This window comes from Rhizobium metallidurans, from assembly GCF_014196505.1.
GTDB classification, from domain to species: domain Bacteria; phylum Pseudomonadota; class Alphaproteobacteria; order Rhizobiales; family Rhizobiaceae; genus Rhizobium; species Rhizobium metallidurans.
Genome location: NZ_JACIDW010000002.1, coordinates 337,916 through 447,169 on the forward strand (window position 1 = coordinate 337,916; position 109,254 = coordinate 447,169).

The following is a 109,254-nucleotide window of genomic DNA, read 5'->3' on the forward strand; positions in this document are numbered from 1 at the left end:
GCCACGAAGCCGTGAACGTCGAGCTTGGCGGTCGCGGTGTAACGGACGCGCAGCCATTCGGCGAGGATCGCCATGTTGGTCGCATCGGCCCACGGGACGATGATGTCGGTGAACCAAGTGTTGGTCAGGCTGTCGAGAACGGCCTGCAGATCCGGGTTGCCAGCACCGTTCGCCATGGCGGCGACCGCGATCGTGAGACCGTTCGGAACCGGCTGCGCATCGATGTCAACGCGCAGGTCGATGCCATTTCCGACTTCACCACCGTTGCGGGCGGTGCAGGTTACCACGCCGAGTGCCGCCGCCGCCGTGACGACGTTGTCGATATCGGCATTGATCGCGGCGGCCAGCGCTGCCGCGAGAACGGTAACGCTGTCGGTCGGCTTGGCCGTGATGCGGATCGCCCGACCGCCGATCTTGAAGCGCAGAACGGTGGCGCTTGGCACATTGCCCGCGAAGGTCAGGGTGCCCGTCGCCTTGACGGCGCCGGCGGCGTCGGCGACTGCCGTCACGAAGAGCGGCGTCGTCTTGTTGGCGTAGCGGAAGGCCTTGACCATCTCGGCGCCAACGGAACCACGGCCGAAAAGCGCGATGGCTTCGTCAGCGTTCGTCACTTCGACCACCTGCCCGGCGACCAGCGTGCCGGCGGCGAGTTTCTGTCCGGCGAGGATTGGTTTCGTCGGATAGGGCAGAACGCCCATGCTGGCGTAGTTCGGCTTGACCTCGAGGAATGTCGCCGGCTCAAGCCAGTCGTACGGGATCTCTGTAAAGTCCATGGTCACTTGCCTCCTTTAGGCTTTGGTGTGCTTGCTTCCTCGGCCGGCACGTCGGCTTCGATCAGATCGCCATCGGCGATGCGGCGGCGCACGAACAATGTGTCCGGCGCTTCCATGCCCTCGGGCGGCCACGGCGTGCCGTCCGGCTGGTCAACGGTTCTGCCCTCGGCGGGCTTCAAGAATTTCATGCTGGCTTACTCCTCGGCAGGGATGGTGAGTTCGTCGGTCGCGGCGGCGTCGTCGCCTGGAATCGCCCAGGTCACGCCGAAGGCAAGGAATTCATCGAGCGTCTTCAGGCCGAAGCCGGCGACGTTGGCGGTGAAGGTGACGTCGAAGTCCACCTGGGCGATGACGATGGCGTCGTCGCTCCAACCGTCGGCGATGATGCTGTTGGCAAGCGTCACGCTGGCAAAGCCGACGCCTGGGATTTCCGCGCCCTGCAGGAGCGCAACCGAGACGTCGATCATCGCGTCCAGGCCCAGACCGCGTGCGTCGCCTTTGAAGCGTGCGTCAAGGGTGCTCGAAGCCTTGTAGACGAGGATCAGGCGCCAGAGCATCTTCCCCTTCAGCACACGGCCGCTCGCTGTATCCGGACGCATGCCCGTCCAGGCGAGACCGATGAACGGCGACCTGCGAGAGATGGTCTCGAATTCCTTGATCGTCATCGTCTGCGGAACGCGCTCGATCGCGAACGTCTTTTCGGGGAAGGCCAGACGCAGGCGTTCGACGATGGCCGGTTCCATGTTGCGGATCGGCGCATTGAGGAGGTTCATCAAAAACCCCTCAACGTATCGTGCGACATGATGCGAGGCCGATCGGACATGCGGGGCCCGGAGCCGACTGCCGGGCCGGCCGGCGCCGCGACGGGCACATCCAGATTGATCAGTTCCTTGGCGATGTTTTCGAGCCAGGTGACGACATCCTTGCGCCCCTTGCTCATCTCTTCGCTCGGGTCCGTGTGCTCGCCCTGGGCAAGATCGTAGCGGGCGATGATGCAGGTGGCACGGACGATCTCATCGGGCGGGCTCGCGATCGGCACGAGATAGCGGCCACGGATGTAGCCGTTAACCAAGGAGGTGGCATCGGCGATCGCGGTCAGCACCTTGTCGTCATCGACGGTCTCGGCCGTGCGGTCCTCCGGACGCGACAGGCGGATGATCTGCGTCAAGCCGAAGCGAGCGATCATGTCGGAAACGGTTGCGTACATCAGTTGATCTTTCGAGATCCGGAAGGTTGGAAACGAGGCCGGCCGCGAAGCCAGCCCCGAAGTCAGGTCTGCGGGAAAGGCGGCCTAGCAACGCCGTCGCAGGTCGATGAAGTTCTGACCGGCGCTGGCGTAGCTTTCGGCATATTCCGGCTTCAGCGGAAGCGTTGCGGTGAACGCGATCAAGGGATCGACGACCGTCCGCTCGATCCGGCTGACCTCCGCAGCCGGGAGGATGTCGTAGACGACGTATGCGAAGTCGGGGCGGTTCTGGTCATGCGTGAGGTGGTAACCCGCATCGAGCGGGACAACCTCGGCCGACGCCGGCGCTGTGACCAGGAACAGGCTGATCAAGCTTGCAAGGATCACGGCGCAGGAGCCGATACTTCGGATGCTGTAGAACGAACGCATGTAAGTCCTTTCGGGGTTTCTGGGCTTCAGTCTTGCCGCTGTTTCCGCCGGCGCATTTCTGCGTCCTGGTCCGGTCGGGAGGCTTCGGAGCTGCGGCCCTGTCAGACAGGGCATGCCCCACTCGCGGCGCTCCTCGCTTGGATGATGATGCCCGTGGCGGCGGAGCCGGATTGCCCCGCCGCCCGGTCTTGGCCTGCCGCGTTATTTCTTGGTGCTGGCTTTTTCGGCCGCGTCGAGCTTGCCCTGCAGATCCGCATTGGCGGTCTGGGCGGTGGCAAGCTTCGCCTGCAGGTCGGTGACGGATGTCTCAGCTGCCGCAAGCTTCTTGCCGGCGGCCTCCAGGGCGGTTTCATGCTCGCCCTTCAGCTTGGCGACCTTGGCGTCAACGGCATCATCAACGGCCTTCTTGAAGGTCTTGCTGAGCTCCGATGATCTGAGTTCGATCTGTCGCGACACTTCCGCATCGACCTTCAGCTTGAAGTCAGCGTCGGTCTGCGTGTTTTCCGTGGCCTCATCCGCCTCGCGGACGACGAAGGCCGGATCAGCGCGAAACGCGTCGAGCTGCTCTTCAGTCCAGTGACCGTTCTCATAAAACGCGCTCGCAGCATGAGGGATGCCGTTGCGGCGCATGCCGGGCGAACTGCAGATGATCTGGATTTTCGTCATCGATCCTTTTCCTTCGGGTTTCGAAAAAGCGGTCGCCGATCGGCCGCTTTTCAGAAACCCGTCGCCGGCCTGGGAGGACACCGGCGACGGGACTGGCGGGAGGAGAGCCCGCCAGTGGAGCATCAGGCGAGATACGGAATGACCAGGACTTCGGCGCTTTTCGCCCAGACGTTGCTATCGCCGCCGTTCACCAGTTCGGCATTGAGGATCTGGCGAGCGACACCTTCGAGTGCCGGCGGCACGCAAAGCTTGGTCGGGCGGATGTTGATGATCTCGCCGCTTCTCTTGCGGATCGACTGCATGGCGGTGCGCGCCAGGGCGTAGTTCGCGGCATTGAGCGTTGCCTTGGACTTGTGGGCGAGCTGCCAGAGCCCGAGGCCGGCGTTGCAGCGACCATCCACGCCCCACACGAACTTGCCCTGGTAGAACACGTTCGGATCGTCGGGATTCTGCATGGCGGTCAGGGCGAACTTCTTCCGGCTCTGGAAGACGAAAGGCTTCATCGCCTGGGTGTCGTCGATCAGATACCAGGCGGGACCGGCGCCGTCGGTGAAGTTGACGACGGAGGTCGCGCCGCCATTTTCATCGTAGCCCGGATGGTCGGTGTCGAAGAAATACTGACCGTCATAGCATTTGACGGTCTCGGCTTTCTTCATCAGCGGGAAGACGAGCTGGTCCGGAAACTCGGCCGCGTCCTGGCCGATCTGGCTGGCGACCGGCGTGAAAATGCCGATCTGATCGTCCTCGATCTGGCTGCGCTTGATCGAAACCGTCTTTTCGAACTCGCGGTTGCGAATGACGTAGGTCTGCGCCGACAGGTCATGAACGACACGATCGCCAATCCATTCGCGCATGCCCGGCAGATCGTCGAGACGCGGATATTCGTTCATGGCCGTGGTCGAAGGCACCGTCATCGCGACGGAATTGTAGAACGTCTGCACCGAAGTGAACCGCCCGTTATAAGCAGTCGAGAGGCCGGTGTAGATGCTCTTGAGGGTATTGGAATTGATATCCAACGGTCGCTCCTTAGAGAGTTTTGAGCCAGACGCCGTCAGCGTCGATGGCGTCGATGGTGCCGATCTGCAGCAGGGAGCCCGCCGTCAGGGTGAAGGTGTCGTCGGCGCTGGCGTAGACAGCAGCGCCGATGTTGGCGACGGTCGCGCCGGGCAGCGGAATGACGCGAACGTCTTTCTCGATCTTGACGTACTGGTCGCCGGTCGCGCCGGCGGCGTTGTCGATGCGCTCTTCCGCGAAGCCCATGAGCTTGATGGCGCTGGCATGACCGGCAGGCACCGCTTCCTTGGCGGCGGTGATGCCGACGGCCGCGCCGCCGAAGACGACGACGCCTGCCAGAGCCGGGTAACCATACGCGCGACCGATGCCCGGCTTTTTCTTCGTGCGGATGTCGTTGGTAGCCACCATGGTCAGTTGCCCTTTCCGTGCAGCGCCTTGGCCGTTGCGGCGTAGGCGGTTGGATCGATGCCCATCATGGCCATGACCTGATCGTCCTCGGCCGTGAGCGTGTCGCCGCTCTCCTGAAGCTTGCGACCGCCGAGGCCGCCGGCGTTCAACGACGGCATCACCTTCAGTTCGGTTTCGACTTCGGCCGGGTTCTTCATGTGGCGGGCGATCATGTGATCGCGCAGCGCCGGCACGATCTTGCCCGCCTCGATGGCAGCGCCGATCGCTGCCTCCGCCTTGTCGCGTGCGGTGCCGGTGGCAAGGGTGGTCAACTGCGACTGCAGCGACACGAGCTGCGTCTTCAGCTCGGCATTCTCGGCTTCGGTCGCCGTGGCCTTGCCGCGCGACTGGATCGCGGTGACCAGGACATCGGGCGCGGTGTCGGCCGCGACGCCGGCGGCCTCGGCGATGCGCGACATCAGGGCGGCGGTAGCCGTCTGGTTGGTCGCGGCGGCGGCCTGTGCGGCGTGAGCCGCCTTGACGGCCGCCATCACGGCAGCCTCGTCGGCGGTCTCGGGAAGGCCAAGAGCCTTCCGCAATTCTTCAAGCATGTCAGCGTCCTCTTTGCTGTGAAGTGATTTCAGGAAAGGAAGATTGGGATCGTTGGTGAGCGCGACGCGCAGCAGCTTCGTGACCTTGAACGGCGCTTCGGCGGTGTGGAAAAAGACCGGGGACAGGAAGCCGTATTCCTTGGCCTCCATCATCCGCTTGCCCTCTGGCGTCCACTCGACACGGCCATAGATGCCGTCGTCACGCTTCTGAAGCTCGACGATCCAGCCGCGCGCCGGCGCGGAAAAACCCTGCTTGGCGGCAAGATCGGTGGAGTGGTTTTCGTCGACGGCGAGCTTCAGACCGTCCTTGCCGAACAGGGCAATCAGCGCGTCCGCGTCGGGCTTGGTGTAAGGACCGCGACCGTCAGCGCCGGAAAATCCGACGGCCGGAAGCAGATGCAGCCAATCCGGCGCGGTCGCGTCGGCCTGGTTGAGAGCGCGGATGAGTGAGTTGATTGCCTTTTCCATGGCACGAGGAATGCCATGCGGCCGACGCCGATATCATGCCCGCCGAGGCGGGCGGCAGGGTTTGCGGGTATGCAAGGGGGGAGAGTTAGGGCCGCGTGACGTATCGGTCAACGAAGCTGAAGACGATCTCGGAAATCGCGGTCTCGTCGTCGTTCGATATACCGAGGAACGGGCGGGCGGGCAAGGTCACACTGTCGGCCTGTATCAATCGACCGCCCATCCGAAAGAAAAGATGCGACGCGTTCTTCGGCGTGATGGTCGCGCCGAGCTGGTGAGCGGCGGCGTAGACCACGTTGGATCCAACGCGGACTTCGTCGTTGCTGGCCCGCGCGTTGATGCTGTCGCGCAGCCGGCCGCTCTCGGTGAGGATGCGAGAGTTGTGCTTGTCCTGGGCATACGTGGTGTTCAGCGCCTGCCAAGCCTGCCCTTCCGGATCGGTTTGCGTGACGAAACGCATGTGGGTCGAGCCAACCAGTTCGACGCCGATCGCCGACATCAACGGTCGGGTGTTGCCGCCCATGGCACGCTCGAGCTGCTCGAACGCGCGCCTGACAGGTGCATCGGTGACGGTGAAGGAAAGCGACACGCCGCTCATTGCTTCACCTCGCTGCGGATCTTGCCCAGGTGGAGCTTGGTTCGCTTCCCGTCCTTCACGACATCGACGTCGGCCGACCAGCTGCGCCCATCGATGTCCTTGCTGACGACGAAAGAGCCCTTGCCCTTGGCGCTGACTTTTCCACCGCGCACCAGCCGACGCGGAACGATGGCGTAATCGTTGGCCTCGATCGAGCTGACGTCCAGGCTGCGCACAGTCTCGGCGAGCAAGCGCAGCTCGGCGCCGGCGCCAACGCCGAGCTGCGCGGCGACCTGTTCATCGACGACGCCCGCCGGCGTCCAGCTGCCATCAGGCCACTTGCCGCGCCCGGCGGAGCGAATGAATGCCGCGACCGTCGCCTCATTGGCGGAGACCGGCGTCGGACCAGGCGCGGTCTGATCGAGCCAGACCTTGCCGGGATTGTAAGCGAAGGAGGGATCGATGCCGAGCGGCTGATCGGTGCCGAGCTGGTCGAGATCTGGCGCGCGATCGGGGCCGGCCTTGCCCAGGCGGCGAAGACCAGGGCGCGACACCGGCGTGACGAAGCAGCCGCAACCAAACCCGTTCGGCGGGTACATGCTGTCCCAGGCAGGATCATCGGCCGCGAGGCAAAGCCCGTTCCAGGCCTTGTGCTGAAGGCGCGGATGTAGCGAGCCTGAGTGATTATATTGCCAGTAGGGAAATGTCGCCAGATTGTCCGGCTCGGTCATCTGGGCGTAGCGGCCGGCGGCGTAGGCGGTGCGCAGATTGGTCTCGAAGATGGTGCGCGTGCGCCAGCCCCTATCGCCGTTGTAGGACCAGCCATGCTTCTTGACGATCGCGTCGAAGCCGGTGCGGAAATCAGCGAGCGTCGTGCCGTTCTCGAGAGCCTTGGCGATCTCCGCCTGGATGTCGCCGACAAGAGCCGTCGAGGTCGCGCCGGCGACCATGAACATCTTCGAATGCGCGCCATCCCAGACGTCGCGCCAGCTCTTCGTCGGCGTCGCTGTTTTCTGCTTCAGGAAGTCGATCGCTTCCTGAAACGGCTGATCGAGGACCGAGAGCGTCGATGCCATCCGAGCAACGAGCATCCCCATCCATTTTGAAGCCGTTTTGAAGGCCGTGGGCACGTTCGGGCGGTTCGCGGGCTCGACAGTCGGCGAACGCGCGTCAGCGAGCGTCTGTGAGCCGCTATTCATCGCTTCCCCTGAGGTCGTCGACGAGCGCGGCTTGGCCCGCGAGATGCGCCAAAGCCATCCCCCGCGCCATCGCCTCGGTGAGACCATCAGGAGAAAGGTTGAGCTTGGCGATCCGCTCGGCCGCGTCGCGCAAGTCGGTGGCCTGCATCAACGCCGTCCTGACCTCATCGACCATGCCGCTGATCGCGCCGGCCGCGTCACGATCAAGCCGGCTGGTGAGGGCGTCGATGACGTCGTCGGATGTGGATCGAGCGTGAGCCGACTTGTTGAAGAGACCGTCAAACATGCTGTGGACGGTCTTTCCAGGCTGTTCCTTCTTAGAAACTGGCGGCGGCACGTCGCCCTCCGGAGCTGGACCGGGCTTGCGCCCACCGATCAGGATCGCGCCGGGTTTCGGCGCCGGGATGCCCATCCGCTCGCGTAAGAAGCTCTCGTCAGCGGTAAGGCCCTCTGGCGCCAGTTTGCTGAAGGCGTCGGCGAAATCCTTGAGCGGAACCTCGTCCGGCCGCCCGATGCGAATTGTGGGGTACTGATCCTGCGGGCCGAAATTGAAAGCGACGATGTTCCGGATCAACTGCATATTGATCGTCGAGGACAGGATCATCGCATCGGCGCGCTCGATATCCTCCTGGACGAGACGATGCTCCTGGCTGACCGCATGACCACCGGAGACGGCGTCGGTCGTTGTCGTCTGGCCAAGCACAAGCTTCGAGATCTCGCGGTTGTGCCAATCGGCGCGGCGCTCATACATGTCGGTGGATGTTCCCTTCGAACCGACCTCGGTCAGTTCGATCATCATCTCCCGAGGCAGGATCGCCGCGCAGTCGCCGGCGATACCGCTGACGGCGCGCCAGAGCACGTCCTTCTCAGCCTCGGACGCGCCTCGGCCGTACTTGCCGATGCGGATCGGCTGGCCGAAGTTCTGGCAGAAGATCGCCCAGTCCTTCACGGTAAAGGCCTTGAACATCCAAGCCCAGCAGGCAATCCGGGCGATGCCCGATCGGATGGTAAGGCCGGACTTGGCCTTGTGGCGATGGATGACGAACTTGTGCGGCGCGAGCGGCTCGCCGGAGATGCCTTCGCGAAGCAGCACGGTTTCGCCATCGGCCTGGTCGAAGGTAAACCACCGTTGGGTTCGCCAGATCAGTTCGCGCGGCAGCATGTTTCCGCGCTGATATTGCCAGTCCGTTTCCATGACCGACAGGCCCTTGCCGATCGCATCGAGCATGTCGAACAGCGAGGCGCGCAGGACGTCGTCATCGATCCAGGACTGCACCAGGGCGGCATGCTTCTGATGATCGGCACTATCGGACGCGGCCTTGACGCTGATCGGCAGCTGCGCCACCGAACGCTTGCGGGTCGCGACCACGGCGGAATAGTGCAGGTCGCGCTCCTCGATGTCTTCCGCCAGTTCGAAGTAGGATTCCGGCTCACCGTTGGCGGCGGCCCGCAGGATCGCTGCCATGCGCTGCGGCGTCAGCCCGTCGGCCGGGTGACCGGAAAATGGATTGCGAACCGAGCCAATACGGCCATCGGCGACCTGATCCATCAGTTCGCGGCCGAGGACAACCCGCCCGAGCCAGTCTCTGAACGACGCCATTATAGACTTCCTCTCATGTAGATGTTGACGTTGCGCCGCCGATCGTCGTCGAGAGGCGGGCCGCCGTTGTGTCCCGCCGTCGTCGTCTTCCGGTTGGTCTCGTACTCGTAGGCGATGAATTCCTGCGTGCTGGCGAACCAGGCGAGAGCGCCGGCCGGCGCGGTGTCGCCGTGGCGATCGTAGCCATCGACGCCCTTCGTCGAGTGCTGATCGGGAACCTTGATTATGCCGTTGACGTAGGCGAGCGCCTGGTGGTCGGCGAGGATGTCGGCGTCGAACGGTAGAAGCAGCGTCTTGTCCGTGAACGCCTCGATGTAGGCCGGCATGTTCATGGCGTACCATTTCGCCGACAGCATCACCTCATGGATGCACTCGCCCCAGCGCTGGCGCGCCTTTTCGGCGAGATACTGGCCGTTGCCACGGGCATCGAGCGCGCCGCCGGTCAGACGTGGCAGTCCGTCGCCGATGTAGAAGAGGATGTCGCGCTGTTGATCGAACGGAATGTTCTTCAGCTCGACAACCATCCGGGCCCGGCGAATGAGATCGGCACCGACTTCGAAGACGACGATCGCGGTCTTGTCGCCCGATCGCGCGAAGTCCTCGCCGAAGACATGTTCGCGATCGGGATCGAGGGCATCGAGAAGCGGCTTCAAGATGCCTTCACAGAACTCTTGAGCCTGTTCCTCGCGCTCGAAGTCTTCGAGGTTCTTGAACTCATCCGGACGGTCCCAGCGGACCACGGACGGCAGATCCCGCGACATGCAGCTTTCGATCAGGACGCGGGTCAGCGCCGAGCCTTCCGCCTCGGCCGGGATCGCGTCGAGCTCCTGCTTCATCTTGGCCGTGCGCGTACCGTAGGCACTGCGGATCTCCGCTTCCCAGGCGTCCTGCTTCTCCTGGCTCCACTCCGAGCCCTTGATCAGGCAGACGCGTTTGTAGAGGCCGTTCGCCACCGCATCGCCGAACGAATAGGTGTGCACCTTGAAGCCGTTCTTGCCGGCTTCAGCCTCCTTGATCAGCTCGTTGAACGGGCTGCTGATACCGTTGTGCGAGGAAATGATGCGGACCTTGCCGCCCCAGATCAGCAACGCGCCAACGGCATCGACGACGCCACGGACGTCGCGGTGGAACGCCGCCTCGTCGATAACGACGGTACCCTGAAGGCCGCGGATGTTTTCTGGCCTGGACGACAGGGCCTCGATGCGGAAGCCAGATTTGAAACGGATGATGTAGCTGGAGATGGCTTTCGTGGTGCCGTCTTCCTTGATGTCGAAATAAACGCCGTCCTCGATCTCCAGCATCTCCTTCGACACGGTCTTGGCGAAGTGCGCGGCATAGCCGATGAATTCGCGACCTTTCGGCTTGGTGTCGGGAATGTAGAAGACATTCTGGCCGCCGGCAGTTCGACGAGCTGCCGCGATCAGGGTGCAGTCCAGGGCTTCGGCAAAGGTAATGCCGGTGCGTCGGCCTTTCGCGCAGATCTTGAGCGTGCTCTCGTCGGCAATCCAGGCGGCCTGGTGGCGCATCAGAACGCCTTCAGCAAGCGGATCGAGATCCGGTGGGATGTCGCCGCCACGCAGAAGATTGTCGGGCAGCTCGGCGGGGTCGAGCGCCATCACCGGCGGATCGATCCATTTGCCTCGAGGCAACCCGGGAAGAGCAGCTTCAGCCACGACGGACCTCCATCACCTCAAGGCCGGTGCCCCGGCATGCCGAGCACTCGGCCTTCAGATCGTAGCTGATCGTCGCGATCGAGCCGTCCTTGCGCGTGGTGATACGCTTGATGCCGAGGCCAACGCCCCGGCATCTTGAACATGCTGGCGACTGCGCAGGTGCTTCGGACATCAGGTCTCGTCTTTCTTCGGTCGGACGCCAAGGAACTCTCGACGAGCGCGGGCAATCGCTTCCTTCGAGATGCCGGGCTCGGTCGACAAGGTGTCGAGTGCCTTCTCGGCGTTCGCCTTCATGTCGGCTTCCACCTTGCGAACACGCTCTTCAGCTTCAAGCTTCTGGCGACGGTTGGAGCTGCTGACCTGGGCGGCCGAGGCAGCGCGCAGCGCCTCCGCCAGTTCCTTCGCGCCCTTGGGATCGAGACCGGCCTCGCCCTTCGCCTGTAGGATTTCGAAGATCAGCGTCTTGATCGCCTCGGCCGAGATCAATGTCAGCTCGTCGGAGCCCTGAGCATCCATGCGCTCGGATAGTGTGGCGGCAATCTCGCGCGTCTGTTCAAGGCGACGAGAAACCATGGCCAGCTTGATCGAATAGCGATTGAAGGCCGAGAACGACGGGATGTCGAAAGCGAGACCTTGCTCGCCCTGCAGGCCGATCAGCTTCTCTTTGAACTCGCCATAGATCTCGACCTGTGTCTGTTCGCGATCGGCAAGTGCCTGTGCCGCCCAGGTGACGATCGCGTCGCATTCTTCCGGAAGCTGATCGATGGCGGTCAAGCGACCGCGACCCTTCGCCATGTCACACGCCCCGCTTCAGGGCAGACGGCTTCTTGATCCCTTCGATGAAACGCTCGCGGCGAAGGTGCGCCCAGCCAGCATCAAGCAGCGTTGCGATCTTCACGCTACCGGCATCGGTAACGTGGATTGCACCCATGTTCGCCATCCAGTCGAGCTGCTGGTGTATCCAGGCGCGCTCCTGGTAGATGGCGAAAACGCGCAGCGCAGGCTCCATCATGCTCGACGACAGGCTCTCGTTGGCCTGCACCGACAGTTCCTTCAAGATGATGAGGCGCGCTTCCTCGCGCGCCAGTTCGGCATAATCAATGCCAAGGGTCATGCTGCATTCCTCGCCTGCTCAATAAGGACATCCTGCAGGCGCTCGCCGATCGCCTGGATTGGTTTCAGCCGTTCATCCATCGCGGCAAACCGCCCGGCCAGGGTGGCATCCTGCGAATCCAACCGGCCCATGATCTGGGCCATGGTCATCTCGATGCGGTGCGTCGTGTCGCGGTCGGGCAGATGCTTGACCTCGTTTTCGAGCGCCTGGATGCGGCGATCGTACTCGACGAGCTTGCTCTCCACCTTGCTCAGCCGCTCGTCGAGCTTCTTCTCGCCTGCGGACAAGATCGTCCGGATGGCGGCGAACAGGTTGATCGACGACAACAGAAGCGCGACCAGCGAGGTAATGTCCGACTGGGTGAAATTCATCGCGCCTTCTCCATCGCTTCATGCGCGATCTGGCACGGCATGCAGCGTGTTGCGGATGGCAGGATCTGGCGGCGCTTCGCCCCGATCTCGCCGCCGCAGTCCTCGCAATTGCGCTTTCCCGCTCTCTTCAGCGCATCGCGGGCAAGATCGATCGCGGTCTGTCGCTCGCGATCCGCAAGGATCTCGGCGAGATCGAAGTTCGCTTCATCGCTCATGGCGTGACCTCGCCGGCATCCACCGCAGCCACGCAGGCCTTGCGCCTGGTCTCGCCGATATTGCGGGCGACGCGATCGTTCGACCAGTTGATCAAGGTCTCGTCCTGCGTCAGATCACGGTTCTTCGGCATCACCGACAGCGCCGGCGTCTCCTTGCGCACCTCGGGCGGTAGCGTCGTGCGAACGAGCCGTGTCACGACGACGGGACCGGGATTCGGATTACTTGGGGAGCAGGCCGACGCGATCAGCGGCAAGACCGCGATCACCGCCATTGGACAAAGCCGCATTTCTTTTCCTAACTTCTTCGAGTTCCTGGGTGGCGGCATTGACGCGATCGGTCGCGTCGGCCTGAATTTCGATGACGGCTTTGGCCTGTTCGGCCTTGGCGGCGGCGGCGGCACTGTTGGCCTTCTGGATCTCGAGCTGCCAGAATGCGTCGCGCTCCTGGCGAACTTGCTGGGCGATCGACGAGAGCGTTTCCTGAAAGGTCGAGACGGCCTTCAGGCCGATGGTCGCGGCGCCGAGGAGGAGCGCGCCCGTCCCCAGGGCGACGATGGCGGCAGTACCGAGCTTGATGCCGAACAGCTCCATTACGGTCCCCCTTGGCTCTGCGACATGATCTTCATGTCCTTGGTGCCGAAGTGGCGGTGGATGCCGAGCATGGTTGCGATCAGCGTGAGCAGCGCCGGCACTGCTATCGTGCCGAAGGAAACCGCCTGCGCGGAACCCGCCACGGCACCACACGCAAGGATCATGACCACCAGCCACGCCATGACCGAATTGAACCAGAGCTGCTGCTTGGACGTGCGGTAGGAAGGTTTCTCCATATCAGGCGGCCTTCGCGAGATAGGGATCGAGCGCGGCGAATGTTTCGCGGCCGGCGATGCCATCGACCGTCAGACCGCGCGCCCGCTGGAAAAGCTTCAGCGCGTTCTCCGTGCCGGGACCGAAGTCCTCATCGATAGCGAGAGAATAGAAGCCGGCGGCTGCAAGCGCCTGCTGAAGCGAGCCGACACGCTCACCGGACATGCCTCGACGCAGAACCGCATAAGCTTGCCGGCCTGAAATGCCGTCGGCCTGCAGCGCGCCGATGGCACTCTTGGCCTTGGCGAGGAGCGCGGCCCGTGCGGCAAGCCCGTTCCGGCCGCCGTTTATCACGCGGGTCGCGCCGAGCAGGTCATCGCGATCGGCATAGGCATTGAGGCCATGTTCCGACCAGAAGAAGAACACCGACCACGCCGCCCAGGGAAACTCCGCCACAAGCTCGGGATTGGCAACGAAATCAGGGCAATCGCTGATGATGGCACGCATCCAGGTGGTGAAGCGGGCGTAGTTCGACCGACCGGTGAGCTGGATCAGGCCGCGACCTTTGAAGCGCTTGCCATCGCCGGGCTTGTTGTTGCCGAGATCCGCGCGCCCCTCATAGGCCGCGCCGCTGGCATACTCTTCCGTGGTGCAGAAGCTGTCGCTCTCGTGCGCCGTCTGCGCGAGCATGTGCTCGATGCGCAGCGCCGTGTCGACCTGGAAGCGATCGAGCAGCGGCGACAGCATCGCGGCGAACTTGTTGATGATTGCGGCCTGCTGGCCGGCCCTGGCGCCGGCACGCGGCACGATCGCGGAAAGGACGCCGGCGTCGATACGAGCCGCCAAGCGCTGGTCAAGAGATGACATGAAAAAAGCCCCAATGCGAATATTGGAGCGACTATGTGGGAAAAAGTGGGAATTGCGTAAGGCCCGCCTGCGCGGGCACACGTGTTAATCGGTTGTGACCGAGGGTCCGAACATGTCGAGCTGACGATCGTCGCGCTTGCGGCCCACCCGCTTTGGCTCAACGCCTGTCCGGCTGAAAAGTTTCTCGACGCCGGTTTCAGTGATGCCCAATCTGCGTGCGATGACGCCGTTGGTCAATCCGTCCTGGCGATACTTGTGCGCGCGATGTTCGCGGCCGAGCGGCACCCGGATGTAACTGCGGCCAAACTCTTTGCATAGCCGCGCGGCGTTGTCTATTCCGATCTCCTGTGGCAGCAAGGTCGCATCAGAGGATTGCGGCACATAGATGCGGATGCCGCCATGAGCTTCGACCAGGCGCACGAAGCCATCGAATCCCAAAAGGGTGAGAAGATCTTCCGTCAGCTCTTCGTTGCGTTCTGGCCGGCGCTTTCTCACTGCTGCCTCCCAAGGCCAAGTTCCATCTCAAGCCGCATCTGCTTGGCGCGCAGCAACTGCAGTTTCTGCTCGCGGCCGATCCTTGTCCTGGCATCGACGCCGCCCCTTTGAAGCTTCTTTGAAAGCTGCTCGCACTCAGCCTTCACCCGGGCGAGTTCGGTACTGTCAAACAGGGGCAACGCGGATGTCATCGTCATGCTCCTTCGAAGAGGGGCAACGTTTCCTCGGTTTCGCCGGCCTTCTTGCGCGCCGCTGCGCGTCGGGCGGCTTCACCAGGAGTTGCCAGTGTCATGTCGGAATTGCGGGTGTATCGGGCCTGCATGCCAGGCGGCAGGTGCCAGACCTCTGATCGGTACGCATTGCGGCCGGCCTGTTTCTGAAACCAGATGAACCAGGCGTAATCCGTCGCGGTGCTGGCTTCAGGATCCCAAACACCCTCGATCATTGCGACCCGCTCGGAGAACGGGCAGATCAACTGTGCCGGTCGAGGGCCGTGAATGGTGCGGAAGCGATCTTGTCCGCTCAGCCAGCTTAGGCGGCAGAGGAAGGCAACGCCCTCGGTAGCGATCGACAGCGCGCGGTCGAGGAAGCGCTCGGCGATGTTGAAGGGCGGATTGCAGAAAATCCAGTCCGGAACCGCGTGACCGTCCTCGATCAGGCTGTCACGGGTCTCGAAAGTGAAGTCGCGGATCTCGGGATTGATGCCCCAGTCTGCCACGTCGGAATAATCGACGGCGGAAAAGGACTCGAGCAAGGGCGCGACCATGTGACCGCCGCCGGCGGCCGGGTCGCGCACGCGCTTGCCTGACGTCTCGATACCGTACGGGCGCAGCACCTCGTCGATGACGGCACGGGTCGCCCAGGGCGGCGTCGGGAAGAAATCGAGTGACGCCTTCGACTGGTGCCTGGAAGCCATGATATTCGGTGCGCCACGAAGATCTGACATCGATCAGGCCTCCGACGGGACGAGGTCGATATCGCCCATCGCTTCGAGTTCACCATCAACGACGGCCGACTGGCGGAGGGATGCGAGACGCGCCTCGGCTTCAGCCCACGAGCGGCCAGCGATGCTGAAGGCAAACTTGCGACCCTCATGAACGAATACGCAGGTGAAGAGCAGCTCGGCGCGGCCATCGCGATCGAGCACGGTCGGCCGCGCTGGCATGTGTCGAGGCTGGAAGGAAACGACGGCGCTCATTTTGCGCCACCTTTCGCAGCGCGGATGCGCTCGCCCAGGACATTCATGACCTTCTGCCAATCGCCCGCCGTCAGATTGTGCAGCATCGACTTGCCGGAAACCTTGCTGGCCTCCTGGTCGAAGCCCTTGCGAAGCATCGTGTCAGCGCCGGGGGTGAGGATCTTCCACTGCGCCCAGGCAACCTTGGCGCCATCAAGCGCCATCCAGTCGAAACCGTTGGTGTTGCCGTAGCTGACGCCGGCCTCGCGGCGAAGCCAGCTCTTTAGCGCCTCGATCGCGCGGTTGGCATCATCGGCGTTGACCAGAAAGCGCGTGTGGTCGATCCCGGTCTGTCGCTTGACGAAGGCAAGAAGCGCAGCATCATCCCGATCGCGGACGATGCCGAGGTTCCAACCGGCGATCCAAAGCGCCTGCAGCTTCTTGGCAAATTTGCCGGTGAGCTGCTGGCGGCCGTTGGCACGACGGGCGGCCGGCGCCGGCTTGAAGCCTTCATTGCGCAGAACCGTGAGCACCTTCTCCCGCTCGGTTTCCGTCATATCCTTGACGGAATTCTTGCCCGTGATCAGTGCAAGCTTGGAGCGGTATGTGTCGTCATCGAGGCCGAGCTGCTTCTTGGCGACGTGGATGGCGGCGATCGAGCGGCTCATTCGGCATCTCCCCGGTAGGTGAGCTGCAGGGCGGGCGCTGGCAGCGCCAGCGGCTTCGGAGCCACCTTCGGCTCCTTTCTCGGGCGAGCGGCTTCCTTCTGCTGTTTGAGGATCTTTTCAAGGTCGTTGAGAAGGTAGCCTGCCTCGCGATGATCGGTGCTCTCGATCTCAATGCGAACAACGGTCTTCCCGCTCTTCGTCGTCGCGCTGTAGGATTTCAGGCGGCAGGGAGCTTGGAAATAAATACCTGTCATGCTGCAGCCCTCCCGAGATAAAGCTCGCGATCCTTGAGCGAATACCCCGCTCCCCAGAGCGTGAGGATCTCGATGCCAAACGGCTTCAGCTTCTTTCGCATCTTGCAAACGAAGACATCGACGATCTTGATTTCCGGCTCCACGTCGATCCGGTCGCTATACATCGCGAGCATGATCGACTGCTTTGACGCTTGGTCTCGCGTCGTCAGGTGAGAGAAGACCCGTGCCTCCAGCGGCGTAAGGCACCATTCGACTTTCACCGCGATCGAAGAGGGCATAAGGGCTTCTTCAAGCTGGCGGACACGCTCCTCGAGGAGATCAATACGGGCCTTCTGACGTTCATGGATTTCATCCATTGCGCGGCTTCCTCCGGTTCATGAAAACCACAGATGCGTAAGCCCGCCAGTGGGGAACCTTGCGCTCAGCTGCGAAGCGCGAGGTTTCCGTCTCCAGCGTTTCAGCCTTGGACGAAATGACGAGTGCAATGCGCTCGGCATCGATCTCGCCCTCATATTCCTTCGAGAACATGAGCAGCTCCACGGCTTTGATCATGTGGGCTGTCACCGGCGCCGCATTTGTAGACCGGCATACGTCAAGCACCCGACGCGCACCCGCAGCATATCGGCGATTGACCAGCGACTTGATGGTCGCGATAGCCATCGTCTCACCCGGCTTGAATTTCGCCATCGGAGGAGGGTTCTTCAAAATGACGATGCCGGCCCTTTCGCAGACTTGCGCCACGGTCAGCGCATCTTCATCGCCAGCGGCTACCATTGCGTTGTGCAGCTGTGTCGCCGTGACCTGAATGCGGTCGCGGTTATGCCTGACGAATGCGCTGGCACGGGTCTCGTGGCTTTCCGCCTGGACGATGAGAACCGGCAGCAGCTCGATGCCGCCATGTGTGACCGCGCCGATGGCGGTGTGCTGACCATCAATCACTTCGAGCCGGCCATCGACTTCGACGACAACCGGCGGCTTGAACGCAGTCCAGCACCACTCGGAAACGATCTTGCGGATAAGCTTGACAGACCGTTCATAGAGGCCGCGCTGGTAGGTTTCGTCAACCGACAAGGTCGCGGGCGGAACTAGACGAAGTTGAGGAGGCGCTGTGGTCACCTCGGCAGGCGTGATGTCCGGAAGGCTGAGCGCTGAGATGAGACGTTTCGATGTCATGACGTCGCCCTCGCCATGCCGATCGCGACCTTCGTCAGGTTGACCTCGGCCAAGGTACTGGCACCATCTTCGTCTATCGCGGTCACACGGGCGAACCTCGCCCCGTCAAACTCGACGATGTCATAGCCCTCTTCCTGGAAGGCGCTGACGATCTTGCGCTCGTAGTCCTGGGCTGACCAGTTTGCCAGCCGTGCTTTCGTGCGATTGTCCATCACAGCGACACCTTCTGGATTGCAGCGGCACCAAGGAGAAGCCCGACGAAAAGAAACCATCCCCAGCCAGATTTCTCGGCGATTGCGAGATAGCCAGCGATGGAGATCGTGGTCGCGGAAAGTGCGAAAGCGGAAGCGAGAAGCGCGTTTTGCATGACGACCTCACACCTTCGCGAGATCGATGGTGACCGCGTGCCACTCATCTTTCGGTGTGGCGCGCTCGTAGAAGCGCACATACTCTTTCGAGCCAGTGACCGTGATCGAGCTGCGGATCGCCTCCATGGCGCGCGTCCAGCGTTCGTCATCGATGTCCAGGCGCAACAGCATGAACAGATCCGACTTGTTGATCTGTCCTTCCTTCTCGGTGTTGAAGGCACGCATGACGAGCGCGCGGATCTCGTCGCGGCTACCTTCGGACCAGTCGATGATGCACTCGTCGATCAGGCCCTTGGCGATCTGAAGCTGCGGGCCGAAGGAAATCAGATCCGAGACCTGGACAACGACCTTCATGCAAGCGTCGAATGTCTGATAGGTGCGATTGCCCTTGGCGCCGCCGATCTTGCCGCCGTACTGCTGCGCCAGCAGGGCGTCGAAACTGCCGAGGTCAGCGACCGTGTGCCCCCTGAAGCGGGCGATCTGAGCCGAGAGGTCGCGGGCAAACTCCATGACCTTGCGAACCATCTCGTCCTGCAACTTGTCCTCGGGCTTTACGTTGCCCAGCGGGACGAGATTGCCCTTGGCATCTTCCATGAACTGTCGGCCGTTGATGACTTCCACGCCATCAGGGCGCTTACCTTCGAGAATGACTGCTTCCATCTGTGAAGCTCCTTTAAAGCGGCTTTGCGAGGTTCTTGATGGCAGCGCGAGTTCCGCTCGCGGCTACCAGGAGGCGTTTCAGGGCGCGCGCTTCATCGCGGGTGCCAAGGCTGGCCTCGTAGCGGGTGAAGGCGGAAGCCACCTGACGACTGGCGTCGAGCACGGCTTCCGTCAGTGGTTTCCGCTGGATCTTCTTCGGCTTCGCGGCGAGAACAGCCGACACGACATCCGGGCGGAGCGCATCGACGATCTCGTCGAGTGGAAGCAAGATCGTGAAAGGCACTTCCGTCATGCTGCATCTCCCCCGTCATCGGAGCGCGAGATGATCACGAGCCGGCGCGGGAAGCGCAGGATCGTGGCGCCCTGGGGAAGGTCGTCGAACTCAAGCGCCCTCGCCTTAGCCAGGCGCAGCTCCGCCTCCTGCTCCTCCGCCAAGGCGATCAACGTGTTGAACCGCTTGATGAACTTGGCGAGCAGGCAAGGCAGCATGAACAGACCGCAACTGCGCCGGCTTTTTAGGGTGTCGCGTATCGCCTTCAAATGGTCGGAAAGCAGAGCCGTCATGGCTTCCTCCCGAAATCTGGACGCACGACTTTGCCTTCGGGATCTTCGACGAGCTGCTGCAGCTCCTCGGTTGCCAGATCCTCGACGATTGCGCAGCCGGCTCTGGCTGCCTCGGCCAGACGAAGGGCGCCCACTTCGCGCTCGATCACGGTCATCATCTTGCGGACCGCCGCCAGGCGCTCCACCAACCTGTCGAAATCCGAGCCGGGCATCGAGACTTCTTCGCCGCCGCAGGCCGGGCTCAACTCGCGCACGATCGCGTCGAGGTACTCGCTGGGAAGGGAACGGCGCGACATCACACGTCCTCCACTTCGCGGTTATTCCAGGCGGCCTCCAAATGCTTGCGCTCAAGATCGCGCGCCGGCTTCTGTGTCGCCAAGCACGCCATCTTGATCGTTCTGTCGATCTGCCGGAGCGCTCCGCCCTTCATGCCCACGCCCAGGAGAAACTTGACGCAAGCGGCATCAGTGATGTCCCATGCTTCGATGAACGACTTAACATCAGCCTCTCGACCGGGATCACGCTTCAGGTTCTTGTCGATGCGGCTGAGAATCTGATCCCGGCTGTTCGTCTGGTGCGCGGCTTGCGTCATCCGCTTGCGCACCTCCTCGTTCCCGACCAGGGCAAGACCGACACCGTAATTGTCGGAGAAGTAGCGCAACTGGTTGACGCTCTCCGGATCGGCGTGCTGCGCCTCGTCGATAATGAGCAAAGCGCGGTTTCCCGCTTTCGCCAGTTTTTCACCGATGGTGCCGACCAGATCGGCAGGATTGAAGACGCGGACCTCCAGCGTCCGAGCCAAGAGGCTCATGACACCGTGGACCGACTTCACCTTCGGATTGAGCGTGACCATGTGAACATGCGGCTTAATGCGCTGGTAGTGCCGGCATGCCGTGGTCTTCCCGCGCCCAGCACTGAGTGTGATGGTGACAAACCCGGTCATGGTCTGCGCCAGCAGCAGGGTGTTATGGATTTCCACTGCCGCCAGCGTGCGCAGGAAGCCGGGACCGTCAGGCATCGCGGCGGTGACAGCCGCGCTTTCCTCTAACGCTTCGAGGAAGCGTCCTACCTGAGAGTTCTGATTGTCCAGGACGCCGAGAAGCGTTCCAGAAAGCCACTGCGAGAACGTGCTTTCGGCAATGCCGATCCGTCGGCCAGTATCGGCCTTTGTCCAGTTGTGCTTCGCCGCGACGGTGGCGACGGTCTGACGAAGACGTTCCCACGTCTGTACTTCCGTCGCCGAGTGCTTAGCGACGAATTTTTCTGCCGGCATGGGCAAGTCCCAGGTGGCAGGTATTGCATTCAAGATATCAAGCATTACAAAGGTTCCTGTTGAGCTTTTGAATGGGCGGGTTCTTGGACCCGCCCTCTTTTTTGGGTGGAACCGTACTCACTACTTTTCGGCTCTGCTTTTACGGCCGGACGCACTACCTGCCGGCCGATCCCCTTGCGGGAATGGGATGATCGAGCTATCGCCCGAGATAAGAGAGAGGCCACGGGCAATGCCGGCCTCGTATTCGTCCTGCGACCACTCTTCCGTCTTCTGCTCGATCGCGAGATTGCCGGTCACGATGCGCGTGACCGTTGGACGGATCGGCTCGGGCTTCGACGGTGCGTCGGTCGCATAGAGCTCGCCGAGCTGGGCCGGCGTGAGCTGACGATGGAGCTTCGCCTTGGCCTTGGTGAGCTTGACCAGCGTGCGGCGGTTACGCTCATGACGGGCGGCGGCGCTCTGCTCGTTAAAGCCGGCCTTTTCGGTGCACGCCGCGTCACAGATGAAGCGACCCTCGGCGTCGTAGACCTTGACGGGCTGATGCAGCTTGTCGGGATCGAAGCGGACGGTCACATGTTTGCCCATCCACTCGTTCATTTCCGGCGCCCAATAGACGTTTCGCTGGAAATGGATTTCGCCGTTGCGCGACCGTGTCTTCACGACCTTGGCCGCGAGCATCCAGAGAGAGCGCTGGGCCTCGGTGGCGCGTCGAACGATGGTCGCGGGATGGCGCATGCTCTCGGCGAAGGTCTCGTCGAAGCTGCGGCCCTTGGCCGTTTCCGATCGGCGACCGGTGCGGGCATTGTGCTCGGCGATGCGCTCCGCGACATGGCGCTCCAGCACCTCCAATGGCACTGCCCACTGGCGGTAGTTCTCCGGCTTGTTCTCGGGCTTGTTGCCCGTGTAGGCGCCGGACATGGCCGGATGCTTCGAGATTTCCTCGGCAAGATCCTTCCAGGCGCGCTCGATCGGCTTCGACTGGCCGGAATAGGGCTTCGTAAAGTGTGGCTCGATGTCGAGTGTTTTCAGGAGACCGGCGACCTCGCCTTCCATCTTCTTGAAGCGGTTGCGGCTGACAGCGCCGCCGGAGATCATTTTCGAGGCGAACGCGCGACCGTTGTCCATGTACAGATGATCGGGAATGCCATGATCCTCGATCATGTCGCCGACGCACGCACGAACCACATCCCATGTCTCGGCCTCGCACAGGCGCCAGGACAGGATCTTGCCGGAGTAAATATCCTGAATACCGAGCAGGATGACGCGATCGGTGACCTGCTTCGAATCTTCCGCGGATTTCCACGGCACCTGGACGAACAGGTCGAGCTTGTGACCGTCGGTGTTCGTGATCTCCATCGCGTGGAGATGCGACTTTGTGCGGATCTGGCTCGGATAGAGCTGCTCGGCCCGCTTGCGCCCTTCTCGCGTCAGGATCTGGACCGAGCGCGGAACCTCCGCTTCCATCCGACGACGAAGCGTGCGTTCCTCTGGAATGGGAGCCCAGCCCTTCTTTTTGGCCGCCTCCATCATACGGCGGTAGCAGGACGAAAATGTCGGCTTTTCAGAGCGGAGATAATCGGACTTCAAAGCCGCCCAGGCCAGCTCGTGGCAGGGAGCGGTGTTGGGAACCGTGCCGTCGGTCGCATAGGCCGGAGCCAGTGCAGGCAACCAATCCTCACGGTCAACAGACGTGAGCTTTTTCCGTAGGTCGTAATAGGTCGATGACGAGACACCGAACTTGCGCAGGATCGGAGCGAGCGTCTTCTCGATCGACATGACCGATCCGAGGACCTCGCGCTTCGCCAGGGCGTCTTCGGCGGAGATGATCAACGCATGGCGCTGGTGCGCCACCTGACGATGTTCGTCCGTCATCGCCTGGAACGTCTTCCAATAGAGCGCTCGGCGCTTCTCGCGGGTTTCGGCCAACGTGGCGTCACGCTGGGCGATCTGCGCGAGCTTCGCCTGGGCGAGGCTCGGCAGGAGCGAAACATGGAACTCCCAGACGGGCTTCGTGCCGGTCTGAACCTTCCGGGCCTGCTGGTCACGGTCTCGCCAACCTGCCTGATTGGCCGTGCGATACAGGCTCGCGATGCTGGTCGGCATGCCGGGCAGTCGAAGATCGAACAGGGCGTCGAGCGTGAACCAAGCGTCCATCATACCTTACCCCGCGAAGTGATGCGGATCGGGCGCGCGGTAAGGCGCTTCACCTCAGCCGCCCATCGGCGTTGCTCCTGGCGGCAATAGGCAATTTCCGCCAACACGGCCTCTTCGCCGATCAGCATCGTGACGCCCTGCAGGGAAGCCGCCTCGTCCCAAAGCCACAAGGCGTCGGTGGCGTGCGCCAGCGCCGCGAAACGCGGCATGGTGATATCGTGCGCCTTGCTCTCGGCGGTGTAGGCGTCGAGCGTCGCCTTGTTGATCGACGGAAGACCGAGATACTGCGCCATCCGGGCCGCGATCGTCGGGCGATCGTAGGGGCACTCGCGGATAGCTCGAGCCATGGCCCGCTTCAACTTGGCGCGATAACGGTCAAGATCGAGCTTCTGCGCCGGGTCGCGGACGGGAAAGACGGGCTCAAGGAAGAAGTCGAGCTGGGTGTGGTCGCGCTTCATTCGGCGGCCTCCAGGAAGGAGACATCGCGCTTGTCGCCGATGTGGTTGAGGACGCGAAGCAGCGTGTCGTCATCGGCTTTGTCGAGCAGCTTGCAGACCTTCGCGAAGATTGCCTCCTGCAGATCGACGGGCAGCTTCTTCACGACCGGCTTGTCCGATGCGAGTATCGCCTTCAGGTCGGGCTCATACTGTAACGCCTTGGCAATGCCGGTCTGCTCGGCCTCAGGCATGCTGGCCAGCTTCAGGAGCTGCTTCTGGTCGTGCTCGTAGGCAGTTCCGCGTAAGGCGGCGCGCAACATCGGGTGCAGTTTCTGCCCGATCGCCGAGATGCGCTTGTAGGTCGCGGCGGCAATCCCGAGGCGCTCTTGAACCCGCTGTGAAAGCTCCCTTCCGGGCGAAAAAATAACTGGCTCATCGTGAGCCTGTTTTTTCGGGCGCCCACCCTTCGGATCGATTTTGCCGTGTCTGTCCTCGAATATTTCGCGGAACTTCATGACGAATACCGCGCGATCGAGCGCCGAGAGGTCGTTACGGAAAAGGTTCTCCGAGATCTCGATCAACTGAGCCTCTGCAGCGTCTGCTGAGACAATGACGGCCTCAATTTCGGGCCATTCATTCATCCGCGCCGCTTCAAGCCGATGCCCACCAGCAACCAACGTGTAAGGTGTCGCACCTCCGCCAGCAGCAGGTGTCGAGCGAACGGTGATCGGATTGATCAGGCCGCGATCGACCATCGACCCGGCAATCGCCGCTGCATGTTCCATATCGACCGGGCGCGCGCGATCGCCGACAAGGATTTGTGTAAGTGGAATGGACTTGAGCATGGATTATGCTGCTTCCTCTTGGGCGACGATCAGGGTGAGCAGCTCGCGGGCGTGCGTCTTGATCGCCTGATAGTGGTTGGCAAAACGGGGATACTGCAGGCGGGCGTCGATGGTGCGCAGCGCTCGGTTGATGGCCTCGCGGGAACGCTCCTCCATCTCGACGACCCGACGCTTCGGCCAGCCGCATTCACGGATCATCAGGTGCATGACGACTTGCCGGGCGAGAGCGGCATCAAACCACTCGTGCGGCGGGTCTAGGATGTCCGCAGCCGAGAGGTGCGGAAACCCATCGCGCACCGCGATGGTGCAGACATGCATGCAAGCTTCGTAAACGGCCTTCTGGTCGAAGCGGTTCAACATCAGAACGCCCTCGACACGATCGAAGCGATTGCTGCCGCCAAACCGGCCAGGACTACGCAAAACAAAAGTACCTGGTCGGCTACGCGGCACACTGGAGACAATGAAGGAATGAAGGGATTGCGGGTGCCTATTTCGTTACGACGTTTCGGCATTGGCGAGGCCTCCGAAATGCGAGAGGGTCGGACGATCAGAAATGAGGGAAAGGAAATGGAGATGCCGGAAGACCGGTTGACGCGAGAGCAGCTGTTGGAGGCGAGATTGAGCACCCTCGAAAGGCGGGTGGAGCAGCTGGAAGGCTGGACCGGCGCCGATGAAGATGGCGACCCAATGGCAGCCGACGTGTCGGTTGCCGAGGAGCTGATCGTTTTGAGAAAGCTGGTCACGCATCTCATCAGGATGCTCGACTTCACGTTTCCGGATTTTACGGTAGACCGCTTCCGCAACGCGCTGGACATGGTCGACGAGCAGGAAAGACGGCTTGCAAAGGAACGCAAGCTGGATGCGGTGGACATTGATCCCGCCTGGGACGAACGAATGAGGCGCATCATCGTGGAGCACCTTCCGATTCCGGTACCGAACGATCGGCATCCGCAAAGGCGGACGCGAACATTTCGGCCAACTGTCGTGGGGAGTGAAACCGATGAAGAGCCATCTGCGCCCGGATCTGACGAATAGATGCTCGTCGGATCGCCAGCAGTCGGCGCGCCTCGTCGTGATCGTACGTCATGGCGTCCATCACGCGGCCTCCTGCGAAGTGGTACCCGTCTCGTGCTTCTCACGTCGAGCGCGCATGCTCGGAGGTCGCGCATAGTTCTCAGGCGGCTGCGGGCTGCGGCGCTGACCGTCTGCGTGATAACGGGTTCTCCACAGATGCTCGGGACGACGGCGAAGTGCCGCTGCGATCGCCCGCTCTCCCGCAAGATTAGCCTGCTGCAGCGTGTTGCCGCATGTGCCGAGCGAGAGCCGGTAATCTCTATCGATACTGGTGAGCGTTAAACCCGCCTCAGACAGGAGACGCTTGACACGGTTCATCTCGTCAAGGCGCAGTTTCGCTGCCTTGTCCGCGGTGCGGTCATGGTGCATGGTATTCCTCGTTGTGAACGGGGAGGCCCTAGCCGGCCTCCCTTTTCATGGGTGATTTGGTCTATGAACATAGAAAGGGATATAGCCATTTCTGGCCACTTGCAACAGAAAAGTGGCCATAAGTGGCTATCGAAATTAGATGAGTGAGTTGGCCGACAGAATACGTATTGCCGCCAAACGGGTCGGCGGTCTGAACCGCCTCGCCCAGCAGATCGAGGTACCTCGAAAAACGCTAGGCAATTGGCTCGCGGGAACCAGCCCGAAACCGGACGCTGTACGGAAAATTGCTTCAGTCAGCGACGTTAGCCTTGATTGGTTGATCAGTGGCGAAGGCGATCCCGACGAAGACGGTTACGCCGTTCTGGCTCGAAGAACTGACAAAAAGATTCAGGACCAGATGTCTCCGGAGGAGTTCTCCGAGGGACTTCGTCGAGGCTTGGAACGTTTGACCGGTAGCAACCAACCCACGCCTGCCCAACCTTCAGTGGACGTAAAGCGCGAGGTGATCCGAGCAGTTCGCCAGACGTATGATGATGCGGCGGTTACGGCCGCAGGGGATGATATTGCGCTTGTTGCCATGGATATTTTCGCAACGCTGACGAGCCGAGTGCGTGACATCGATGACGAAAGCGAAGTCCGCATGGTCCTCACTCATCTGATCCACCATCTGAAGCATGACTTGCGAGAGGCAGCGCGCAATCCAGGTCACGGGAAACGCGAGGCCTCATGATTGTTCAACCATGTTTGGAAACACGCGAATCTGGAGCAGAGCCGAGCGCGCCCGGTCTGCCCGACCAGGTCATCCGCATCGACGATGTAAGGAGAGAAGCAAAGGCTTCAGCAAGACTTGGGTTTAATGCACTATTCGATCAGCTTACGGACGCCCTCAAACTCTAAGCAAGTATTTTTAAGCTATCGTACACTACCACCGGAAGGCAATCCGCCTTCCGTGTGCAAGGTAAACGCGAGTTATTCTAGGAATGCTTTTCATGCCTGCCCCACTGCAATTCCGGCAGACGGCGCCGGAGCCGGGGGTTGAACACGTGCCACTCAGACACGCCGAAGCGCCTTTAGCCGAAGCCTGGACATAGCGCATCGCCCCCGGCCGATAAGGCCACGGCGAATGCGCCAGCCGCTTAGCTGCGCATGCGTTCGGCCGCCGCTGTCGCGGCGCGCCTATGAGTGATCAGGGTGTTCAAGCCCACTGTGATTTATAGAAATACGACCGCAGCGGGCAACCGCTAATATCCACCAACGCTGATGAGGGTTAACGCTCGATCGCTGATAATTTCTCGACAGGCGTTTCAATTCTGTAAGAGACTGAAATCGTTACGTTTGTGCCTACATTCACCCAATTTTCTCAGCGTGATAAAATCTAAATTGGAAAAACGGGCGGTTTCCGCCGCAAACTCGACGAGTGGCGGCGAGTTCTCACAGCTCCATCGATCGTTAAATATCAATGGTTTGAAGAGGCGCTGAAGCGCTGTTGAAGGATTTTCGGTGTTCTGCATGGTGCAGGTTGCGCCAAACGCGATCCCGACGCCGAGCCGCAAATCTTGCCCAGCGGAGCTGTCAAAAGTTTTCGGTCGGGTTTCCCGGCAGTCACACTGCAATCACCTGATTTATAACGTTTTTCCGCGCATTCCCGGATAATCCCGGTTGATCCCACGTATTCCGGATACTGGTGTCAAACAACAGCCCTTTTGCGTTTTGGGCTGCGGTTACAACAGCGTTTGCCAGACCAGGTGCTTCAGAATTCGCAGCATCGAGCGCGATGCTCGACCAATTGCAGCCGAGTGAGGCAGAGCTGTGATAATTAAAAGCTGCGCTGAATTGCCTCCAAGCTGATTGACAGAGGACGCTTTGTTCGCAATGCGGCTCGCGTCAAGGTTGGGGAATCTTTTATGCATAAAACAACTATCGCGGCATCGGCCCTCGCCGTGCTGCTAAGTTCCTGCGTCCAGTCCAGCACCATGCGGGTCTCGAGAAACCAAATGATCATCCAGACGAGCGCGGAGCCGATGTGCGGCAGTGTTGGCGCGGCTAAGGCGGCACAGAAACAGGCTGCCGTCGAGACCATCAAGGCGGGCTACGATCGCTACATCATCACGTCAGCAGCAGCGGCGAACAACGTCACCGCAACCCAGATGCCAGGAAACTACGATACCTATGGCACCATCAACTCCTATGGCGGATACGGCACGGTCAATGCGACGACAACCTATACGCCAGGGCCGATCATCTACGGTGGTTCGCACGACCAGTCCATTGGGATCGTAATGTTCAAGGATGGCGAACCAGGCAGCAGCCAGGCTATATCCGCTCGTGACGTCCTTGGCCCCAAATGGGCGGCGATCGTCAAGGATGGAGTGAATCTCTGCAATTAGTGGCCCGCTCGAGCAAAGCATGGCCGATAGCGCAACGGGCTCATCGTTCGATCGCGGCTAGCGCTGTAAGATGCTCGGATTGTCCGGTGGCGCGCACGTTCGGGGTTGAGCCTTGCGTCACCTTTCAATGCCCGAGCGCCCCTTTAGCCTCACACGCCCCCCACCGCCTCGGCCACCGCGATCTCCGCCATCTTCAGCGCCGCTTCGCGGCTCCTGGCGGCGGCGATGAAGCGGCCGTTGTGGCAGAAGCTGGCGCCTTCAACGCCGCTTGCGGCTTCGAGGTCGCCGTTTGTGAGGCCCGCCCAGGCGGCCGGCAGGTCGGCGCGCAGCGTAAAACCTTCCTCCTCGCGGCGGATGCCGGTCACGCACCAGTCCTTGTCGCGCGGGTGGACGACGAAGAGCAGGTGGTCGGCGCCGGCCTTGACGATGGCGGGGCGGAAGGGCATGCCCATTGGCAGTTCCAGCACGCGGCTTTCGCCGGCAGCGATGATCGCCTTGTGCACCAGCGCCTCCGCCCTGCGCTTCGCGGCGCTCTTTGAGATCCGCGCCTCGACGAAGCTGCGCGCGATGGCGAGGGCTTCGTGAAAGGCGCGGTCGTCGGCGCCGGGATCGGTCTCGTCGAAGACCGGCTTCAGCGTTTCCAGGAGTGCCGGCAGCGTCAGCCCGGCAAGCGGCCCGGAGGGGCTGAGCGCGCCATTGTCGGTAAGATCGATCGGCAGCACGAAGCTGCCGTCGAAAGAGGCGTGGATATCATCGATATCGTCCTCGGGAATATCGGATGCGGCCAGATAATCGCGCCCGTAATGCTTCCAGATCAGGCCGAACGAGCTGTAGGGCTGGCCGTCCTCGCGCAGCGGCGCGCCACGCTGGTGGTGGTCGAATATGCGCGCCTCGGCGTCATAGGCGCCGCCGACATCGTAGATGATCCGGTCGGCCCCCGGCGTGATCCATTCCGGCGCACGGCTCCGCATGATCCGCGCCTCGGGAAAGAGCTTCGTCAGAATGACGGTGGAGAGCAGTTCGTCGGCATGGAAGCCACCGGAATGCGTGACGAGAAATTCAGGTTTCATGCGGCGGCGCCCTCTTGTCTGCGGATCATCCGCATATGCAGGCACCAGATAGCCGTTGGCGCATATGACCTCAACCCGCGCGCGGCGCATTTTCATGCACTGATGCTGCACTGCATCATGCAATCGGATGGGTTGCCGCACGTCGCAGGCCATGTCCTTGAACCCGGCCGAAGGTTAAGGTTTGCTTTCATGCGGACATCCTGAATATCACGAAACGGTGAATTTTACGCTTGCCATCGGCAAAAGCCCGCGCGAGTATCACCGTCTAAGCATGATAGTGACGGGAACCACACGTGCCTAAAACGGGAATAATAGCGGTATCCGGGACATCCATGTCCCACCAGTGCATTTTCACGGCCGATGACGGTGGCGGTAAAATCCGCGGCTGTCCGCGCTTTCTCGGAATGATCTTCGGGAAGCCGAGCGTGCGCCTCGCCGACACGGCGAACGGAAGATGGGCCTCCATCGAACTCGGCAAGGTGGATCGACGCGGCAATGCGACGTTTCGCTGGCGCTAGCATCGTCTGACCTTCATGTGCTGCCCGACATCAAATGGATGTGGCGCCTGACACGAGGGAACAAAATCCGCGCTCCGGCCGTTGAAACGGCATCGCCGTATTGCGGCTTGGAGGGGCGCGAAGGCGCCGGCATCGGATGGCGCGTCAGACCTATTGGAAGGGTTATCTCAAGCTGTCGCTCGTGACCGCGTCGGTATCGCTGACGCCGGCGACCACGGATACCAACCAGCTGCGGTTTCATGTGCTGAACCGCAAGACCAGAAATCGCGTCGAAAGCCGCTATGTCGACAGCGTCACCCACAAGCCGATTTCGGACAAGGATCAGGCCAAGGGCTATCCCCGCGGCGAGGACGACTATGTCATCCTCGAGGACGACGAGATCAGCGAGGTCGGGCTGGAGAGCACGCGCACCATCGACATATCGAGCTTCGTGCCGCGCGGCTCGATCGATTGGATCTGGTACGACAAGCCGCATTTCCTGGCGCCGGAAGACAAGGTCGGCGTCGAGGCTTTCTGCGTCATCCGCGAGGCGATGAAGGCAAACGATGTCGTCGGCATCGCCCGTCTCGTTCTCTACCGCCGCGAACGCGCCGTGCTGCTGGAGCCGCAGGGCAAGGGCATCGTGCTCTGGACGCTGCATTTCGGCGACGAGGTCCGCGAGCCGGCCGGGACTGTCGATCTTGCCAGCAAGACCGACCATAAGGTGCTGGCGCTGATGAGCAAGCTGGTCAAGGACCGCACCGAGGAATGGAAACCCTCGATGGTCACCGATCCCGTGCAGAAACGCATCCGGGCGATGATCCGCGCCAAGCAGAAGAGCCTGCCGAAGCCCGTGGCGGCAACGAAGCGCCCGCCGGTTAAATCCACCGGCAACGTCGTCAATATCATGGACGCGCTGAAGAAGAGCATCGCCAAGGATGGCGGACGGCCGAAGCACTAGCTCCTCGCATATATCGGGCTATTCTTACTTGCGCTTTTCGAGCGGCGCCGCCGCGTGGAAGAAATCCGCCCACGGATCGCTTGCCAGCGAGTTCATCCGCGAAGGCGTGTTGTCGACGGTGAAATAGGCCGGGCCGATTTCTTCCGTCAGCTCGCTCCAATCAAGCGGCATCGACACGGCGGCACCGGGCCGGGCGCGGGTCGAATAGGCGGCGACGGCGGTGTTGCCTCGTCCGTTGCGGAGATAATCGATGAAGATCTTGCCGTTGCGTTTCGCCTTGGTGGCGGTCGCCAGATATTTGTCCGGCTGATCTTTCGTCATCCCGTCCGCCAGCGCCTTCGCGAAGGCCTTGGCCTGCACCCATCCGGCCTTCGGCTTCAGCGGCGTCACCACATGGAGACCCTTGCCGCCGGAGGTCTTCACGAAGGCAGCCAGCCCCGCCGCCTCGAGCCGCTGCTTCAACTCGTGGGCCGCAGCGATCACCTCGGCCCAGGCGACATCGTCGGCCGGATCGAGATCCATGGTGATCATGTCGGGCTTCTCGAAGCTCGCGGTCGTCGCCCCCCAGGGGTGGACCTCGAGAACGGCCGATTGCACCAGCGCGACGAGCCCGTCGAAATCAGCGATACGCAGCAGCTTTTCGCCACCCCGGTCCTTCGGATCTGATATCTCCTCGATATGGGCGTTCATTCCCTTCCAGGCATGCTTCTGGAAGAAGCGTTGGCGTCCGGCAATACCGTCAGGGCAGCGCAGCAGCGCCAGCGGGCGGTTGACCACGAAGGGCTCCATGAAGCGCCAGACCTGCGCGTAATAATCCGCAAGTCCCTGCTTGGTGACGCCCTGATCCGGCCAGTAGATGCGATCGGGGTGGGTGAGCGCGACGTTCGATTGCGGCGCCGGATCGGCCTTGCCTTTTTCGGTCTCGCGCATTACATCCCCCGCCGCCTTGTCCTCGCGCAGCCCGCGAAACGCCGCATGCCGCAGATTGCCGTCCGCCGACCATGCCTGAAACTCCACATCCGCCACAAGCCTGGGCTTGACGTGGACAAGCCCGCGCCGCGCCTCGGCCGACAGGGTATCCTCGAAGGCGGTTTTCGCCTGCCGGTCCTGCGAAAGACGGTCATGCAGCATTTTGGCGGTCGAAACCGAGAATCCGGTGCCGACGCGGCCGACATAGTGAAGCTTGCCGCCCTTGTAATAGCCCATGGCCAGCGAACCGATCGCGTTCTTCGTCGCCGTCGACGGCACGAAGCCGCCGATCACGAACTCCTGCCGTTTCGAGCACTTGGACTTGACCCACTCACCCGAACGTCCGGAGCTATAGTTGCTGTCGCCACGCTTGGAGATCACACCCTCCAGCCCCAGGCCGCAGGCATGGTCGAGCACGAGCGAACCCTTCTCGGTGAAATGGCTGCTGTAGCGCAGTGTCGGGTTATCAGGAGCCAGAAGCGTTTCCAGCAAGGCCTTGCGGGAAAGCAGCGACACCTCGCGCATGTCGTGCCCGTCGAGATGCAGGAGATCGAAGCCGTAGAACACGAAGCGGTCCTTGTGCCCTTCGCTGAGATCGCTCTGCAGCGCGGAAAAATCCGAAGCGCCATTGTCGCGCTCGACCACCACCTCGCCGTCGATCAAGGCCGATTGCACCGGCAGCTCCGAGAATGCCCTCGCAAGCACTTCGCCGAACCGCTCCGTCCAGTCCAGCCCCGTGCGCGTCAGCATCGTCACCTTGCCGTGGTCGATCCTGATCTGCAGCCTGTAGCCATCGAACTTGATCTCGTGGACCCACCCGTCGCCAACAGGCGGTTTCGGCTTCAGCTTGGCGAGCGCGGGCTCGACGAAGTCAGGGAGGCCGGCCTTGACCGCACCGTCGGGCCATTGGCGCGGTTTGGTCTTGGTCGCCCTCGACTTTGGATCGGACGACGTGGTGCGCCCCTTCCCGGCCTCACTGCTGTCCGTCCCTTTTGGCCGCGAGTGCCAGGCGGCATCCGGGTTCTTGGCCACCTCTTCGATCTTGCGGCCGGTTTTCGCCGATTCAGGCCGCAGCTTCAGGATATCGCCCTTGGCGCGCGCTTCCTCGTCCTCGGCCTTGATCAGCAGCCAGTTCTCCCGGGTTTCGCCGGGCTTGCCGTGCATCCGCACCAGATGCCAGCGACCTTTCAGCTTGTCGCCATCGAGGTCGAATTCCATGTGGCCCTTCTTGTATGCCTTGCGCATGTCACCATGCGGTGCCCATGTGCCGCGATCCCAGACGATGACGGTGCCGCCGCCATACTCGCCCTTCGGGATGATGCCCTCGAAGTCGCCATAGTCGAGCGGGTGGTCCTCCACATGCACCGCCAGACGTTTGTCGTCGGGATTGAGGCTCGGCCCGCGCGTCACCGCCCAGCTCTTCAGCACCCCGTCCATTTCCAGCCGGAAGTCGTAATGCAGCCGCGTCGCGTCGTGTTTCTGGATCACGAAGCTCAGCGCGTTGCTGTCTCGCGCCGTAGAGGCACGTTTTCCGCCGTGCGGCTCCGGCGTCCGCTTGAAATCGCGCTTGGCGTGATAGGTTTCGAGCGCCATGGTCAGCTCGCCTTCGTCGATCCGCCGTTACCGCGCGCGGCGCTCCTGGCGGATGCCTTGCCCGCCATCTTGCCGCTCGTCTTCCCACTCGCCTTGCCGCTCATCTTCGCGCTCTCGCGCAGCGCTTCCATGAGGTCGATCACCTTGCCCTTCGGCTCGGCCTTGCGCTTGGGCAGCGCCCTGCCCTCGATCTTCGCCTGCACCAGTTCCGCCAGCGCCGCCTCGTAGCGATCCTCATAATCCCGGGGATTGAAGCTGCCTTTCTTGGTGCCGATGATATGGCCGGCGAGTTCGATCATTTCCTTGTCGAACTTGATATCGGGAATATCCTTGAACACCGTCTCGGCGTTGCGCACCTCGTAATCGTAGTTCAGCGTGGTCGCGACGATGCAATCGTCCTGCGGCCTGATCAGCACGGTGCGCGTCTTGCGAAACAGAACGGCCTCACCGAGCGCGGCGACCTTCTGGTCCCGCATCGCCCGCGCGATCAGTGCCAGCGCCTCCTCGTCGTCCTCGCTGACCGGCGCAAGATAATAGGGCCGGTCGAAATAGAGCTTGTTGATCTCGTCATAGGGAACGAAGCCCTGCACCGTCAGGAGCTTGTCGCTCTCGGGCGCGAAGGCGGCAAGTTCCTCGCCCTCGATCATGACGTAGTCGCCGCTATCCAGCCGGTAGCCCTTCACCTGGTCGTCGCGTTCCACCGGCTTTCCCGTCTCGCTGTCGACGAACTGCCGCTCGACGCGATGGCCGGTCTTGCGATTGATGATGTTGAAGGAAATGCGGTCAGCGACCGAGACCGCGGTGTAGAGCCCCACCGCGCAGACGAGATCGCCCACCTTCAGATGCCCCTTCCAGCTTGCCCGCGCGGCCATGTCTATTCCTCCCGCCCCGTGTTGCGCCGCAGCCGCTCATCGAGCGCCACGATCTTCTCCACCGAGGCGATTTCGTCGCTGGTCACGACAGGAACCGGATCGCTGGCGATCGCCTCCAGCACGTCGCTCGACAGCGCGCCATGGCGGATCGCCCACTCCAGCGTTTCGCGGGTCTCGCGCTCGGCCTTCAGCTGCGCGTAGAGCGCGATGATCAGCCGGTCGCGTGCATCGAAGTGGCCGCGTTTCTCATCGGTTTTGCGGACATGCGCCATCGAAACCTGCCTCCCTTGCCGGTTGGAGCAGTAACCGGCCAGCGGCCGGAAAGTTCCGCGCGTCCCTCACATGTCCAACTGTCGCAGATCTGAGACAGGTCCGGTCACCGCCGTGATGCCCAAACGACGGCTTACATTGCCGCGAGTTGCCAAGGACGTGTATTTTCGTCACACTCCTGTCGATGATCTGTGGTGGTAGGAGCTGCAGCTCTTGATGGGAGGAACCCCGATGCACGAACACTCTGCGCATGCGGAGCATGTCTACACGTGCACGCAGCGCGATTCAGCCGCGGCAAGTTCTTCCGTGGTCGCCTCCTGGCGCCGCTGCATCGCCATGCACCAGCTGGCGCCGGAAGAGCGGCGCGCGCCTCTCCGCCTCATGGACCAGGAGTTCAGGCAGGCCCGCGAACAATCCGAGCAGCTGATCGCCAACGCCACCGACGAACTCGACCGTCTGTTCACGACGGCAGGAAAGGCCGGCTGCTGCCTGCTTCTGACCGACCGCGATGGCATCGCGCTGGAGCGCCGCGGCGCGATCGGCGACGACAAGGAATTTCACGATCTCGGCCTCTGGACCGGCTCGGTCTGGACCGAAGCCAGCATCGGCACCAACGGCATCGGCACGGCGCTGGCCGACGAGCGCTCGGTCTCGATCTTTCGCGACCAGCACTTCTTCTGCTCCAACATCAAGCTCAGCTGCACGACATCGCCGATCCGCGATCATCGTGGGCAGCTGGCGGCCGCGCTCGACATCTCCACCTGCCGCGACGACGTCAACGAGATGACGCTCGGCATTCTCGCGCAGATGGTGCGCGATGCCGCCATGCGCATCGAGATCAATCTCTTCCGCAGCGCCTATGCCGGCGCCCGCTTCGTGATGGTGCCCTCGGGAACCAACCCGACCGCGGCGCTTCTGGCCGTCGATCGCCACGACCTCGTGCTCGGCGCCACCCGCGCCGCGCGCCTGGCGCTGAAGCTCGACGACCGCAGCATCGCCGCCGGCATTCCGGCCGCCGATGCCCTGCACGAGACCCGCATGTCCGACGACGAGGATCTCGTCGAGGCCGAACGCGCGGCATTGCTGAGGGCTCTGACCCGCTCCAGCGGCAACGTCTCGCAGGCGGCGATCGCGCTCGGCATGAGCCGCGCCACGCTGCATCGCAAGATGAAGAAGCTCAATCTGCACTAGGGTCAAAACTCAATCAGGATAGGGGTTCTGCAAGCTGTATTTTGTGTCTGAGTAGGAGGAGAGGTGCGGGAAATGCCCATCATTTTCAAACCTTTCCGACGCCCGCAGGCACAAAATACAGCTTGCCCGCAGGGTTGGCGATGACGGGCCGCCTGATCGCAACCAATGCTCGACAAGACCAGAAGGTCTTGCCTTGCGCTTGTTTGCTTCCATCCAATCCCGTCATCGTCAACAGAACCCCTATCCTGATTGAGTTTTGACCCTAATCCTGTTGTAGTCGGCACTGATGTAGCAGCGATGCGACACTGTGCGCTGCGGTATCGCCGGGTGCCGCTATATCCCGACACAAAAGACGCGCAGATTTCCTCCCACGGGTTCGCGTCCGAACCTGGCTCATCTCAAGGGAGGATGACATGCTGCATCAGAAAATCGTCGAGTCGCCGTTCAAGCTGAAGTACGGGAACTATATCGGCGGCGAATGGCGCGAGCCGATCGAAGGCAAATACTTCGACAACATCACCCCGGTCACCGGCGGCAAGCTCTGCGAAATTCCGCGCTCCAGCGAAAAGGACATCAACGCGGCGCTCGATGCCGCCCATGCCGCCAAGGACAAGTGGGCGCGCACCTCGGTCGCCGAGCGCGCCAATATCCTGATGAAGATCGCCCAGCGGATGGAGGACAAGCTGGAAGTTCTGGCCCAGGCCGAGACGTGGGACAACGGCAAGCCGATCCGCGAAACCATGGCCGCCGACATTCCACTCGCCATCGACCACTTCCGCTACTTCGCGTCCTGCGTACGCGCCCAGGAAGGCTCGATTGGCGAGATCGACAACGACACCGTCGCCTATCACTTCCATGAACCGCTCGGCGTCGTCGGCCAGATCATTCCCTGGAACTTCCCGATCCTCATGGCCGCCTGGAAGCTGGCGCCCGCTCTTGCCGCCGGCAACTGCGTGGTCATCAAGCCGGCAGAACAGACGCCTGCCTCGCTGCTCGTATGGGCCGAGATCATCGGCGACCTGCTGCCGGCCGGCGTGCTGAACATCGTCAACGGTTTCGGCCTCGAGGCCGGCAAGCCGCTGGCATCGAGCCCGCGCATCGCCAAGATAGCCTTCACCGGCGAAACCACGACGGGCCGGCTGATCATGCAATATGCCAGCCAGAACCTCATCCCCGTCACGCTCGAACTCGGCGGCAAGTCGCCCAACATCTTCTTTTCCGACGTGGCCGACGAGGACGACGACTTCTTCGACAAGGCGCTGGAAGGCTTTGCGATGTTCGCGCTCAACCAGGGCGAAGTCTGCACATGCCCGAGCCGCGCGCTCGTGCATGAAAAGATCTACGACCGCTTCATGGAACGCGCCGTCAAGCGCGTCGAAGCCATCGTGCAGGGCAACCCGCTCGACAGTGCCACGATGATCGGCGCCCAGGCTTCCAACGAGCAGATGGAAAAGATCCTCGCCTATCTCGACATCGGCAAGCAGGAAGGCGCCGAAGTCTTGACCGGCGGCTCCCGCAACGACCTTGGCGGCGAACTGGCGAGCGGCTACTACATCAAGCCGACGATCTTCAAGGGCCACAACAAGATGCGCGTCTTCCAGGAAGAGATCTTCGGCCCGGTCGTCTCGGTCACCACCTTCAAGGACGAAGCCGAGGCGCTGTCGATCGCCAACGACACGCTCTACGGCCTCGGCGCCGGTGTCTGGACCCGCAACGGCAACCGCGCCTATCGCTTCGGCCGCGAAATCCAGGCCGGCCGCGTCTGGACCAATTGCTACCACGCCTACCCGGCCCACGCGGCCTTCGGCGGCTACAAGCAGTCCGGCATCGGTCGCGAAACCCACAAGATGATGCTCGACCACTACCAGCAGACCAAGAACATGCTGGTCAGCTACAGCGAAAAGAAGCTCGGTTTCTTCTGAGAATCGGCTTGAATTCGGCATCCCTCATCGCATCTGAAGATGGATGCCGGGTTACGAAAGAAAGTCCCCCTCTGGCCTGCCGGCCATCTCCCCCACAAGGGGGGAGAAAACCAGCGGCCACCGCCTGCCTAAAGAAGCTTCGGCAGGTCGGCTGGGTTAAGCCCTCCCCCTTGTGGGGAGGGTTGGGAGGGGTCTTCGGCCAAGCCGTGCGGAGGAGATCGCAATGGACACCACGGTCAACGGAGAACCCCGCGTTCTCGCAACCGACGCCGCCGTCGCCCTGATCGACGAGATCAGGCGCGACTATCCCGACATCCTCTTCCATCAGTCCGGCGGCTGCTGCGATGGGTCTTCGCCCATGTGCTATCCGACCGACGATTTCATCGTCGGCGATCATGACGTGAAGCTTGGCGAAATATCAGGCGTCCCCGTCTACATCAGCGCCAGCCAGTTCGAAGCCTGGAAGCATACGCAGCTGATCATCGACGTGGTGGCCGGGCGCGGTGGAATGTTCTCGCTGGATAACGGCCGGGAAAAGCGCTTCCTCACCCGCTCGCGCATGTTCGGCGGCGGCGAGGCTTGCGCGATCCCGGGCGTGCAGAAGGTTGTCTAGTGCTTGCGCACCTTGCCCGTCGGAATGGCGGATGAGGTGACCGAAACCGGATCGCTTGCCGGGAAGCTGTCCTCCAGCCCCTGCGCCAGCTGATCCTCCATCTCGTCCACATCGCCGGCGGCGCGAGCGCTTGGCTGTGCCTCGCCGGCTTCCACGCTCGAGAGCGCGGTGGTCGCGTCGAAGGATGCCAGCTCGCCCATGACGGCCTTGGCCCGGTCGATCGCATTGTTCGACGTCAACGTCCGATCCATATCCTTGCGCAACTGCACGGACACGACCTCGCCGCCCTTTCCGACGAACTCGACCGTAAACCCTCGTCTCCCGCCCTGCTCCGGAATGACCTGCGTGCCGATGACCTGCATGAAATGTCTCCTTTGCACATTTCAGGAGACAACGGCGGCCATCCGACAAAGTTCCGCGAGACCCGCCCAACCGGGAGGGCAAACCGGAGCGCCACCGCGCGGCCAAAAAAAAGCCACCGCTCGTGACGGTGGCCGTAGTCATGAAGGTTCTTAAAAACCTCCAGAGGGGAACAGTTGCGTCATCGACCAGCGAGGCCGGCCGACTGCATAAGCAACTATAGGTAATAGTAGCCCCCTATCGTAAAAATTCAATCAATTGGCGGCTGAATTTATCGAGGGACGTAAATCATATTTCCAGATCCGCCCCAAAACGGGGGATAATTTACCACTTTCAGGTTGCAACCCGGCAAACACAGAAATCCGACGCCCCCGAAGCCATCGAAATCAGCGCTGCACCGGGGCGGTTGATTCGCGCAGGATCAGTTCGACAGGCCAGAGCTCGTGGATCTCCAGCGGCGACCGGCCTGATACCAGTTGCAGGACCAGATCCGCGCAGCGCGTGCCCGCCGCACGCATCGATGACCGCGTCGCCGACAGGGAGGGCGCCATGTTGTCGGCCGTCAGATAGGGAAACACGTCGTCATGGGCGATGACGGAGACCTCGCGACCGACCTGCAACCCGAGCGAGCGAACCGCGCGATAGACCCCTAGCGCCGTCATCATCGAGCCCGCGACGATCGCCGTCGGCGGATTGGCCTGCTCGAGCAGCGAGCGGGCGAAGCGAAAGCCGAGCTCGTCGGTAAAATTGCCGCTGGCGATCAACTGTGGATCGAGTTCGACCCCACGGCTCTGCAGCGCGTCGCGATAGCCCTTGTCGCGATGCAGCGCATAGGTCGCCCCCGGGCGGCCGTTGATCATGGCGATCCTGGTATGGCCGAGATCGATGAGATGCGAGGTCGCGCGGCGCACCGCGCCCTCGTTGTCGATGTCGAGCCAGGCATGCGGCACGTCGATATCGGATCGGCCGTGGACCAGAAACGGCATGCCGAGCCTGTGCAGCAGCGCGATGCGCTCGTCGTTGGGGCGCGGCGAATGCACGATGATCGCGTCGACCCGCTGGCTTTCCACCAGCCGCCGGTAGAGCTGCATCTCGTCGTTATGATCGGGGTCGGCCATGGGAATGACGAGAATGTCGGTGTCCTCGGCCACCAGCCTCTCGGCCATCCCCGCCATGAACTCGGCGAAGTGAAACTCGCCCGCCCGCCCCATCACCACGCCGATGGCACCTGCCCGCCCGGTCTTCAGCCTGACGGCATTGACGTTCGGCCGATAGCCGAGCCGAACGGCCTCTTCCGCCACGCGCGCCCGGGTCACTTCGCTGACTTCGGGATAGCCGCTCAGCGCGCGACTGACCGTCGTCGGCGACAATCCGAGCTGTTTTGCGAACTCTCTAAGCTTCATGCACCGACACGTCTTTCATCGCCCGCTATTGGACCGTTCCCAAACCCTATAAGCCAATCCGTCGATATTTGGCACAAAATCCGCACATCGGCCAAACCGATTTCAAATTTCGACTGTCATCCGCGTTTGACGTTCGACGTTCTCCACATCCATCGAGCCTCGCACCCAATTGTTTTTGCAAGACAAATCTCCGAATTGGTTCGAGGTGGACACCTGAAGAACTACCCGCTTGACTTGATATCGGGCTTCTGACAACTTTTTCCAACCAAATCGTTTTCAAATTAGAGGACGCTATGGTTCTTTTTGGGAGGAAGATCATGAAGTTTCGTCTTACGACGGCCGTCATCGCGGCCGCGCTCATCGGCACGGCCCTGCCGTCGCTGGCCGCCAACATCAGCATCTCTGCAAGCTCCACCGGTAAAAACCTCGACCTGTTCCGCAAGCAGCTCGACGCCTTCGAAAAGGCGACCGGCAACAAGGTCAGCATCGTCACCATGCCGTCCTCGTCGACCGAGCAGTTCTCGCAGTACCGCCTGTGGCTCGCCGCCGGCAACAAGGATGTCGACGTCTACCAGACCGACGTGATCTGGGCGCCGCAGCTGGCCGACCAGTTCCTCGATCTCAAGGACGCCGCCAAGGACGTCGCGGGCGATTTCTTCCCCTCGATCATCCAGTCGCAGACCGTCAACGGCCGCCTCGTCGCCATGCCGCTCTATACCGACGCACCGGCCCTCTTCTACCGCAAGGACCTGCTCGACAAGTACGGCAAGCAGCCGCCGAAGACCTGGGACGAGATGGCGGCGACCGCCAAGGAAATCCAGGACAAGGAGCGCGAAGCCGGCCAGAAGGACCTCTGGGGCTACGTCTTCCAGGGCAACGCCTATGAAGGCCTGACCTGCAACGCGCTGGAATGGATCAAATCGTCAGGCGGCGGCCAGATCATCGAGACCGACGGCACCATTTCGATCAACAACGAGAAGGCCGCGGCCGCCATCGAGCGCGCCAAGGGCTGGGTCGGCACCATCTCGCCGGGCGGCGTGCTTGCCTACCAGGAAGAAGAGTCACGCGGCGTCTGGCAGACCGGCAACGCCGTCTTCATGCGCAACTGGCCTTACGCCTATGCGCTTGGAAACGGCCCTGACAGCGCCGTGAAGGGCAAGTTCGATGTCACCACGCTGCCGGCGGCCGCCGATGGCGAAAAGCCGTCCTCGACGCTCGGCGGCTGGAACCTCGCCGTCTCCAAATATTCGCAGAACCCCGAGGTGGCGATCGAGCTCGTGAAGTTCCTGACGTCGAAGGAAAGCCAGAAGCAGCGCGCCATCGAGCTCTCCAACCTGCCGACGCTGTCCGCGCTCTACGACGACAAGGACATCGCCGCCGCGGCACCCTTCATGCCGAACTGGAAGCCGATCTTCGAAAACGCCGTGCCGCGCCCCTCGGCTTCGGCCAAGGTCAAGTACAATGAGGTCTCCGCCAAGTTCTGGACCGCCGTCCACAACACGCTGTCGGGCAACGGAACGGCCGCTGAAAACCTCGAGCTTCTCGAAGCCGACCTGACGTCGCTCAAGGGCGACAACTGGTAATCCATCGATGCGCCGGCGGCGGGCTATCCGCTGCCGGCGCTGCGAAGGACGCCATCGTCAATCGTCTCAGGAAGCGGGTATCTCATGAGTGAAGTTGCAGTTTCTGAACGCCTGAAGGCGCCGGCGCGCGCCAGGGCCACCTCGTCGGACCTGAAGGCCGACCGCGTCCGTTCCGCCTGGATGTTTCTGGCGCCGACGCTGTTCATCCTCGCCATCGTCGCCGGCTGGCCGCTGTTTCGCACCATCTACTTCAGCTTCACCAACGCCTCGCTCACCAATCTCGGCGAAGCCCGCTTCGTCGGCTTCGACAATTATCTCACATGGATCACGCTGAAGAGCGGCCGCACCGTCTACAAGGGCCTGCTCGCCGATCCAGCCTGGTGGAACGCGGTGTGGAACACGATGAAATTCACCGTGCTTTCCGTGCTGATCGAAACCGCGCTCGGCCTTATCGTCGCGCTGGTGCTCAACGCCCAGTTCGCCGGCCGCGGCATCGTGCGCGCCGCGATCCTGATCCCATGGGCGATCCCGACCATCGTCTCGGCCAAGATGTGGGCCTGGATGCTCAACGACCAGTTCGGCATCCTGAACGACCTCTTCATGGCGCTCGGCCTGATCAGCCAGAAGATCGCCTGGACCGCCAATCCCGAGACAGCGATGACGGCTGTCCTGATCGTCGACGTCTGGAAGACCACGCCCTTCATGGCGCTTCTCATTCTCGCCGGCCTGCAGATGGTGCCCGGCGATATCTACGAGGCCGCCAAGATCGACGGCATCAACCCGATCAAGGTCTTCTGGCGCCTGACGCTGCCGCTGATCCGCCCCGCGATCATGGTCGCCGTCATCTTCCGCATGCTCGACGCCATGCGCATCTTCGACCTGATCTACGTGCTGACGCCGAACAACGCGCAGACCAAGACCATGTCGGTCATGGCCCGGGAGAACCTCTTCGACTTCGACAAGTTCGCCTATGGCGCAACCGCCTCGACCGTCCTCTTCCTGCTCATCGCCACCGTCACCGTGCTCTACATGTGGCTCGGCCGCGTCAACCTCGGCGGGAGTGAACGCTGATGCTTCTCACAGCCACGAAAAACACCCTCTTCTATCTCCTCGTCGGCGTCATCGTCATCATCGCGGTCTTCCCCTTCTACTACGCGATCCTGACCAGTTTCAAAGCCGGCACGGCGCTGTTCGAGATCAACTACTGGCCGACCTCGATCTCCTTTGCGAACTACACGAACGTGCTCACCACGGGCAGCTTCATCAAAAGCCTCGGCAATTCGCTGCTGATCGCCGTCTGCGTCGTCGCCGCCTCGCTGCTGCTCGCCGTCACCGCATCCTATGCTCTCGCCCGCGTGCATTTCCGCGGCCGGGCGCTCCTGATGCTGACGATCCTGTCGGTCTCGATGTTCCCGCAGATCGCCGTGCTGGCCGGCCTGTTCGAGCTGATCCGCTGGATCGGCATCTTCAACACGCCATTCGCGCTGATCTTCTCCTACATGATCTTCACCCTGCCCTTCACGGTCTGGGTTCTGACCACCTTCATGCGTGATCTGCCCATCGAAATCGAGGAAGCGGCGATCGTCGACGGCGCCTCTCCATGGGTCATCATTACCCAGGTTTTCATGCCGCTGATGTGGCCGGCTTTGGTCACGACGGGACTGCTCGCCTTCATTACGGCCTGGAACGAATTCCTTTTCGCCCTAACCTTTACGTCTTCGGACGCGCAGCGGACCGTTCCGGTTGCCATCGCCTTGCTATCGGGCGGCAGCCAGTTCGAGATTCCGTGGGGCAACATCATGGCGGCATCCGTCATCGTCACCGTCCCGGTCGTTGTCCTGGTGCTCATATTCCAGCGCCGGATCATTTCCGGCCTCACCGCCGGCGGCGTCAAAGGTTGAAGAAAGCACGATATGGCACAGATTAGACTCGACAATATCAGAAAGAGCTTCGGCGCTCTCGAAGTCATCAAGGGCGTCACCATGGATATCCGCAAGGGTGAGTTCATGGTCTTCGTCGGCCCGTCCGGCTGCGGCAAGTCCACGCTTCTGCGACTGATCTCCGGCCTGGAGGACATATCGGAAGGCACGCTCTCCTTCGATGGACAGGCGGTGAACCAGCTCTCGCCCTCCAAGCGCGGCATCGCCATGGTCTTCCAGTCCTACGCGCTCTATCCGCACATGACCGTCTTCGACAACATGGCATTCGGCATGAAATTGTCGGGCCGCACGAAGGACGAGTGCAAGGCCCGTGTCGAACAGGCAGCCGGCATGCTGCAGCTCTCGCCCTATCTGGAGCGCCTGCCCCGCCAGCTCTCCGGCGGCCAGCGCCAGCGCGTCGCGATCGGCCGCGCCATCGTGCGCGATCCCAAGGTCTTTCTCTTCGACGAGCCGCTGTCGAACCTCGACGCGGCACTGCGCGTCGCCACACGCCTGGAGATCGCCAAGCTCCACCGCAGCATGCACGACACGACGATGATCTACGTCACCCACGACCAGGTCGAGGCGATGACACTCGCCGACCGTATCTGCGTGTTGCGCGATGGTGTCGTCGAGCAGATCGGCACGCCGCTCGAGCTCTACGAAACCCCGAATTCCGTCTTCGTCGCCGGCTTCATCGGCTCGCCGAAGATGAACTTCCTGACCGGCGAATTCTCCGCGCCCTACAACGCCCACACGATCGGGGTGCGCGCCGAACACATCGAGATCACCAACCGGGAGCCCGCCTGGAAGGGCACGGTGATCCACTCCGAAATCCTCGGTTCCGACAGCTTCGTCTATCTCGACATCGGCACGCCGGAACCGCTGGTCGTTCGCGAAACCGGCGTTTCGCGCCACCAGCCCGGCGACAATCTCGGCGTCTCGCCTGTCACCGGCGCCATCCACCGTTTCGCCCCATCCGGACGCGCGCTCGAAAGGATCCCCTTGAAGGGCGCCGCCTGAACCCAACCCAAACAACCGGATCCCGACCGCTTCCCACCGGTTTCGATCCACCACGCGCATGAAGGAGCATGACCTTGGCTATTCGCACCATCGTATGGGGTGAAAACATCCATGAAAACACCAACGAGATCGTCCGCGGCATCTATCCCGACGGCATGCACACGACGATCGCCAACGCGCTGAACACTGATCCAGCGATCAGCGCCACGACCGCGACGCTGCAGGAGCCGGAACACGGCCTCACGGAAGCCCGCCTCGCCGAAACCGACGTACTGACCTGGTGGGGCCACAAGGACCACGGCGCCGTCTCCGACGTCGTCGTCGAGCGCGTCGCCAAGCGCGTCTGGGAAGGCATGGGCCTGCTCGTCCTGCATTCCGGCCACTTCTCGAAGATCTTCAAGCGCCTGATGGGCACGCCCTGCGCGCTGAAGTGGCGCGAGGCCGGCGAGCGCGAGCGTCTTTGGACGATCAACCAGCGCCACCCGATCGCGGCAGGCATCGGCGAGAATTTCGTGCTCGAGAACGAAGAGATGTACGGCGAGCAGTTCTCCGTGCCGGAGCCGCTCGAGACGGTATTCATCTCCTGGTTCCAGGGCGGCGAAGTCTTCCGCTCGGGCCTCACCTGGCGCCGCGGCGCCGGCAACATCTTCTACTTCCGCCCGGGCCACGAGACCTATCCGACCTACCACGACGCCAACGTCCAGAAGGTGCTGATCAACGGCGTCAAATGGGCCTATAATCCTGAGGGAGACCTGAAGAGCATCACCGATGCCCCGAATGTCCCGGTCGAGAAGGCGCTGGAGCCGATCACGGAACGCGGCCCGAGACTGCACCAGGCCGGCGAAGCCGGTTACCGCTGAGGAGAAGAGCAATGCGTCTACTCGTTCTTGGCACGGGCGTCATGGCCAAAAACCAGGTCGCCAACTTTCTCGCGATCGATGGCGTCGAGGTTGTCGGCGCCGTCGATACGGATCTGGCACGGCTGACCGAATTCGCCGATCACTTCCACATCGAAAAGCGCTTCCGCACGCTGGAAGAAGCGATCGAATGGGGTGAGTTCGACAGCGCCACCAACGTCACGCCTGATCGCATCCACTACGCGACCAGCCTGGCGCTGATCGCGGCCGGCAAGCACGTCTTCTGCGAAAAGCCGCTGGCCGAACATTACGACCACGCGCTGGAGATGACGGAAGCCGCTGAAGCCGCCGGCGTCATCAACATGGTCAACCTCACCTACCGCAACGTCGCGCCCCTGCAGCGCGCCCGCGAGATGGTTCTGGCCGGCGAACTCGGCACCATCAGGCACGTCGAGGCCTCCTATCTCCAGAGCTGGCTCGTCTCCCGCGCCTGGGGCGACTGGCGCACGGAATCGCGCTGGCTGTGGCGCTTGTCCACCGGTCACGGCTCCAATGGCGTGCTCGGCGATGTCGGCATCCACATCCTCGACTTCGCGGCCTATGGCGCGGCGACCGATATCGACCACGTCTTCGCCCGCCTGAAGACCTTCAACAAGGCGCCGGGCGGCCAGATCGGCGAGTACCTGCTGGATGCCAACGACAGCTTCACCATGTCGGTGGATTTCACCAATGGTGCGCTCGGCGTCATCCATGCCACGCGCTGGGCGACGGGCCACCTCAACGAGCTGAAGCTGCGCATCTACGGCGAAAAGGGCAGCCTCGAGGTTACCCATCGCCCCGATGGCTCCGACCTGCGCGGCTGCTTCGGCGACGACATCGAAAGCGCCACCTGGCGCGACATCGAGGTGCCGCCGGTCTTGACCAACTACCAGCGCTTCGCCGAAGCCGTGAAGACCGGCAGGCAGGACGACCCCACCTTCCGCCACGCCGCCAACCTGCAGAAGGTCATCGACCTCGCGATCGTCTCCGAACGCGAACGCCGCGAACTCAACCTCCTGGCCGCGCAGCAGCAGGACAGCGCCCCCGACAAGCGCATCCCGCCGCTGACGGTGGTGGTGTAAGGGGTAGATCGACAATGCAGGGCCCGCGAAAGCGGGCCCTGCTGTGCGGTGGCGGCAAACACCCGATGACGGCGATGGCCCGAAGCACACCTGGCTTCCGGTCGGAATCGGGCGTGCACGCGCAGCAGCGATAGACGTTATGAAAGTTCATGCGCCGGGCCGCGCTTTTCGACGAACGCCGCCAATACAGCGGCGAGTAAAGCCAGAGCGGCTGAGGCGAACATGATGCAGAACAACATGTATGTGGCATTGGCTTCTGTCAGCAGCGCACCGGTGAGCGAGGAAAGCAACGCGCCGCCTGATACCGTCATTGCGCCAGCAAGCCCAGCAGCGCTGCCGGCGAGTTCCGAACGAACCGAAAGCGCACCAGCGTTGGCACTCGGCATGGTCAAGCCGTTTCCAATGCCGATCAGTATGCATGGACCGAACAGCGCAGCGATCTGCTTCACATCGGTCAGAAGCAGGGCCAAGCCTATCGCAGGACCGAGACAAGCGATGAGACGGCCCACGATTATCATGGTGGTCAGATGATAACGGCCAGCATAACGACCGGATAGGAAGCTGCCAAACACATACCCTCCGGTCACGCTCCCTATGAAAAGTCCCACGGAGGTTGCGGGCAGATCGAAAATCGCCGCGACAAGCGGAGCGCCAGCGAAAAACGCGTAGACGGTTCCCGCGGAAAACGACATGCACGAGGCATAGGCCCAAAAACGCGGCGCTTTGAGCAAGGCGGGATAGGTCCGAAACTGGCTGGCGATGGAACGAGACTGCCTCGTGTTTGTCTCGGGGAGATCGAACCAGCAAACGGCAATCATCAACACGCCGGCACATGCAAGCGCCCAGAAAATGGCCCGCCACCCCAGGGTTTCATCTATGATGCCACCGACAGCCGGACCAAGCATTGGGGCGACCGCCCATATCATGGCCGCATAGCCGATCCGGCTGGCCGTCTGCTGTCTCCCGGCGGTGTCCCTGATAATTGCCATCGATACCGGATAACAGGAGGTGATCGTGGCCTGGAGCAGGCGAAACATCAGGAACACCCATATGTTCGTTGCCAGCGCGCAGCCGATTGAGCCAACAATGAATACGACGAGACTGACCATCACGACAGGTCGCCGCCCGAACCGGTCGGACAGAGGCCCCATGACCAGTTCAAGAGTCGCGGAAACAACGGCATAACCTGCCAGCGATAGACTCACGAGCGCATAGTCGACGCGATAGTCCCGCGAAATATTCGCCAGCGACGGCAGGAACACGTTCAGCGGCAACACCGACAGGGCACATAGCAAGGTCAACGTTGCTAGTCTTGGCGGCGAACGCGTTTCGGCGTTTGGTTGCGAGGGTTGATTTTCGAATGTCATTGCGGCCTCGATTGTGAGGCCGGCAAAAGAGAAAGGTGTTCTGACCCGTCCCTTCGCCGGCATGATCCGGATCAGGTTCAAAGGGTCACTGCGCTGCCTGCGGCCAACAGAATCTCAGCCCCTTGTCGGGACACCCCTCGGTCTTTTCAGACTACCTCACACACATGAAACAGGCACGCGTTTATTTCTGGGCGCAAGCCGGGCGCCTGGATCCGTCCGGCATCACCTCGATCTGGATCTATGCTATCCCGAGCGATCAGATCGACGAATATCTTCTGGATGCCAACGACGGCTTCAATCGCCGGCCTCGCTGCGCACGGCGACTTGAACATTCGACAACCGGCCGCGATAGGTAAGAACGAATGGCAGAAATCAGCCGTCACCAGCCACCTTGTCGACGTCGAGGCTGACATATTTATCGAGATGCCTGAGCCATTTGCGTTCGATGGCAGCTTCGATGTTGATTTCGTTGGCGCGCAGATAGAGAACGAACTGGCCAAACAGGTCTGCCGCTTCGTTTTCCAGTGCTTCGCGGCTGCCGCCTGAACCATCCGCATTTGGCTTCGCCCTGCCGGCAATCAAAAGATGTTCGGCCGTCAGTTCGCCCAGTTCCTCCGTCAGCTTCAGAAGATACCAGTCCGCGTTACGCTCGATCTCATGGACCCGCGCATAAAGCTCGCCGACCTGCCCGATCCGGTCACTCAACTCCCTGAATGTCGCGCTCATTTTATCCTCGATGGTTGTAGACGGACTCGTACCGGGAATCGTTACCGATGATTTGCGACACAACAACTACGATAGCCGCGAATCATCCAGCAGTGATGCCAGCCGGCCCGCTTCGGTCATTGAACCTGGGACCACCGATGCCCAAATTCAGCTCATGGAAAAAATCCGAAATGCGCTCATATGCATTCTGAGTATCGTGGGGCTCATCCTCGGCGGCTGGTTGGGCTATCAACTCGCTGGTTCGATTGGCGTTGTGGTGTTCGTTCCGCTCGGCGCTCTTGCCGGGTTGATTGTCGGCGTCCTCAACTGGCGACTGATCCTACTTCTGGGCTGACCGCGACGCCCCCACGCGTCTCTACGACAATGCCCAGGGATCAACTCCATCCACCGCGCCGCGCCATTCATCGATAGCCGAGGAAACATCGGCCGAATTTCGGATACGCCAAACACGCAGTCCCGGGTTCGCCGCAAGCTGGGCCGAAATCTTCGTTCGAAAGGCGGCGCGGTTCCTGATGCTGCGCATGGCGAATTTGTATTGCTGCCATGGCCAATCGACATTGCCTTGCGGCAATTCTTTACGCGTTCGTCCGATGTTGCGCAGCGGTCTTGCAATGAGCCGCCAGGCTCTTAGCCACTCGGGAGGATCCATCCACATGACGCTATCGGCACGATTGATCGCGAAAGGAAGCAGACTGGGGCCACCCTCGATAATCCAGCTGTCGGCCTGAACGGCGCGTGACAGGTCGGCCTCGATCAGAGCCCGGGAACGCTGCCGCCAATGGCTCGTCAACTTCATGGCATCAAAGGAGATAACCGGCACATCCGGGCGTACCGCCGCCAGCCGCGCGGCCAGGTGGCTTTTGCCAGCTCCGTTGGGGCCGGTTATGTTCAACCTTTTCAGCATCGCTGTCCCACGAAGAAGATCCCGTTCGACGGCGGCGGTCCGAGCGCAATTCGCCCCCGCCGGCGCCACCCTGCCTAGCTGTCCGTCTCGTCCGCCTTCGGCGGGGCGCTGAAGAGGTTTTTCAAGGCGCTGGTCTTGGTCTTCTGCGCCTTGCTGAGCTTCAGCGCCCGGTTGGCGGCCTTGGCCTGTTCCAGCATCATCTCGATCTGGATCTGCTGGATTTCGGTCAGCCGCTCCCACTGCCGGTTGAGCAGATGGTCGACCTTTTCGTGCAGATGGCGGATTTCCAGTTCGGCCTTGAGGTTGACCTTGTAGTCGTTGAGCGCGCGCAGGCGGTCCTTCGATTCCTGGCGGCGCTGGCTCATCATGATGATCGGCGCCTGCAGGGCGGCGATGGTCGACAGGATGAGGTTGAGCAGGATGAAGGGATAGGCGTCGAACGCCTCTCGCTCGCCCATCAGGAGATTGATGCCCATCCAGACCGCGAGAAACAGGCAGAAGGAGATGATGAAGGGCCAGCTGCCGCCGAAGGTGGCGACGACGTCGGCGACGCGGTCGCCGATCGAGCGATGCTCCTCGTAGTCCTCTTCGATGTTTTCGGCCAGCGTGTCGTGGCTCTTCAGGCTTTCCACCACCTCGTCCTCGAGGTTGGAGAGCTCGCCGCGTTCGTCGCGCAGCAGTTCGGCGATGTACTGGCCGCGATAATCGTCCACCACCTTGCGGTTGATGTAATCATCGGAATGCAGGCCCGGGTGCTTCTGCCGCATGAAATCGGCAAGCGAAGGGCGAAGGTCGTCGAAGTGGATGGCGTCCTTCTTCTTCAGGGCGGTGCCGGTGATCGCGTCGACGAGGCGCACGGACTTCGCCTTGGCCCGCGCCAGGCTGTCGCTATAGTCCTTCATCTCGACGGTGGCCGCCTCGCCGCCGTGTCCGGCATCGAAATCCACGATCCCGCCCGCGAAATCCAGGGGCTTTTCTTCTGCCATCCGACGATCCTCTGTACCGATTCCTGCGCTCTAACCATCGAATCGCACAGGATTGTGACATTGCCGGGCGATCCGGGCGAGGCCATTCGTGGGCCAGGGTGAATGACCGGCTACGCTGCCCTTCGCGACAACGCAAGCGCCCTCTAAAACAAGCCGCTTACGGACTTTCACCTGCCCCGATTAACGGCATCAAAAGCTTTCCGCCCTAGCCTGAAGCCATGACTTCGAGTGGACTTCGAAATAGCCTTCCGGCGGCCCTTCTGTTCCTGGTGATGCTGGTGCAATTCAGCGCCGCATCCGCTGCCCCGGCGGATTCTTTCGAGACACGCAGTTCCTGCTGGGCATCCGCCAGCCTGTCGGAGGACGCGGTGGCGATCGCCAGGAACCAGGATCGATGGTCCTGTGGCGATCAGGCCCGCTCCATCGATGCCGAGCGCGTGCTGCTTCGCTTCGATATCAGCGTCGACCACCCTCTTCCCCGATATCTGCTCTCCAGGCGCGCGGCACTTCAGGCGATCCATCTGTTTGCGATCGATCGCGATGGCACGGTGCGCCAGAACAGCATTCCCGCCGCGGCCCTCCAAAGCTCCTTGGCCGGCGGCTACTTCAAGGCGCCCTTGCCCGATGTGACCAGCGAGACGCGGCAGCTCATCGCCGCGATCGACCTCCCGTGCCACCGGATGACGCTGGAGCGCGCCTATCTCGCGCCGACGGATGCCGCCAGCGGCATCGGCGACATGCGCTTCCTGCTTGTTCTGGCAGGGCTTGCCGGCATGCTCGTCATGCCGCTGATCTTCAATGCGGCCTTCTACCGGGCGCTTCGCGAACCCTTCGTTCTCTGGCATTCGGCGCTGACATTCTCGCTGCTGATGACCATTCTGGTGACATCCGGCCTTTCGGTCATGCTCTTCGATCCGCCGGCGATGACACTGAGCTGGATGACGACGGTGATCTTCGGCATGACCATCGCGTCGGGAGCGATGTTCACCTATAGCTTCGTCGAGCCCGGCCTGATGCATCCGCTCCTGCGCCGCGCGCTCCCCTATTGCGCGGCATGGGCGATGTTGCTGAGCGTTTCTCACGCCGCCTTCCCCTTCGTCGCCCGCCCCATCCAGTCGAGCGCATATACGGCCGCCTTCGCTCCGGTACTCGCCATATTCATCCTGTCGATGATCGATGCCCTGCGCCGGGGAAGCCGCGCCGCCCGTTTCCAGGCGATCGGCTACGCGCCGATGGTCGTGGTCGGCTTGATCCGTCTGGTGACGGGCGTCGTTCCCTGGCTGCAAAGCACCGACGCCACCCTGCTCTTCTACATCGGCTGCATGTGGGAGGTCGTGTTCACCACGCTCGGCGTGGCCGAGCGCTTCGTCACCATGAAACGCGAGCGCGACGGCGCCCGCAACGACGCCGAGCTGCTTGAACGTCTGTCCGAAACGGACCCGCTGACGGGATTGCTCAACCGGCGTGCGATCGAACAACAATTCGAGCAACTGCGAACCGAAGGCTTCGCAGCCCTTGCCGTCATTGACATCGATCATTTCAAGGCGATCAACGATATCAACGGCCATAGCATCGGCGACGAGGTCCTGAAGGCCGTCGCCAATGCGCTGCAGCCAGGCCCGAGCGTGCGCGCCTACCGCCTCGGCGGCGAGGAGTTCGTGCTTCTCCTGCGTGGCGACGACGCCGACACCCAGGCCGAACTCCGCCGCCAGGCCATTCCCGCCATCGTCGCCCGCACGGTGCCCGGCTTCAAACGGACGGTGACCGCAAGCATGGGCGTGACTGGCATCGTCGGTGACGAGGATTTCGCGACCCTTTATGAACGGGCCGACAAGCTGCTCTACGAAGCCAAGAGCGCGGGCCGCAATCGCACCCGTGGCGCGGTCAACAGGACGCCGGCGCCGCGTGACTTTCCGGATGATCGGGCGATGATCGCGTAGATCAACCCGCCCTTGGGTATCACGTCACGAACGGCATGATATCCACGCCATCGCCGGGAAAGACGGTGATATGGGGATGATCGAGGAAAAGCCGTGCCGCGGCCTCGGCATTCTCCGCCTCGACCACCAGATAGCCGCAGAGCGCATTGCAAGCCTCCGAGATGCCGTCCTTGTTGACCCGCGTCGTCTTCCCCACCATGCCACCGCGATCAAGGATAACCGCAGCATTCCGCTCCTCCCATGCCATCCACTGCGGCACACCTTTGGCATCGATGGCGTCTTGCTCGACTTTCGGAAGGCGCCGGAAAGCGTCGAAATCCTCGTGTTTCATGGTGTAGACGGCAAGAAATCGGGGCATGGGGGACCTGTGTGATGACGCGTCTTATATTGGAACATAGCATACGGCTGTAACGTGCCTGAAGAGACGTTTTTCCGTGGGATACCCCCCTCTGCCCTGCCGGGCATCTCCCCCACAAGGGGGGAGATCGACGCGTGACCTGCTCCCCAACCAAACAATGAGCCCGGAGCGAGCGGGTGCGCCCGGCCAATCTCCCCACTTGTGGGGGAGATGCCCGGCAGGGCAGAGGGGGGTAACGCACGGCACCGCGTCCAATCTCTAGCGCCCCCACCCACCGCAAAGCCCGCCCCACCCAAAGCAACCCTAGCGCAACCGCTCCACCAGCCGCCCAATCGATACCGCATCCGCATTGGCAAACGCCAACCGCAGATACCGCTCCTGCCCTTGTCCGAAATAGCTCCCCGGCAGGCAGACAACGCCAGCCTCCCTGGCCAGCCGCTCGGCGACGGCGGACGAGCTCAAATCCTCGAACGGATGCCGGATGAAGGCGAAATAGGCGCCGAGCACGCCGTCAGGCGTCAAAACAAGACAGCGCGTCGTCAGGCGCCGCAGCAGGCCTTGAGCCTTGCAAGCTTCGGCACCTCGATATGCCGGTTGGCGACGATGGAAATCACCCCATCGGCCTTGAGCTTCGACATCTGCCGCGACACCGTCTCGATCGTCAGCCCGAGGAAATCGGCGATATCGGCGCGTGACAGCGGCAGGTCGAAGCGGCGGCTCTGGCCGGCGGCTTCGGGATCGAGATGCGTCGCGATCAGAAGCAGGAAGCTCGCGACCTTTTCCGCCGCCGTCTTGCGCCCCAGCGTCACCATCCAGTCACGCGCCTCGTCGAGCTCGCGCATCGTCTGGTTCATCAGCCGTTCGGCGAGCGCCGGCGTGCTCTTGACCAGCCGCTCCATGGCGGCCTTCGGAACACGGCAGAGATGGACGTCGGACGCGGCCTCCGCCGAGACGCCGTTTTCATCGGCATGCAACCTCCCGAGGAAATCGGGCGCGAACTGCAGGCCGACGATCTGCTGGCGACCGTCTTCGAGCGTCTTCGTCAGCTTCACCACGCCGCTGATGACGGTGGCGTAGGATTCGACGGGCATCTTCTCGCCGGCCAGCTCCCCCCCGGCGTCATGGGTGACAAGCCGCGTATGGGCGGAAAGAGACAGGAGTTCGTCGGCCGTGAGCGCCCCGCACATCCCCTTGTGGCGCACCTCGCAGCTGACGCAACGCACTGGAATATTAGAATTATGGATATCTTTTCGCATAGACCCGGCTCCACCCGGACCATAGCCAAGGCCATCGTCGGAGAACAGCGGTTTCTTGATCGAGATCAAGGCAGTCATCGAAAACCCCCTTTATTCCCCGTCCTGGAAAGGACACGCCCATGAACGCCGATCTCATCGCCCGCTATTCCGCCCCCGTCCCCCGCTACACCAGCTACCCGACCGCGCCGCACTTTCACGAGGGCATCGGCGAGGTGGATTACAGGCGGTGGCTCGAAGCAAATTCACAAGGAGCACTATCGCTTTACGTGCATATCCCGTTCTGCGACCGGCTGTGTTTCTACTGCGGCTGCCATACCAGGCAGGTGCGCCGCTACAACCCGATCGCGACCTACCTGGAAGCCTTGAATAGCGAGATCGCGCTCGTTGCAAAACATCTCCCGCTACGGCGAAAGGTCGCAGCCATCCATTTCGGCGGCGGTTCGCCGACGATCGTCAGCCCCGATGACCTCGGCCGCCTGCGCGCCACGCTCGATGCCCATTTCGAGATCGGTCCGGAGTGCGAGATCAGCGTCGAGATCGATCCGACGCATGTGGATGCCGACAAGCTCAGGGCATGGCGCGATCTCGGCATGACGCGGGCAAGCGTCGGCGTGCAGGACTTCGCACCCGTCGTCCAGACATCGATCAACCGGCCGCAGAGCTTTGACGAGACGGCGATGGTGGTTCGGACGTTGCGCGATCTCGGCATCGGCTCGATCAATCTCGACATCGTCTACGGCCTGCCGCATCAGAACCGCGACATGCTGCTGCGAACGATAGAACTGTCGCTGTCGATGCAGCCCGATCGCATCGCCATGTTCGGCTACGCCCACGTCCCCTGGGTCAAGAAGCACCAGTCGGTGATCGACACCGCCACGCTTGCCGGCCCGGTCGACCGCTTCGCGATGGCCGCGGCCGGCGCCGGCGCCATCCTCGCCGCCGGTTACGACGCCGTCGGCATCGACCACTTCGCGAGACCCGACGACAGCATGGCGCGCAAGCTGCGCGACGGCGCGCTCAGGCGCAATTTCCAGGGCTACACGACGGATGGCGCCGATACGCTGATCGGCCTTGGCGCCTCCTCGATCGGCAAGCTTCCACAGGGCTATGTCCAGAACATCGTCGCGACGGGACAATACTGCCGGTCGGTCATGGAAGGCCGCCTTCCCGTCGCAAGAGGCTTCGCGCTCTCGGATGGCGACCGCGCCAGCGCTTGCGCGATCGAGGCGCTGATGTGCCAATACGCCTTTTCCCTCGCGGATCTGCGCGCGCGCTTCGGCGGAGCCGCCGACGATGCCTGCAACGACGCCCTGCATGCGAGCTTCAACGAGGACGGCTTCGTCTCCTTCGACGGCGACAGGTTCGCCATCACCGAGGAAGGCCGCCCATTCGTGCGCACGATCGCCGCCAGGTTTGATCGCTACCTCGATCGGGGCAAGGGCAAACATTCTTCCGCGATTTGATCTGAATCAATAAGCCCGGCCGAAAACCTGATTATCGTCAGTTCCGGCACCAATTGTCGCAGCCCCGGCTCGCCGATTGTCAGTCGTCTACTGCCAGTTATAGTGATTTCAGAAATTTCTGAAATCACAGTCATAACGAAAGCCTGATCATGAATCTTGTGCCGCTCGTCCAATCCTTCGTCCTGCACTTCGGTGAAATGGGCTCACGCTGGGGTATCAACCGTACGGTGAGCCAGATCTACGCGCTGCTCTACGTCTCGCCCCAGCCGCTCTGCGCCGAGGAGATCGCCGACGCGCTCGGCATTTCGCGCTCGAACGTCTCGATGAGCCTGCGCGAGTTGCAGACCTGGAACCTGGTACTGCTGAGACACCGGCCGGACGATCGCCGCGACTTCTTCACCACGCCGGACGATGTCTGGCTGATCCTGCGCACGCTCGCCGAGGAGCGCAAGAAGCGCGAGGTCGATCCCACCCTCTCGATGCTACGCGAAATCCTCATGCAGAAGCCGGCCAGCGAAGCCGAGCGCCACGCCCAGCAACGCATGGGCGAAATGCATGTACTGATTGAACAGCTGACACATTGGTATGACGATGTGAAACAACTTGAAACCGAAAGACTGGCGACGCTACTCTCGCTAGGCGCGAAAGTGACGAAGCTGCTCGAGGCCAAGGACCGGGTCATCTCGCTCGGCCGTGGCCGCCGTCCCAATCCTGCGAACAAGAGTTAGCGCCATGACCAGTGCCTACCTCGATGCCACGCAAGACAAGACCGGGAAAGCACGGCGCAGGCGTGCCCGTCAGCCCGCGGGCCTTCGAACCGCGGCCCTCATCCAGACGCTCGCGGCCCTCCTCTGGATTCCGCAGGCCGGCCTGCTGTCGATCGCGGTCGGCCGCATCGCCGATGGCGGCGGCCTCGATGCCGCGGTCTGGCCGGCGATCGCCATTGCCTTGCTCGGCGTCGCGAAGAGCTGTCTCGACGCGGCCGGGGGCCGGCTTGCCTTCCGCTCCGCGCGCGTTGAACTGACGAAAAGGCGGGCCCGCGCCGTCGAGGCGCTGGCGCGGCGCTCGCCCGTCGACAGCACCCGCCACACATCCGGCGAGGCCGCCAGCATCGTCGGCGAGCAGGCCGAACTGATCGTTCCCTATCTCGCGCGTTTCCAGCCCGGCCGCTTCAAGGCCAGCGCCGTGCCGCTCTTCATTTTCGCCTGCGTCTTCCCCATCTCGTGGATCGCGGCCCTCGTCCTGCTCTTCACCATGCCGCTCGTTCCCGTGTTCATGGCGTTGATCGGCTGGCGCGCGCAGGCGGCCAGCGAGAGGCAGCTCCAGGCGACCGGCGGCCTCAACGGCTTCCTGCTCGACCGCCTGCGCGGCCTCTCCACCATCCGCGCCCTTGGCGCCGTCGATGCCACGGCGACGCGTCTGCGCGCCGATGCCGAGGACCTGAAAACCCGCACCATGGCCGTGTTGCGCATCGCCTTCCTGTCGTCGGCTGTTCTCGAGCTCTTCGCCGCCCTGGGCGTCGCCATGCTGGCCGTCTATGTCGGCTTCTCGCTGCTCGGCCAGATCAGGTTCGGCGCCTGGACAAGCGGTCTCGACCTCACATCGGGCCTCTTCGTGCTCTTGCTCGCGCCCGCCTTCTTCGAGCCGCTGCGCGAACTCTCGGCCGTCTGGCACGACCGCGCCTCGGGTGAAGCGGCGATGAAGGCGCTCGATGCGCTGAGCGAGGACGGCATGCCGCTGCCGCAAGCCAAACCGGCTCCCGGCACGCTTGGCGCCGACATCCGCTTCCATGCGGTCGGCTTTCGCTATCCCGGCAGCGACATATCCGCCGTCGAGAATTTCGACCTTCACATCCGCGCCGGCGAGCACGTCGCCCTGCTGGGCCCGAGCGGCTCGGGCAAGTCGACCTTGCTGGCGCTCGCCGCCGGTCTCGCTCCCTGTGAAACTGGTCAGATCGCGATCGGCAGGCAACCGGCCGGCCACGCGTCGCGGTCGCGGATCGCCTGGATCGGTCAGAAGCCGCATATCTTCGCCGGCAGCATCACCCGCAACGTCTCGCTCGGGCGGCCGCACGTCTCCGCTCAACAGGCCGCGGCCGCTCTCGATGCCGCCCACCTCGGCAACCTCGCGAGCGCCTACCGCAACCGTCCGCTGGGTGACGGCGGAGCCGGCCTTTCGGGCGGCGAGGCGCTGCGGCTTGCCATCGCGCGTGCCGCCGCCGACCCGCGAGCGCTGATCGTCCTTGCCGACGAACCCACCGCCCATCTCGATATCGCGACGGCCGACGACATCACCGAGAGCCTGCTGACCCTTGCCAAGGGCAGGACCCTGCTCGTCGCCACCCACGATCCCCGCCTTGCCGCGCGCATGGGCAGGACCATCCATATCAATCCGGAACCCGCAAGGGAGGCCGCGGAATGAGCGCGTCGCTGACCGATCTGAAACCGATCCTCAAGCTCTTCGTCCGCGAGAAGAAACGCGGCCTGCTCCTCGGCGCCGTCATGTCGGCGACAACGGCCGCCGCCGGCGTCGCGCTGCTCGGTCTCTCCGGCTGGTTCATCACGGCAACCGCCATTGCCGGCACGGCGGCGGCGACCGCCATCACCTTCGATGTCTTCGCGCCCTCGGCCGGCATTCGCCTGCTGGCGATCGGCCGCACGGCCTCGCGCTATGGCGAGCGGCTGACGACGCATGACGCGACGCTGAGCGTTCTCGCCGCCTTGCGCGAACGCCTGTTTCGCGGCTGGGCGAAGGCCGGAGCCGCCCGCGATCTCGCCAGACGACCGGCCCGCCTGCTGTTTCGCCTGACCGGCGATATCGATGCGCTCGATTCCCTCTATCTGCGCGTGCTGGTGCCGGCGGGCGTGGCCATCCTGGCCGCCCTCGCCACCGGCATCGCGCTCGGCCTGATGCATCCTCTCTTCGGCCTTTCGGCGGCGCTGCTTCTTTTCGCCGCCGGCCTCGGCATCCCCCTTTGCGCCGGCAGACTTGCCGCCGCCCACGCCCGGCGCCGCGCCTATGGCATCGAGGCGCTGCGCGCGCGCACCATCGACCTCGTGGCCGCCCAGTCGGACCTGCTGATGGCCGGACGGATCGAGGCGCAGGCGACAGCCATATCGGCAGCCGACCGCTATGCGGCCGATGCCGACGACCGGCTGAACCGCATCGAGAGCATCGTCACCCTCGGCTTCGGCGCCGCCTCGACGTTCCTGCTCACCGGCGCGCTGCTGGCCGTATCCGCACTCGCGGGCGCCGGCACGATCACCGCCCCGGTTGCCGCCCTCGGTATCCTGATCGCCTTCGCCGCCGTCGAGCCCTTCGGCGCGCTTCGTCGCGGCGCGCTCGAACTCGGACGCACGCTTCTGGCGGCCAAGCGTATCGGTCCGCGCCTCGCCGATGAGCAGCCGGCGGGCCGGCACGCAGCCCCTTCCACCGAATTCGCGATCGAACTCGCCGGTGTCAGCGCCGCCTACGACGCGGCCGCGACCCCCGTCCTCGTCGATATCAACCTCACCCTGAAAGCAGGCGAGAAGCTTGCGCTGATCGGCGCCAGCGGCGCCGGGAAGTCGACGCTGCTGGCCCTGCTCGCCGGCGAGATCGCACCGCTTCACGGCATGATCGCCAACGACGCGGCGACGCTGATGACCCAGTGCACCGAGCTTTTCCAGGACACGGTCGGCGGCAATCTGCGTCTGGCCCATCCGCGGGCGACGGTCGACGACCTCAAGGCGGCGCTCGCCGCCGCCGGCCTGCTGGCCGATATAGTCGCGCTCCCCGCCAATCTCGGCACCCGGCTTGGCGAAGGCGGCATGGGCCTGTCGGGCGGCCAGGCGCGCCGGCTTGCGCTCGCCCGCCTCTTCCTGCGCGACACGCGGCTCTGGCTGCTCGACGAACCGACGGAAGGCCTAGACCGCGCCACCGCGCGAGATGTCATGGCCCGGCTGTCGGAGAAGGCGGACGGCCGCACGCTTGTCATCGCCACGCATATCCGCCGCGAGGCGGAGATCACGGATGTGATCGCCACGCTCGATGGCGGCCGCATCGCAGGCATTTCGCGCCGCGGAGAGACGGCGTTCGAAGACGCTCTGAACCGGCTGAGACCGGACTGAGCAATGCATGACCGCCAGGCAATCGGGCCGGCGGAGAATCTTCGTACCCCCATGGGGCTGGGAGAAAGACAATGGAACTAGACATCGTCGATTTATCGCGTTTTCAATTCGCGCTGACAGCGCTCTACCACTTTTTATTCGTGCCGCTGACGCTTGGCCTCTCCGTGCTGCTGGCCATCATGGAGACCGTCTACGTCATGACCGGCCGCCAGATCTGGCGGCAGATGACGAAATTCTGGGGCGTGCTGTTCGGTATCAACTTCGCCATCGGCGTCGCCACCGGCATCGTCATGGAATTCCAGTTCGGCATGAACTGGAGCTACTACAGCTACTATGTCGGCGATATCTTCGGCGCGCCGCTGGCGATCGAAGGGCTGATGGCCTTCTTCCTCGAAGCCACCTTCGTCGGCCTGTTCTTCTTCGGCTGGGACAAGCTCTCCAAGGTCGGTCACCTGATCGCGACATGGTGCGTGGCGATCGGATCGAACTTCTCCGCGCTCTGGATCCTCGTCGCCAACGGCTGGATGCAGAACCCGGCCGGATCGGCGCTCAACCCGCAGACCATGCGCATGGAAGTGACCAGCTTCTTCGACGTCGTCTTCAACCCGGTCGCCCAGGCGAAGTTCGTCCACACCGTCTCGGCCGGTTACGTCTGTGCCTCCCTCTTCGTTCTCGGCGTCTCGGCCTGGTACCTGCTCAAGGGCCGGCACATCGAGATCGCCAAGCGCTCGATGACGGTCGCGGCGTCCTTCGGCCTGGCCTCGGCGCTGTCGGTCGTCGTTCTCGGCGACGAAAGCGGCTACCGTGCAACCGAAAACCAGAAGATGAAGCTCGCAGCCATCGAAGCCATGTGGGAGACGGAGCCGGCGCCAGCGGCCTTCACCGCCATCGGCTTCCCCGACCAGGAAGCGCGCGAAACGCACTTCGCCGTCCAGATCCCGTGGCTCATGGGCCTGATCGGCACCCGCTCGCTGGATACCGCCATTCCGGGGATCAACGAACTCGAGGAAGGCGCGAAGACCCGGATTCGGGAAGGCATCAAGGCCTACGACGCGCTGATGCAAATCCGCGCCGCCGGCTCGCCCGACAAGATCACGCCTGAAAACAGGACCACGTTCGAGACGCTCGGCCACCAGCTCGGCTATGCCCTTCTCCTGAAGCGTTATGTCGACGATCCCCGCACCGCCACCGATCAGCAGATCGAACAGGCCGCCCGCGACACCATCCCGAACGTGCCGGTCCTCTTCTGGTCGTTCCGCATCATGGTCGGGCTCGGCGTCTTCTTCATTCTTCTGACGGCGACCTTCTTCTGGCTGTCCGCCCGCCGTCGTCTCGATGCCCATCCGTGGCTTTTGCGTATCGCGGTCTTTTCGATACCGCTGCCGTTCATCGCCATCGAGATGGGTTGGGTGGTTGCCGAGGTCGGACGTCAGCCCTGGATCATCGAGGGCGTGCTGCCGACGGCCGCCGCCGTCTCCAGCCTCGGTGCCAGCACCGTGCTCATGACCATCATCGGCTTTGCCGCCCTCTACACGGTGCTCATCATCATCGAGATGACGCTGATGGTGAAGGCCATCAAGAAAGGCCCGGAACCGGACAACGAGCCGGAAGCCGAGCTTATTTCCGAAACCCTCGTTCCTGCCGCGGAGTGATCGATCATGATCCTGCACGAACTCATCGACTATCAAACCCTGCGCCTGATCTGGTGGCTGATCCTCGGCGTCCTGCTGATCGGCTTCGCCGTCACCGATGGCTTCGACCTCGGCGTCGGCATTCTACTCCCCTTCGTCGCCAGGAAGGATACGGAGCGGCGCGTCGCCATCAACACGATCGGCCCGGTCTGGGAAGGAAACCAGGTGTGGCTGATCCTCGGGGGCGGCGCCGTCTTCGCCGCCTGGCCACCACTCTACGCGGTCTCCTTCTCGGGCTTCTACCTCGCCATGTTCGCCGTTCTCCTGGCGCTCATCCTGCGGCCGGTCGCCTTCAAGTACCGCTCGAAGCGTGAAAGCGCCCGCTGGCGCGGCAATTGGGACATCGCGCTGTTCATCGGCGGCTTCGTCCCGTCGCTGATCTTCGGCGTCGCCGTCGGCAACGTGCTGCAGGGCGTGCCCTTCCGCTTCGATCCGGCCGACATGCGCATCTTCTACGAAGGCACCTTCTTCGGGCTGCTCAACCCCTACGCCCTGCTCTGCGGCCTGCTGTCGGTTGCCATGCTGACCATGCACGGCGCCGCCTGGCTGGTGCTGAAGTCGAGCGGTCCGGTGGCGGAGCGCGCCCGCGGCTATGGCAGCGTCGCGGCCTTCCTCGTCATCGTGCTCTTCGCTCTCGGCGGCGTCTTCCTGGCCTTCGGCGTCAGCGGCTACACGATCTCGAGCGCCATCGTCACCGATGGCCCTTCGAACCCGCTGTTGAAGACGGCGGCGCAGGACGGCTCGTGGCTGGCCAACTACGCCACCTATCCCTGGATGCTGATCGCACCTGTCGCCGGCTTCCTCGGAGCGATCGCCACGCTGATCGCCATCCGCGCCAGACTGGAAATCGGAACGCTGCTGTTCAGCAAATTGTCGATCTTCGGCATCATCTCGACCGTCGGCGTCTCGATGTTCCCCTTCATCCTGCCCTCCTCGATCGACCCGAAGTCGAGCCTGACGGTGTGGGATGCGTCGTCGAGCCACCTGACACTGTTCATCATGCTTGTCGTCACGGCGATCTTCCTGCCGCTAATCGTCGCCTACACCGCCTGGGTCTACAAGGTGCTGTGGGGCAAGGTCGACGAAAAGCAGGTCACCGACAAAAGCGGTCACGCGTATTAAAGGAGAAATGGCATGTGGTATTTCGCATGGATCCTTGGTCTGCCGCTCGCGGCCGCCTTCGCCGTCCTCAACGCCATGTGGTACGAGCTGGTCGACGATGAAACCAAGAAAAAGAAAAAGTCCTGAATGACAGGATAACGAAAAGAGGCTGCGCTCGATCCGGGCGCAGCCTCCTTCTTTTCATGCATCGAAACGACCGTCAGTAGCTCGCCTTCACGAAGATATCGGCCAGCGCCTCGATCCCCGCCTGATCGTCGGCATCGAAGCGCGAGGCAACAGGGCTGTCGAGATCGATGACGCCTAAAATCGCGCCGTCGTGGCGCAGCGGCACGACGAGCTCCGAGCGCGAGGCGGCGTCGCAGGCAATATGGCCGGGAAAGGCATGAACGTCCTCGACGAGGATCGACTGGCCCTTCGCGACCGCCGTTCCGCAGACCCCGCGCCCGACCGCGATCCGCACGCAGGCGGTGCGTCCCTGGAACGGCCCGAGCACCAACTCCTCCTTCGACTTCAGGAAGTAGAAGCCGGCCCAGTTCAGCTCCGGCATCATCTCGAATATCAAGGCCGAGGTATTGGCCGCGTTGGCGATCACGTCGCGCTCGCCGTGAAGCAATCCGGTCAGTTGCTGGGCGAGCTCGCGATAGAATTCCGCCTTGTCGGCCTGATCGATTTTCACCGTTTGAAACATGTCCGTTCACCTTCCAGCAATGCGTAGCGCTCGTCTGGCCTGATATAGCGATCCGCCCGGCACTTGCCAATTCGCCGCGGTGCGGGCGTGGCGTGCATCCCGCGTCGCGAATTCACGGTAGCTCTCTCCAAATTCACAGGGGATTGACGGACGCGATCTTGTCCACCGGCGATCGGACCATATGTCCATAATATGTCGATCGGATTATCCGGCGCTGGCGGCCGCCAGCGGCATCCGTCCGGCGAATGCAGACGCGAAAAGGCCGTGCTAGCCAAAGGGCCTGCAACGCCGTTGCAAGGTTATGCCATCGCGCAACGCCAGCGCCGTAATCGACCGGCAACGATAGAACCATCCATTTTCAGTTCGAGGTAAAGACAATGACACCGGAAGACAGACAGGCCGTTTTCAGCCATCGCGAGATTGCCGCGGTCATTAAGGGAATAACGCTCGATGATGGCACCGATGCGCCGATAACGGGCAAGTCGCTTGGCGAAGCCATCCTTTTCGTATCCGAGGAAGCCTCCACCAATGCATCGAGCGCGCATGTGATCTACGGCGCCAATGAATCGCTGAGCTACACCGATTGCCTCAGCATCTATCGCGACTACGGACCGGCGCTCCGACGCGGCTCCAACTGAGGAGGTCGGACGATGATGCGTGGTGGCGGACCGCCACCACGCGAGAGATGGCGTGGCGCGGCAATCACACCATTGGCTTTAAGACCGGCGCAACGTGCTGCGCAATTGTGCGGGGCAGCATTCTGAACTATACCGCTTTTGGTCGGCAACAATGCTTCCGACGCCCCAAGCTCTCTTCAAATCGAAACCGCTCCCATGACTGCTCTCCATTCGCCAGCGCGCGGCGTTCTCATCGCGTTCGCCGCCTATGCCGTTTTCGCGTTCAGCGACGCATCGATCAAGATCCTCCACGGCAGCATCCCTTCCTACGAGATCGCCTTCATAGGCGCGCTCTTCGGCACCGCCGCCCTGCCCTTCATCAAGGCCAAGGAGGATTCCTGGCTTGATATCGTGCGCACCACGAACCGCCCGCTCTGGCTTTTGCGCTTTGTCTGCGGCGCGGTCGGCGCCATTGCCTCGATCATCACCTTCACGCTGCTGCCGATGGCCGAAGCCTTCTGCCTGCTGTTCCTGCTGCCCTCCTTCGTCACCATCCTATCCGTCATCTTCCTGAAGGAAGACGTACGCTGGCAGCGCTGGGCCGCCGTTATCGTCGGCTTCCTGGGGGTACTGGTGGTCTTGCGTCCGGGCTTCCGCGAACTGTCGATCGGCCATCTCGCCGCGGCGATAGGTGGGCTGTCGGCGGCGATCTCGATCGTTGTGCTCAGAAAGATGGGGCCGGCCGAAAAACGCCTGTCGCTTTATGGAGCCGCACTGCTTGGCACGATCATCGTCAGCGGCGTCCTGATGATCCCGCAATTCGTCGTGCCGACACCGCGGCAGTGGCTGTTCATCGCAAGCTACGGCCTGCTCGGCGCCGCCGGCAACGTGCTCTTGATGACCGCCGCGCGCATCGCCCCCGCCAACCTCGTCGCGCCGCCGCAGTATAGCCAGATGCTGTGGGCGATCGCCTTCGGCTACCTGATCTTCGACGACACGATCGACCTGCCGATGGCGGGCGGCATTCTCCTGATCATCTGCTCCGGCCTTCTCACGCTTGCCCGCGAACGCAAGCGCGGCACGCCGTTGCCGACATCCGTCGTCTCCTCCGACAGCCAGGCGCCGCTCGCGACCTCCGCCGCCGGCGAGAGCGCAACCGTGCCGAACGCCTGACCGGCGTCGTCGCGCACCGGACATCACCCCCAAACGCAACCACCCCTGCCGGCGTCTCCACGCAGGCAGGGGTGGTTTCATTTCAGACCCGGAAGCCCGCCTGTCAGCGCAGGACAGGGCAACCGCGAACGTTACCGAAGGTGATCTCGTCGGGCCCACGACGCGTGAAGCCCTGCACGATCACCCGGCGCGGCGTCATATCCACGACGCGCGCGCGGCGGAAACCGTAGTCGCTCGCCTTCGCCTCGGCCAGACGCGGATCGCAACCGCGTGGTCGACCGTAGTAACCCGGCGGGGGCGGCGGCGGACGACCGTAAAACGGCGGCGGTGGCGGCCGGCCGTAGCCCGGAGGCGGTGGTGGGCGTCCATAACCTGGATGTGGTGGCGGGCGACCGCCGTCTATGTAGATGTCCACCTGAGCGGATGCCGGGACCGTGGCGCCGGCAAGGGTGCCGGCGCCCAGTACCAGGGCAATACCCGCCTTGGTCAGAAACTGCATCATCGAAATCTCCATATCACGCGGTTGCGACCGCGCTCCTTTTTCGATTATCTCGGCCGGTCGGAAGAACGACCTGCCGGATAAACGCATTGTTATGCGATTCGCACAAAGCAGGCTGAAAATGGCACTCCCAAGGCGAGGTCATCGCTTGAGTTCGCCGGGCTCATCAAGGATGGATCAACGCCGAATTTCCGGGCAACCGCGAACATTCGCGAAGAACATGCGGTCCCAATAGCCGCGATAGCCGCGGCCGGAAACGACGACCCGGCGGGGCGTGATATCGGTAACGCGCGCATTGCGCAGACCGGCGTAACGAGCCTTCTCGACAGCCCGAACCGGCGAGCAGGCGCGAGCGGGCGCCGGACGGTACTGAACGTCGATGATCGATGCACGCTCGGGACCGGCGGCGGCGGCAACCGAAGTCGTCGCGGGAATGGACGCGAGCGCGAGAATGGCGGCAAACGAAGCTTTGGCGATAAAACGGTTCATGATCATACTCTCATTGCTTGTCGATGGTCTCCCTTGCGGGATTGGACAAACGATAAACGCCTGAAAATGAACGATGTTCGAACCGGACGTTCACATCTGGTTCAGTTGCCGAGATGCAGCGCGACCTCGCGCCGGTGCGGGCTTTCGCGATGTTCGAACAGATAGATCCCCTGCCAAGTGCCCAGTACGAGCCGTCCGTCCATGACCGGAATCCCGATTGAAACCTGCGTCAGCGCCGCCTTGATATGCGCGGGCATGTCATCGGGACCCTCCATCGTATGCACGATCCATCGCATCGACGGGTCGGATGACGGCGGCACCAGACGGCGAAAGAATCCATTGAGATCGGTCCGAACATCGGGATCGGCATTCTCCTGGATCAGCAGCGAGCACGATGTATGCCGCACGAAAACAGTGAGCAGCCCGGATTCGATGTCTGCGGAACGCACGAACGCAGCGATCTGATCGGTAAACTCATAAAGGCCCTGCCCGCGCGTCTGCAGGCTTAGAATCTTTTGTGGCATGACAGCACCTCCGGACATGAACTCCGCCCAGAGGTCGCGCGCACCCGCCGTCATGTCAATGCCGGTAATCGGTCCGCGTCAAAGCCAAAGCAGCGGAACGAAGCCACCATAGATCATCCGCTTGCCATCGAAGATATCAAGGCATTCGGTGACCTGCAGTTCAGGATCGGCCATGACCTTCGCATTGATCTCGTCGCGTTGTTCGCGCGAATCATAGGTGATCCACGAAAACACCACGACCTCGTCATCGGTCGCCTGGACCGCCCGTGGAAACGACGTCAGCTCGCCATAGGGCACGTCGTCCGCGACGCATTCGACATAATCCCTGGCACCGTATGATTTCCAGATGGCACCGGCCTTGGCCGAGAGCGCCTTGTAGGCCTCGATATTCTTCTTCGGCACGGCAACGATAAAGCCGTCGACATAGGACATGATGTCTCTCCCTTGAACGTTGGCATCGCTTCAAGGACGAACAAGGCGGGCCTGAACCGACACACCTTTGAAGATAGGCGGAATGCCGGATTCGCAAGACGGTGGATTGACCGCGTCAGACCGCGTCCGCGCGATCACCCTCGATCGCGGCGTTGAAGGTGCGGAAACGCTCGACGAGGAAATCGACGAGCGTGCGCACCGCCGTCGGCAGGCCGCGCGATGCCGTGAACACCAGATAGATCGTCGCCTGCGACATCTGATAATCGGGAAGCAGGCGGACCAGCGTTCCATGGCGCAAGCCCTCCGCGCAGACGATATCGGGAAGCAGCCCGACGCCGACGCCCGCATGGATCGCTTCCAGAACGGCGGGCACGCTGCGACAGCTCATACGCGGTCGATGCTCGTGCCGGTATAGCGCGCCATCCGGCCCGGTGAAATCCCAGACGTCGACCTCGCGCCAGTCGATCAAGCCGCTGGTAAACGAAACCGTCGGCACGTCGGTCAGCGATTCGATACCCTCCCCCTTGGGCAGCCGCGCCGCCATCTCCTTGTTGGCCACAAGGATGAGATCGACCTTGCTGAGGACGCGCATCGTCAGCTCGGCATCGGTTTCCTCGGTCAGCTGCGCCCGGATGGCAAGGTCGAGTCGGTCGTTGATGATGTCCACCCGCTGGTCGGTGGCGAGAATCTGCAGCTGGACCTTCGGGTGGAGCAGCAGGAATTCCGGAAAGATCGCGCCGAGCGAACCCTCGAGCAGCCCGGTCGGAACGCTGAGCCTGATCGTTCCCTGCGGCTCGCCATTGGCGTCGTTCACCGCTTTGGTCGCCCGTTCCGCTTCACGGAGCATGTTCTCACAGTAAACATATAGTGATTGACCGAGCTCGGTGACACGGAACCGATGCACCGTTCTTTCGATCAACCGGACACCGAGCCGATCCTCGAGCGCCGTGATGTGCCGGCTGAGTTTCGACTTCGGAAGACCTAGTACGCGACCCGCCGCGGAGAAGCCGCCATGGCGTACAACCGCTGCAAAATAAGCAAAGTCGTTCATATCCGGGAAAATAGTTTCAGCCGCTGGCACCAGCCACCTCCTCGACAACAAGGTCCTAAAACACTCCCCCGGCCAGTCGCATACGCCGTGAAATCGAATATGCCAACCGCGACTTCAAATTTTTCGTTCCAAATTTGGAACATAGCGTTCCAGTGAGCCCCCTTCATTTTGCTGCAACGCGGTACTATCTCGCCGACATTGCCGTCACCGCGTATCTCGACGGCGCCCTATTGCTCCCCGGAGCACCCGAAATGATCGCTGAATTGTGTTGCTCCGCAGCTGCCGGAGCCTTGCGCGCTTTTGGGTAAGCCATTGATATTGTTGCAAATTAATCACATACCCTGTCTAACAAGTTTCAAAATCAACGATTTCAGCACCATCTGAATTGATAGATTTACTAAGGGATGAGAAAGAAGAGTCAGCGGTTCGCTGATCCGCGTGCCGAAAGGCTGTTTACCGGAACGGTTGCCATCATTTTCAAGTGTGTGGTGACGGTCTCTTCTAAAAGGAAATGGATTTCAAATGAACATTCGGATGGTCTTGTTGACGTCTGCAGCAGCCATGGCTGCCGCCGCGTCCCCAGTCTTCGCTGCTGACGCGATCGTTGCAGCCGAGCCTGAAGCAGTAGAATACGTTCGCGTCTGCGACGCTTACGGCACTGGCTACTTCTACATCCCGGGCACCGAAACCTGCCTCAAGATCGGCGGTTACCTCCGTTTTGAAGTATACGGCGGTTCCAACCAGAAGGGTAACTCGGACTGGAACGCTCGTACGCGCGCCCAGGTTCAGTTCACCGCAAAGAGCGACACCGAGTATGGTCCTCTGACCGGCGTTATCGTTCTCCGTAACAACGGCGACAACACTTCCACGACGTCCACGCTGGACTCCGCCTACATCGACATCGCCGGCATCCGTGCTGGTCTGTTCTACAGCTGGTGGGATGACGATTTGAGCGGCGAGCCGGACTCCCTGTCCAGCTACCAGACCCTCCACAACTCCATTCGCTACCAGTACGAATCCGGCGACTTCTACGCTGGCGTTTCGCTTGACGAACTGGAAGACGGCGCTGGCGCGGACCGCGGCACCAACAACGGCAACGCCCTGGGCGTAGCTGCTGCGATCGGCGGCAAGGTCGGCGGCTTCTCCTACCAGTTGATCGGCGGCTACGACACCGACACCGAAGACGGCGCAATTCGCGGCATGCTCTTCGCTGACATCGGACCGGGCACGCTCGGCCTGGCCGCTGCTTATGCAACCGGCATCAACAGCTACTACGACGAGTCCGAGTGGACCGTTGCTGCTGAATACGCTCTGAAGGCAACCGAGAAGTTCACGGTCACCCCGACCGTTCAGTACTTCGGCAACTACGGCCACAACGCAACCGACACCGACTTCTCGTCCAACGACGCTTGGCGCGCAGGTCTGACGGTTGACTACCAGATCGTAGACAACCTCTACGCTAAGGCAACCGTCGACTACACGGACGTCGACAACGAAGACAGCGTAACCAAGGGCTTCTTCCGCCTGCAGCGCGCTTTCTAATCTGACTATCGGCGCCCCGGTTTAGGCCGGGGCACCTCTCACAAGTTTGCGTTTTCTGATCCGATTGACCTCCGATCAGTTACGGGGATTGGTCCGGTTTCCCTGCTGGACCAATCCTTGCCATTTAAGGACGGATTTGCAGCGATCGATCGCCGAATCCAGCTCTTATCAAGCGCCGTCGGCGTCTCGCCTTCCCTAGATCGTCAGCTCCTCGATGGAGTCGACCCGATCGGGATAAAAGGCGACATAGCCCTTGATCTCGCCGACGGCATCCGAGGGATCCTCATAGCTCCAGATCGCGTTCTCCGAACGCTCTCCATCCGACACGATGGTGTAGTAGGACGCCTCGCCCTTGTACGGGCAGTGGCTCTTGTGAGCGCTGCGCGCCAGCAGCGCCACATCCACATCGCCAAGAGGAATATAGGAGACAGCGGGATAGCGCGCCTCTTTCAGTGTCAATGCCTTGCGGCTATCGGCAACGACGCGGCCATTCCATGTGACGACCACACGCTTCGGGTTTGGCGTAATCGTGATCGGATGATCCGGGCCGGGTATCTTCATCGGTTGAGCGGACATCGGCAACTCCCATGATGCTGAAGGCATCAATATGGCGCGCACGACGGCTGTTTGCAGGACGGATGGCATAACGATGCGGCGATCGGCCGGCCGGATGCCGCGAACGGCTTGAATCAACCGCTCAGAAGAACTCGTCAAGCATCTGATACCGCTTCATTTTAACGGCATCCAGCGAGACGAGCCCATAGTGTCGGCAAAACGGCTCGACGAACGCCTCGCCGAAATTCCCGCCGATGCTGCGGCAGGCAAGCGCGATATCCTGGTAGCGATCGGCAACGCCAAGCCGGCCGCAGTCGATATAACCGGCGAACCTCTCACCGGACGCGACGAAATTCGGCAGACAGGCATCGCCATGCGTGACGACAAGGTCCTCCTCGCCGGCAGGCATCCGGCGAAGCTCCGAAAACAGATCGGTAGCGCTTCGCCCCAGCCGCTCGCCATCGAAATCCCCCTCGTCGACCAACCCGGCCCGCATACGCCGCGCGGCGGCGGCAAGCCGTTTCGACCATCGGTGATCGAATGGGCATGAAGCGATGTCGAGGGAATGGAGCGCGCGCAACGCCGAAGCCAGCATCACCACCCGCGCCTCGACCGAAACCGTCGAGGCGAACGCAAGATCGCGGCCAGGCAAGGCACTCATCAACAGCCACTCACAGCCATCCTCGGTGACCGACGCGATGATATCGGGGCACGGCAGCCGCTGGTTCGACAACCACCGCAGACGCGCCGCCTCCTCCGCCAACTCGCCATGTGCACTGCGAGCCTCGCGCTTCAGATAGAACGTCGGTGCGCCCGTACGCTTGAGGCGAAACACCTCGGACGTCGACCGCCCGATAGGATCACGATCCCAGGAATAACCCGCGATGAAGCTGTCCAGTGCAGCGGGATGAGCCAAGCGAGGTCTCACGCGGTTGGCCCGCCTCGATCGAGGCCGCGGCGATCAGTGTACTGTTTCGGGCTGCATTTCGCCGTAGAGGATGGAAAGCGCGTCTTCCAGCGCGGACACCAGAATGTCGGTCAACTCGTCGCCACGGCTTTCGATGATCGCCACCTTGGTGGCTTCGTCCTGCTGCTCGAAAAAGCGCTCGATTTCGTTCGACATGTCATTGTCCCCTCTTGTGCCGCTAACATCCGGCGATGGGACAAAGCTAAGCGGTCATGCTTGCGTCGAACTGGAGCGGATCGGATGAACGATTCCGTTTCACTTCGACACACCCAATCTAGCGCATTTCGAAAACGCTTCCAGACCGTTAAGCAAAACTTCCGTTATTTCCCTGACATCCTGCCTCATCACTTCGTGCGAGGCCTGGTCGAAACGTACCCGTCAGAATTCCGGGAACCCACGGCTGCGCCACTGCGACTTCGGGATCGCGGCGCCGACGTCATAGGCGAAGGACACAACCTTGGTGCCTTCGGTATCGACCTCGCAGCGGAAGCTCATATCGTACCAGCGCGAACTCGCGCGGAAGGCGCCGCGCTTGATCTCCAGCACATTGCCCTGCTGCAGGCGATAGGATGGCAGAAGCTCCGGCCGGAACCCCTGCGGCGAGCGCCTCAACTGTTCGCGCAGTTCCGTCGTGCAGAGCTCGGCGATCCGCATACCCCGCGGCATGCCGTCGATCGCCGTCCTTGCCACGGCACCGCCCGTGTCGTTCTGCGAATAGAGCTTCTTGACCTTGGTCAGTTGATCGACCGCCGGCGTGGCCGTGGCGGCGGGGTCCGGTTTGGCCTGCGTGATATCGGTCGTCACAACGCCTGTCGCCTCGGCGGGCGGCCCGTTGTTTTCCTGAAGCGTGCTGGCGACATCGACCTGCGGCAGGTTGATATCGTCGGGTATCGGTTTGGCCGGCGGCTTGTCGTCGGCCTCGGGCTTTCCGGCCGATGCGGGATCGTCGGTGGGCTTTTCCGCATCTGGCGCGCCGGCGGGCTTGCCCGCTTCGCTCGATGCGTCGCCATCCTCCGCCTTCCTCGGACCGCTTGCCTTGTCACCGAATTCGAAGACGGGGCGCAGCGGCCGGATCGGCTGCGGCTTGCCGTCGGGCCCCTTCGGCTGCTGGTCGGCCCTTGCCTGTTCGGCGGGGTCGGGCTTCGGCGGCTCCTCGGCCTTCTGCTCCTCGGGCGGCTTTTCTTCCGGAGGCTTTTCAGGCGGCGGCGGCTCGGGTGGCTTTTGCTCCGGGGGCTTCTCTTCAGCCGGCTTCTCTTCAGACGGCTTGGGCGCCTCCGGTGGTTTCTCCTCCGGCGGCTTTGGCGACGGCGGCGGAGGTGGCGGCTCTGCCTTGGCCTCCTCCTTCGGCGGCTCGGGCGGCTTCTGCTCGGCCTTCTGTTCTTCCGGCTTCTGCTCGTCGGCGGGCTTTTGCGCCGCCGCCGGCTGCTCGGGCGGCTTCTGCTCGGGCTTCGGTTCTTCCGGCACCTTCAGCGCAGCCTGCTCCTCCGGCTTCTTTTCCTCGGGCTTCTTTTCCTCCGGTGGCGGCACCATCTCGACATTGACCGTCTCCTCCTGAGGAGGCGGCGTCGGCTGCGGCAGCCTGACGAGAAAGCCGGCGACGATGGCAACATGAAGCAGCACCGAGGCGACGACGCCCCAGCCGAACACTCCCAATTGCTTTTCAGGTGCCTTGGTCATACCCACGCGATGCTGAACGACAAGTTGTCGATGTGGCCTTTCAAGAAGGCATCATCAAGCCTTAAAGGCAAAAAACACGATCATCTGCCAAGCGCCTGAACGCCAGGCGCACAATCCCCAGCCGACGCCGTCAAGAACGCGAAAAGCCGGACCCAGGGCCCGGCTTTTCGAATGACGTTGTCCGCGACTTAGCTGTCAAGGAACGACCGGAGCTTCCTGGAGCGGCTCGGATGCTTCAGCTTGCGCAGCGCCTTCGCTTCGATCTGACGGATACGTTCGCGGGTAACCGAGAACTGCTGTCCGACTTCCTCGAGCGTATGGTCGGTGTTCATGCCGATGCCGAAGCGCATGCGCAGCACGCGCTCTTCACGCGGCGTCAGCGAAGCGAGAACACGGGTCGTCGTCTCGCGCAGGTTCGCCTGGATGGCGGCGTCGATCGGCAGAAGCGCGTTCTTGTCCTCGATGAAATCGCCGAGGTGCGAATCTTCTTCGTCACCGACAGGCGTTTCGAGCGAGATCGGCTCCTTGGCGATCTTCAGGACCTTGCGGACCTTTTCGAGCGGCATGGCGAGCTTTTCGGCCAGTTCTTCCGGCGTCGGCTCGCGGCCGATCTCGTGCAGCATCTGGCGCGAGGTACGAACGATCTTGTTGATCGTTTCAATCATATGAACAGGGATACGGATCGTACGGGCCTGGTCGGCGATCGAACGGGTGATCGCCTGACGGATCCACCACGTCGCATAGGTCGAGAACTTGTAGCCACGGCGGTATTCGAACTTGTCGACCGCCTTCATCAGGCCGATGTTGCCTTCCTGAATGAGGTCGAGGAACTGCAGGCCGCGGTTCGTGTACTTCTTGGCGATGGAGATGACGAGGCGAAGGTTCGCTTCGACCATTTCCTTCTTGGCGATACGCGCTTCACGCTCGCCCTTCTGCACCATCGACACGATGCGGCGGAATTCGGCGATCGAGATGCCGGTTTCCGTTGCGAGGTTCTGGATCTCCTGGCGGATGTCGCGGATCGTGGTGTTTTCGCCCTTGGCGAATTCCTTCCAGCCGCGTGCGGCCAGGTTGGCGATCGACTTCATCCAGTTCGGATCGAGCTCGGCGCCCTGGTACTGTTCCAGGAACGAGTCGCGCTTGACGCCGTAGGATTCGGCCAGACGCAGCAGACGGCCTTCGTTCTGCATCAGTCGCTTGGAGATATCGTAGAGCTGCTCGACAAGGGCGTCGACGCGGTTCTGGTTCAGCGACAGAGACTTCACCGCCTTGATGAGCTCGTCCTTGAGCTCCTTGTAGCGGCGCTCCTGAGCGGAAGACAGCGTGCCGGTCGCAGCGAGACGCTGCTCGACCTGCTGGTCCTGCAGCTTGCGCAGCTTCTTGTAGGTCTCGGCGATGATGTCGAGCGTTTCCATGACCTGTGGACGCAGTTCCGCTTCCATGGCGGCCAGCGACAGGTTGGATTCGTCCTCGTCTTCCTCTTCCTCTTCCGGAGGCAGGCCCTCGCCGCCGACATTGGTGATGTCGTCGTCGCCCGAACGGGTGCGGCGGGTCTTTTCCTTCTCCTCGGCGGCCTTGCGGTCGGCCTCGATCTTCTCGGGGCTCTGGAACTGCGGCGCAGCCTTCGCCTCGGGACCGGAATAGGTCGTTTCGAGATCGATGATCTCGCGCAGCAGCGTCGTGCCTTCGTTGAGTTCGTCGCGCCAGATGATGATCGCCTGGAAGGTCAGCGGGCTCTCGCAGAGACCACCGATCATCGTCTCACGGCCGGCCTCGATGCGCTTGGCGATGGCGATTTCGCCTTCGCGCGACAGAAGCTCCACCGAACCCATCTCGCGCAGATACATGCGCACGGGGTCGTCGGTACGGTCGGTCGGCTCTTTCTTCTTGGCGGTCGCGAGCGCGGTACCGCCGGAGGGAGCAAGCTCACCGCCTTCGCTTTCCTCGTCCGAACCGGAATCGTCGTCGCCGGCGTCGTTGCCGCCGGCTTCTTCGGCTTCTTCATCCTCGATGACGTTGATGCCCATGTCCGACAGCATCGACATCGTGTCTTCGATCTGCTCGGACGTCACTTCCTCGGACGGCAGAACGGCATTGAGCTCGTCCATCGTCACATAGCCGCGCTTCTTGGCGGCCTTGATCATTTTCTTGACCGCGTCATCGGAAAGATCGAGAAGAGGGCCGTCGGTACCGCCGTCGCGTTCGACTTCCGCTTCTTCGTTCTCTTTGACCTTCGTTGCCATGTATATCGTCGCCTTCCTGACGCTATTCAAACTCGCTGCGGTAAAACGGCCCTATCAAGGCCGGCGCGCCGCAAACGGCCGTCTCGAATCACCTGATCCCAAATAACGGGATGACATTTAATGCCTGATTAACCACGATTGCCGGCGCCGGACGACAGAGTTCATATGTCACCAAATGTCCGGCCATGGTTGTGCGATCTGCCCTTGACCCAGTTCACCGCTATTCAAGTCGAACGGTGATTCCCACAATTTTAGTTCTCGTCAAGCTTTTCCAGCAAAAAAGCGCGAGAAAACTTGGAAAAAGCCTTATCCACAGGCCGCAAGCCGCCAAAGCGGTTGCCAACCATAGATAGGATGTCACCACGGGAAGACAAGAGCGTGCGCCATTCTTGTGAAACGGCCGGCTGCGCACGCTGTGCGCGCACCTCCAAGCAAACTAATGCGACTTGCCGTCCCATGGCTGGATCTCGATCGCCGCAAGATCGACGGCGGGGACGCAGCGCAGATTGATGCAGGCCATCTCCGTGCCATCGGGCATCTTGCCCTCGCTGAACGGGCCGACGCCGCAATTGCCGCAGAAGTGATGCTGGATCACATGGGCGTTGAATGTGTAGGTCGACAGTGACTCGCGCGGCGTCTTCAGGCTGAACTTGTCGCGCGGCACGAAAGCGAGCAACCCGCCTCGGCGCCGGCAGAGCGAGCAGTTGCAGTCGATCGCCGACGTAAAATCGCCCTCGACATCGAAGGCGATCTGACCGCAATGGCAGCTTCCTTCATAAATCATGTCATTCTCCTCCCATTACCAGTCCATCACCACCTTGCCCGAGTTGCCCGACCGCATCGCCTCGAAGCCCTCGCGGAAATCGTCGATGCCGATACGGTGGGTGATCAAGCCGGACAGGTCCAGCCCACCCTGCACGAAGGCGATCATCTTGTACCAGGTCTCGAACATCTCGCGCCCGTAGATGCCCTTCAGATTGAGCATCTTGAAGATCACCTTGTTCCAGTCGATCTCGAAGCCGGCGGGCGCGATGCCGAGAATGGCGATCTTGCCGCCATTGTTCATCTTGTCGATCATGTCGCGAAAGGCGGGTGCGGCGCCCGACATCTCCAGCCCGACATCGAAGCCCTCCGTCATGCCAATCGACGTCATCACGTCGGAGAGGTTCTCCTTCGACGCATCGACGACATGATCGATGCCGAGCTTGCGGGCGAGATCGAGCCGGTGCGGATTGATATCGGTGATCACGACCTTGCGCGCGCCGGACCGCTTGGCGACCAGCGCCCCCATGATGCCGATCGGTCCGGCGCCGGTCACAAGCACGTCCTCGCCGACGAGGTCGAAGGAGAGCGCCGTATGCACGGCATTGCCGAACGGATCGAAGATCGCCGCGATCTCATCGGGGATATCGTCGGGGATCGGCACGACATTGGCTTCCGGAATGCAGACGAACTCGCCGAAGGAGCCGGGACGATTGACGCCGACGCCTTGCGTATTGCGGCACAGATGCCCGCGCCCGGCGCGACAGTTGCGGCATTTTCCGCAGACGATATGCCCCTCGCCAGAGACCCGCTCGCCGACATGATACTTGGTGACGGCGGAGCCCACCTCGGCGATCACGCCGCAGAACTCATGCCCGACCACCATCGGCACAGGAATGGTCTTTTGCGCCCACTGGTCCCAGTTCCAGATATGCACATCTGTCCCGCAGATCGCCGATTTCTTGACCTTGATCAGCACATCGTTCGGCCCGACCTCCGGCACCGGCACGTGCTCCATCCAGAGCCCGGCTTCAGGCTTGGACTTCACCAGCGCCTTCATCATGTTCGACATTCAATTCCTCCCAATTGCCGCGTTCCCCCTTCTTCCCACAGGGGAGAAGGGCAAGCGCTCGCAGCCCTTAAATCACACCTAGCTCGCGCCCGGCCTCGGCGAATGCCGCAATCGCCCGCTCGACGTCCTCGCGCGAATGCGCCGCCGACATCTGCGTGCGGATGCGCGCCTGCCCCTTGGGAACCACGGGGAAGGAGAAGCCGATGACATAGACGCCCTTCTTCAGCATCAGCGCCGCCATGTCCTGCGCCAGCTTCGCGTCGCCGAGCATGACGGGAATGATCGGATGCCCCTCGCCCGCCAGCGTGAAGCCGAGCTTCGTCATCTCCGAACGAAACAGATCCGCGTTGGCGGACAACCGCGCCCGCAGCGCATCGCCATGATCGATCAGGTCGAATACCTTCAGCGACGCCGCCGCGATGACGGGCGCCAGCGTATTGGAAAACAGATAGGGTCGCGACCGCTGCCGCAGCCAGTCGACCACCTCCGCCTTCGCCGACGTATAACCGCCCGACGCGCCGCCCAGCGCCTTGCCGAGCGTGCCGGTGATGATGTCGACCCGCCCCTCAACGCCGCAATGCTCGGCCGAGCCGCGCCCATGCTTGCCGACGAACCCGACCGCATGGCTGTCGTCGACCATGACCATCGCGCCATGCTTTTCGGCAAGATCGCAGACACCCTGGAGATTGGCGATAATCCCGTCCATCGAAAACACACCATCGGTGGCGATCAGCTTGAAGCGGCTGCCCTCGGCCTTCTTCAACTCCTCCTCGAGCGCCGCCATGTCATTATTGGCGTAGCGGAAACGCTTGGCCTTGGAGAGCCGCACACCGTCGATGATCGAGGCATGGTTCAGCGCATCCGAGATGATCGCATCCTCTTCGCCGAGCAACGTCTCGAACAAGCCGCCATTGGCATCGAAGCAGGAGGAATAAAGGATCGTGTCCTCCATCCCGAGAAACGACGAAATCCTGGCCTCGAGCTGCTTGTGCTCCTCCTGCGTACCGCAAATGAAACGCACCGAAGCCATCCCATAACCATAACGATCGAGCGCCTGCTTGCCGGCCTCCGCCAGCTCTTCGTTGTCGGCAAGGCCGAGATAGTTGTTGGCGCAGAAATTCAGCACCCGCTCGCCCGAGGCAATCGCGATCTCACCCGCCTGCTTCGAGGTGATGACGCGCTCCGCCTTGTAAAGCCCGGCCTCCTTCAGGCCGGCAAGCTCGGTGCACAAATGGGAGAGGAAAACCGTATTCATGAGACAATGTCGCCTGTTTCTGAGTTTTCAGTTGCCGCAGGTACCATATCACCGCGCGTCTTGTCGCAAAGAGCCTATCGCAAATGATGGCGCTTCAGTGATGGCCTTCGCATAAAACACACCAATGGCAGAGCTTTTCGGAAGATGATAAACAGTTGCGTGAAGGGAGAGCAGCAATGGCTCTTTATATCCGCGATGAAGACGTCGACCGGCTCGCAGCCGAGATCCAGGAGCTGACGAAAGCCCCGACAAAGACGGAAGCGGTTCGCCGCGCACTGGAAAACGAGCTTGCCCGAGCCCGAAAGACCGTTCCAATCGAAGCGAGGCTGGCGAAGGCAAAGGCGATCGCCGACGCCATGGGCAAGGGCGATCCTGATTTCGACATGAAACGCTTCACTGACGAAATGTGGGGCGATTGATCTTGTTTATCGACGCTTCGGCAATTGTCGCTGTTCTCACGCGGGAAGCAGGTTACGAGGACATTGAAAAGGCGCTTTCAGACGCCGGGCAAGACGTTCTCTATGTGTCTCCGCTGGTAAAATTCGAAGCCGTTCTTGCTCTTGCACGCCAAAAGGCGCAAACCGCCGGCTCCCAGGATAAGCCATCGGCCCGGATGATGGACGAGGCGGCAAAGGCGATCGAGGCCTTCATCGAGGGCCTCGACATCAAGGAAGTCGTCATCTCCGCCGAGATCGGGAACGCCGCCATCACCGCTGCGGCGATCTACGGCAAGGTCGTTGGCCACGTCGCAAGCCTGAATTTCGGCGACTGTTACGCATATGCCTGCGCCAAGACGCTTGGTGTCAGATTACTCTACAAGGGCAACGACTTCGTCCACACCGACGTCGCGTGAGCCCTCACCCATCAAACCCCAAGATCACCTCCAGAAACGCATCCCCATACCGCTCGAGCTTCGATTGCCCGACGCCGGAAATGCCGAGCAGTTCCTTGTGCGTGCGCGGCCGCTCGGTAGCGAAGGCGATCAGCGTCGTGTCGGGGAAGACGACATAAGGCGGAACGCTCAGCGAGCGGGCGATCGCGGTGCGCTCGGCGCGGAGCGCCTCGAACAGCGCGTCGTCGGAGCCCGACAAGACCGAGCGTCGCTCGGCCTGCGCCGCCCTCTTCGGCCGCCGTTCGGAAGCCGGGCGGTCCTTGCGGAAGAACACCTCGCGCTCGCGCTTGAACACGGCGCGCGCGCCCTCCTCCAGCTTCAGCGCACCGAAAGCGCCGTGGTCGACGCGCACCAGGCCCATGGCGAGAAGCTGCCGGAACACGGATTGCCAGGTGCGCGCGGCGATATCCTTGCCGGCGCCGAAAACCGGCATTTCGGTGTGACCGAAACGCTCCGTCTTTTCGTTGACATTGCCTACAAGCACGTCGACCACATGACCCGTGCCGAAGCGCTCGCCCGTGCGGTAGATCGCCGCCAGCGCCTTGATCGCCGCATCCGTCCCGTCCCAGGTCTCGACCGGCTTCAGGCAGGTGTCGCAGCCGCCGCAATTGCCGGCGTGGCTCTCGCCGAAATGCGAGAGAATAGCCTGCCGCCGGCACGACGCCGTCTCGCAGATGGCTAAGAGCGCGTTGAGCTTGGAGCGTTCCACCCGCTTGATCTCGTCGGCGGCACCGCCTTCGTCGATCATCCGTCCGCGCTGGATCACGTCGGCCATGCCATAGGCCATCCAGACCTCGGAAGGCAGCCCGTCGCGCCCGGCGCGGCCGGTCTCCTGGTAGTAGGCCTCGACGGAACCCGGCAAGTCGAGATGGGCGACATAGCGCACGTTCGGCTTGTCGATCCCCATGCCGAAGGCGACGGTGGCGACGAGGCAGAGATCCTCTTCCTTGAGGAAGGCATCTTGGTTGGCGTCGCGCACGGCGCGGTCCATGCCGGCGTGATAGGCAAGCGCCCGGATACCCTGGCCGTTCAGCCACTCGGCCGTGTCCTCGACCTTGGCGCGCGACAGGCAGTAGACGATGCCGCTATTGCCCTTGTGGCCGGCGAGAAACCGCAGGAGCTGCTGGCGCGGCTGGTCGCGCTCGACGATTTCGTAGCTGATGTTCGGCCGGTCGAAGCTGGTGGTGAAGATCTTCGCGCCGTTGAGACCGAGGCGCGCCGCGATATCGTCGCGCGTATGCGGATCGGCCGTCGCCGTCAGCGCGATGCGGGGCACGCCGGGATAAAGCTCGCCGAGCTTGCCGAGCTCACGATATTCCGGCCGGAAATCGTGGCCCCATTGGGATACGCAGTGCGCTTCATCTATAGCGAACAAGGCGATCCTGGCATTGCCGATGATATCGCGAAACCCGTCCATCAGGATACGCTCGGGCGTGACATAGAGAAGGTCGAGATTGCCCGACGAGATCGCCCGGCGAACCTCGACATATTCCTCGCGCGTCAGCGACGAGTTGAGCGCGGCTGCCCGGATGCCGAGCTGTTTCATCGCCTCCACCTGATCGCGCATCAGCGCGATCAGCGGCGAGACAACGATGCCGACACCATCGCGGCAGAGCGCCGGGATCTGGAAGCAGAGCGATTTGCCCGCCCCCGTCGGAAACAACACCAGCGCATCGCCGCCATCGACCACATGCTCGACGACCGCCTGCTGCTTGCCGCGAAAGGCGGGGTAGCCGTAGACGTGGTTGAGGATGCCGAGCGGCGTGCGCTCGGCGCCAAACAGCGCGTCACCCGCCGAAAACCGTGTATCCGCCGCGTCCATCAATGGCTCGCAGCCCCTTTGACGCGACCCGAGAGCACGCCGAAGCCATCGATGATCGCTTCCTGGTTCTCAAGCCGCAGCCCCTCGAAGTGAACCTCCTGCAACGCCCGCATCAGCTGGTCGATCACCTCTTCATTGCCGCTTTCGGTGGCCTCGGCGATCTCTTTCTCCAGCTCGATCTTCTGCCAGCGCAGCGCCTTGGCGCGCTTGTGGAAGGCAAGCGCCTGCCGATAGCCCTCGCGCGCATCCTCCATCGCCGCCTGCTCGGTGGCGATCCACAGCCGCGCATTGCGGATCTGCTGCTCCAGCGTCTGGATCAGCCCGCCGAAGCCCTGCTCCTCCAGCCGCTCGACCAGATAATCGCGCGTCAGATGCGGACCGGCAACGGCGGCCGCGGCCCCGAGCATACCCGACCAGAGCCGCTGCAGCTCGCGGCTGTCGTAATCGATCGAGGCGATCTCGTCATACTCGTCCTGCATCAGCGCCGGATGGTTGACGACGGTCAGCGCCAGAACGCTTTCGCGCAGCGCCGGCGTCTCCTGATGGCCGCGCACCAGCCCGGAACGGGCCAGCCGATCCGAAATACCGCCGCCGGAAACCCGCGCGCCGCGCGGGCCATCGTTGCCGCGTCCCCGCCCCTGCCCACCGCCACGCTCGAAGCCGCCGCGATCGAAATTGCGCCGCTCGCCGCCGTCGCGGTTCTGGAACTGCGGCCGGAAAAAGCCGTTCAGCCGGTCGCGCATGTCCTGCTGGTAGTGCCGGCGCACATCCTCGTCGGCGATGACGGCCACCAGCTGCCTCAGCCGCGCCTCAAGCTCCGCCTTGGCCTCCGGCGTCTCGAACGAGCCGGTCTTCAGCTCGCGGCTCCAGATCATCTCGGCAAGCGGCTTGGCCTGGCTCATCACCTTGTCGAACGGCGCCCGGCCCTCGTTGCGCACGAGATCATCAGGGTCCTTGCCATCGGGCAGCAGCGCGAAGCGCACGGTGCGGCCGGGCTTGATATGCGGCAGCGCCAGATCGGCCGCGCGGTTGGCGGCGCGGATGCCGGCGCCGTCGCCGTCGAAGCAGAGCACCGGCTGCGGCGTCATCTTCCAGAGCAGTTCCAGCTGGTTTTCCGTCAGCGCCGTGCCGAGCGGGGCGACGGCGTTCTCGACGCCCGCCTGATAGAGCGCGATCACGTCCATATAGCCTTCGACGGCAATGATCGTGCCTTCGCCATTGGCGCCCTGCGTCGAGCGCCGCGCGCGGGCGAAATTGTAGAGCACGTTGCCCTTGTGGAAGAGCTCGGTCTCGTTGGAATTGAGATATTTGGCCGGCGCGTCCGGCGACATGGCGCGGCCGCCAAAGGCAATCACCTTCTCGCGCGACGACAGGATCGGAAACATGATGCGGTCGCGGAAGCGATCGTAGGAAACCGGGATCTCCGGCCCGTGCACGACCAGCCCGCAGGCCTCGATCTGCTCCTTGGAAGCCCCCTTGCCCGCCAGATGCTCCTTCAACGCATTGCGGCTGTCGGGCGCGAAGCCGAGCCGGAAGGTTTCGATCGTCCGGCCGGTCAGCCCGCGGTCGCGCAGATAGGCGCGTGCCCGCGCCCCGTTCGCCGTCTGCAGCTGGTCCTGGAAGAACTGCGTCGCCAGTTCCATCACGTCGAGAAGCGTGGTCCGCTCCTTCTCGCGCTTCTCCATGGCGGGATCGGCGACGGGCATCGCGACACCGGCCATATCGGCGATCGTCTGCACCGCCTCGGGAAAGCTCAAGCCCTCGAGCTCCGTCAGGAACCGGAAGTGGTCGCCGGTTACGCCGCAGCCGAAGCAATGATAGCGGCCCTTGCGATCCTCGCAGTGAAAGCTCGGCGACTTCTCGCCGTGGAACGGGCAGCACGCCCAGTAATCGGCGCGCGAGACGTTGGTCTTGCGCTTGTCCCAGCTCACACGGCGTCCGATCACGTCCGAAATCAGGACGCGGTCGCGTATCTCGTCGAGAAAGGAGTTTGAAAAGCGCATTTATACCTCTTGGCTATCCTCCATATAAACAGCTTATCCCGCGCATGCCACGAACTTCGGCCGATAGCCCCGCTATACACAGCTTGCTCGCCGACCGACGCCTGACGATGCGGCCATCCCATCCGTTCGACCGAGAGCGACTGTCGCAGCCCGGCGCGAGCAGCCAGCCGCCCTATTTAAAGGCGAGACGAGGTCATCCGCGATGTAGCAACCGCACGCCTCGCAAATAAAACAACGCCTTACGGCCGAGACTCGAATCCAATTGCGAGCCGGGCACCATAACTGGTGTTCGCTTTAAGGCGGCGATGCCCGCCAATTATTATATTTTTGTAATTTGAATCCGATGCCGCATCGCAATAACGTCTAACTCAACAAAGCGATCCCCTCGCAAGGCACCATCCCTACCCCCGGCGCCGCCTTGCAAGGGTGCCTTTGCAAATACCCGCTGATGTGGACCCAGGTCCTGCGTCGTCAGCCGGAGCAAAGAGCAAGAAGGCAGGAACGCCCCCAGTTCCTGCCTTCTCTAATTTCTACCTGACGTTTTATATTTTGGCCGGATCTGCCGATCTGAAGCAGATTCCACCAGCAATTGATTGACAGCCGTTGGTCTCGAGTCCAATGAAGGCGGCAACTTCGGATGGTTGCCAGGAATGCCACATAAGGTTGAAGAATTTTTAGAGAGTGACGCGTTTTTCGCGTTGGTTCTGGAATTCGCGCGCAAAATGCTCGCGATCTACCGCGAAAGCCCGCGCATCGCATCGATATTCGCCGCCCAGCAACGCTGGTTGATGGCCCAGCTCGGATTCGCGCTCTACTTCGGCTATCCCGACGACCCGAAGGGCGGTCTTTATTCCGGCCGCTTCATCGCCTTCGCCATCGAAAAGAAGATCGCCAGCCGCAACACGGCGGCCGCCTTCATGCAGGAAATGCTCGCCTATCGCTTCCTGCGCCCGGTCGAAAGCCCGTCCGACAAACGCACGCGACTGCTGGAGCCCACCGAGACCGCGTTCGAACACTTCCACAAGTGGCTCGCCGCTCACCTGATGATCCTCGACAATCTCGATGGCGGCCATCGCCTCGAGGCGGCGATGAAGGACCCGACGATCTTCGCCCGCATGCAGCCGCTGATCGCCAAGGGCATCATCGACAGCGACGCGGTGCGCGATCCCGGCACGACCTACAATCTCTTCAACTGGGCGAATTCCGGCGGTCTCGTCATGGATCTGCTGATGACGCGGATCACCTCGCTTGACATCTCGATGGAGCGCGTCGCGATCGGCAGGCTGTCGCTGAAGGAGATCCGCGACCAGTTCATGATCTCGAACACGCATCTGAAGCGGCTGCTGTCGCAGGCCGCCGAGATGGGCAGCATCGGCTGGTCCGAAGCCTCGTTCAAGGGCGAGACCTGGATGTCCATGAAGTTCGTGCGGGAATATTGGGGCTATCAGGCGGCGAAATTCGCCGTGATCGACGCGGCCACCGAAAGCGTGCTCGGGCCCGCGGTCCCAAGGACCGCGCGCCTCGCCTGAGGGGGAATGGCTTGATCGATCAGTTCAAGAGTTCCTTGACGGCGCCCGATGCCTTGGAGAAATCCATCTGGCCGGCATAGCGCTCTTTCAGCACCGCCATCACCTTGCCCATGTCCTTCGGACCGGCGGCGCCCGTCTCGGCGATGATCGCCGCGATGTTGGCGCGCACATCCGCATCGGAAAGCTGCTTCGGCATGAAGTCCTGCACGACCTTGATCTCGGCGCGCTCCTTGGCGGCCAGTTCCGGGCGGGAATTCTCTTCGTAGATCTTCGCCGATTCGTCGCGCTGCTTCACCATCTTGGCGAGGATCTGCAGGATTTCGTCGTCGCTGGCCTCTTCCTTGCCGGCGCCGCGATTGGCGATATCCCGATCCTTGATCGCGGCCTGGATAAGGCGAACCGTCGAAAGGCGCTCGGCATTCTTGGATTTCATCGCATCCTTGAGGGCGGCGGCGAGTTGATCGCGCAACATCATAAACACTCCTATTGAATGCCGCTTCATAAACCAGACGAATGCATGGGATCAAATAAATTGCGAGACGCGGGCCATAAAGCGGCAGAAAACCCCTGGAATCTGCGGTACAAAGATTGACCTTGAGACATAGCGTGGGTATTTACCGCCACCTGCACCAAAATTCTTGATCAGGCCTGAGAGCGCGCGCCTTGCCGCGCGTACACGCTTGCGAACCAAAATGGCTGGCCAACGTTGCCCAAGGACGTCTGGCGGCCGGAAACGGGATGAAGATGACCGCGACAGCACCCTGGACAACCGAAAAGCCGACCGCCCTGCTCGTTCTGGCGGATGGCACAGTGATCGAAGGCAAGGGCATCGGCGCGACCGGCAAGGTCCAGGCCGAAGTGGTCTTCAACACCGCGCTGACCGGCTATGAAGAGATCATGACCGATCCCTCCTACCTCGGCCAGATCGTCACCTTCACCTTCCCGCATATCGGCAACATCGGCACCAATGACGAAGACATCGAAGACCTGACGCCGGCGGCACGCCATGGCGCGGTCGGCGTCATCGTCAAGGCCGACATGACCGACCCGTCCAACTACCGCGCCGTCAAGCACCTAGACGCCTGGCTGAAGGCCCGCGGCGTCATCGGCCTTTGCGGCGTCGACACCCGCGCGCTGACCGCCTGGATCCGCGAGAACGGCGCGCCGAACGCCGTCATCGCCCATGACCCGAACGGCGTCTTCGACATCGACATGCTGAAGGCCGAAGCCGAGGCCTGGAGCGGCCTCGAAGGCCTCGACCTCGCCAAGATCGCCTCTTCCGGCCAATCCTCGCAGTGGTCGCAGACCCCGTGGGTCTGGAACGAAGGCTACGGCGACCTGAAGGCCGAGAACGCCAAGTACCACGTCGTCTGCCTCGACTATGGCGTCAAGCGCAACATCCTGCGCCTGTTTGCCGGCCTCGATTGCAAGGTCACCGTGATGCCGGCAACGACGACCGCCGAGGAAGTGCTCGCCATGCAGCCGGATGGCATCTTCCTGTCGAACGGCCCGGGCGACCCGGCCGCGACAGGCAAATACGCCGTTCCGGTCATCCAGTCGCTGATCAAGACCGATATCCCGCTCTTCGGCATCTGCCTCGGCCATCAGATGCTGGGCCTGGCGCTCGGCGCCAAGACCGAGAAGATGCACCAGGGCCACCATGGCGCCAATCATCCGGTCAAGGACCATACGACGGGCAAGGTCGAGATCGTCTCGATGAACCACGGCTTCGCGGTCGACACGAAGTCGCTGCCTGAAGGCGTTGAGGAGACTCACGTTTCTCTCTTCGACGGCACCAATTGCGGCCTGCGTGTTTCCGGCAAGCAGATCTTCTCCGTCCAGCACCATCCGGAAGCCTCTCCCGGCCCCCAGGACAGCCACTATCTCTTCCGCCGCTTCATCAACATGGTGCGCGAGAAGAAGGGCGAAGCGGCGCTGGCCGAACGCTAAGCGCATATAAAGGTTGAAAGAGAGCGGCGCCCGGACACCCCGGCGCCGCTTTTTCATGTCCGGCCCCTGGGCATGGTCTTGCAGTCTCTTGTTAATCGCAAGTTAAGGCCGCCATCTCATCATCGGCGCCCAGGCCCGCGCGCAATGCCGGCTTCAGGTGCCACCGATGCCAGAAAAGAAGCACATAGCCAGTCTCGACGGCTTGCGCGGCATGGCCGCCGCGGCGGTGGTCTTCTCGCACCTCGACCTGATCTTCCCGCCCCTCGCCCCCTTCATGATAACGGGGATCGGCGGTCGCGCCGTGGCGATCTTCTTCGCCCTCAGCGGCTTCCTGATGGCCTATCTCTATGGCGACCGGCCGATCAGCCGCAAGGCCGTAGCCGACTTCCTGGTCAGCCGCTTCTCGCGCATCTATCCGGTCTATCTCGTCGCCGTGCTTGTGGTCGTGGTGCTGTCGAACATTCCCGGCCTCGATTTCATCAGCCCCATCCAGGGCGCCAGGGAAATCCTTCGCCACGTCCTGCTATTCGGCTCCACCGGCGTCCTGTGGTCGGTGCCGCCGGAGATACAGTTCTATCTGCTCTTTCCGCTGATCTGGCTGTTCTTCAGCGACACGAAACGCTACCAGGTGATCGGCGTGCTGCTTGCCGGCTTTCTCGCGCTCGATGCGCTCGCCGGCTTCCCCGGCCCCGGCATCCTGCTGGTCTCGAAGCTCGCCTTCTTCCTGTTCGGCGCCGCCGTCGGCCGGATGCAGCCGCTGCTGAACCGACATTCGCTGGGCCTCTCCACGGGCGTGCTGGCGCTTACGCTGCCCTTCATCATCCTGGTGTCGAACCAGCTGTTTCCCAATGCGGACAACGCCTGGGGACTGGCGCCGGCCTTCGCGGGCGCGCTGGCCGTTCTGCTGGTGGCGCGCGAGCACCGGCTGTCGGCAGCCTTCTTCGCCGCCCGCCCGATGCGTTTTCTCGGCAAGATCAGCTTCTCGCTCTATCTCTTCCACGTGCCGGTGATGTTCCTGATGGGCAATGCCCTGTCGTCGGTGCTTCCGCTCTACGTCGTCGCACCGGCGGCACTGGTCGCGACCCTCATCATTGCCTGGATCAGCTACGAATGCATCGAGACCCCGGCCCGCCGGGCGCTGGTATCGCTCTGGCATGAACGGGGATCGAAGGTCATCGTCGACCCGCAGCCTGACACCCGCGTCTGAGCGACGGCGTCAAGCCTCGCGCCGCATCAGGATGTAGAACCGCGCGCAGAGCATGACGGCCGCCGCGAGCAGGCCGATCAGGAAGCCGAGCCAGATGCCGATTCCGCCGAAGCCGAGCGGAAACGCCAGCGCCCAGGCGAGGAAGAAACCGATCGGCCAATAGGCGATTAGCGCCAGGATCATCGGCACGCGCGCATCTTTCAGCCCGCGCAACAGGCCGTTGGCGATCACCTGCAGTCCGTCCACCAGCTGGAAAAGCCCGGCGATAACGATCAGCGGTCCGGCATAGGCCAGCACCTGCGGCGCTTCCGCCGACTGCGTATCGAGGAACCAGGCCGCGAAGAAACCGGGCATGATCGCGAACAGCAGCCCGCCGATCGCCGAAATGACGCAGGCGAGCACCGATACCGAAACGGCCGCGCGCACCAGCGCCACGCGATCCCCCTGCCCGTGCGCGACGCCGACCCGCACGGTCGCCGCCTGCGACAAGCCGAGCGGGATCATGAAGGCGATCGATGCCCACTGCAGCGCGATCCCGTGCGCGGCAAGCTCGATCGTGCCGATCCGCCCCATTAGGAGCGACGCCATGGTGAACAGGCTGACCTCCGCGAGGATGGTCACGCTGATCGGCAACCCCAGGCGCACGACCTCGAAAAAGGCCTTCCAGTCCGGCCGCCAGAAGCGAACCAGTATCTCGTAGCGCCGGGTCTCCGGCCGGCGCTGGACATAGGCCAGGATGAAGAAGAAGCCCGCCGTCTGCACCACCACCGAGACGATCGCCGCCCCGCGCAGCCCCATGGCCGGCAGGCCGAAATGGCCGAGCACCAGCGGGTAGGCGAAGGCGGCGTTCAGCACCAGCATGGCGATCGTGACATTGAGGACGACGGCTGCCTTGCCGATGGCGCTGACCAGCGCGCGCAACACGTTGTAGAGCAGCCCCGGCAGCACCGCGAACTGACCGATGACGATGTAGCCATGCGCCAGCGCCGCCACCTCGGGCTTCTGCCCGGCGGCAAGCAGTATCTGCTCCGAGTTGAGGAAAACAGGCAGCATCAGCACCCAATAGGCGAGAACCACCCACAGGCCCATGCGCAGCGACCGGCGCACGCTGACGACGTCACCACGGCCATAGGCCTGCGCCACCATCGGAATGACGGCGATCGAAAAGCCGGAGCCGAAGACGAGGATCGTGAACAGGAACTGGCCGGCCAGCACCATGGCCGCCAGATTCTCGGCCCCGAGCCGCCCGACGATCATCACGTCGGTGGTATTGATGCCGAGCTGCGCCAGCTGCGCGCCGATCAGCGGCACGCCGAGCGCCAGCGTCGCGCGGAAATGCGCGCTCCAACGGTTATCGGTTGTCGGCGCCAGCTTTCGCGCGTCGATCGGCGTATCCATGACGGTGTCCCGTGAATTGATGTGAATGGTCGCAAGGCGCGACAATATCACCAGCCTCTAGCGGAAATCCCGATGAAGTGACACCCGAAAACATGCAGGTGATGAAATATTCATCATCACATCATCAATTCTGATCGATCACTCCGCCACCTGGCCGAACGCCTTGCCGGTCTTGGAAATCCGCACCCGCAGCAGGAAAACCAGCGTGGCGATCAGGATGAAGACCGCCGCCATCAGGAAGGGCGCGCCCGCGAAGGTGACCGGCGCATCCGGCTTGGTGAAATAGCCGAACATCTGCGTGAAGATCAACGGCCCGATGATCGTCGTGATGCTGCTGAGGCTCGTCAGCGCCCCCTGCAGCTCACCCTGCGCCGAGGGCGGCACCTTGCCGGCGGCAATGCTGCGGAGCGGCGGATCGGCGATGTTTTCCATCACCGTGAGCACGATGACCACATAGACCACCCATCCCTCCCAGGCAAAGGCATAGCCCGTCAGGCCGACCACCGAGAAGCAGAGCCCGACCACCGCCGTCTTCCACTCGCCGAGAACAGGCACGATCCTCGGCAGCACCAGCGCCATGACGACGGCGGCGCCGATCCCGTATATGCCGAGCGAAAGCCCGATCTCGCCCTCGCTCCAATTGTAGCGATAGCTGGTGACGAACGACCAGACGGCCGGATAGACGGCGTGCGCCAGCCAGAACAGGAACATGACGGCGGCGACCCAGCCGATGCCGGGATAATGTCGCATCTGCTTCAGCGCGCCGAGCGGATTGGCCCGCTTCCATTCGAATGCGCGGCGGTTCTTGGCGTCCAGCGTTTCCGGCAGGAGAAACCATGCGGCGACGAAATTCAGGAAGGAGACGGCGGCGGCGCCATAGAACGGCACGCGCGGCCCGAACTCGCCGAGAAAGCCGCCGATGACCGGGCCGACGGTAAAGCCGACGCCGAAGGCGATACCGATCAGCCCGAAGTTCTTGGCGCGGTTCTCCTCGGTGCTGATGTCGGCGATATAGGCCGAGCAGGTGGCGAAGCTGCCGCCGCTCAGCCCCGCCAGCATGCGGCCGATGAACAGCATCCAGAAACTGGTCGCCACCGCGCAGATCAGATTGTCGATCGCGAAGGTCAGAACCGACAGCAGCAGGATCGGCCGCCGGCCGAAGCGATCGCTGAGATTGCCGAGCAGCGGCGCGAACAGGAACTGCATGCCGGCATAGACGACCAGCAACCAGCCGCCATCGAGCGCCGCGTCGCTGACCGAACCGCCTGTGAGCTGCTCCAGATAGGCGGGCAGCACCGGCATGATGATCGCGATCCCGATCACGTCGAGAAACAGGATCATGAAAACGAGAAAAAGCCCACGGCGGACGAATTTGGGGTCGAGCATGCGAGGTCTCTACAGCGGTTTGTTTCTGGAAAGACGATCTCATCGCCGGACAAGCTACATACCGCACGCAAACAGGCGAAACAATACGTGAACATTTCAATTGTTTTGATAGGCTCACGACTTCCGTTGATGGCGAAGCGGAACAAATCGCGCACTCAGCGCCCTTTTTGCGGCTCCGCCTTTATGAAGTCGACGAAGGCGCGCAAGGCCGCCGGCATGTGGCGGCGGCTGGCGTAATAGAGAAAGGGTCCGGAGAATTCCGTCACCCACTCCTCCAGAATGAGCTGCAGCCGCCCGGCCTCGACTTCGGGCATCAGCAACTCCTCGAAGGTGCGCATGACGCCGAGACCGGCGACGGCCGCGCCAACCTCGATCTCGATCGCATTGGCCGACACCTGCCCCGTCGGCGTGATCATCAGCGTCTCGCCATTCCGGTCGAATTCCCACGGCGTCGCGCTCGTGCCGCTCAGGAACCGGTGGATGATGCAATCGTGGTCGATGAGATCGCGCGGATGCCGCGGCATTCCGCGACGCTCGAGGTAATCGGGCGACGCGGCCGTCACATAGCGCTGCCGCCGCGGACCGATCGGCACCGCGATCATGTCGCGCTCCAGCCGCTCGTCGTAGCGAATGCCGGCATCGTAGCCGGCGGCCAGAACGTCGATGAAGCTGTCCTCGGCGATCACCTCGATCCGCACCTTCGGATGGGCCGTCAGGAAGCGGTTGACGATACCGGGCAGGAAGGTGCGCGCCACGATCGTCGGCACGTTGAGCCTGAGCGTGCCCGAAGGTCCGTCGCGGAAACTGTCGAGCTGTCCGAGCGCCGACGCCACCTCGCCCAACGCCGGCGCCAGTCTCTCGAGCAGCCGCTGCCCTGCCTCCGTCGGCGTCACGCTGCGCGTCGTCCGGTTGAGAAGCCGGACCCCCAGCCGCTCCTCCAGCCGTCTCAGCGAATCGCTGAGCGACGAGGCCGAAACGCCGCGCTTGCGCGCCGCCGCGCGAAAGCTGCGCTCCCTGGCGATCGCCGTGAAGGCGTCGAGCTCGCTGAGCGGAAGATCATCCATTGTTCATTATCCCGCACGATGGGTTCGCATTGAGCCGAACCATCGCACAACGGCGCGCGAGACGAAAGGCGTGGGACCGGGCCGGCAGATATCCGTCAGACGGGACCGGAGAAAGTGTCGCACGCCTGAAGCTGGCCGCTGTCGAAGCCGCGCTGGAACCACTTCATGCGCTGCGCCGAGGTGCCGTGGTTGAAGCTTTCAGGCACGACATAGCCCTGGCTGCGCTTCTGCAGCGTATCGTCGCCGATCTGCTGCGCGGCGTTCAACGCCTCCTCGAGGTCGCCGGCTTCCAATATGCCCTTCTGCTGGGTGAACTTGCCCCAGATACCGGCGTAGCAATCGGCCTGCAGTTCCACGCGCACCGACATCTTGTTGGCATCGGCCTCGCTCATGCGCTGCCGCGCCTCGTTGAACTTGGGCAGGATGCCGAGCAGGTTCTGCACATGATGGCCCACCTCGTGCGACACGACATAGGCCTCGGCGAAATCGCCGGATGCGCCGAACTTGCGGCTGAGTTCGTTGAAGAAGGCCGTATCGAGATAGACCTTGCGGTCGCTCGGGCAGTAGAACGGTCCGGTCGCGGCCGACGCGAAGCCGCAGCCCGATTGCGTCTGCCCGGAAAACAGAACGAGACGCGGCTCCTCGTAATTGCTGCCCATCGACTGGAAGATGCCGTTCCAGGTATCCTCCGTCTCGGCGAGCACGGTCCGCACGAAGGCGGTCATCTCGTCGTTGGCGGGCGCCTGGCCGCCGCTGGACTGGCTCTGCTCGTAGCCAGGCCCGCTGGACGTGCCGCCATCCATCACCTGCAGCAGATCGATGCCCATGGCCTTGAAAATCAGATAGAGCACGACGAGGAAGATGATGGTGCCGATGCTGAGCCCGCCGCCGCGCCGGCCCATGCCGCCGCCGGACGGGAAGCTGAAGCCGCCCCCTCTTCCAAGGCCCCCCATGGAAGGATCACCGCGACGATCCTCGATATTATCGGACTGACGCCGGCCTTTCCATTCCATGTTGATCTCCCCGCAGAGGCTGCTTTCTCTCTCATCCCTTATATATCCGGGGAAACGGGAAATTCCAGCCGATTTCAGCCACGCTCACGCGCCTTCGCGGCCGCGACAGGCGCTTGACGCGCGCCTTGCTTTCGCTCCTTCTGCAAGAGGGAGATATCGGAGGAGAATTGGGCATGAAGGCAGTGCGGCTGGAAGCAATCGGGAAACTCTCGCTCGGAGAGGTTGGGAAGCCCAGCCCCGGTCCGGGCGAGCTGCTTGTCCGCGTCGCGGCCTGCGGCATCTGCGGTACCGACAGGCACCTGCTTCACGGCGAATTCCCATCCAGACCACCCGTCACGCTCGGCCACGAATTCACCGGCGTCATCGAGGAGATCGGCCCCGCCGTCAGCGGTTTTCGGAAGGGCATGCGCATCACCGGCGACCCGAACATCGCCTGCGGCCAATGCGACCAGTGCCAGCGCGGCCGCGTCAATCTCTGCCGCAACCTCCAGGCAATCGGCATCAGCCGCGACGGCGGCTTCGCGGAGTATGTGATCGTCCCGCAAAAACAGGCCTTCGCGCTGCCAGATGATATCGATCCCGTCCACGGCGCCTTCTGCGAACCGCTCGCCTGCTGCCTGCATGGCGTCGATCTGGCCGAGATTAGGACCGGCTCGTCTGTGGTTGTATTGGGCGGCGGCGTCATCGGGCTGCTGGTCGTGCAACTCGCGCGCCTTGCCGGCGCCACCCACGTGGTGCTTATCACCCGCAACGCCGACAAGCGGCGGCTGGCCGAAAGCCTCGGCGCCACAGCAACCGCCGACCCCACGGACGGCGACATCATCAAACACATCACCGCGCCGGATGGTTTGCTGCCGGGCGGCGCCGATGTGGTCATCGAATGCGCCGGCGTCGCCGAGACCGTCGAGCAGGCGCCTGCCCTTACCCGTCATGGCGGCACGGTCGTGATTCTCGGCGTCATGCCGCAAGGCGCGAAAGTGTCGATCGAGCCCTTCGACCTGCTGTTTCGCGAAATCAGACTGATTGGCTCCTTCATCAACCCCTTCACCCACAGGCGCGCCGCCGACCTGATCGCATCGGGCGCGATCAAGGTCGAGCCGCTGATCTCGCGCCGCATCGGGCTTGCCGAAGCGGTGGAAGCGATCGGCAATCCGGCCCGTCCCGGCGAGATTCGCGCCCTCGTTTTGCCGGGTCTTGGCTAGCCCCTTCCGATTCCTGTCGATTCCGTAAATTATGGGGTTCCGTTCACGGATACATTTGCCTATAAGCCGCTTCTAGCCTGAAAAGACCATCATATGCGCGACCCGGCCGGTGCCTCCCACCCTGGCCGGCTTTCTGCGCAGCTAGGAAACGGAAAAAAGCCCATGCCGAAGCGCCAAGACATCAAATCGATCCTCATCATCGGCGCAGGACCGATCGTCATTGGCCAGGCATGCGAATTCGACTACTCCGGCACACAGGCCTGCAAGGCGCTGAAGGAGGAAGGCTACCGCGTCATCCTCGTCAACTCCAACCCGGCCACGATCATGACCGACCCGGGTCTCGCCGACGCGACCTATGTCGAGCCGATCACCCCCGAAGTCGTCGCCAAGATCATCGCCAAGGAGCGCCCCGACGCGCTGCTGCCGACCATGGGCGGTCAGACCGCGCTCAACACCGCGCTGTCCTTGAAGCGCATGGGCGTTCTCGACCGCTACAACGTCGAGATGATCGGCGCCAAGCCGGCCGCCATCGACATGGCCGAAGACCGCGCCCTGTTCCGCGAAGCCATGGACCGCATCGGCCTCGAAACCCCGCGCTCGATGCTCGCCAACGCCACCGACATCAAGGATGCCGACCGCAAGACGCATGAAGCCGAGCGCAACAAGCTGAAGGAAAGCCTCTCCGGCGCCGAGCTCGACAAGGCGCTCGACGAGCTGGAAAACCAGTGGAACCTCGGCGAGACCGATCGCAAGCAGCGCTACATCAGCCACGCCATGGCGATTGCCGCCCAGGCGGTCGACGTCGTCGGTCTGCCCGCCATCATCCGCCCCTCCTTCACCATGGGCGGCACCGGCGGCGGCATCGCCTATAACCGCTCGGAGTTCTTCGAAATCATCGGCGGCGGCCTCGATGCCTCGCCGACCACCGAAGTGCTGATCGAAGAATCGGTTCTCGGCTGGAAGGAATATGAAATGGAAGTCGTCCGCGACAAGGCGGACAACTGTATCATCATCTGCTCGATCGAAAACATCGACCCGATGGGCGTCCACACGGGCGACTCGATCACCGTCGCGCCGGCTCTGACGCTGACCGACAAGGAATACCAGATGATGCGCAATGCCTCGATCGCGGTTCTGCGCGAGATCGGCGTTGAAACCGGCGGCTCGAACGTCCAGTTCGCCGTCAACCCGAAGGACGGCCGCCTCGTCGTCATCGAAATGAACCCGCGCGTCTCACGCTCCTCGGCTCTGGCCTCCAAGGCCACCGGCTTCCCGATCGCCAAGGTCGCCGCCAAGCTCGCCATCGGCTACACGCTCGACGAACTCGACAACGACATCACCGGCGGCGCGACGCCCGCCTCGTTCGAACCGTCGATCGACTACGTCGTCACCAAGATCCCGCGTTTCGCCTTCGAGAAGTTCCCGGGCGCCTCGCCGGTTCTGACGACCGCCATGAAGTCGGTCGGTGAAGTCATGGCCATTGGCCGCACCTTCGCCGAATCGCTGCAGAAGGCGCTGCGCGGTCTGGAAACCGGCCTCACCGGCCTCGACGAAATCGAAATCCCCGGCATCGAGGAAGGCGAAGGCAGCCAAAACGCCATTCGCGCCGCCATCGGCACGCCGACGCCGGATCGCTTGCGCATGGTCGCCCAGGCGCTACGCATGGGCATGAGCCCCGAGGAAGTGCACGAAGGCTGCAAGATCGACCCGTGGTTCATCGCCCAGTTCAAGGCGATCATCGACATGGAAGCCCGTGTTCGCGAACACGGCCTGCCCACCGACGCCGCAAACCTGCGTACGCTGAAGGCCATGGGCTTCTCCGACGCCCGCCTCGCGACGCTGTCGGGCAAGCGCCCGAAGGAAGTGGCCGAGCTGCGCAATTCGCTGAATGTCCGCCCGGTCTTCAAGCGCATCGACACCTGCGCGGCCGAATTCGCCTCCCCCACCGCCTACATGTATTCGAGCTACGAGACGCCCTTTGTCGGCGTCGCCCGCTCGGAAGCCGAGATATCCGACCGCAAGAAGGTCGTCATCCTCGGCGGCGGTCCGAACCGTATCGGCCAGGGCATCGAGTTCGACTATTGCTGCTGCCATGCCGCGTTCGCTCTTCGCGACGCCGGCTATGAAGCCATCATGATCAACTGCAACCCGGAAACGGTCTCGACCGACTACGACACCTCCGATCGCCTCTACTTCGAGCCGCTGACGGCCGAAGACGTGATCGAAATCCTGCGCGCTGAGCAGGAGAAGGGCGAAGTCGTCGGCGTCATCGTGCAGTTTGGCGGCCAGACCCCGCTCAAGCTCGCCGAAGCGCTTGAGAAGAACGGTATCCCGATCCTCGGCACCGCGCCTGATATGATCGACCTTGCCGAAGACCGCGACCGCTTCCAGAAGCTGCTGATCAAGCTCGACCTGACGCAGCCGAACAACGGTATCGCCTACTCGGTCGAACAGGCCCGCCTGGTCGCCACCGAGATCGGCTTCCCGCTGGTCGTTCGCCCGTCCTACGTTCTGGGTGGCCGCGCCATGCAGATCATCCACAATGAGAGCATGCTGCAGACCTACCTGCTCGACACCGTTCCGGAGCTGGTGCCCGAGGACATCAAGCAGCGCTACCCGAACGACAAGACCGGCCAGATCAACACCCTGCTCGGCAAGAACCCGCTGCTCTTCGACAGCTACCTGTCGAACGCCATCGAAGTCGACGTCGACTGCCTCTCCGACGGCAAGGACGCCTTCATCGCCGGCATCATGGAGCACATCGAGGAAGCCGGCATTCACTCCGGCGACTCGGCTTGCTCGCTGCCCCCGCGCACCCTCTCGCCGGAGATGATCGACGAGCTCGAGCGTCAGGCGAAGTCGATGGCCAAGTCCCTCAACGTCGTCGGCCTGATGAACGTCCAGTTCGCCATCAAGGACGGCACCGTCTACGTGCTCGAAGTGAACCCGCGCGCCTCGCGTACCGTTCCCTTCGTGGCTAAGACCATCGGCGCCCCGATCGCCAAGATCGCCGCCCGCGCCATGGCCGGCGAAAAGCTCGATCCGCTGTTTGCCGCCTATGGCGAAAAGCCGGACCCGCGCAACCTGAAGCACATCGCCGTCAAGGAAGCCGTCTTCCCGTTCGCCCGCTTCCCCGGCGTCGACACGCTGCTCGGCCCGGAAATGCGCTCGACCGGTGAAGTCATCGGCCTCGACACCGATTTCGCGCTGGCCTTCGCCAAGTCGCAGCTCGGCGCCAGCGTCGAGCTGCCGCGTGACGGAACGGTCTTCGTATCGGTACGCGACGACGACAAGCCGCGCGTGCTTCCCGCGATCCGCATGCTGGTCGAACAGGGCTTCAAGGTTCTGGCCACCGGCGGCACCGCCCGCTTCCTCGCCGAAAACGGCATCGAGGCCGTGAAGATCAACAAGGTGCTCGAGGGCCGTCCGCACATCGAGGACGCCATCCGCAACCGTCAGGTCCAGCTGGTCATCAACACGACCGATAGCAACAAGGCGATCTCCGACTCCAAGTCGCTGCGCCGCGCCACGCTGATGCAGAAGGTGCCCTACTACACCACCATGGCCGGCGCCGAGGCAGCCGCCCAGGCAATCAAGGCGCTGAAGGCCGGCAACCTCGAGGTTCGCCCGCTGCAGAGCTACTTCGCCTGATAGATCAAAGCCGGCCGTGAGCACTCACGACCGGCTTTTTGCCGCGTAGCGGCCAACGCGACGACACGCCGAAGTGTCGCAAAACGCGACAATCCACCTGAGATTTCAAACCCTTTGCGATCATGTTACGATATCCCCTCACGTGAGGGGCATCGATGGGCAAGAATATCGTCATTCTGTTCGATGGCACGTCGAACGAAATCTCCGCCGACCGAACCAATATTCTCAGGCTCTTCGGTGTTCTCGACCGCAGCGACAAACAGATCGTCTATTACGATCCCGGCGTCGGCACCTTCGGCGCCGCCAATGCCTGGTCCAACGCATACCGCAAGACGGTCGAACTCTGGGGCCTGGCAACCGGCTGGGGCCTCGACCAGAACGTCAAGGAGGCCTACCGCTTCCTCGTCGACAATTACGAGCCCGGCGAACCGGGCGACGATCAGGAATACCGGGACCGCGACAACATCTACATCTTCGGCTTCAGCCGCGGTGCCTATACGGCACGGGTGCTGGCAGGCTTCGTCCATTCGCTCGGGCTGATGAGCAAGTACCACGTCAACCTGATCGACTACGCCTACAACACCTACAAGGGCATCTCCGAAAGCGAGCAGCAGCAGGGCGGAGCGGATGCCGCCGATGTCGATTGGGACGCGCCCTCGGCCTTCAAGACCATGCGCCTCTACGAACGCACGCTGAAGACCGACCGCCCGCCGATCAAGCTGCTCGGTCTCTTCGATACCGTGTCCTCGGTCATCGTCTGGGGCAAATGGCGCCCGCAATTCCTGACGCTTCCCTTCACCGATCGCAATCCGAGCGTCGAAGTGGTACGCCACGCGCTCGCCATCGATGAGCGGCGAACCACGTTCAACCCACTGCCATGGCGACAAGAGCAGGACTATTGGGGCGGCCCCTTCAAGCCACCCGCCCCGGCCCTGCAGGATATGAAGGAAGTCTGGTTCTCCGGCGTCCACGGCGATATCGGCGGCGGCTATCCGGAAACGGAGAGCGCCGCGATCAAGATACCGCTCGCCTGGATGATCGCCGAGACCAGGGCAATCGGGCTTAGTTACGACGAGGACGCGGTAAACCAACTCGTCGACGGCAGCAGCCAGACGAAGAGCTACGTCCGACCGACCCCGACAGCACCGCTGCACGACTCGATGAACTGGGCATGGAAACTGCTCGAATATGTGCCTCGGCGCGTGCCGATCACCTCCTGGCGCAAGCTCGGCGACACGACACGCATCTACCTGCCGCTCTCGGATCGCCGCCTCATCCCCGAAGGAGCTCGGCTGCACCAGTCCGTCATCGACCGACTGTCATCGACGATGGCGCCGCCCTATGCTCCGCCGAACCTGCCGCGACAATTCGTGACGGAGCCCTGGAGCAACGACAGCCAGACGCCATCGGCCGATCCGGCGCTCTCTATAATTCCTCCGGCCGCTTGAAATAGGCCTCGAGGCGATAACCGTCAGGATCGATGACGAAGGCCGCATAGTAGAACTGGCTGTAATCCGGGCGCACGCCCGGCGCGCCGTTGTCGGTTCCGCCATTGGCAAGCCCGGCCGCGTAAAACGCATCGACCGATGCCTCGCTCGGCGCCACGAAGCAGAAGTGCAGCCCCGATTCCATGTCGGGTGCCACGGGCCTCGCCACCTCGCCGACCCAGAGCGCCACCCGATCGGCGCCATAGCCGCTGACATTGCCGAAATTCGTCAGCCGCTCATAGCCGAGCGGGGCCAGCGCCGCGTCGTAGAATGCCTGCGACTTCTCAAGGCTCCTCACACCAATCGACACATGATCGAACATAGGCGGTCTCCTGTTTGCGATTACCGGTCACGCTACAACATTCGGGCTGAAGCGCTATGGCAATTCGCAAATTGCCGAGATCTTGCGGACGCGACGCGACCACCCGCAGTAAGCGATATTTCATGGCTCCTAACGCACCGAAATTGACCCAAGCATAATCCATAAGAATGAAACCAAAACGTGAAATTACTCATTGAAACGGATTTCAATATATTTAAGATAATCAACAATCGAAGCCAATCATCAGCAATCATAAATATAAAAGAGAACAATAATGAAGTTCTTCGGAATCATCTTGATCTTATTTGGACTGCCACTATCCTTCATCCCGATCATTGGAATACCGATGATCATAATTGGATTTATCATGATCCTTTCGTCGATCGGCAGCTCGAATGCGGACAAAACCGCGCAAGCCCTGGCCAAGCAGATGACAACCGTGCGGCAGCAGCCGGCACCTGTGCCCGCAAACAACGCGGAAGCGGAGAGATGGGCCGCTCTTGCCAAGTATGACGACGACGTGCGCGGCGCGGTGGAAGCGCTGGAGCCACTCGGCAGTGCCGCGATCGACAAGCTGAGCGCAACCTATCTCGCCCTAAACGACAAGACGAAACTGCCGCGCATCGTTGCCGACATCCAAGCCGAGTTCGGCCGATCTTAGCGCTTGACGATGCGCGTTCGCAGCTAACACTGCCGCAGCCCGCTTGATCAGCATCCTCCGCATTTAGCAAGAATACGGAGGATGCGGTCCTCTGAACCTCCTAGGCCATCAGCTCACGCACCCGTACCATATCCGCCCGAAACAGCGCCATCTCCTCCGCCTTCAACCGCTCGTCGGGAATGCGCAGCAGATAGGACGGGTGGACGGTGACGAACAGCGTTCGTTCCTTGCCCATCCTGATCGGCTGTCCCCTGATATCGGACAGCTTGTGCTTCGTATCCGTCAGCGCCGTCAGCGCGGTGGCGCCCATGGCGACGATCAGCTTCGGCTTGACGAGCTCGATCTCCAGATTGAGCCACCAGCGGCAATGCGTGACCTCACCCATGTTCGGCCGCTGGTGGATGCGGCGCTTGCCGCGCGGCTCGTATTTGAAGTGCTTCACCGCATTAGTCACATAGACCGACTGCCGGTCGATCTCCGCCTCGCCGGCCACCTGGTCGAACACCTTGCCCGCAGGCCCCACGAACGGCCGCCCGGCGAGATCCTCCTGATCTCCAGGCTGCTCGCCGACGAACATAACATGCGCATCTTCAGGCCCCTCGCCGAACACCGTCTGCGTTGCCTTCTCGTGCAGCGGACAGCGCGTGCAGACGGACGCCTCCTCGCGCAGCGCCGCCAGCGTGCCCGCGGGTGCTCTTGGTGCGGCGGGCACACGGCGCGCCGCCTCCTGCAGCCGGTCGTGAAACGGCAGTGGTTCGCTCGCCTGGCGTTTGGCCATCTCCAGGACCTTGCTTTCCGCATCGGCGATCATGCCGGGAATGAGATCGGCCTCGGGCAGGTTCTTCCAGTATTTCTTCGGCATCTCCGCCTGCATCGCCTTCACCTTGAGGCGGGCCGGATTGAAGATGTTGGCATAATAGGTTCGCCACAGCTGGTCGGCCGGATCGGTGAGATCGGGCTTCTCACACGGGTCATGGCTGACGGTCAGCTTCTCGCCGTCCCAGGCAGCCGATCCCCTTGGTGTCGCGATCACCCAGTCCATGTCGTTGAACCGCTTCTGGAAGAACGGCGCCTTGCGGCCGACGATGTGATGATCCGGCTCGAACCAGGCAAGAAACTTCCGCCGCCCGTTGAGCGATATCCCCGAGCCGACCTCCTTGAACCGCACGAAGGCGGTCATCTTGTGGGCATCGCGGCGCACGCTCTTGTCCATCGCGCGTGCCCGCGCCACGTCCTCGTCCGAGGCGACGTCGAGCAGCGAGCGATCGCTTTGCAGCCGCCAGAGCAGCCGATAGAGGAGGTAGAAGCGCATTGGATCGCTATGGCAGATCACCGCTTCCGCAAGCCCGATGAAGGCGGGCGGCACCGTCAGCGGCTTGGAAGCATCGAGCGGCGGCAGCTTCGAAGACACTTCAGGCGCGGCAAACAGATCCGTTTCGCGATACCGCTCCCGCCACTCTATTTCCTCGGGCGCCACACCCGACGCCGCCAGCCGCCGCGCCGCGTCCCGCCACTCGGCCAATTCCCCCCGGCCCTCCAACAACACGGTAATCATCACAGCAACGACAGTTGTTCCGGCTTCGGCTCGAACATCGCCCTCAGATCCGGTCGGTCGATCAGCCGGCGCGGCGACCAGCCCTCGGCCGAGATGAACGCCTGCACCTTCTTGATCGACACGCCGAGCCGCGTCAGATCCTCGATCCTGAGCGTCCTGAACCGCCGCGCCGAGAGGATCGATTTCACCGTCTTCGTCCCCAGTCCCGGCACCCTCAGCAGCGTCTCGCGCGGCGCCCTGTTGATGTCGACGGGGAAATCGTTGCGGTTGCCGAGCGCCCAGGCAAGCTTCGGATCGAGATTGAGGTCGAGCATGCCGCCCTCCTGCGAGGACGTGATCTCGTCGATGCCGAAGCCATAGAAGCGATAGAGCCAGTCGGCCTGGTAGAGGCGGTGTTCGCGCATCAGCGGCGGCTTGATCAGCGGCAGGTTCCTCGAGGAGTCGGGAATGGGGCTGAAGGCCGAGTAATAGACGCGCCTCAGCCCGTAGCTGCCATAAAGCTGCGCGCTGGTGCCGAGAATGGTCGCGTCATTGGCGCCATCGGCGCCGACGATCATCTGCGTGCTCTGCCCGCCCGGCACGAAGCGCTTGCGCCGCTTGGTCTGCAGCGTCGGCTCGGACGCCGCCTCGATCTTCAATCGGAGATCGCCCATCGAGCGGCGAATGCTGGCGGGCTTCTTTTCCGGCGCCAGCTGCGCGATGCCGCGATCGGTCGGCAGCTCGATGTTGAGCGATAGCCGGTCGGCATAGAGCCCGGCTTCCTCGATCAGATGCGGCGAGGCCTCGGGAATGGATTTCAGATGAATGTAGCCCCGGAAATTATGCGTGGTGCGCAGTTCGCGCACAATCCGCACCATCTCTTCCATCGTGTGGTCGGAGGAGCGGATGATGCCAGACGACAGGAAAAGCCCCTCGATATAATTGCGCCGATAAAACTCCAGCGTCAGCCAGATAACCTCTTCGGGCGTGAACCGCGCCCGCTCCACATTGCTGGAGGAGCGGTTGATGCAATAGGCGCAGTCGTAGATGCAGAAATTGGTGAGCAGGATCTTCAAGAGCGAAATGCATCGTCCATCCGGCGCATAGGCATGGCAGATGCCCGCACCTTCAGTCGAACCAAGCCCGCCGCTCTTGCTGGAATCGCGCTTGGTCGTTCCGCTGGAGGCGCAGGAGGCGTCATACTTGGCCGCGTCCGAGAGGATGGCCAACCGCTCTTCGAGTGACTTCTTCATGCCTATGTTCACTATATGTTCCATGACTAACAGTCAAGAAAAGCCGCTTTCAATTGATGCTTTTCAAGTTTGACGCGAAAAGCCATGAGGGGTTGCAAGTCGCTTCATCGAATTCTCTGGAAATCGACGGAGGCTATCTGCTATAAACGAAGCAGATAGCGTTTTGGCATGGTTCCGAAGTTCCCCTTCGGGACCTGTTTTCTTTTGTGTCGCTGCCTAGCCGACACAAGGACTGAAGGACAGGAAAATGGTTGATAAGGTACCGATGACGCAGGGTGGTTTCGTCAAGCTGCAGGAAGAGCTGCGCTGGCGTCAGCAGGAAGAACGCCCGCGAATCATCGAGGCAATTGCCGAGGCCCGCGCCCATGGCGACCTCTCGGAAAACGCCGAGTACCATGCCGCCAAGGAAGCGCAGAGCCACAACGAAGGCCGCATCGGCGAACTCGAGGACCTGACGGCGCGCGCCGAAGTCATCGACCTCTCCAAGATGTCCGGCAGCACGATCAAGTTCGGCGCCAAGGTGAAGCTCGTCGACGAGGACACCGAGGAAGAAAAGACCTACCAGATCGTCGGCGACCAGGAGGCCGACGTGAAGGCCGGCCGCATCTCCATCTCCTCCCCGATCGCCCGCGCGCTGATCGGCAAGGAAGTCGGCGATTCCATCGAAGTCAACGCGCCAGGCGGCTCCAAGGCTTACGAAGTTCTGGCCATCACCTGGGGCTGAGGGTGTTGGCGGATCGCGGCCGATCGCACATCGTCGATATAGCCGACGTCGAAATCATAGCGCCGAACTTCAAGAAGCGTCTGTCAGGCGTCACATCGACGATCATCCAGCTTGTTCCGGTCCAGCGGGCGCTCGGTCAGAAGATCGCGGCGCTCGGGCCGGGCCTGCCGGCGTCGATCCCGCATATCCGCTTCCGCGATCTCTTGAAATTGTGGCGCGCGCCCTCGGCCCGGCCGTTCCGCGTCTGGCACGCCCGCCGCAACATCGAGATGCTCCCTGCACTCATCATGCGCGACATCCTGCGCATGAAGCTGAAGATCGTCTTCACCTCCGCCTCGCAGCGCAAGCATAGCGGCTGGACGAAGTTCCTCGTCTCGAAGATGGACGCGGTGATCGCGACATCGGGCAAGACGGCGAATTATCTCGAGGTCCCCAACACCGTCATCCTGCACGGCATCGACACCGCGCGCTTCTCGCCACCAACGGATAAGGCGCAGGCGAAGCGCGAATGCGACCTCGACCCGCAAAGGAAGATCGCCGGCTGCTTCGGCCGCGTGCGCCACCAGAAGGGCACCGACCTCTTCGTCGACACCATGCTGCGGCTGCTTCCTGATCACCCTCGGTGGAGCGCCATCATCGCCGGCCGCGCCACCGCCCAGCATGTAGAGTTCGAAAACGGCCTGAAGGCCAAGGTGGCAGCCGCCGGCCTCTCGGACCGCATCCTCTTCGTCGGCGAGCATACGAACATCAACGACTGGTACCGCGCGCTCGATCTGTTCGTCGCGCCGCAGCGCTGGGAAGGTTTCGGCCTGACGCCACTCGAAGCCATGGCCTCCGGCGTGCCTGTGGTGGCAACCGATGTCGGCGCCTTTCCCGAGATCGTCACGACCGGTGATAACGGCGCGGGCATGCTGATTGCCCGCGACGATCTCGACGCAATGGCGCATGCCGTCGCGGAACTCATGGATGATGAAAGCCGCCTGGCGCGGCTCGCGGCCAATGCCCAGACGCATGTCATGGAAAACTTCCGCATCGAAGGTGAGGCCACGAAGCTGAAGGCCGTCTACGACAGCCTCGGCTGAGACAAATCAGACCTCTGTCAGGCCGAGCTTCTTGATCTGGCGGATCGTCAGCATGGTGCGCACGGTATCGACATGCTCGTTGGCCGTCAGCACCTCGATCACGAAATCCTGGAAGCGCGTCAGGTTTTCGGCCACGCAATGCAGCAGGAAATCGCTATCGCCAGAGACCATCCACGCCTGGCGCACCAGCGGCCACTGCGTGGTTGCCGCGGCAAACGCCTTGAGATTGGCTTCCGACTGATGCTTGAGCCCGACCATGCAGAAGGCGACGAGATCGAAGCCCAGCTTCGGGCTGTTCAGCATCGCGTGATAGCCTTCGATGACGCCGGACTCTTCCAGCTTGCGCACGCGCCGAAGACAGGGCGGCGCCGAAATGCCGACCCGGTCGGCGAGCTCGACGTTGGTCATGCGGCCATCCGCCTGCAGCTCACGCAAGATCTTGATATCGATGGCGTCCAGTTCAGCGCGAACCAAGCGAGTGCCTTTCTTTAAATTCCCGAATCCAGCTTCTATATAAAGCGGCACAATACGCAAGAATCTTTCCCTGAGATGACGGAATCTTGCACATCCACACCGAATGCCTTGTTGGTAACGCAAGGCTGCCCTTGAATAAAAGCATTGGTCGTTCATAAATACGCATGGACGCGTGATGGCCGCATTCGCCTTATATCCAGCGCGTCCAGCCAGTTGAAAGGAAGTCTCATGTCCGCCCGCCACACCAAGGTGCTCATCATCGGGTCCGGCCCCGCCGGCTATACCGCTGCAGTCTATGCGGCGCGCGCGATGCTGAAGCCGGTCCTGATCGCGGGGATGGAACAAGGCGGACAGCTGATGATCACCACCGACGTCGAGAACTATCCTGGTTTCGCCGATCCGATCCAGGGCCCCTGGCTGATGGACCAGATGCTGCAGCAGGCCAAGCACGTCGGCGCCGAGATCGTCAACGACATCGTCACCGAGGTCGAGGTCAACCAGCGCCCCTTCGTCGCACGCACCGATAGCGGCCAGGTCTGGACGGCGGACACGCTGATCATCGCCACCGGCGCCAAGGCCAAGTGGCTCGGCATCGAGAGCGAGCAGACCTTCCAGGGCTTCGGCGTCTCCGCCTGCGCCACCTGTGACGGCTTCTTCTATCGCAACAAGGACGTGATCGTGGTCGGCGGCGGCAACTCGGCCGTCGAGGAAGCGCTCTACCTCTCCAACATCGCCAAGACCGTGACGGTCGTGCACCGCCGCGACAGTTTCCGCTCGGAAAAGATCCTGCAGGAACGCATCTTCGCCAAGGAGAACGTCAAGATCCTCTGGAACACCGAGATCGCCGAGATCACTGGCGCGCCGGCCAAGCCGCCGATGCCGCCGTCCGTCTCCGGCGTTCGTCTGCGCGACACGCGCACCGGCACCGTTGCCGACCACACGATCGACGGCGTCTTCGTGGCCATCGGTCATGCGCCGGCGACAGAGCTCTTCAAGGGCAAGCTGAAACTGAAGGACAACGGCTACCTCTGGACGGCGCCGGATTCGACCGCGACGTCGGTCGAGGGCATCTACGCCGCCGGCGACGTCACCGACGACACCTTCCGCCAGGCGATCACCGCCGCCGGCATGGGTTGCATGGCAGCGCTCGAGGCCGAACGTTATCTCACGGGCCACATGCCCGTCGCAGTAGCTGCGGAGTAAGATCGGCATGAGAGGTGGTGGAATGCCGTTGGACTGGGACAAGCTGCGTATTTTCCACGCAGCCGCCGAAGCCGGTTCGTTTACGCACGCGGCCGACAAGCTGCACCTGTCCCAATCCGCGATCAGCCGCCAGGTGAGCGCCCTGGAGCAGGATGTCGGCACCAAGCTGTTCCACCGCCATGCCCGCGGCCTCATCCTCACCGAACAGGGCGAACTGCTCTACCGCACCGCCCACGACGTGCTCCTGAAGCTCGAAACCGTGAAGATGCAGCTGACCGAGACGACGGAAACGCCGTCGGGCAAGCTGCGCGTCACGACCACCGTCGGCCTCGGCCAGGGTTGGCTCACCGACAAGATCCAGGAGTTCATGCAACTCTATCCCGATGTGCAGATCCAGCTCATCCTCGACAACGAGGAAGTGGATGTGAACATGCGCTATGCCGACTGCGCGATTCGCCTGCGTCAGCCGCAGCAATCCGACCTCATCCAGCGCAAGCTGTTCACCGTGCACATGCACGTCTATGCGGCCCCCTCCTACATCAATCGATTTGGCGAGCCGCAGGCGGTCGAGGATCTCGACAACCACCGAATCATCACCTTCGGCGAACCGGCGCCGAACTATCTGCTTGACGTGAACTGGCTGGAAGTCGCCGGCCGCTCGTCCGACAACAAGCGTATTCCGCACCTGCAGATCAACAGCCAGACCTCGATCAAGCGCGCCTGCCTGCTCGGCATGGGCGTGGCCTGCCTGCCCGATTATATCGTCGGCCGAGACCCTGGCCTGATTCAGCTGCCGATCAATGCCGACGTGCCGTCCTTCGACACCTATTTCTGCTATCCCGACGAAATGAAGAATGCCGCCAAGCTCAAGGCTTTTCGCGACTTCATCGTCAGCAAGGCCAGAAACTGGAGCTTCTAACTGTTTTCGTGGCGACATTGGCAGCCGTGCAAAGCGCGCATGCCTGACATGCACAAAAATTGGTTGCCGACTGCACATTAAAACACCATATCAACCTCAGCTGATGCATACGGTGGCTTTTCCTCCCAGTTCCACCGCATTGGCTGTTCCCCTCTGGAGGTTTAGACCTTCATACCTATAAAGGGCCCCGAATTTTCGGTGGCCCTCTTTTTTTGCCCTGATTTTCCGCATTGCAGCAAAAAATGCTGCATTGCATAGCAGGCATGCGCAAAAGGGCATTGAAATCTGCCCGCCAAAGCATCATATCGCACTCAGTTGATGCACATGGCGGTTCTCTCCCAGTGCCGCTGCATTAGCTGTTCCCCTCTGGAGGTTGAATAACCTTCACACCTTAAAGGGCCCCGTTCATTCGGTGGCCCTCTTTTTTTGCTTAAAATTTAACCACGCAAAAAATCACAGGCGCCGTTCGCGCATATCTTGAACATCGAAAACCGACGATCCATATATCGACCAGAAGCGATTTGCGGTTCGGTAAACGACGATGGACAACGACGAAATCCTCAAGGCGCTCTCCCATCCCAAGCGGATGGAGATCCTGAACTGGCTGAAGAATCCCGAGGAGCATTTCTCTTCGCAGGAGCACCCGCTCGAAATGGGTGTCTGCGCCAGCCAGTTCGAGCGCTGCGGCCTCTCGCAATCGACCGTCTCCGCCCATCTGGGTACGCTGAGCCGCGCCAACCTCGTCACCACGCGCCGGGTCGGCCAGTGGATCTTCTACAAGCGCAACGAGGAAACCATCGCTGCCTTCCTCAAGCAACTGGCGCGGGATCTCTGATCCATGCGCCCTTGCTTCCCTCCCATCAAGCGCCCCCATCCCTCGACCGCGAGCAGAGCCGCAACGCCTGATCTGGTCGACCGATTGTCTTCCTGAGCCCCCAAACCACCACCACCGAAAGGACTTCCCATGAGCAAGCTCTTCGAACCGACGCAGGTCGGCGACATCGCCGTCAAGAACCGCATCGTCATGGCCCCGCTGACCCGCAACCGCTCACCGGGCGCCGTGCCGAACGACCTCAACGTCGAATATTACACGCAGCGCGCCACCGCCGGCCTGATCGTCACCGAAGCGACCGCGATCACCCACCAGGGCCAGGGCTATGCCGATGTCCCCGGCCTCTACAGCAAGGAAGCGCTGGATGGCTGGAAGCGGGTGACCGACGCCGTCCACGCCCATGGCGGCAAGATCGTCGTCCAGATGTGGCATGTCGGCCGCATCTCGCACACGACGCTGCAGCCGAACGGCGGCAAGCCGGTCTCATCAAGCAACAAGACCGCCAAGTCGAAGACCTACCTCGTCAATTCAGACGGCACCGGTTCTTTCGCCGAAACCTCCGAGCCCCGCGCGCTTGAAACCGCCGAAATCGCTGGCATCGTCGAGGACTACCGTAAGGCCGCCCGCGCCGCGATCGACGCCGGCTTCGATGGCGTCGAGATCCACGCCGCCAACGGCTACCTGATCGACCAGTTCCTGCGCGCCGACATCAACGACCGTACCGACCAGTATGGCGGCTCGATCGAAAACCGCGCCCGCTTCCTGTTCGAAGTGGTCGATGCGATCACCAGGGAAATCGGCCCGCGCGTAACCGGCATCCGTATTTCTCCGGTCACTCCCGCCAACGACGCATCCGACGCCGCCCCGCAGCCGCTCTTCGACTATGTCGTCGAGGGCCTCGCGAAATACGACCTCGCCTTCATCCACGTCATCGAAGGCGCCACTGGCGGCGACCGCAACTTCCAGCAGGGCGACAAGCCCTTCGACTATGCCGGCCTGCGCGCCGCCTATGAAAAGGCCGGCGGCAAGGCAAGCTGGATGGTCAACAACGGCTACGATCGCCAGCTCGCCATCGACACCGCCGAGAACGGCAAGGCCGACCTGATCGCCTTCGGCAAGCCCTTCATCGCCAACCCCGATCTCGTCGAGCGCCTCGAGGCCAACGCCCCGCTCAACGAAATCGACCAGGCCACACTCTACGGCGGCGGCCCGAAGGGCTACATCGACTACCCGGCCCTCGAAAAGGTCGCCTGAACATCACCAAAGCCTTCGAAATCCCGCCACCCGGCGGGATTTCTCTTTATGGCCCACCTCGTTTCCCTTTCCGGCCGCGACCGGCTAGCATCCCGCCATGTTCAAGCCCTATCTCGACCGCTGGCACCTCACGCCCGACGGTGCCCCTGTCGTCACCCACTCCAGCCATCTCCTGCCCGTGCTCTGGCGCGGCAAGCCGGCCATGTTGAAGCTGAGCACCGACGAAGCCGAACGATCGGGCACCGCGGTGATGCACTGGTGGGACGGAAACGGTGCGGCCAAGGTCTATCGCCACGACGCCGACGCCATCGTGCTCGAGCGAGCCCAAGGCGACCGCTCGCTGCTCGCCATGGCCTCGCGCGGACAAGACGACGAGGCAAGCCGCATCCTTTGCGACACCATTGCCAGACTGCACGCGCCGCGCCACGCGCCGAAGCCGCCGCTCATTCCCCTTGCCCGATGGTTCAGCGACCTGGCTCCGGCCGCCGGCAGATACGGCGGCGTGCTCACCGATTGCCACGACATCGCCGCCGCCCTGCTCGCCGACCCACGCGACGAGACCGTCCTGCACGGCGACATCCACCACGGTAATGTCCTCGATTTCGAGGAACACGGCTGGCTGGCGATCGATCCGAAGGGCCTCACCGGCGAACGCGGCTTCGACTACGCCAACATCTTCGCCAACCCGGAACTCTCGACGGTCACCGACCCCAATCGGCTGCGACGCCAACTGCTGGTCATATCCGCTGCCGCCAGTCTCGAGCCCGAGCGCCTGCTACGCTGGATCGCCGCCTATTGCGGCCTCTCCGCCGCCTGGTTTCTCGGCGACGGCTCGACGAGGGAAGCGGAGA

120 protein-coding genes, 2 pseudogenes and 1 riboswitch (2 of these 123 only partly in view) are annotated in these 109,254 nt (G+C 62.5%); of the genes and pseudogenes, 41 read left to right on the forward strand and 81 right to left on the reverse strand.

Annotation, left to right across the window (positions count from 1 at the left end):
* The 41 genes from GGQ67_RS05530 to GGQ67_RS05730 form a co-directional block, all read right to left on the reverse strand.
* Positions 1-773, reverse strand: the 5' portion of a protein-coding gene (locus tag GGQ67_RS05530; protein ID WP_183899193.1) for a phage tail sheath subtilisin-like domain-containing protein. 715 nt of this gene lie to the left of the window's left edge; the window shows 773 of its 1,488 coding nt (coding positions 1-773); its start codon is at positions 771-773; its stop codon lies off the left edge, out of view.
* Between the two features lie 2 nt (positions 774-775).
* Positions 776-961 (reverse strand): DUF2635 domain-containing protein, encoded by a 186-nt coding sequence (locus tag GGQ67_RS05535; RefSeq protein ID WP_183899194.1) that lies wholly within the window; start codon positions 959-961, stop codon positions 776-778.
* Between the two features lie 6 nt (positions 962-967).
* On the reverse strand, positions 968-1,546 hold the full coding sequence (locus GGQ67_RS05540; protein WP_183899195.1) for a hypothetical protein: 579 nt from the start codon (positions 1,544-1,546) through the stop codon (positions 968-970).
* The gene (locus GGQ67_RS05545) at positions 1,546-1,980 is read right to left on the reverse strand and encodes a gp436 family protein (RefSeq protein WP_183899196.1); all 435 of its coding nucleotides are present in this window, start codon (positions 1,978-1,980) and stop codon (positions 1,546-1,548) included. Before GGQ67_RS05545 ends, GGQ67_RS05540 begins: the two co-directional genes overlap by 1 nt.
* An 84-nt stretch (positions 1,981-2,064) precedes the next feature.
* On the reverse strand, positions 2,065-2,388 hold the full coding sequence (locus GGQ67_RS05550) for a hypothetical protein (protein WP_183899197.1): 324 nt from the start codon (positions 2,386-2,388) through the stop codon (positions 2,065-2,067).
* 201 nt (positions 2,389-2,589) lie between these two features.
* A complete protein-coding gene (locus GGQ67_RS05555) occupies positions 2,590-3,054 on the reverse strand; it encodes a hypothetical protein (protein ID WP_183899198.1) in 465 nt (154 codons plus the stop codon).
* A 122-nt stretch (positions 3,055-3,176) separates the two neighbouring features.
* Positions 3,177-4,070 (reverse strand): Mu-like prophage major head subunit gpT family protein, encoded by an 894-nt coding sequence (locus GGQ67_RS05560; RefSeq protein WP_183899199.1) that lies wholly within the window; start codon positions 4,068-4,070, stop codon positions 3,177-3,179.
* A 10-nt stretch (positions 4,071-4,080) separates the two neighbouring features.
* Positions 4,081-4,476: a hypothetical protein gene (locus tag GGQ67_RS05565; RefSeq protein WP_183899200.1), complete on the reverse strand. Its 396-nt coding sequence runs from the start codon at positions 4,474-4,476 to the stop codon at positions 4,081-4,083.
* A 2-nt stretch (positions 4,477-4,478) separates the two neighbouring features.
* The gene (locus GGQ67_RS05570; protein ID WP_183899201.1) at positions 4,479-5,534 is read right to left on the reverse strand and encodes a phage protease; all 1,056 of its coding nucleotides are present in this window, start codon (positions 5,532-5,534) and stop codon (positions 4,479-4,481) included.
* Positions 5,535-5,619: 85 nt separating this feature from the next.
* Complete coding sequence (locus tag GGQ67_RS05575) at positions 5,620-6,129, reverse strand: phage virion morphogenesis protein (RefSeq protein WP_183899202.1); 510 nt, start codon at positions 6,127-6,129, stop codon at positions 5,620-5,622.
* Positions 6,126-7,307, reverse strand: a complete 1,182-nt coding sequence (locus GGQ67_RS05580) for a phage head morphogenesis protein (protein ID WP_246400122.1) — start codon at positions 7,305-7,307, stop codon at positions 6,126-6,128. Before GGQ67_RS05580 ends, GGQ67_RS05575 begins: the two co-directional genes overlap by 4 nt.
* Positions 7,300-8,907, reverse strand: a complete 1,608-nt coding sequence (locus GGQ67_RS05585; protein ID WP_183899203.1) for a DUF935 domain-containing protein — start codon at positions 8,905-8,907, stop codon at positions 7,300-7,302. Before GGQ67_RS05585 ends, GGQ67_RS05580 begins: the two co-directional genes overlap by 8 nt.
* Positions 8,907-10,523 carry a hypothetical protein gene (locus tag GGQ67_RS05590; RefSeq protein WP_210279563.1) on the reverse strand — a complete coding sequence of 539 codons (1,617 nt, stop codon included), beginning with the start codon at positions 10,521-10,523 and terminating at the stop codon, positions 8,907-8,909. Before GGQ67_RS05590 ends, GGQ67_RS05585 begins: the two co-directional genes overlap by 1 nt.
* Positions 10,524-10,572: 49 nt before the next feature.
* On the reverse strand, positions 10,573-10,752 hold the full coding sequence (locus GGQ67_RS05595) for a hypothetical protein (protein WP_183899205.1): 180 nt from the start codon (positions 10,750-10,752) through the stop codon (positions 10,573-10,575).
* A complete protein-coding gene (locus GGQ67_RS05600) occupies positions 10,752-11,375 on the reverse strand; it encodes a phage protein Gp27 family protein (RefSeq protein WP_183899206.1) in 624 nt (207 codons plus the stop codon). Before GGQ67_RS05600 ends, GGQ67_RS05595 begins: the two co-directional genes overlap by 1 nt.
* 1 nt (position 11,376) lies before the next feature.
* Entirely contained in the window at positions 11,377-11,694 is a 318-nt protein-coding gene (locus GGQ67_RS05605; protein WP_183899207.1) for a VpaChn25_0724 family phage protein, read from the reverse strand.
* Positions 11,691-12,065, reverse strand: a complete 375-nt coding sequence (locus tag GGQ67_RS05610; RefSeq protein ID WP_183899208.1) for a DUF2730 family protein — start codon at positions 12,063-12,065, stop codon at positions 11,691-11,693. Before GGQ67_RS05610 ends, GGQ67_RS05605 begins: the two co-directional genes overlap by 4 nt.
* Positions 12,062-12,280 (reverse strand): TraR/DksA C4-type zinc finger protein, encoded by a 219-nt coding sequence (locus GGQ67_RS05615; RefSeq protein ID WP_183899209.1) that lies wholly within the window; start codon positions 12,278-12,280, stop codon positions 12,062-12,064. The genes GGQ67_RS05610 and GGQ67_RS05615 overlap by 4 nt, the downstream gene beginning before the upstream one ends.
* Positions 12,277-12,477 (reverse strand): hypothetical protein, encoded by a 201-nt coding sequence (locus GGQ67_RS05620; RefSeq protein WP_183899210.1) that lies wholly within the window; start codon positions 12,475-12,477, stop codon positions 12,277-12,279. Before GGQ67_RS05620 ends, GGQ67_RS05615 begins: the two co-directional genes overlap by 4 nt.
* Positions 12,478-12,499: 22 nt before the next feature.
* Positions 12,500-12,871 carry a hypothetical protein gene (locus GGQ67_RS05625; protein WP_183899211.1) on the reverse strand — a complete coding sequence of 124 codons (372 nt, stop codon included), beginning with the start codon at positions 12,869-12,871 and terminating at the stop codon, positions 12,500-12,502.
* Positions 12,871-13,107 (reverse strand): NAD(P)+ transhydrogenase beta chain, encoded by a 237-nt coding sequence (locus GGQ67_RS05630; RefSeq protein WP_183899212.1) that lies wholly within the window; start codon positions 13,105-13,107, stop codon positions 12,871-12,873. Before GGQ67_RS05630 ends, GGQ67_RS05625 begins: the two co-directional genes overlap by 1 nt.
* Position 13,108: 1 nt before the next feature.
* Positions 13,109-13,951 carry a peptidoglycan-binding protein gene (locus GGQ67_RS05635; RefSeq protein ID WP_183899213.1) on the reverse strand — a complete coding sequence of 281 codons (843 nt, stop codon included), beginning with the start codon at positions 13,949-13,951 and terminating at the stop codon, positions 13,109-13,111.
* An 84-nt stretch (positions 13,952-14,035) separates the two neighbouring features.
* Positions 14,036-14,446 carry a hypothetical protein gene (locus GGQ67_RS05640; protein ID WP_183899214.1) on the reverse strand — a complete coding sequence of 137 codons (411 nt, stop codon included), beginning with the start codon at positions 14,444-14,446 and terminating at the stop codon, positions 14,036-14,038.
* Complete coding sequence (locus tag GGQ67_RS05645; RefSeq protein WP_183899215.1) at positions 14,443-14,637, reverse strand: hypothetical protein; 195 nt, start codon at positions 14,635-14,637, stop codon at positions 14,443-14,445. The genes GGQ67_RS05640 and GGQ67_RS05645 overlap by 4 nt, the downstream gene beginning before the upstream one ends.
* 2 nt (positions 14,638-14,639) lie before the next feature.
* Positions 14,640-15,392, reverse strand: a complete 753-nt coding sequence (locus GGQ67_RS05650; protein ID WP_183899216.1) for a DNA methyltransferase family protein — start codon at positions 15,390-15,392, stop codon at positions 14,640-14,642.
* A gap of 3 nt (positions 15,393-15,395) precedes the next feature.
* Positions 15,396-15,644, reverse strand: coding sequence for a hypothetical protein (locus tag GGQ67_RS05655; protein ID WP_183899217.1), 249 nt, complete (start codon positions 15,642-15,644; stop codon positions 15,396-15,398).
* The gene (locus GGQ67_RS05660) at positions 15,641-16,291 is read right to left on the reverse strand and encodes a gp16 family protein (protein WP_183899218.1); all 651 of its coding nucleotides are present in this window, start codon (positions 16,289-16,291) and stop codon (positions 15,641-15,643) included. Before GGQ67_RS05660 ends, GGQ67_RS05655 begins: the two co-directional genes overlap by 4 nt.
* Entirely contained in the window at positions 16,288-16,545 is a 258-nt protein-coding gene (locus GGQ67_RS05665) for a hypothetical protein (protein ID WP_183899219.1), read from the reverse strand. The genes GGQ67_RS05660 and GGQ67_RS05665 overlap by 4 nt, the downstream gene beginning before the upstream one ends.
* The gene (locus tag GGQ67_RS05670; protein ID WP_183899220.1) at positions 16,542-16,901 is read right to left on the reverse strand and encodes a helix-turn-helix domain-containing protein; all 360 of its coding nucleotides are present in this window, start codon (positions 16,899-16,901) and stop codon (positions 16,542-16,544) included. The genes GGQ67_RS05665 and GGQ67_RS05670 overlap by 4 nt, the downstream gene beginning before the upstream one ends.
* Complete coding sequence (locus GGQ67_RS05675; RefSeq protein ID WP_246400123.1) at positions 16,894-17,718, reverse strand: DUF6551 family protein; 825 nt, start codon at positions 17,716-17,718, stop codon at positions 16,894-16,896. Before GGQ67_RS05675 ends, GGQ67_RS05670 begins: the two co-directional genes overlap by 8 nt.
* Positions 17,715-17,930, reverse strand: a complete 216-nt coding sequence (locus GGQ67_RS05680; protein ID WP_183899221.1) for a hypothetical protein — start codon at positions 17,928-17,930, stop codon at positions 17,715-17,717. The genes GGQ67_RS05675 and GGQ67_RS05680 overlap by 4 nt, the downstream gene beginning before the upstream one ends.
* Positions 17,930-18,085, reverse strand: a complete 156-nt coding sequence (locus tag GGQ67_RS05685) for a hypothetical protein (RefSeq protein WP_183899222.1) — start codon at positions 18,083-18,085, stop codon at positions 17,930-17,932. The genes GGQ67_RS05680 and GGQ67_RS05685 overlap by 1 nt, the downstream gene beginning before the upstream one ends.
* A 7-nt stretch (positions 18,086-18,092) precedes the next feature.
* A complete protein-coding gene (locus tag GGQ67_RS05690) occupies positions 18,093-18,746 on the reverse strand; it encodes a DUF3164 family protein (RefSeq protein ID WP_183899223.1) in 654 nt (217 codons plus the stop codon).
* 13 nt (positions 18,747-18,759) lie between these two features.
* Positions 18,760-19,038 (reverse strand): hypothetical protein, encoded by a 279-nt coding sequence (locus tag GGQ67_RS05695; protein ID WP_183899224.1) that lies wholly within the window; start codon positions 19,036-19,038, stop codon positions 18,760-18,762.
* Entirely contained in the window at positions 19,035-19,310 is a 276-nt protein-coding gene (locus GGQ67_RS05700) for a hypothetical protein (protein ID WP_183899225.1), read from the reverse strand. The genes GGQ67_RS05695 and GGQ67_RS05700 overlap by 4 nt, the downstream gene beginning before the upstream one ends.
* Complete coding sequence (locus tag GGQ67_RS05705; RefSeq protein ID WP_183899226.1) at positions 19,307-19,606, reverse strand: hypothetical protein; 300 nt, start codon at positions 19,604-19,606, stop codon at positions 19,307-19,309. Before GGQ67_RS05705 ends, GGQ67_RS05700 begins: the two co-directional genes overlap by 4 nt.
* Positions 19,606-20,628: an AAA family ATPase gene (locus tag GGQ67_RS05710; protein WP_183899227.1), complete on the reverse strand. Its 1,023-nt coding sequence runs from the start codon at positions 20,626-20,628 to the stop codon at positions 19,606-19,608. The genes GGQ67_RS05705 and GGQ67_RS05710 overlap by 1 nt, the downstream gene beginning before the upstream one ends.
* A 75-nt stretch (positions 20,629-20,703) precedes the next feature.
* On the reverse strand, positions 20,704-22,740 hold the full coding sequence (locus GGQ67_RS05715) for a transposase domain-containing protein (RefSeq protein WP_183899228.1): 2,037 nt from the start codon (positions 22,738-22,740) through the stop codon (positions 20,704-20,706).
* Positions 22,737-23,195, reverse strand: coding sequence for a hypothetical protein (locus GGQ67_RS05720; protein WP_183899229.1), 459 nt, complete (start codon positions 23,193-23,195; stop codon positions 22,737-22,739). The genes GGQ67_RS05715 and GGQ67_RS05720 overlap by 4 nt, the downstream gene beginning before the upstream one ends.
* Positions 23,192-24,019: a ParB N-terminal domain-containing protein gene (locus GGQ67_RS05725; protein ID WP_183899230.1), complete on the reverse strand. Its 828-nt coding sequence runs from the start codon at positions 24,017-24,019 to the stop codon at positions 23,192-23,194. The genes GGQ67_RS05720 and GGQ67_RS05725 overlap by 4 nt, the downstream gene beginning before the upstream one ends.
* A 3-nt stretch (positions 24,020-24,022) precedes the next feature.
* Positions 24,023-24,337 carry a hypothetical protein gene (locus GGQ67_RS05730; RefSeq protein ID WP_246400124.1) on the reverse strand — a complete coding sequence of 105 codons (315 nt, stop codon included), beginning with the start codon at positions 24,335-24,337 and terminating at the stop codon, positions 24,023-24,025.
* Here GGQ67_RS05730 and GGQ67_RS05735 point away from each other — a divergent pair.
* Positions 24,332-25,054 carry a hypothetical protein gene (locus GGQ67_RS05735; protein ID WP_183899416.1) on the forward strand — a complete coding sequence of 241 codons (723 nt, stop codon included), beginning with the start codon at positions 24,332-24,334 and terminating at the stop codon, positions 25,052-25,054. The two genes, GGQ67_RS05730 and GGQ67_RS05735, sit on opposite strands and share 6 nt — an antisense overlap.
* Before the next feature lie 60 nt (positions 25,055-25,114).
* On the opposite strand, the gene GGQ67_RS05740 is transcribed toward GGQ67_RS05735, so the two are convergent.
* Positions 25,115-25,462, reverse strand: coding sequence for a helix-turn-helix domain-containing protein (locus tag GGQ67_RS05740; RefSeq protein ID WP_183899232.1), 348 nt, complete (start codon positions 25,460-25,462; stop codon positions 25,115-25,117).
* A gap of 139 nt (positions 25,463-25,601) precedes the next feature.
* On the opposite strand from GGQ67_RS05740, the gene GGQ67_RS05745 reads away from it, so the two are divergent.
* Together GGQ67_RS05745 and GGQ67_RS05750 are read left to right on the forward strand one after the other, a co-directional pair.
* The gene (locus GGQ67_RS05745; RefSeq protein ID WP_183899233.1) at positions 25,602-26,192 is read left to right on the forward strand and encodes a helix-turn-helix domain-containing protein; all 591 of its coding nucleotides are present in this window, start codon (positions 25,602-25,604) and stop codon (positions 26,190-26,192) included.
* Between the two features lie 1,174 nt (positions 26,193-27,366).
* A complete protein-coding gene (locus GGQ67_RS05750; RefSeq protein ID WP_183899234.1) occupies positions 27,367-27,849 on the forward strand; it encodes a hypothetical protein in 483 nt (160 codons plus the stop codon).
* A gap of 149 nt (positions 27,850-27,998) precedes the next feature.
* Here the strand turns inward: GGQ67_RS05750 and GGQ67_RS05755 are convergent, their stop codons facing one another.
* Complete coding sequence (locus GGQ67_RS05755) at positions 27,999-28,919, reverse strand: MYG1 family protein (protein ID WP_183899235.1); 921 nt, start codon at positions 28,917-28,919, stop codon at positions 27,999-28,001.
* Between the two features lie 654 nt (positions 28,920-29,573).
* Here GGQ67_RS05755 and ku (GGQ67_RS05760) point away from each other — a divergent pair.
* The gene (gene ku / locus GGQ67_RS05760) at positions 29,574-30,377 is read left to right on the forward strand and encodes a non-homologous end joining protein Ku (protein WP_183899236.1); all 804 of its coding nucleotides are present in this window, start codon (positions 29,574-29,576) and stop codon (positions 30,375-30,377) included.
* Positions 30,378-30,401: 24 nt separating this feature from the next.
* Here ku (GGQ67_RS05760) and ligD read toward each other — a convergent pair whose 3' ends face one another.
* Genes ligD through GGQ67_RS05775 form a run of 3 tightly spaced genes read right to left on the reverse strand, consistent with a single transcriptional unit; the run spans position 30,402 to position 34,083 of the window.
* Positions 30,402-32,939 carry a DNA ligase D gene (gene ligD / locus GGQ67_RS05765; RefSeq protein ID WP_183899237.1) on the reverse strand — a complete coding sequence of 846 codons (2,538 nt, stop codon included), beginning with the start codon at positions 32,937-32,939 and terminating at the stop codon, positions 30,402-30,404.
* 2 nt (positions 32,940-32,941) lie between these two features.
* Positions 32,942-33,811, reverse strand: coding sequence for a non-homologous end joining protein Ku (ku, locus tag GGQ67_RS05770; RefSeq protein ID WP_183899238.1), 870 nt, complete (start codon positions 33,809-33,811; stop codon positions 32,942-32,944).
* Between the two features lie 2 nt (positions 33,812-33,813).
* Entirely contained in the window at positions 33,814-34,083 is a 270-nt protein-coding gene (locus GGQ67_RS05775) for a hypothetical protein (protein ID WP_183899239.1), read from the reverse strand.
* A gap of 229 nt (positions 34,084-34,312) precedes the next feature.
* Here GGQ67_RS05775 and GGQ67_RS05780 point away from each other — a divergent pair, with 229 nt between their 5' ends.
* The 3 genes from GGQ67_RS05780 (at position 34,313) to GGQ67_RS05790 (ending at position 37,807) form a co-directional block, all read left to right on the forward strand.
* Positions 34,313-35,272 carry a helix-turn-helix domain-containing protein gene (locus GGQ67_RS05780; protein WP_183899240.1) on the forward strand — a complete coding sequence of 320 codons (960 nt, stop codon included), beginning with the start codon at positions 34,313-34,315 and terminating at the stop codon, positions 35,270-35,272.
* Between the two features lie 413 nt (positions 35,273-35,685).
* The gene (gene adh / locus GGQ67_RS05785; RefSeq protein WP_183899241.1) at positions 35,686-37,194 is read left to right on the forward strand and encodes an aldehyde dehydrogenase; all 1,509 of its coding nucleotides are present in this window, start codon (positions 35,686-35,688) and stop codon (positions 37,192-37,194) included.
* 223 nt (positions 37,195-37,417) lie between these two features.
* Positions 37,418-37,807 (forward strand): DUF779 domain-containing protein, encoded by a 390-nt coding sequence (locus tag GGQ67_RS05790; protein ID WP_183899242.1) that lies wholly within the window; start codon positions 37,418-37,420, stop codon positions 37,805-37,807.
* Here the strand turns inward: GGQ67_RS05790 and GGQ67_RS05795 are convergent.
* Together GGQ67_RS05795 and GGQ67_RS05800 are read right to left on the reverse strand one after the other, a co-directional pair.
* Positions 37,804-38,169 carry a hypothetical protein gene (locus GGQ67_RS05795; RefSeq protein WP_183899243.1) on the reverse strand — a complete coding sequence of 122 codons (366 nt, stop codon included), beginning with the start codon at positions 38,167-38,169 and terminating at the stop codon, positions 37,804-37,806. The genes GGQ67_RS05790 and GGQ67_RS05795 overlap by 4 nt on opposite strands.
* A 384-nt stretch (positions 38,170-38,553) precedes the next feature.
* Positions 38,554-39,570, reverse strand: coding sequence for a substrate-binding domain-containing protein (locus GGQ67_RS05800; protein WP_183899244.1), 1,017 nt, complete (start codon positions 39,568-39,570; stop codon positions 38,554-38,556).
* 317 nt (positions 39,571-39,887) lie between these two features.
* Between GGQ67_RS05800 and GGQ67_RS05805 the strand changes: the two genes are divergently transcribed.
* The 6 genes from GGQ67_RS05805 to GGQ67_RS05830 all read left to right on the forward strand — a co-directional run bounded on the left by GGQ67_RS05805 (position 39,888) and on the right by GGQ67_RS05830 (position 46,073).
* Positions 39,888-41,153 carry an ABC transporter substrate-binding protein gene (locus GGQ67_RS05805; protein ID WP_183899245.1) on the forward strand — a complete coding sequence of 422 codons (1,266 nt, stop codon included), beginning with the start codon at positions 39,888-39,890 and terminating at the stop codon, positions 41,151-41,153.
* Between the two features lie 84 nt (positions 41,154-41,237).
* Positions 41,238-42,224, forward strand: a complete 987-nt coding sequence (locus GGQ67_RS05810; RefSeq protein ID WP_183899246.1) for a carbohydrate ABC transporter permease — start codon at positions 41,238-41,240, stop codon at positions 42,222-42,224.
* Positions 42,224-43,054, forward strand: coding sequence for a carbohydrate ABC transporter permease (locus GGQ67_RS05815; RefSeq protein ID WP_183899247.1), 831 nt, complete (start codon positions 42,224-42,226; stop codon positions 43,052-43,054). Before GGQ67_RS05810 ends, GGQ67_RS05815 begins: the two co-directional genes overlap by 1 nt.
* 12 nt (positions 43,055-43,066) lie before the next feature.
* Positions 43,067-44,095, forward strand: coding sequence for an ABC transporter ATP-binding protein (locus tag GGQ67_RS05820; RefSeq protein ID WP_183899248.1), 1,029 nt, complete (start codon positions 43,067-43,069; stop codon positions 44,093-44,095).
* 74 nt (positions 44,096-44,169) lie between these two features.
* Positions 44,170-44,955 (forward strand): ThuA domain-containing protein, encoded by a 786-nt coding sequence (locus GGQ67_RS05825; RefSeq protein WP_112822199.1) that lies wholly within the window; start codon positions 44,170-44,172, stop codon positions 44,953-44,955.
* 11 nt (positions 44,956-44,966) lie between these two features.
* A complete protein-coding gene (locus GGQ67_RS05830; RefSeq protein WP_183899249.1) occupies positions 44,967-46,073 on the forward strand; it encodes a Gfo/Idh/MocA family protein in 1,107 nt (368 codons plus the stop codon).
* A 137-nt stretch (positions 46,074-46,210) separates the two neighbouring features.
* On the opposite strand, the gene GGQ67_RS05835 is transcribed toward GGQ67_RS05830, so the two are convergent.
* Positions 46,211-47,440, reverse strand: coding sequence for a multidrug effflux MFS transporter (locus GGQ67_RS05835; RefSeq protein WP_183899250.1), 1,230 nt, complete (start codon positions 47,438-47,440; stop codon positions 46,211-46,213).
* Between the two features lie 30 nt (positions 47,441-47,470).
* A riboswitch (TPP riboswitch) is annotated at positions 47,471-47,588 on the reverse strand.
* A gap of 224 nt (positions 47,589-47,812) precedes the next feature.
* Complete coding sequence (locus tag GGQ67_RS05840; protein ID WP_246400125.1) at positions 47,813-48,166, reverse strand: nucleoside triphosphate pyrophosphohydrolase family protein; 354 nt, start codon at positions 48,164-48,166, stop codon at positions 47,813-47,815.
* Positions 48,167-48,176: 10 nt separating this feature from the next.
* Here GGQ67_RS05840 and GGQ67_RS25265 point away from each other — a divergent pair, with 10 nt between their 5' ends.
* Positions 48,177-48,500, forward strand: coding sequence for a hypothetical protein (locus GGQ67_RS25265; protein ID WP_246400126.1), 324 nt, complete (start codon positions 48,177-48,179; stop codon positions 48,498-48,500).
* A gap of 21 nt (positions 48,501-48,521) precedes the next feature.
* Here GGQ67_RS25265 and GGQ67_RS05850 read toward each other — a convergent pair whose 3' ends face one another.
* Together GGQ67_RS05850 and GGQ67_RS05855 are read right to left on the reverse strand one after the other, a co-directional pair.
* Entirely contained in the window at positions 48,522-49,070 is a 549-nt protein-coding gene (locus tag GGQ67_RS05850) for a P-loop NTPase family protein (RefSeq protein ID WP_246400127.1), read from the reverse strand.
* 74 nt (positions 49,071-49,144) lie between these two features.
* The gene (locus GGQ67_RS05855; protein WP_183899251.1) at positions 49,145-50,056 is read right to left on the reverse strand and encodes a DUF1003 domain-containing protein; all 912 of its coding nucleotides are present in this window, start codon (positions 50,054-50,056) and stop codon (positions 49,145-49,147) included.
* 218 nt (positions 50,057-50,274) lie between these two features.
* On the opposite strand from GGQ67_RS05855, the gene GGQ67_RS05860 reads away from it, so the two are divergent.
* A complete protein-coding gene (locus tag GGQ67_RS05860) occupies positions 50,275-51,996 on the forward strand; it encodes a sensor domain-containing diguanylate cyclase (RefSeq protein WP_246400128.1) in 1,722 nt (573 codons plus the stop codon).
* A 19-nt stretch (positions 51,997-52,015) separates the two neighbouring features.
* On the opposite strand, the gene GGQ67_RS05865 is transcribed toward GGQ67_RS05860, so the two are convergent.
* The 3 genes and pseudogenes from GGQ67_RS05865 to GGQ67_RS05875 form a co-directional block, all read right to left on the reverse strand.
* Complete coding sequence (locus GGQ67_RS05865; RefSeq protein WP_183899252.1) at positions 52,016-52,354, reverse strand: hypothetical protein; 339 nt, start codon at positions 52,352-52,354, stop codon at positions 52,016-52,018.
* A gap of 303 nt (positions 52,355-52,657) precedes the next feature.
* Positions 52,658-52,864: pseudogene (locus GGQ67_RS05870) on the reverse strand (aminotransferase class I/II-fold pyridoxal phosphate-dependent enzyme); the annotation flags it as partial.
* Positions 52,865-52,893: 29 nt separating this feature from the next.
* Positions 52,894-53,541, reverse strand: a complete 648-nt coding sequence (locus GGQ67_RS05875) for a Crp/Fnr family transcriptional regulator (protein ID WP_183899406.1) — start codon at positions 53,539-53,541, stop codon at positions 52,894-52,896.
* Positions 53,542-53,729: 188 nt separating this feature from the next.
* Between GGQ67_RS05875 and hemN the strand changes: the two genes are divergently transcribed.
* From hemN to cydX, 7 genes are all read left to right on the forward strand, one after another.
* Entirely contained in the window at positions 53,730-55,073 is a 1,344-nt protein-coding gene (gene hemN / locus GGQ67_RS05880; RefSeq protein ID WP_183899253.1) for an oxygen-independent coproporphyrinogen III oxidase, read from the forward strand.
* A gap of 149 nt (positions 55,074-55,222) precedes the next feature.
* Entirely contained in the window at positions 55,223-55,801 is a 579-nt protein-coding gene (locus tag GGQ67_RS05885) for a GbsR/MarR family transcriptional regulator (protein ID WP_183899254.1), read from the forward strand.
* A gap of 4 nt (positions 55,802-55,805) precedes the next feature.
* On the forward strand, positions 55,806-57,494 hold the full coding sequence (gene cydD, locus GGQ67_RS05890; RefSeq protein ID WP_183899255.1) for a thiol reductant ABC exporter subunit CydD: 1,689 nt from the start codon (positions 55,806-55,808) through the stop codon (positions 57,492-57,494).
* Positions 57,491-59,182, forward strand: coding sequence for an amino acid ABC transporter ATP-binding/permease protein (locus tag GGQ67_RS05895; protein WP_183899256.1), 1,692 nt, complete (start codon positions 57,491-57,493; stop codon positions 59,180-59,182). The genes cydD and GGQ67_RS05895 overlap by 4 nt, the downstream gene beginning before the upstream one ends.
* 71 nt (positions 59,183-59,253) lie before the next feature.
* Entirely contained in the window at positions 59,254-60,834 is a 1,581-nt protein-coding gene (locus GGQ67_RS05900) for a cytochrome ubiquinol oxidase subunit I (protein ID WP_183899257.1), read from the forward strand.
* Between the two features lie 6 nt (positions 60,835-60,840).
* Entirely contained in the window at positions 60,841-61,995 is a 1,155-nt protein-coding gene (gene cydB, locus GGQ67_RS05905) for a cytochrome d ubiquinol oxidase subunit II (RefSeq protein WP_183899258.1), read from the forward strand.
* Between the two features lie 12 nt (positions 61,996-62,007).
* Positions 62,008-62,121, forward strand: a complete 114-nt coding sequence (gene cydX / locus GGQ67_RS05910) for a cytochrome bd-I oxidase subunit CydX (RefSeq protein ID WP_183899259.1) — start codon at positions 62,008-62,010, stop codon at positions 62,119-62,121.
* A 73-nt stretch (positions 62,122-62,194) separates the two neighbouring features.
* Here the strand turns inward: cydX and GGQ67_RS05915 are convergent, their stop codons facing one another.
* Positions 62,195-62,683 (reverse strand): GAF domain-containing protein, encoded by a 489-nt coding sequence (locus tag GGQ67_RS05915; RefSeq protein ID WP_183899260.1) that lies wholly within the window; start codon positions 62,681-62,683, stop codon positions 62,195-62,197.
* A 377-nt stretch (positions 62,684-63,060) separates the two neighbouring features.
* On the opposite strand from GGQ67_RS05915, the gene GGQ67_RS05920 reads away from it, so the two are divergent.
* Both GGQ67_RS05920 and GGQ67_RS05925 read left to right on the forward strand, forming a co-directional pair.
* Complete coding sequence (locus GGQ67_RS05920) at positions 63,061-63,321, forward strand: hypothetical protein (protein WP_111562265.1); 261 nt, start codon at positions 63,061-63,063, stop codon at positions 63,319-63,321.
* A 195-nt stretch (positions 63,322-63,516) separates the two neighbouring features.
* Positions 63,517-64,473: a DMT family transporter gene (locus tag GGQ67_RS05925; RefSeq protein WP_183899261.1), complete on the forward strand. Its 957-nt coding sequence runs from the start codon at positions 63,517-63,519 to the stop codon at positions 64,471-64,473.
* 103 nt (positions 64,474-64,576) lie between these two features.
* Here GGQ67_RS05925 and GGQ67_RS05930 read toward each other — a convergent pair whose 3' ends face one another.
* From GGQ67_RS05930 to GGQ67_RS25600, 6 genes and pseudogenes are all read right to left on the reverse strand, one after another.
* Entirely contained in the window at positions 64,577-64,975 is a 399-nt protein-coding gene (locus GGQ67_RS05930; RefSeq protein WP_183899262.1) for a hypothetical protein, read from the reverse strand.
* A gap of 174 nt (positions 64,976-65,149) precedes the next feature.
* Positions 65,150-65,461 carry a hypothetical protein gene (locus GGQ67_RS05935; RefSeq protein ID WP_183899263.1) on the reverse strand — a complete coding sequence of 104 codons (312 nt, stop codon included), beginning with the start codon at positions 65,459-65,461 and terminating at the stop codon, positions 65,150-65,152.
* Positions 65,462-65,562: 101 nt separating this feature from the next.
* A complete protein-coding gene (locus GGQ67_RS05940; protein ID WP_183899407.1) occupies positions 65,563-65,985 on the reverse strand; it encodes a secondary thiamine-phosphate synthase enzyme YjbQ in 423 nt (140 codons plus the stop codon).
* A 78-nt stretch (positions 65,986-66,063) separates the two neighbouring features.
* Positions 66,064-66,417, reverse strand: coding sequence for a DUF1428 domain-containing protein (locus GGQ67_RS05945; RefSeq protein WP_183899264.1), 354 nt, complete (start codon positions 66,415-66,417; stop codon positions 66,064-66,066).
* A 115-nt stretch (positions 66,418-66,532) separates the two neighbouring features.
* Positions 66,533-67,231, reverse strand: coding sequence for a LysR substrate-binding domain-containing protein (locus GGQ67_RS05950; protein ID WP_343056485.1), 699 nt, complete (start codon positions 67,229-67,231; stop codon positions 66,533-66,535).
* A gap of 69 nt (positions 67,232-67,300) precedes the next feature.
* A pseudogene (locus GGQ67_RS25600) lies at positions 67,301-67,468 on the reverse strand (LysR family transcriptional regulator); the annotation flags it as partial.
* Between the two features lie 522 nt (positions 67,469-67,990).
* Here GGQ67_RS25600 and GGQ67_RS05955 point away from each other — a divergent pair.
* Positions 67,991-69,010 carry a porin gene (locus tag GGQ67_RS05955; RefSeq protein WP_183899266.1) on the forward strand — a complete coding sequence of 340 codons (1,020 nt, stop codon included), beginning with the start codon at positions 67,991-67,993 and terminating at the stop codon, positions 69,008-69,010.
* Between the two features lie 195 nt (positions 69,011-69,205).
* On the opposite strand, the gene GGQ67_RS05960 is transcribed toward GGQ67_RS05955, so the two are convergent.
* The 8 genes from GGQ67_RS05960 to GGQ67_RS05995 form a co-directional block, all read right to left on the reverse strand.
* Positions 69,206-69,586, reverse strand: coding sequence for a DUF427 domain-containing protein (locus tag GGQ67_RS05960; protein WP_183899267.1), 381 nt, complete (start codon positions 69,584-69,586; stop codon positions 69,206-69,208).
* A 121-nt stretch (positions 69,587-69,707) separates the two neighbouring features.
* Positions 69,708-70,481 carry an APH(3') family aminoglycoside O-phosphotransferase gene (locus GGQ67_RS05965; protein ID WP_246400129.1) on the reverse strand — a complete coding sequence of 258 codons (774 nt, stop codon included), beginning with the start codon at positions 70,479-70,481 and terminating at the stop codon, positions 69,708-69,710.
* 45 nt (positions 70,482-70,526) lie between these two features.
* Positions 70,527-70,688, reverse strand: coding sequence for a hypothetical protein (locus tag GGQ67_RS05970; protein WP_183899268.1), 162 nt, complete (start codon positions 70,686-70,688; stop codon positions 70,527-70,529).
* A gap of 222 nt (positions 70,689-70,910) precedes the next feature.
* Positions 70,911-72,209 carry a DUF930 domain-containing protein gene (locus GGQ67_RS05975; protein ID WP_183899269.1) on the reverse strand — a complete coding sequence of 433 codons (1,299 nt, stop codon included), beginning with the start codon at positions 72,207-72,209 and terminating at the stop codon, positions 70,911-70,913.
* A 188-nt stretch (positions 72,210-72,397) separates the two neighbouring features.
* A complete protein-coding gene (rpoD, locus tag GGQ67_RS05980; protein ID WP_183899270.1) occupies positions 72,398-74,452 on the reverse strand; it encodes an RNA polymerase sigma factor RpoD in 2,055 nt (684 codons plus the stop codon).
* A 436-nt stretch (positions 74,453-74,888) separates the two neighbouring features.
* Complete coding sequence (locus tag GGQ67_RS05985; RefSeq protein ID WP_183899271.1) at positions 74,889-75,236, reverse strand: GFA family protein; 348 nt, start codon at positions 75,234-75,236, stop codon at positions 74,889-74,891.
* A gap of 15 nt (positions 75,237-75,251) precedes the next feature.
* Entirely contained in the window at positions 75,252-76,286 is a 1,035-nt protein-coding gene (gene tdh, locus GGQ67_RS05990) for an L-threonine 3-dehydrogenase (protein ID WP_183899272.1), read from the reverse strand.
* 67 nt (positions 76,287-76,353) lie between these two features.
* Positions 76,354-77,541, reverse strand: a complete 1,188-nt coding sequence (locus GGQ67_RS05995) for a glycine C-acetyltransferase (RefSeq protein ID WP_183899273.1) — start codon at positions 77,539-77,541, stop codon at positions 76,354-76,356.
* A gap of 176 nt (positions 77,542-77,717) precedes the next feature.
* On the opposite strand from GGQ67_RS05995, the gene GGQ67_RS06000 reads away from it, so the two are divergent.
* Together GGQ67_RS06000 and GGQ67_RS06005 are read left to right on the forward strand one after the other, a co-directional pair.
* Positions 77,718-77,960: a type II toxin-antitoxin system VapB family antitoxin gene (locus GGQ67_RS06000; protein WP_183899274.1), complete on the forward strand. Its 243-nt coding sequence runs from the start codon at positions 77,718-77,720 to the stop codon at positions 77,958-77,960.
* Positions 77,957-78,394 (forward strand): type II toxin-antitoxin system VapC family toxin, encoded by a 438-nt coding sequence (locus tag GGQ67_RS06005; protein ID WP_210279541.1) that lies wholly within the window; start codon positions 77,957-77,959, stop codon positions 78,392-78,394. Before GGQ67_RS06000 ends, GGQ67_RS06005 begins: the two co-directional genes overlap by 4 nt.
* Positions 78,395-78,398: 4 nt before the next feature.
* Here the strand turns inward: GGQ67_RS06005 and recQ are convergent, their stop codons facing one another.
* Together recQ and dnaG are read right to left on the reverse strand one after the other, a co-directional pair.
* Positions 78,399-80,255 carry a DNA helicase RecQ gene (gene recQ / locus GGQ67_RS06010; RefSeq protein WP_183899275.1) on the reverse strand — a complete coding sequence of 619 codons (1,857 nt, stop codon included), beginning with the start codon at positions 80,253-80,255 and terminating at the stop codon, positions 78,399-78,401.
* A complete protein-coding gene (gene dnaG, locus GGQ67_RS06015; RefSeq protein ID WP_183899276.1) occupies positions 80,255-82,258 on the reverse strand; it encodes a DNA primase in 2,004 nt (667 codons plus the stop codon). Before dnaG ends, recQ begins: the two co-directional genes overlap by 1 nt.
* Positions 82,259-82,908: 650 nt before the next feature.
* Between dnaG and GGQ67_RS06020 the strand changes: the two genes are divergently transcribed.
* Entirely contained in the window at positions 82,909-83,787 is an 879-nt protein-coding gene (locus GGQ67_RS06020; protein WP_183899277.1) for a hypothetical protein, read from the forward strand.
* A 19-nt stretch (positions 83,788-83,806) separates the two neighbouring features.
* Here the strand turns inward: GGQ67_RS06020 and GGQ67_RS06025 are convergent, their stop codons facing one another.
* On the reverse strand, positions 83,807-84,259 hold the full coding sequence (locus tag GGQ67_RS06025; RefSeq protein ID WP_183899278.1) for a GatB/YqeY domain-containing protein: 453 nt from the start codon (positions 84,257-84,259) through the stop codon (positions 83,807-83,809).
* A 272-nt stretch (positions 84,260-84,531) separates the two neighbouring features.
* On the opposite strand from GGQ67_RS06025, the gene carA reads away from it, so the two are divergent.
* Complete coding sequence (gene carA, locus GGQ67_RS06030; RefSeq protein ID WP_183899279.1) at positions 84,532-85,737, forward strand: glutamine-hydrolyzing carbamoyl-phosphate synthase small subunit; 1,206 nt, start codon at positions 84,532-84,534, stop codon at positions 85,735-85,737.
* 166 nt (positions 85,738-85,903) lie between these two features.
* The gene (locus GGQ67_RS06035; RefSeq protein ID WP_183899280.1) at positions 85,904-86,944 is read left to right on the forward strand and encodes an acyltransferase family protein; all 1,041 of its coding nucleotides are present in this window, start codon (positions 85,904-85,906) and stop codon (positions 86,942-86,944) included.
* Between the two features lie 9 nt (positions 86,945-86,953).
* Here GGQ67_RS06035 and GGQ67_RS06040 read toward each other — a convergent pair whose 3' ends face one another.
* The 4 genes from GGQ67_RS06040 to ypfJ all read right to left on the reverse strand — a co-directional run bounded on the left by GGQ67_RS06040 (position 86,954) and on the right by ypfJ (position 91,805).
* Positions 86,954-88,342 (reverse strand): MATE family efflux transporter, encoded by a 1,389-nt coding sequence (locus GGQ67_RS06040; RefSeq protein ID WP_183899281.1) that lies wholly within the window; start codon positions 88,340-88,342, stop codon positions 86,954-86,956.
* A gap of 138 nt (positions 88,343-88,480) precedes the next feature.
* A complete protein-coding gene (locus tag GGQ67_RS06045; protein WP_183899282.1) occupies positions 88,481-89,728 on the reverse strand; it encodes a TCR/Tet family MFS transporter in 1,248 nt (415 codons plus the stop codon).
* A 155-nt stretch (positions 89,729-89,883) separates the two neighbouring features.
* Positions 89,884-90,792 carry a LysR family transcriptional regulator gene (locus GGQ67_RS06050; RefSeq protein WP_183899283.1) on the reverse strand — a complete coding sequence of 303 codons (909 nt, stop codon included), beginning with the start codon at positions 90,790-90,792 and terminating at the stop codon, positions 89,884-89,886.
* A gap of 95 nt (positions 90,793-90,887) precedes the next feature.
* Positions 90,888-91,805: a KPN_02809 family neutral zinc metallopeptidase gene (gene ypfJ / locus GGQ67_RS06055; protein WP_183899284.1), complete on the reverse strand. Its 918-nt coding sequence runs from the start codon at positions 91,803-91,805 to the stop codon at positions 90,888-90,890.
* 173 nt (positions 91,806-91,978) lie between these two features.
* Between ypfJ and GGQ67_RS06060 the strand changes: the two genes are divergently transcribed.
* The 3 genes from GGQ67_RS06060 (at position 91,979) to GGQ67_RS06070 (ending at position 98,106) form a co-directional block, all read left to right on the forward strand.
* Positions 91,979-93,007 (forward strand): zinc-dependent alcohol dehydrogenase family protein, encoded by a 1,029-nt coding sequence (locus GGQ67_RS06060; protein WP_183899285.1) that lies wholly within the window; start codon positions 91,979-91,981, stop codon positions 93,005-93,007.
* A gap of 162 nt (positions 93,008-93,169) precedes the next feature.
* A complete protein-coding gene (gene carB, locus GGQ67_RS06065) occupies positions 93,170-96,658 on the forward strand; it encodes a carbamoyl-phosphate synthase large subunit (protein WP_183899286.1) in 3,489 nt (1,162 codons plus the stop codon).
* 155 nt (positions 96,659-96,813) lie between these two features.
* Entirely contained in the window at positions 96,814-98,106 is a 1,293-nt protein-coding gene (locus tag GGQ67_RS06070; RefSeq protein WP_183899287.1) for a T6SS phospholipase effector Tle1-like catalytic domain-containing protein, read from the forward strand.
* Here the strand turns inward: GGQ67_RS06070 and GGQ67_RS06075 are convergent.
* Complete coding sequence (locus tag GGQ67_RS06075) at positions 98,084-98,467, reverse strand: VOC family protein (RefSeq protein ID WP_183899288.1); 384 nt, start codon at positions 98,465-98,467, stop codon at positions 98,084-98,086. The two genes, GGQ67_RS06070 and GGQ67_RS06075, sit on opposite strands and share 23 nt — an antisense overlap.
* A gap of 274 nt (positions 98,468-98,741) precedes the next feature.
* Between GGQ67_RS06075 and GGQ67_RS06080 the strand changes: the two genes are divergently transcribed.
* A complete protein-coding gene (locus tag GGQ67_RS06080) occupies positions 98,742-99,128 on the forward strand; it encodes a hypothetical protein (RefSeq protein WP_183899289.1) in 387 nt (128 codons plus the stop codon).
* Positions 99,129-99,228: 100 nt separating this feature from the next.
* On the opposite strand, the gene GGQ67_RS06085 is transcribed toward GGQ67_RS06080, so the two are convergent.
* On the reverse strand, positions 99,229-100,683 hold the full coding sequence (locus tag GGQ67_RS06085) for a UdgX family uracil-DNA binding protein (protein WP_183899290.1): 1,455 nt from the start codon (positions 100,681-100,683) through the stop codon (positions 99,229-99,231).
* Positions 100,683-101,915 (reverse strand): putative DNA modification/repair radical SAM protein, encoded by a 1,233-nt coding sequence (locus tag GGQ67_RS06090; protein WP_183899291.1) that lies wholly within the window; start codon positions 101,913-101,915, stop codon positions 100,683-100,685. The genes GGQ67_RS06085 and GGQ67_RS06090 overlap by 1 nt, the downstream gene beginning before the upstream one ends.
* A gap of 247 nt (positions 101,916-102,162) precedes the next feature.
* Here GGQ67_RS06090 and greA point away from each other — a divergent pair, with 247 nt between their 5' ends.
* Positions 102,163-102,639: a transcription elongation factor GreA gene (gene greA / locus GGQ67_RS06095; RefSeq protein ID WP_018897430.1), complete on the forward strand. Its 477-nt coding sequence runs from the start codon at positions 102,163-102,165 to the stop codon at positions 102,637-102,639.
* Positions 102,640-102,668: 29 nt separating this feature from the next.
* The gene (locus tag GGQ67_RS06100) at positions 102,669-103,721 is read left to right on the forward strand and encodes a glycosyltransferase (RefSeq protein WP_183899410.1); all 1,053 of its coding nucleotides are present in this window, start codon (positions 102,669-102,671) and stop codon (positions 103,719-103,721) included.
* A gap of 6 nt (positions 103,722-103,727) precedes the next feature.
* On the opposite strand, the gene GGQ67_RS06105 is transcribed toward GGQ67_RS06100, so the two are convergent.
* Positions 103,728-104,195 (reverse strand): Lrp/AsnC family transcriptional regulator, encoded by a 468-nt coding sequence (locus GGQ67_RS06105; RefSeq protein ID WP_018897428.1) that lies wholly within the window; start codon positions 104,193-104,195, stop codon positions 103,728-103,730.
* Between the two features lie 228 nt (positions 104,196-104,423).
* Here GGQ67_RS06105 and trxB point away from each other — a divergent pair, with 228 nt between their 5' ends.
* The 5 genes from trxB to GGQ67_RS06130 form a co-directional block, all read left to right on the forward strand.
* Positions 104,424-105,398 carry a thioredoxin-disulfide reductase gene (trxB, locus tag GGQ67_RS06110; RefSeq protein WP_183899292.1) on the forward strand — a complete coding sequence of 325 codons (975 nt, stop codon included), beginning with the start codon at positions 104,424-104,426 and terminating at the stop codon, positions 105,396-105,398.
* Positions 105,399-105,420: 22 nt separating this feature from the next.
* Positions 105,421-106,317, forward strand: coding sequence for a LysR family transcriptional regulator VtlR (locus GGQ67_RS06115; protein WP_183899293.1), 897 nt, complete (start codon positions 105,421-105,423; stop codon positions 106,315-106,317).
* Between the two features lie 541 nt (positions 106,318-106,858).
* Entirely contained in the window at positions 106,859-107,152 is a 294-nt protein-coding gene (locus GGQ67_RS06120) for an ArsR/SmtB family transcription factor (RefSeq protein WP_183899294.1), read from the forward strand.
* A 129-nt stretch (positions 107,153-107,281) separates the two neighbouring features.
* Complete coding sequence (locus GGQ67_RS06125; protein ID WP_183899295.1) at positions 107,282-108,403, forward strand: alkene reductase; 1,122 nt, start codon at positions 107,282-107,284, stop codon at positions 108,401-108,403.
* 97 nt (positions 108,404-108,500) lie between these two features.
* A protein-coding gene (locus GGQ67_RS06130; RefSeq protein ID WP_183899296.1) for an aminoglycoside phosphotransferase family protein crosses the window boundary here: on the forward strand, positions 108,501-109,254 show its 5' portion. The gene runs 50 nt beyond the window's last position; only the first 754 of its 804 coding nucleotides appear in the window; the start codon lies at positions 108,501-108,503; the stop codon falls past the right edge of the window.

What these genes read in the sequence shown, in the direction of transcription:
- GGQ67_RS05535 (WP_183899194.1), bottom strand. Translation starts at nt 961, where the DNA reads ATGAAATTCTTGAAGCCCGCCGAGGGCAGAACCGTTGACCAGCCGGAC.
- GGQ67_RS05540 (WP_183899195.1), bottom strand. Translation starts at nt 1,546, where the DNA reads ATGAACCTCCTCAATGCGCCGATCCGCAACATGGAACCGGCCATCGTC.
- GGQ67_RS05545 (WP_183899196.1), bottom strand. Translation starts at nt 1,980, where the DNA reads ATGTACGCAACCGTTTCCGACATGATCGCTCGCTTCGGCTTGACGCAG.
- GGQ67_RS05550 (WP_183899197.1), bottom strand. Translation starts at nt 2,388, where the DNA reads ATGCGTTCGTTCTACAGCATCCGAAGTATCGGCTCCTGCGCCGTGATC.
- GGQ67_RS05555 (WP_183899198.1), bottom strand. Translation starts at nt 3,054, where the DNA reads ATGACGAAAATCCAGATCATCTGCAGTTCGCCCGGCATGCGCCGCAAC.
- GGQ67_RS05565 (WP_183899200.1), bottom strand. Translation starts at nt 4,476, where the DNA reads ATGGTGGCTACCAACGACATCCGCACGAAGAAAAAGCCGGGCATCGGT.
- GGQ67_RS05570 (WP_183899201.1), bottom strand. Translation starts at nt 5,534, where the DNA reads ATGGAAAAGGCAATCAACTCACTCATCCGCGCTCTCAACCAGGCCGAC.
- GGQ67_RS05575 (WP_183899202.1), bottom strand. Translation starts at nt 6,129, where the DNA reads ATGAGCGGCGTGTCGCTTTCCTTCACCGTCACCGATGCACCTGTCAGG.
- GGQ67_RS05580 (WP_246400122.1), bottom strand. Translation starts at nt 7,307, where the DNA reads ATGAATAGCGGCTCACAGACGCTCGCTGACGCGCGTTCGCCGACTGTC.
- GGQ67_RS05585 (WP_183899203.1), bottom strand. Translation starts at nt 8,907, where the DNA reads ATGGCGTCGTTCAGAGACTGGCTCGGGCGGGTTGTCCTCGGCCGCGAA.
- GGQ67_RS05590 (WP_210279563.1), bottom strand. Translation starts at nt 10,523, where the DNA reads ATGGCGCTCGACCCCGCCGAGCTGCCCGACAATCTTCTGCGTGGCGGC.
- GGQ67_RS05595 (WP_183899205.1), bottom strand. Translation starts at nt 10,752, where the DNA reads ATGTCCGAAGCACCTGCGCAGTCGCCAGCATGTTCAAGATGCCGGGGC.
- GGQ67_RS05600 (WP_183899206.1), bottom strand. Translation starts at nt 11,375, where the DNA reads ATGGCGAAGGGTCGCGGTCGCTTGACCGCCATCGATCAGCTTCCGGAA.
- GGQ67_RS05605 (WP_183899207.1), bottom strand. Translation starts at nt 11,694, where the DNA reads ATGACCCTTGGCATTGATTATGCCGAACTGGCGCGCGAGGAAGCGCGC.
- GGQ67_RS05610 (WP_183899208.1), bottom strand. Translation starts at nt 12,065, where the DNA reads ATGAATTTCACCCAGTCGGACATTACCTCGCTGGTCGCGCTTCTGTTG.
- GGQ67_RS05615 (WP_183899209.1), bottom strand. Translation starts at nt 12,280, where the DNA reads ATGAGCGATGAAGCGAACTTCGATCTCGCCGAGATCCTTGCGGATCGC.
- GGQ67_RS05625 (WP_183899211.1), bottom strand. Translation starts at nt 12,871, where the DNA reads ATGGAGCTGTTCGGCATCAAGCTCGGTACTGCCGCCATCGTCGCCCTG.
- GGQ67_RS05630 (WP_183899212.1), bottom strand. Translation starts at nt 13,107, where the DNA reads ATGGAGAAACCTTCCTACCGCACGTCCAAGCAGCAGCTCTGGTTCAAT.
- GGQ67_RS05635 (WP_183899213.1), bottom strand. Translation starts at nt 13,951, where the DNA reads ATGTCATCTCTTGACCAGCGCTTGGCGGCTCGTATCGACGCCGGCGTC.
- GGQ67_RS05645 (WP_183899215.1), bottom strand. Translation starts at nt 14,637, where the DNA reads ATGACATCCGCGTTGCCCCTGTTTGACAGTACCGAACTCGCCCGGGTG.
- GGQ67_RS05650 (WP_183899216.1), bottom strand. Translation starts at nt 15,392, where the DNA reads ATGTCAGATCTTCGTGGCGCACCGAATATCATGGCTTCCAGGCACCAG.
- GGQ67_RS05655 (WP_183899217.1), bottom strand. Translation starts at nt 15,644, where the DNA reads ATGAGCGCCGTCGTTTCCTTCCAGCCTCGACACATGCCAGCGCGGCCG.
- GGQ67_RS05660 (WP_183899218.1), bottom strand. Translation starts at nt 16,291, where the DNA reads ATGAGCCGCTCGATCGCCGCCATCCACGTCGCCAAGAAGCAGCTCGGC.
- GGQ67_RS05665 (WP_183899219.1), bottom strand. Translation starts at nt 16,545, where the DNA reads ATGACAGGTATTTATTTCCAAGCTCCCTGCCGCCTGAAATCCTACAGC.
- GGQ67_RS05670 (WP_183899220.1), bottom strand. Translation starts at nt 16,901, where the DNA reads ATGGATGAAATCCATGAACGTCAGAAGGCCCGTATTGATCTCCTCGAG.
- GGQ67_RS05675 (WP_246400123.1), bottom strand. Translation starts at nt 17,718, where the DNA reads ATGACATCGAAACGTCTCATCTCAGCGCTCAGCCTTCCGGACATCACG.
- GGQ67_RS05680 (WP_183899221.1), bottom strand. Translation starts at nt 17,930, where the DNA reads ATGGACAATCGCACGAAAGCACGGCTGGCAAACTGGTCAGCCCAGGAC.
- GGQ67_RS05685 (WP_183899222.1), bottom strand. Translation starts at nt 18,085, where the DNA reads ATGCAAAACGCGCTTCTCGCTTCCGCTTTCGCACTTTCCGCGACCACG.
- GGQ67_RS05690 (WP_183899223.1), bottom strand. Translation starts at nt 18,746, where the DNA reads ATGGAAGCAGTCATTCTCGAAGGTAAGCGCCCTGATGGCGTGGAAGTC.
- GGQ67_RS05695 (WP_183899224.1), bottom strand. Translation starts at nt 19,038, where the DNA reads ATGACGGAAGTGCCTTTCACGATCTTGCTTCCACTCGACGAGATCGTC.
- GGQ67_RS05700 (WP_183899225.1), bottom strand. Translation starts at nt 19,310, where the DNA reads ATGACGGCTCTGCTTTCCGACCATTTGAAGGCGATACGCGACACCCTA.
- GGQ67_RS05705 (WP_183899226.1), bottom strand. Translation starts at nt 19,606, where the DNA reads ATGTCGCGCCGTTCCCTTCCCAGCGAGTACCTCGACGCGATCGTGCGC.
- GGQ67_RS05710 (WP_183899227.1), bottom strand. Translation starts at nt 20,628, where the DNA reads ATGCTTGATATCTTGAATGCAATACCTGCCACCTGGGACTTGCCCATG.
- GGQ67_RS05715 (WP_183899228.1), bottom strand. Translation starts at nt 22,740, where the DNA reads ATGATGGACGCTTGGTTCACGCTCGACGCCCTGTTCGATCTTCGACTG.
- GGQ67_RS05720 (WP_183899229.1), bottom strand. Translation starts at nt 23,195, where the DNA reads ATGAAGCGCGACCACACCCAGCTCGACTTCTTCCTTGAGCCCGTCTTT.
- GGQ67_RS05725 (WP_183899230.1), bottom strand. Translation starts at nt 24,019, where the DNA reads ATGCTCAAGTCCATTCCACTTACACAAATCCTTGTCGGCGATCGCGCG.
- GGQ67_RS05735 (WP_183899416.1), top strand. Translation starts at nt 24,332, where the DNA reads ATGCATGCAAGCTTCGTAAACGGCCTTCTGGTCGAAGCGGTTCAACAT.
- GGQ67_RS05730 (WP_246400124.1), bottom strand. Translation starts at nt 24,337, where the DNA reads ATGCATGTCTGCACCATCGCGGTGCGCGATGGGTTTCCGCACCTCTCG.
- GGQ67_RS05740 (WP_183899232.1), bottom strand. Translation starts at nt 25,462, where the DNA reads ATGCACCATGACCGCACCGCGGACAAGGCAGCGAAACTGCGCCTTGAC.
- GGQ67_RS05745 (WP_183899233.1), top strand. Translation starts at nt 25,602, where the DNA reads ATGAGTGAGTTGGCCGACAGAATACGTATTGCCGCCAAACGGGTCGGC.
- GGQ67_RS05750 (WP_183899234.1), top strand. Translation starts at nt 27,367, where the DNA reads ATGCATAAAACAACTATCGCGGCATCGGCCCTCGCCGTGCTGCTAAGT.
- GGQ67_RS05755 (WP_183899235.1), bottom strand. Translation starts at nt 28,919, where the DNA reads ATGAAACCTGAATTTCTCGTCACGCATTCCGGTGGCTTCCATGCCGAC.
- ku (WP_183899236.1), top strand. Translation starts at nt 29,574, where the DNA reads ATGGCGCGTCAGACCTATTGGAAGGGTTATCTCAAGCTGTCGCTCGTG.
- ligD (WP_183899237.1), bottom strand. Translation starts at nt 32,939, where the DNA reads ATGGCGCTCGAAACCTATCACGCCAAGCGCGATTTCAAGCGGACGCCG.
- ku (WP_183899238.1), bottom strand. Translation starts at nt 33,811, where the DNA reads ATGGCCGCGCGGGCAAGCTGGAAGGGGCATCTGAAGGTGGGCGATCTC.
- GGQ67_RS05775 (WP_183899239.1), bottom strand. Translation starts at nt 34,083, where the DNA reads ATGGCGCATGTCCGCAAAACCGATGAGAAACGCGGCCACTTCGATGCA.
- GGQ67_RS05780 (WP_183899240.1), top strand. Translation starts at nt 34,313, where the DNA reads ATGCACGAACACTCTGCGCATGCGGAGCATGTCTACACGTGCACGCAG.
- adh (WP_183899241.1), top strand. Translation starts at nt 35,686, where the DNA reads ATGCTGCATCAGAAAATCGTCGAGTCGCCGTTCAAGCTGAAGTACGGG.
- GGQ67_RS05790 (WP_183899242.1), top strand. Translation starts at nt 37,418, where the DNA reads ATGGACACCACGGTCAACGGAGAACCCCGCGTTCTCGCAACCGACGCC.
- GGQ67_RS05795 (WP_183899243.1), bottom strand. Translation starts at nt 38,169, where the DNA reads ATGCAGGTCATCGGCACGCAGGTCATTCCGGAGCAGGGCGGGAGACGA.
- GGQ67_RS05800 (WP_183899244.1), bottom strand. Translation starts at nt 39,570, where the DNA reads ATGAAGCTTAGAGAGTTCGCAAAACAGCTCGGATTGTCGCCGACGACG.
- GGQ67_RS05805 (WP_183899245.1), top strand. Translation starts at nt 39,888, where the DNA reads ATGAAGTTTCGTCTTACGACGGCCGTCATCGCGGCCGCGCTCATCGGC.
- GGQ67_RS05810 (WP_183899246.1), top strand. Translation starts at nt 41,238, where the DNA reads ATGAGTGAAGTTGCAGTTTCTGAACGCCTGAAGGCGCCGGCGCGCGCC.
- GGQ67_RS05815 (WP_183899247.1), top strand. Translation starts at nt 42,224, where the DNA reads ATGCTTCTCACAGCCACGAAAAACACCCTCTTCTATCTCCTCGTCGGC.
- GGQ67_RS05820 (WP_183899248.1), top strand. Translation starts at nt 43,067, where the DNA reads ATGGCACAGATTAGACTCGACAATATCAGAAAGAGCTTCGGCGCTCTC.
- GGQ67_RS05830 (WP_183899249.1), top strand. Translation starts at nt 44,967, where the DNA reads ATGCGTCTACTCGTTCTTGGCACGGGCGTCATGGCCAAAAACCAGGTC.
- GGQ67_RS05835 (WP_183899250.1), bottom strand. Translation starts at nt 47,440, where the DNA reads ATGACATTCGAAAATCAACCCTCGCAACCAAACGCCGAAACGCGTTCG.
- GGQ67_RS05840 (WP_246400125.1), bottom strand. Translation starts at nt 48,166, where the DNA reads ATGAGCGCGACATTCAGGGAGTTGAGTGACCGGATCGGGCAGGTCGGC.
- GGQ67_RS25265 (WP_246400126.1), top strand. Translation starts at nt 48,177, where the DNA reads ATGGTTGTAGACGGACTCGTACCGGGAATCGTTACCGATGATTTGCGA.
- GGQ67_RS05850 (WP_246400127.1), bottom strand. Translation starts at nt 49,070, where the DNA reads ATGCTGAAAAGGTTGAACATAACCGGCCCCAACGGAGCTGGCAAAAGC.
- GGQ67_RS05855 (WP_183899251.1), bottom strand. Translation starts at nt 50,056, where the DNA reads ATGGCAGAAGAAAAGCCCCTGGATTTCGCGGGCGGGATCGTGGATTTC.
- GGQ67_RS05860 (WP_246400128.1), top strand. Translation starts at nt 50,275, where the DNA reads ATGACTTCGAGTGGACTTCGAAATAGCCTTCCGGCGGCCCTTCTGTTC.
- GGQ67_RS05865 (WP_183899252.1), bottom strand. Translation starts at nt 52,354, where the DNA reads ATGCCCCGATTTCTTGCCGTCTACACCATGAAACACGAGGATTTCGAC.
- GGQ67_RS05875 (WP_183899406.1), bottom strand. Translation starts at nt 53,541, where the DNA reads ATGTGCGGGGCGCTCACGGCCGACGAACTCCTGTCTCTTTCCGCCCAT.
- hemN (WP_183899253.1), top strand. Translation starts at nt 53,730, where the DNA reads ATGAACGCCGATCTCATCGCCCGCTATTCCGCCCCCGTCCCCCGCTAC.
- GGQ67_RS05885 (WP_183899254.1), top strand. Translation starts at nt 55,223, where the DNA reads ATGAATCTTGTGCCGCTCGTCCAATCCTTCGTCCTGCACTTCGGTGAA.
- cydD (WP_183899255.1), top strand. Translation starts at nt 55,806, where the DNA reads ATGACCAGTGCCTACCTCGATGCCACGCAAGACAAGACCGGGAAAGCA.
- GGQ67_RS05895 (WP_183899256.1), top strand. Translation starts at nt 57,491, where the DNA reads ATGAGCGCGTCGCTGACCGATCTGAAACCGATCCTCAAGCTCTTCGTC.
- GGQ67_RS05900 (WP_183899257.1), top strand. Translation starts at nt 59,254, where the DNA reads ATGGAACTAGACATCGTCGATTTATCGCGTTTTCAATTCGCGCTGACA.
- cydB (WP_183899258.1), top strand. Translation starts at nt 60,841, where the DNA reads ATGATCCTGCACGAACTCATCGACTATCAAACCCTGCGCCTGATCTGG.
- cydX (WP_183899259.1), top strand. Translation starts at nt 62,008, where the DNA reads ATGTGGTATTTCGCATGGATCCTTGGTCTGCCGCTCGCGGCCGCCTTC.
- GGQ67_RS05915 (WP_183899260.1), bottom strand. Translation starts at nt 62,683, where the DNA reads ATGTTTCAAACGGTGAAAATCGATCAGGCCGACAAGGCGGAATTCTAT.
- GGQ67_RS05920 (WP_111562265.1), top strand. Translation starts at nt 63,061, where the DNA reads ATGACACCGGAAGACAGACAGGCCGTTTTCAGCCATCGCGAGATTGCC.
- GGQ67_RS05925 (WP_183899261.1), top strand. Translation starts at nt 63,517, where the DNA reads ATGACTGCTCTCCATTCGCCAGCGCGCGGCGTTCTCATCGCGTTCGCC.
- GGQ67_RS05930 (WP_183899262.1), bottom strand. Translation starts at nt 64,975, where the DNA reads ATGATGCAGTTTCTGACCAAGGCGGGTATTGCCCTGGTACTGGGCGCC.
- GGQ67_RS05935 (WP_183899263.1), bottom strand. Translation starts at nt 65,461, where the DNA reads ATGAACCGTTTTATCGCCAAAGCTTCGTTTGCCGCCATTCTCGCGCTC.
- GGQ67_RS05940 (WP_183899407.1), bottom strand. Translation starts at nt 65,985, where the DNA reads ATGCCACAAAAGATTCTAAGCCTGCAGACGCGCGGGCAGGGCCTTTAT.
- GGQ67_RS05945 (WP_183899264.1), bottom strand. Translation starts at nt 66,417, where the DNA reads ATGTCCTATGTCGACGGCTTTATCGTTGCCGTGCCGAAGAAGAATATC.
- GGQ67_RS05955 (WP_183899266.1), top strand. Translation starts at nt 67,991, where the DNA reads ATGAACATTCGGATGGTCTTGTTGACGTCTGCAGCAGCCATGGCTGCC.
- GGQ67_RS05960 (WP_183899267.1), bottom strand. Translation starts at nt 69,586, where the DNA reads ATGTCCGCTCAACCGATGAAGATACCCGGCCCGGATCATCCGATCACG.
- GGQ67_RS05970 (WP_183899268.1), bottom strand. Translation starts at nt 70,688, where the DNA reads ATGTCGAACGAAATCGAGCGCTTTTTCGAGCAGCAGGACGAAGCCACC.
- GGQ67_RS05975 (WP_183899269.1), bottom strand. Translation starts at nt 72,209, where the DNA reads ATGACCAAGGCACCTGAAAAGCAATTGGGAGTGTTCGGCTGGGGCGTC.
- rpoD (WP_183899270.1), bottom strand. Translation starts at nt 74,452, where the DNA reads ATGGCAACGAAGGTCAAAGAGAACGAAGAAGCGGAAGTCGAACGCGAC.
- GGQ67_RS05985 (WP_183899271.1), bottom strand. Translation starts at nt 75,236, where the DNA reads ATGATTTATGAAGGAAGCTGCCATTGCGGTCAGATCGCCTTCGATGTC.
- tdh (WP_183899272.1), bottom strand. Translation starts at nt 76,286, where the DNA reads ATGTCGAACATGATGAAGGCGCTGGTGAAGTCCAAGCCTGAAGCCGGG.
- GGQ67_RS05995 (WP_183899273.1), bottom strand. Translation starts at nt 77,541, where the DNA reads ATGAATACGGTTTTCCTCTCCCATTTGTGCACCGAGCTTGCCGGCCTG.
- GGQ67_RS06000 (WP_183899274.1), top strand. Translation starts at nt 77,718, where the DNA reads ATGGCTCTTTATATCCGCGATGAAGACGTCGACCGGCTCGCAGCCGAG.
- recQ (WP_183899275.1), bottom strand. Translation starts at nt 80,255, where the DNA reads ATGGACGCGGCGGATACACGGTTTTCGGCGGGTGACGCGCTGTTTGGC.
- dnaG (WP_183899276.1), bottom strand. Translation starts at nt 82,258, where the DNA reads ATGCGCTTTTCAAACTCCTTTCTCGACGAGATACGCGACCGCGTCCTG.
- GGQ67_RS06020 (WP_183899277.1), top strand. Translation starts at nt 82,909, where the DNA reads ATGCCACATAAGGTTGAAGAATTTTTAGAGAGTGACGCGTTTTTCGCG.
- GGQ67_RS06025 (WP_183899278.1), bottom strand. Translation starts at nt 84,259, where the DNA reads ATGTTGCGCGATCAACTCGCCGCCGCCCTCAAGGATGCGATGAAATCC.
- carA (WP_183899279.1), top strand. Translation starts at nt 84,532, where the DNA reads ATGACCGCGACAGCACCCTGGACAACCGAAAAGCCGACCGCCCTGCTC.
- GGQ67_RS06035 (WP_183899280.1), top strand. Translation starts at nt 85,904, where the DNA reads ATGCCAGAAAAGAAGCACATAGCCAGTCTCGACGGCTTGCGCGGCATG.
- GGQ67_RS06040 (WP_183899281.1), bottom strand. Translation starts at nt 88,342, where the DNA reads ATGGATACGCCGATCGACGCGCGAAAGCTGGCGCCGACAACCGATAAC.
- GGQ67_RS06045 (WP_183899282.1), bottom strand. Translation starts at nt 89,728, where the DNA reads ATGCTCGACCCCAAATTCGTCCGCCGTGGGCTTTTTCTCGTTTTCATG.
- GGQ67_RS06050 (WP_183899283.1), bottom strand. Translation starts at nt 90,792, where the DNA reads ATGGATGATCTTCCGCTCAGCGAGCTCGACGCCTTCACGGCGATCGCC.
- ypfJ (WP_183899284.1), bottom strand. Translation starts at nt 91,805, where the DNA reads ATGGAATGGAAAGGCCGGCGTCAGTCCGATAATATCGAGGATCGTCGC.
- GGQ67_RS06060 (WP_183899285.1), top strand. Translation starts at nt 91,979, where the DNA reads ATGAAGGCAGTGCGGCTGGAAGCAATCGGGAAACTCTCGCTCGGAGAG.
- carB (WP_183899286.1), top strand. Translation starts at nt 93,170, where the DNA reads ATGCCGAAGCGCCAAGACATCAAATCGATCCTCATCATCGGCGCAGGA.
- GGQ67_RS06070 (WP_183899287.1), top strand. Translation starts at nt 96,814, where the DNA reads ATGGGCAAGAATATCGTCATTCTGTTCGATGGCACGTCGAACGAAATC.
- GGQ67_RS06075 (WP_183899288.1), bottom strand. Translation starts at nt 98,467, where the DNA reads ATGTTCGATCATGTGTCGATTGGTGTGAGGAGCCTTGAGAAGTCGCAG.
- GGQ67_RS06080 (WP_183899289.1), top strand. Translation starts at nt 98,742, where the DNA reads ATGAAGTTCTTCGGAATCATCTTGATCTTATTTGGACTGCCACTATCC.
- GGQ67_RS06085 (WP_183899290.1), bottom strand. Translation starts at nt 100,683, where the DNA reads ATGATTACCGTGTTGTTGGAGGGCCGGGGGGAATTGGCCGAGTGGCGG.
- GGQ67_RS06090 (WP_183899291.1), bottom strand. Translation starts at nt 101,915, where the DNA reads ATGAAGAAGTCACTCGAAGAGCGGTTGGCCATCCTCTCGGACGCGGCC.
- greA (WP_018897430.1), top strand. Translation starts at nt 102,163, where the DNA reads ATGGTTGATAAGGTACCGATGACGCAGGGTGGTTTCGTCAAGCTGCAG.
- trxB (WP_183899292.1), top strand. Translation starts at nt 104,424, where the DNA reads ATGTCCGCCCGCCACACCAAGGTGCTCATCATCGGGTCCGGCCCCGCC.
- GGQ67_RS06115 (WP_183899293.1), top strand. Translation starts at nt 105,421, where the DNA reads ATGCCGTTGGACTGGGACAAGCTGCGTATTTTCCACGCAGCCGCCGAA.
- GGQ67_RS06120 (WP_183899294.1), top strand. Translation starts at nt 106,859, where the DNA reads ATGGACAACGACGAAATCCTCAAGGCGCTCTCCCATCCCAAGCGGATG.
- GGQ67_RS06125 (WP_183899295.1), top strand. Translation starts at nt 107,282, where the DNA reads ATGAGCAAGCTCTTCGAACCGACGCAGGTCGGCGACATCGCCGTCAAG.